General features: G+C 40.5%; 96 protein-coding genes, 2 tRNA genes and 1 pseudogene (1 of these 99 cut by a window edge). 33 read left to right on the forward strand and 66 right to left on the reverse strand.

The window, feature by feature from the left end; all coding sequences use genetic code 11:
* Both NY014_RS10905 and NY014_RS10910 read left to right on the forward strand, forming a co-directional pair.
* Positions 1–838: the 3' portion of an aminotransferase class I/II-fold pyridoxal phosphate-dependent enzyme gene (locus NY014_RS10905; protein ID WP_259414618.1), read on the forward strand. The gene continues 221 nt to the left of window position 1, outside the view; only the last 838 of its 1059 coding nucleotides appear in the window; its start codon lies off the left edge, out of view; the stop codon is at positions 836–838.
* 4 nt (positions 839–842) lie between these two features.
* A complete protein-coding gene (locus NY014_RS10910; RefSeq protein ID WP_259414619.1) occupies positions 843–2075 on the forward strand; it encodes a class A beta-lactamase-related serine hydrolase in 1233 nt (410 codons plus the stop codon).
* Positions 2076–2387: 312 nt separating this feature from the next.
* Here the strand turns inward: NY014_RS10910 and NY014_RS10915 are convergent, their stop codons facing one another.
* Positions 2388–3821: a DASH family cryptochrome gene (locus NY014_RS10915; protein ID WP_259414620.1), complete on the reverse strand. Its 1434-nt coding sequence runs from the start codon at positions 3819–3821 to the stop codon at positions 2388–2390.
* A gap of 98 nt (positions 3822–3919) precedes the next feature.
* Between NY014_RS10915 and NY014_RS10920 the strand changes: the two genes are divergently transcribed.
* Positions 3920–6328: an alpha-L-rhamnosidase-related protein gene (locus NY014_RS10920; protein ID WP_259414621.1), complete on the forward strand. Its 2409-nt coding sequence runs from the start codon at positions 3920–3922 to the stop codon at positions 6326–6328.
* 117 nt (positions 6329–6445) lie between these two features.
* Positions 6446–7441: a peroxiredoxin family protein gene (locus NY014_RS10925; RefSeq protein ID WP_259414622.1), complete on the forward strand. Its 996-nt coding sequence runs from the start codon at positions 6446–6448 to the stop codon at positions 7439–7441.
* Here NY014_RS10925 and NY014_RS10930 read toward each other — a convergent pair whose 3' ends face one another.
* The 5 genes from NY014_RS10930 to NY014_RS10950 all read right to left on the reverse strand — a co-directional run bounded on the left by NY014_RS10930 (position 7442) and on the right by NY014_RS10950 (position 11941).
* A complete protein-coding gene (locus tag NY014_RS10930; RefSeq protein ID WP_259414623.1) occupies positions 7442–9655 on the reverse strand; it encodes a DUF5916 domain-containing protein in 2214 nt (737 codons plus the stop codon).
* Positions 9656–9726: 71 nt separating this feature from the next.
* On the reverse strand, positions 9727–10161 hold the full coding sequence (locus tag NY014_RS10935) for a secondary thiamine-phosphate synthase enzyme YjbQ (RefSeq protein ID WP_259414624.1): 435 nt from the start codon (positions 10159–10161) through the stop codon (positions 9727–9729).
* Between the two features lie 53 nt (positions 10162–10214).
* Positions 10215–10658, reverse strand: a complete 444-nt coding sequence (locus tag NY014_RS10940) for a hypothetical protein (RefSeq protein ID WP_259414625.1) — start codon at positions 10656–10658, stop codon at positions 10215–10217.
* 59 nt (positions 10659–10717) lie between these two features.
* On the reverse strand, positions 10718–11560 hold the full coding sequence (locus tag NY014_RS10945; protein WP_259414626.1) for a fumarylacetoacetate hydrolase family protein: 843 nt from the start codon (positions 11558–11560) through the stop codon (positions 10718–10720).
* Positions 11561–11578: 18 nt separating this feature from the next.
* On the reverse strand, positions 11579–11941 hold the full coding sequence (locus NY014_RS10950; RefSeq protein WP_259414627.1) for a DUF1304 domain-containing protein: 363 nt from the start codon (positions 11939–11941) through the stop codon (positions 11579–11581).
* 101 nt (positions 11942–12042) lie between these two features.
* Here NY014_RS10950 and NY014_RS10955 point away from each other — a divergent pair, with 101 nt between their 5' ends.
* Positions 12043–13419, forward strand: a complete 1377-nt coding sequence (locus tag NY014_RS10955; RefSeq protein WP_259414628.1) for a methyltransferase RsmF C-terminal domain-like protein — start codon at positions 12043–12045, stop codon at positions 13417–13419.
* On the opposite strand, the gene NY014_RS10960 is transcribed toward NY014_RS10955, so the two are convergent.
* The 7 genes from NY014_RS10960 to dapF all read right to left on the reverse strand — a co-directional run bounded on the left by NY014_RS10960 (position 13420) and on the right by dapF (position 22835).
* Positions 13420–14070 (reverse strand): response regulator transcription factor, encoded by a 651-nt coding sequence (locus tag NY014_RS10960; RefSeq protein WP_259414629.1) that lies wholly within the window; start codon positions 14068–14070, stop codon positions 13420–13422. It lies immediately after the preceding gene.
* An 11-nt stretch (positions 14071–14081) separates the two neighbouring features.
* Positions 14082–15941, reverse strand: a complete 1860-nt coding sequence (locus tag NY014_RS10965; protein ID WP_259414630.1) for a tetratricopeptide repeat-containing sensor histidine kinase — start codon at positions 15939–15941, stop codon at positions 14082–14084.
* Positions 15942–16037: 96 nt separating this feature from the next.
* On the reverse strand, positions 16038–16811 hold the full coding sequence (locus NY014_RS10970) for a S1/P1 nuclease (RefSeq protein WP_259414631.1): 774 nt from the start codon (positions 16809–16811) through the stop codon (positions 16038–16040).
* Between the two features lie 59 nt (positions 16812–16870).
* The gene (locus tag NY014_RS10975) at positions 16871–18061 is read right to left on the reverse strand and encodes a M20 metallopeptidase family protein (RefSeq protein ID WP_259414632.1); all 1191 of its coding nucleotides are present in this window, start codon (positions 18059–18061) and stop codon (positions 16871–16873) included.
* Positions 18042–18581, reverse strand: coding sequence for a hypothetical protein (locus tag NY014_RS10980; protein ID WP_259414633.1), 540 nt, complete (start codon positions 18579–18581; stop codon positions 18042–18044). Before NY014_RS10980 ends, NY014_RS10975 begins: the two co-directional genes overlap by 20 nt.
* Positions 18582–18587: 6 nt before the next feature.
* Positions 18588–21965 (reverse strand): preprotein translocase subunit SecA, encoded by a 3378-nt coding sequence (gene secA / locus NY014_RS10985; protein ID WP_259414634.1) that lies wholly within the window; start codon positions 21963–21965, stop codon positions 18588–18590.
* A gap of 96 nt (positions 21966–22061) precedes the next feature.
* The gene (dapF, locus tag NY014_RS10990) at positions 22062–22835 is read right to left on the reverse strand and encodes a diaminopimelate epimerase (RefSeq protein ID WP_259414635.1); all 774 of its coding nucleotides are present in this window, start codon (positions 22833–22835) and stop codon (positions 22062–22064) included.
* Positions 22836–23011: 176 nt separating this feature from the next.
* Between dapF and NY014_RS10995 the strand changes: the two genes are divergently transcribed.
* A complete protein-coding gene (locus tag NY014_RS10995) occupies positions 23012–23770 on the forward strand; it encodes a superoxide dismutase (RefSeq protein WP_290427038.1) in 759 nt (252 codons plus the stop codon).
* 84 nt (positions 23771–23854) lie between these two features.
* Positions 23855–24322 (forward strand): nucleoside triphosphate pyrophosphohydrolase family protein, encoded by a 468-nt coding sequence (locus tag NY014_RS11000; RefSeq protein WP_259414636.1) that lies wholly within the window; start codon positions 23855–23857, stop codon positions 24320–24322.
* Between the two features lie 186 nt (positions 24323–24508).
* On the opposite strand, the gene NY014_RS16405 is transcribed toward NY014_RS11000, so the two are convergent.
* The 5 genes from NY014_RS16405 to mutS form a co-directional block, all read right to left on the reverse strand.
* Positions 24509–24733 carry a GIY-YIG nuclease family protein gene (locus NY014_RS16405; RefSeq protein WP_354003183.1) on the reverse strand — a complete coding sequence of 75 codons (225 nt, stop codon included), beginning with the start codon at positions 24731–24733 and terminating at the stop codon, positions 24509–24511.
* 42 nt (positions 24734–24775) lie between these two features.
* Positions 24776–24859, reverse strand: a tRNA-Leu gene (locus NY014_RS11005).
* Positions 24860–24926: 67 nt separating this feature from the next.
* Positions 24927–24999, reverse strand: a tRNA-Gly gene (locus NY014_RS11010).
* Positions 25000–25124: 125 nt separating this feature from the next.
* Positions 25125–25922: a LuxR C-terminal-related transcriptional regulator gene (locus NY014_RS11015; protein ID WP_259414637.1), complete on the reverse strand. Its 798-nt coding sequence runs from the start codon at positions 25920–25922 to the stop codon at positions 25125–25127.
* Between the two features lie 45 nt (positions 25923–25967).
* Positions 25968–28571: a DNA mismatch repair protein MutS gene (gene mutS, locus NY014_RS11020; protein ID WP_259414638.1), complete on the reverse strand. Its 2604-nt coding sequence runs from the start codon at positions 28569–28571 to the stop codon at positions 25968–25970.
* Between the two features lie 78 nt (positions 28572–28649).
* Between mutS and NY014_RS11025 the strand changes: the two genes are divergently transcribed.
* Positions 28650–29183 (forward strand): RNA methyltransferase, encoded by a 534-nt coding sequence (locus tag NY014_RS11025; protein WP_259414639.1) that lies wholly within the window; start codon positions 28650–28652, stop codon positions 29181–29183.
* Here NY014_RS11025 and NY014_RS11030 read toward each other — a convergent pair.
* The 7 genes from NY014_RS11030 to NY014_RS16410 all read right to left on the reverse strand — a co-directional run bounded on the left by NY014_RS11030 (position 29180) and on the right by NY014_RS16410 (position 33861).
* The gene (locus NY014_RS11030) at positions 29180–29485 is read right to left on the reverse strand and encodes a hypothetical protein (protein WP_259414640.1); all 306 of its coding nucleotides are present in this window, start codon (positions 29483–29485) and stop codon (positions 29180–29182) included. The genes NY014_RS11025 and NY014_RS11030 overlap by 4 nt on opposite strands.
* Positions 29486–29613: 128 nt before the next feature.
* Positions 29614–30063 (reverse strand): PaaI family thioesterase, encoded by a 450-nt coding sequence (locus tag NY014_RS11035; protein WP_259414641.1) that lies wholly within the window; start codon positions 30061–30063, stop codon positions 29614–29616.
* Between the two features lie 9 nt (positions 30064–30072).
* Complete coding sequence (locus NY014_RS11040; RefSeq protein ID WP_259414642.1) at positions 30073–30651, reverse strand: hypothetical protein; 579 nt, start codon at positions 30649–30651, stop codon at positions 30073–30075.
* A gap of 5 nt (positions 30652–30656) precedes the next feature.
* Positions 30657–32081, reverse strand: a complete 1425-nt coding sequence (locus NY014_RS11045; protein ID WP_259414643.1) for a pyridoxal phosphate-dependent decarboxylase family protein — start codon at positions 32079–32081, stop codon at positions 30657–30659.
* A gap of 8 nt (positions 32082–32089) precedes the next feature.
* A complete protein-coding gene (locus NY014_RS11050; protein ID WP_135072077.1) occupies positions 32090–32848 on the reverse strand; it encodes an SDR family NAD(P)-dependent oxidoreductase in 759 nt (252 codons plus the stop codon).
* Positions 32849–32862: 14 nt separating this feature from the next.
* Positions 32863–33387: a YfiT family bacillithiol transferase gene (locus tag NY014_RS11055; protein ID WP_259414644.1), complete on the reverse strand. Its 525-nt coding sequence runs from the start codon at positions 33385–33387 to the stop codon at positions 32863–32865.
* Between the two features lie 6 nt (positions 33388–33393).
* On the reverse strand, positions 33394–33861 hold the full coding sequence (locus tag NY014_RS16410; protein WP_354003178.1) for a ComF family protein: 468 nt from the start codon (positions 33859–33861) through the stop codon (positions 33394–33396).
* 311 nt (positions 33862–34172) lie between these two features.
* Here NY014_RS16410 and NY014_RS11065 point away from each other — a divergent pair, with 311 nt between their 5' ends.
* From NY014_RS11065 to NY014_RS11125, 13 genes are all read left to right on the forward strand, one after another.
* Entirely contained in the window at positions 34173–34514 is a 342-nt protein-coding gene (locus NY014_RS11065) for a carboxymuconolactone decarboxylase family protein (protein WP_259414646.1), read from the forward strand.
* Positions 34515–34519: 5 nt separating this feature from the next.
* The gene (locus NY014_RS11070) at positions 34520–34882 is read left to right on the forward strand and encodes a hypothetical protein (protein ID WP_259414647.1); all 363 of its coding nucleotides are present in this window, start codon (positions 34520–34522) and stop codon (positions 34880–34882) included.
* A gap of 4 nt (positions 34883–34886) precedes the next feature.
* Positions 34887–35654, forward strand: a complete 768-nt coding sequence (locus tag NY014_RS11075) for an exodeoxyribonuclease III (protein ID WP_259414648.1) — start codon at positions 34887–34889, stop codon at positions 35652–35654.
* A gap of 31 nt (positions 35655–35685) precedes the next feature.
* Positions 35686–36087 (forward strand): ATP-binding protein, encoded by a 402-nt coding sequence (locus NY014_RS11080; RefSeq protein ID WP_259414649.1) that lies wholly within the window; start codon positions 35686–35688, stop codon positions 36085–36087.
* A gap of 2 nt (positions 36088–36089) precedes the next feature.
* Positions 36090–36548, forward strand: a complete 459-nt coding sequence (gene ybeY / locus NY014_RS11085) for an rRNA maturation RNase YbeY (RefSeq protein WP_259414650.1) — start codon at positions 36090–36092, stop codon at positions 36546–36548.
* A gap of 33 nt (positions 36549–36581) precedes the next feature.
* Complete coding sequence (gene mnmG / locus NY014_RS11090) at positions 36582–38447, forward strand: tRNA uridine-5-carboxymethylaminomethyl(34) synthesis enzyme MnmG (RefSeq protein WP_259414651.1); 1866 nt, start codon at positions 36582–36584, stop codon at positions 38445–38447.
* Positions 38437–39342 (forward strand): class I SAM-dependent methyltransferase, encoded by a 906-nt coding sequence (locus tag NY014_RS11095; RefSeq protein WP_259414652.1) that lies wholly within the window; start codon positions 38437–38439, stop codon positions 39340–39342. The genes mnmG and NY014_RS11095 overlap by 11 nt, the downstream gene beginning before the upstream one ends.
* Entirely contained in the window at positions 39339–41003 is a 1665-nt protein-coding gene (locus NY014_RS11100) for an Ig-like domain-containing protein (protein WP_259414653.1), read from the forward strand. Before NY014_RS11095 ends, NY014_RS11100 begins: the two co-directional genes overlap by 4 nt.
* A gap of 472 nt (positions 41004–41475) precedes the next feature.
* A complete protein-coding gene (locus tag NY014_RS11105; protein ID WP_259414654.1) occupies positions 41476–43224 on the forward strand; it encodes an AMP-dependent synthetase/ligase in 1749 nt (582 codons plus the stop codon).
* A 259-nt stretch (positions 43225–43483) separates the two neighbouring features.
* On the forward strand, positions 43484–43945 hold the full coding sequence (locus tag NY014_RS11110) for a MarR family winged helix-turn-helix transcriptional regulator (protein ID WP_259414655.1): 462 nt from the start codon (positions 43484–43486) through the stop codon (positions 43943–43945).
* Between the two features lie 26 nt (positions 43946–43971).
* The gene (locus NY014_RS11115; protein WP_259414656.1) at positions 43972–46377 is read left to right on the forward strand and encodes a 3-hydroxyacyl-CoA dehydrogenase/enoyl-CoA hydratase family protein; all 2406 of its coding nucleotides are present in this window, start codon (positions 43972–43974) and stop codon (positions 46375–46377) included.
* A gap of 43 nt (positions 46378–46420) precedes the next feature.
* Positions 46421–47596 carry a thiolase family protein gene (locus NY014_RS11120; protein WP_259414657.1) on the forward strand — a complete coding sequence of 392 codons (1176 nt, stop codon included), beginning with the start codon at positions 46421–46423 and terminating at the stop codon, positions 47594–47596.
* Between the two features lie 101 nt (positions 47597–47697).
* The gene (locus tag NY014_RS11125) at positions 47698–49491 is read left to right on the forward strand and encodes an acyl-CoA dehydrogenase FadE (RefSeq protein WP_259414658.1); all 1794 of its coding nucleotides are present in this window, start codon (positions 47698–47700) and stop codon (positions 49489–49491) included.
* A gap of 71 nt (positions 49492–49562) precedes the next feature.
* Here the strand turns inward: NY014_RS11125 and NY014_RS11130 are convergent, their stop codons facing one another.
* Both NY014_RS11130 and NY014_RS11135 read right to left on the reverse strand, forming a co-directional pair.
* Positions 49563–51338, reverse strand: a complete 1776-nt coding sequence (locus NY014_RS11130; RefSeq protein WP_259414659.1) for a patatin-like phospholipase family protein — start codon at positions 51336–51338, stop codon at positions 49563–49565.
* A 153-nt stretch (positions 51339–51491) separates the two neighbouring features.
* Positions 51492–52616, reverse strand: a complete 1125-nt coding sequence (locus tag NY014_RS11135; protein WP_259414883.1) for a DmpA family aminopeptidase — start codon at positions 52614–52616, stop codon at positions 51492–51494.
* 98 nt (positions 52617–52714) lie between these two features.
* Here NY014_RS11135 and nth point away from each other — a divergent pair, with 98 nt between their 5' ends.
* Genes nth through NY014_RS11150 form a run of 3 tightly spaced genes read left to right on the forward strand, consistent with a single transcriptional unit; the run spans position 52715 to position 56381 of the window.
* Complete coding sequence (gene nth, locus NY014_RS11140) at positions 52715–53386, forward strand: endonuclease III (protein WP_259414660.1); 672 nt, start codon at positions 52715–52717, stop codon at positions 53384–53386.
* Entirely contained in the window at positions 53386–55161 is a 1776-nt protein-coding gene (gene asnB, locus NY014_RS11145; RefSeq protein ID WP_259414661.1) for an asparagine synthase (glutamine-hydrolyzing), read from the forward strand. The genes nth and asnB overlap by 1 nt, the downstream gene beginning before the upstream one ends.
* Positions 55158–56381: a glycosyltransferase family 4 protein gene (locus tag NY014_RS11150; RefSeq protein ID WP_259414662.1), complete on the forward strand. Its 1224-nt coding sequence runs from the start codon at positions 55158–55160 to the stop codon at positions 56379–56381. The genes asnB and NY014_RS11150 overlap by 4 nt, the downstream gene beginning before the upstream one ends.
* Here the strand turns inward: NY014_RS11150 and gldB are convergent.
* Positions 56344–57348 carry a gliding motility lipoprotein GldB gene (gldB, locus tag NY014_RS11155; protein WP_259414663.1) on the reverse strand — a complete coding sequence of 335 codons (1005 nt, stop codon included), beginning with the start codon at positions 57346–57348 and terminating at the stop codon, positions 56344–56346. The genes NY014_RS11150 and gldB overlap by 38 nt on opposite strands.
* A 112-nt stretch (positions 57349–57460) precedes the next feature.
* Here gldB and NY014_RS11160 point away from each other — a divergent pair, with 112 nt between their 5' ends.
* The 6 genes from NY014_RS11160 (at position 57461) to NY014_RS11185 (ending at position 65848) form a co-directional block, all read left to right on the forward strand.
* On the forward strand, positions 57461–58465 hold the full coding sequence (locus tag NY014_RS11160; protein WP_259414664.1) for a radical SAM/SPASM domain-containing protein: 1005 nt from the start codon (positions 57461–57463) through the stop codon (positions 58463–58465).
* A 114-nt stretch (positions 58466–58579) separates the two neighbouring features.
* The gene (locus NY014_RS11165) at positions 58580–61165 is read left to right on the forward strand and encodes an SLBB domain-containing protein (protein ID WP_259414665.1); all 2586 of its coding nucleotides are present in this window, start codon (positions 58580–58582) and stop codon (positions 61163–61165) included.
* Positions 61165–62232: a GumC domain-containing protein gene (locus tag NY014_RS11170; protein WP_259414666.1), complete on the forward strand. Its 1068-nt coding sequence runs from the start codon at positions 61165–61167 to the stop codon at positions 62230–62232. The genes NY014_RS11165 and NY014_RS11170 overlap by 1 nt, the downstream gene beginning before the upstream one ends.
* 13 nt (positions 62233–62245) lie before the next feature.
* On the forward strand, positions 62246–63535 hold the full coding sequence (locus NY014_RS11175; RefSeq protein ID WP_259414667.1) for an oligosaccharide flippase family protein: 1290 nt from the start codon (positions 62246–62248) through the stop codon (positions 63533–63535).
* The gene (locus NY014_RS11180; protein WP_259414668.1) at positions 63528–64451 is read left to right on the forward strand and encodes a glycosyltransferase family 2 protein; all 924 of its coding nucleotides are present in this window, start codon (positions 63528–63530) and stop codon (positions 64449–64451) included. Before NY014_RS11175 ends, NY014_RS11180 begins: the two co-directional genes overlap by 8 nt.
* Positions 64442–65848 (forward strand): O-antigen ligase family protein, encoded by a 1407-nt coding sequence (locus NY014_RS11185; RefSeq protein ID WP_259414669.1) that lies wholly within the window; start codon positions 64442–64444, stop codon positions 65846–65848. Before NY014_RS11180 ends, NY014_RS11185 begins: the two co-directional genes overlap by 10 nt.
* A 4-nt stretch (positions 65849–65852) precedes the next feature.
* On the opposite strand, the gene NY014_RS11190 is transcribed toward NY014_RS11185, so the two are convergent.
* The 7 genes from NY014_RS11190 to NY014_RS11220 form a co-directional block, all read right to left on the reverse strand.
* Positions 65853–67583, reverse strand: coding sequence for a glycoside hydrolase family 13 protein (locus NY014_RS11190; protein ID WP_259414670.1), 1731 nt, complete (start codon positions 67581–67583; stop codon positions 65853–65855).
* 80 nt (positions 67584–67663) lie between these two features.
* Positions 67664–67975 carry a hypothetical protein gene (locus tag NY014_RS11195; protein WP_259414671.1) on the reverse strand — a complete coding sequence of 104 codons (312 nt, stop codon included), beginning with the start codon at positions 67973–67975 and terminating at the stop codon, positions 67664–67666.
* A 215-nt stretch (positions 67976–68190) separates the two neighbouring features.
* Positions 68191–68451, reverse strand: a complete 261-nt coding sequence (locus tag NY014_RS11200; RefSeq protein WP_259414672.1) for a hypothetical protein — start codon at positions 68449–68451, stop codon at positions 68191–68193.
* A 159-nt stretch (positions 68452–68610) separates the two neighbouring features.
* A complete protein-coding gene (locus NY014_RS11205; protein ID WP_259414673.1) occupies positions 68611–69912 on the reverse strand; it encodes a serine hydrolase domain-containing protein in 1302 nt (433 codons plus the stop codon).
* Between the two features lie 77 nt (positions 69913–69989).
* On the reverse strand, positions 69990–70907 hold the full coding sequence (locus tag NY014_RS11210) for an alpha/beta hydrolase (protein WP_259414674.1): 918 nt from the start codon (positions 70905–70907) through the stop codon (positions 69990–69992).
* Between the two features lie 107 nt (positions 70908–71014).
* Positions 71015–71746 (reverse strand): hypothetical protein, encoded by a 732-nt coding sequence (locus tag NY014_RS11215; protein WP_259414675.1) that lies wholly within the window; start codon positions 71744–71746, stop codon positions 71015–71017.
* A gap of 87 nt (positions 71747–71833) precedes the next feature.
* Positions 71834–72652, reverse strand: a complete 819-nt coding sequence (locus NY014_RS11220) for a DUF6090 family protein (RefSeq protein ID WP_259414676.1) — start codon at positions 72650–72652, stop codon at positions 71834–71836.
* Positions 72653–72829: 177 nt separating this feature from the next.
* Between NY014_RS11220 and NY014_RS11225 the strand changes: the two genes are divergently transcribed.
* Positions 72830–74350, forward strand: coding sequence for a nucleoside hydrolase-like domain-containing protein (locus NY014_RS11225; RefSeq protein WP_259414677.1), 1521 nt, complete (start codon positions 72830–72832; stop codon positions 74348–74350).
* A gap of 101 nt (positions 74351–74451) precedes the next feature.
* On the opposite strand, the gene NY014_RS11230 is transcribed toward NY014_RS11225, so the two are convergent.
* The 6 genes from NY014_RS11230 to NY014_RS11255 form a co-directional block, all read right to left on the reverse strand.
* Positions 74452–75423 carry a hypothetical protein gene (locus NY014_RS11230; protein ID WP_259414678.1) on the reverse strand — a complete coding sequence of 324 codons (972 nt, stop codon included), beginning with the start codon at positions 75421–75423 and terminating at the stop codon, positions 74452–74454.
* A gap of 145 nt (positions 75424–75568) precedes the next feature.
* Positions 75569–75934 carry a DUF2200 domain-containing protein gene (locus NY014_RS11235; protein ID WP_135072002.1) on the reverse strand — a complete coding sequence of 122 codons (366 nt, stop codon included), beginning with the start codon at positions 75932–75934 and terminating at the stop codon, positions 75569–75571.
* Positions 75935–75983: 49 nt separating this feature from the next.
* Positions 75984–77024, reverse strand: coding sequence for an alpha/beta hydrolase (locus NY014_RS11240; RefSeq protein ID WP_259414679.1), 1041 nt, complete (start codon positions 77022–77024; stop codon positions 75984–75986).
* 121 nt (positions 77025–77145) lie between these two features.
* Positions 77146–77880, reverse strand: a complete 735-nt coding sequence (locus NY014_RS11245; RefSeq protein WP_259414680.1) for a hypothetical protein — start codon at positions 77878–77880, stop codon at positions 77146–77148.
* Between the two features lie 220 nt (positions 77881–78100).
* Entirely contained in the window at positions 78101–78373 is a 273-nt protein-coding gene (locus tag NY014_RS11250; protein ID WP_259414681.1) for a DUF4242 domain-containing protein, read from the reverse strand.
* 412 nt (positions 78374–78785) lie between these two features.
* Positions 78786–79220, reverse strand: coding sequence for a hypothetical protein (locus NY014_RS11255; RefSeq protein WP_259414682.1), 435 nt, complete (start codon positions 79218–79220; stop codon positions 78786–78788).
* Positions 79221–79524: 304 nt separating this feature from the next.
* On the opposite strand from NY014_RS11255, the gene NY014_RS11260 reads away from it, so the two are divergent.
* Entirely contained in the window at positions 79525–80244 is a 720-nt protein-coding gene (locus tag NY014_RS11260; protein WP_259414683.1) for a hypothetical protein, read from the forward strand.
* Here NY014_RS11260 and NY014_RS11265 read toward each other — a convergent pair.
* The 18 genes and pseudogenes from NY014_RS11265 to NY014_RS11350 all read right to left on the reverse strand — a co-directional run bounded on the left by NY014_RS11265 (position 80234) and on the right by NY014_RS11350 (position 106092).
* Positions 80234–80800, reverse strand: a complete 567-nt coding sequence (locus NY014_RS11265; protein ID WP_259414684.1) for a hypothetical protein — start codon at positions 80798–80800, stop codon at positions 80234–80236. The genes NY014_RS11260 and NY014_RS11265 overlap by 11 nt on opposite strands.
* 48 nt (positions 80801–80848) lie before the next feature.
* Positions 80849–82999, reverse strand: coding sequence for a ferredoxin (locus tag NY014_RS11270; RefSeq protein ID WP_259414685.1), 2151 nt, complete (start codon positions 82997–82999; stop codon positions 80849–80851).
* A 10-nt stretch (positions 83000–83009) separates the two neighbouring features.
* Positions 83010–83972 carry a thiamine pyrophosphate-dependent enzyme gene (locus NY014_RS11275; RefSeq protein WP_259414686.1) on the reverse strand — a complete coding sequence of 321 codons (963 nt, stop codon included), beginning with the start codon at positions 83970–83972 and terminating at the stop codon, positions 83010–83012.
* 3 nt (positions 83973–83975) lie between these two features.
* On the reverse strand, positions 83976–85868 hold the full coding sequence (locus NY014_RS11280) for a 2-oxoacid:acceptor oxidoreductase subunit alpha (protein ID WP_259414687.1): 1893 nt from the start codon (positions 85866–85868) through the stop codon (positions 83976–83978).
* A 159-nt stretch (positions 85869–86027) separates the two neighbouring features.
* Positions 86028–86894 carry an RnfABCDGE type electron transport complex subunit B gene (locus NY014_RS11285; RefSeq protein ID WP_259414688.1) on the reverse strand — a complete coding sequence of 289 codons (867 nt, stop codon included), beginning with the start codon at positions 86892–86894 and terminating at the stop codon, positions 86028–86030.
* 11 nt (positions 86895–86905) lie between these two features.
* Positions 86906–87763, reverse strand: coding sequence for a ferredoxin reductase domain-containing protein (locus NY014_RS11290; RefSeq protein ID WP_259414689.1), 858 nt, complete (start codon positions 87761–87763; stop codon positions 86906–86908).
* 205 nt (positions 87764–87968) lie between these two features.
* The gene (locus NY014_RS11295; protein WP_135071985.1) at positions 87969–88550 is read right to left on the reverse strand and encodes an electron transport complex protein RnfA; all 582 of its coding nucleotides are present in this window, start codon (positions 88548–88550) and stop codon (positions 87969–87971) included.
* The gene (rsxE, locus tag NY014_RS11300; RefSeq protein WP_259414690.1) at positions 88547–89176 is read right to left on the reverse strand and encodes an electron transport complex subunit RsxE; all 630 of its coding nucleotides are present in this window, start codon (positions 89174–89176) and stop codon (positions 88547–88549) included. The genes NY014_RS11295 and rsxE overlap by 4 nt, the downstream gene beginning before the upstream one ends.
* Positions 89166–89846 carry an RnfABCDGE type electron transport complex subunit G gene (locus NY014_RS11305; protein ID WP_259414691.1) on the reverse strand — a complete coding sequence of 227 codons (681 nt, stop codon included), beginning with the start codon at positions 89844–89846 and terminating at the stop codon, positions 89166–89168. The genes rsxE and NY014_RS11305 overlap by 11 nt, the downstream gene beginning before the upstream one ends.
* Positions 89843–90856 (reverse strand): RnfABCDGE type electron transport complex subunit D, encoded by a 1014-nt coding sequence (locus NY014_RS11310; RefSeq protein ID WP_259414692.1) that lies wholly within the window; start codon positions 90854–90856, stop codon positions 89843–89845. Before NY014_RS11310 ends, NY014_RS11305 begins: the two co-directional genes overlap by 4 nt.
* Positions 90849–92186, reverse strand: coding sequence for an electron transport complex subunit RsxC (rsxC, locus tag NY014_RS11315; RefSeq protein WP_259414693.1), 1338 nt, complete (start codon positions 92184–92186; stop codon positions 90849–90851). The genes NY014_RS11310 and rsxC overlap by 8 nt, the downstream gene beginning before the upstream one ends.
* A 5-nt stretch (positions 92187–92191) precedes the next feature.
* Positions 92192–97105 carry a 2-oxoacid:acceptor oxidoreductase family protein gene (locus tag NY014_RS11320; RefSeq protein WP_259414694.1) on the reverse strand — a complete coding sequence of 1638 codons (4914 nt, stop codon included), beginning with the start codon at positions 97103–97105 and terminating at the stop codon, positions 92192–92194.
* 21 nt (positions 97106–97126) lie between these two features.
* A complete protein-coding gene (locus NY014_RS11325; protein ID WP_259414695.1) occupies positions 97127–97486 on the reverse strand; it encodes a hypothetical protein in 360 nt (119 codons plus the stop codon).
* 458 nt (positions 97487–97944) lie between these two features.
* Complete coding sequence (locus tag NY014_RS11330) at positions 97945–99171, reverse strand: MFS transporter (protein WP_259414696.1); 1227 nt, start codon at positions 99169–99171, stop codon at positions 97945–97947.
* A gap of 248 nt (positions 99172–99419) precedes the next feature.
* Positions 99420–101423 (reverse strand): annotated as a pseudogene (locus NY014_RS11335) (heavy metal translocating P-type ATPase).
* Between the two features lie 327 nt (positions 101424–101750).
* On the reverse strand, positions 101751–101993 hold the full coding sequence (locus tag NY014_RS11340) for an FUSC family protein (protein WP_259414697.1): 243 nt from the start codon (positions 101991–101993) through the stop codon (positions 101751–101753).
* Between the two features lie 76 nt (positions 101994–102069).
* On the reverse strand, positions 102070–104514 hold the full coding sequence (locus NY014_RS11345; RefSeq protein WP_259414698.1) for a YbcC family protein: 2445 nt from the start codon (positions 104512–104514) through the stop codon (positions 102070–102072).
* A 12-nt stretch (positions 104515–104526) separates the two neighbouring features.
* Entirely contained in the window at positions 104527–106092 is a 1566-nt protein-coding gene (locus NY014_RS11350; protein ID WP_259414699.1) for a proton-conducting transporter transmembrane domain-containing protein, read from the reverse strand.
* An 81-nt stretch (positions 106093–106173) separates the two neighbouring features.
* Here NY014_RS11350 and NY014_RS11355 point away from each other — a divergent pair, with 81 nt between their 5' ends.
* Positions 106174–107067, forward strand: coding sequence for a LysR family transcriptional regulator (locus NY014_RS11355; protein ID WP_259414700.1), 894 nt, complete (start codon positions 106174–106176; stop codon positions 107065–107067).
* Between the two features lie 7 nt (positions 107068–107074).
* Here the strand turns inward: NY014_RS11355 and NY014_RS11360 are convergent, their stop codons facing one another.
* The 7 genes from NY014_RS11360 to NY014_RS11390 all read right to left on the reverse strand — a co-directional run bounded on the left by NY014_RS11360 (position 107075) and on the right by NY014_RS11390 (position 115245).
* Entirely contained in the window at positions 107075–108241 is a 1167-nt protein-coding gene (locus NY014_RS11360) for a hypothetical protein (RefSeq protein ID WP_259414701.1), read from the reverse strand.
* Between the two features lie 277 nt (positions 108242–108518).
* Positions 108519–110060, reverse strand: coding sequence for an amidohydrolase family protein (locus tag NY014_RS11365; RefSeq protein ID WP_259414702.1), 1542 nt, complete (start codon positions 110058–110060; stop codon positions 108519–108521).
* 40 nt (positions 110061–110100) lie between these two features.
* Positions 110101–110487 (reverse strand): hypothetical protein, encoded by a 387-nt coding sequence (locus NY014_RS11370; RefSeq protein ID WP_259414703.1) that lies wholly within the window; start codon positions 110485–110487, stop codon positions 110101–110103.
* Positions 110488–110492: 5 nt separating this feature from the next.
* Positions 110493–111872, reverse strand: a complete 1380-nt coding sequence (locus NY014_RS11375; protein ID WP_259414704.1) for a S41 family peptidase — start codon at positions 111870–111872, stop codon at positions 110493–110495.
* Between the two features lie 339 nt (positions 111873–112211).
* The gene (locus tag NY014_RS11380) at positions 112212–113144 is read right to left on the reverse strand and encodes an NAD(P)-dependent alcohol dehydrogenase (protein WP_259414705.1); all 933 of its coding nucleotides are present in this window, start codon (positions 113142–113144) and stop codon (positions 112212–112214) included.
* A gap of 171 nt (positions 113145–113315) precedes the next feature.
* Positions 113316–114338, reverse strand: a complete 1023-nt coding sequence (locus tag NY014_RS11385; protein ID WP_259414706.1) for a hypothetical protein — start codon at positions 114336–114338, stop codon at positions 113316–113318.
* Positions 114331–115245: an alpha/beta hydrolase family protein gene (locus NY014_RS11390; RefSeq protein WP_259414707.1), complete on the reverse strand. Its 915-nt coding sequence runs from the start codon at positions 115243–115245 to the stop codon at positions 114331–114333. Before NY014_RS11390 ends, NY014_RS11385 begins: the two co-directional genes overlap by 8 nt.
* Positions 115246–115343: the final 98 nt, after the last annotated feature.

Below are 115343 nucleotides of genomic sequence, written 5' to 3' on the forward strand. Positions count from 1 at the left end.
AAAGAAAGCTGGTGCTTCAAATGCCGCCCTTTTCAGTTCAGGTTATCTAGCAGGAATTGCAGCTTGGAAAAGCTTAACTGATTTGACTCAAGAAGTCTGGATAGCTCCGGATGCTCACCCGGCAATTATTCCTGACGGCTATAATCCTAGTAATCAATTAAATTTTAAACAATGGAAAAATCATTGTTTAGAGGATTCTGAAAGACTTTTGCCCCAAAAAATTCTGATAATTGGGAATGCGGTCAATGCTTTGCAAGTGGAAATTCACGATTATTCTTGGGTTGCTGAAATCGCAAAAAAACACGAAGTATACTTACTGATTGACGATTCACATGCCTTTGGAATAGTCGGTAATGGAATCTTCGGAACCTTTTCCAAATGGGCGGATGAATCCATTCATTTGCTTGTGTCCGGTTCTCTAGGAAAAGGGCTTGGCTTGCCTGCAGGAATTGTATTGAGTAATCGCCAACAGATAGAGAAAATAAAATCCACGCCGCTCTTTGCAGGAGCATCACCAGGTTCTCCTGCTCATCTCCAGACATTCTTGGAAATGCAACACGTGTATGAAGTCGCAAAAGAACAATTGAGCCAAAATACCCACTATTTTTATGAGCGGACAGCCTTTCTTTCTCAGATAACCGGATTTCCTGATTTTCCTATTTTTAGATATAGCGAGGATGGTTGGGTAGAAGAGTTTGAAAAATCAGGCATTATCACTTCTAGCTTCCCTTATCCACATTCAACTAGTCCAAAAGTAAACAGGATTGTTCTTTCGGCTTTTCACGAAAAAGAAGATATTGAATATCTAGCTGATATTTTAGAAAATCTAGTATCATAACATTATGCGACTTCCCATTCTGCTACTAGCCTTAGGCCTGCTTATTTTTTCTTGCGCTCCCAAGGAGCCCATCCCTTTTAAAGATGGACTAGATTCTTACCCCATTCTTAAGCGAGTTCTAGACAGTACTGACATCTATCAAGTGCAAATCCTATTCACTCGAATTGACAGGAATGAGCACATGAATCCGATGATGGAAACCTTTTCCTTCAATTTGGATGATGAACGTTATTTCTATCCAGCTTCTACGGTAAAATTGCCGGTAGCTATTCTTGCTTTGGAGTGGTTGGAAGAGCAAAATGTGGATAACTTAAACATGGATACTCCCATGTTAACTGATTCGGTAAGACCCTCTCAAAGGCCGGCCTATGTGGATAACTCCTCACAAGATTCTTTACCTAACATCGCCCATTACATAAAAAAGATTCTGTTGGTCTCAGATAATGACGCCTATAATCGTCTCTATGAATTGCTCGGTCAAGATTACATCAATCAAAAGTTGGCCGAAAAAGGACTTAAGCAAACTGTCATTAATCATAGGTTAAGCTATCCGGCTAATGAAATAGAAAACCGATTCTTCAATCCGATTCGATTTGTGGATAAGTCAGGAGAAACAATTCTTGAAATCCCTGAAAGAGAAACCAAAACCATCTATTCTAATTCCGAACGACCTATCATCGGCAAAGCTTATTATTCCGGAGATTCCTTAATCGAGAAAGGCATGGAGTTTACCTATAAAAACAAGTTTGCTTTGTCTGATTTACATGGGGTAATTCAACGAATCATTTTTCCACATTCCTTTTTAGAAAATGAACGATTTCAGTTGAATGAAGAACATCGAAACTTTATTCTTAAATACATGAGCATGCTCCCCGGCGAATCGAATTTTCCTAAATATGATGGCCCGGATTACTACGATAGCTATTCCAAGTTTTTCAAATTTGGAACCGATAAAAGTCCCATTCCCGACCGATTCCGCATTTTTAATAAAACAGGATGGGCTTATGGTCACTTGATTGATGGAAGCTATTTTGTGGATTATGAAAATGGAGTGGAGTTCTTTGTCTCTGCGATCATTTACACAAATAAGAACCAGACTCTAAATGATGATACCTATGAAACCGAAGAAATCGGCTTACCCTTTTTTGCTGAATTAGGTGATTATTTATATCAGATTGAATTGAAAAGGAAAAAAATGTTGAAACCTGATTGGGGAGAATTAAAATTAGATTATTAGTTTAGAAGACGAGTAAGCTAAAAATGAATAAAAACAGATTTCCTGATTTCACACTTTTCCTAAAAGTTTTTTGGCTTTGGACGGTCTTGGCTGCTCTGGTCAATTGGATTGTAACCTTAGGCAATTATAGATTGAAGATAGGCTTTGATTGGAGTTTTCTTCAAAAACCAGAATCCTATTTAATACTGTTATTCTATATCGGATTTTGGTTTGCCTTTGAGTACTTTCTCTTTTGGAAACCCAACCCAACATTTAGAGAAAAAATCAAACAAAAAAGAAGCAAGGCAAACTGATTTATCCACAATATAAAAATCAAAAGGCAGGCTGTAATTCTACTAATGGATGTGGATAAGTTCCTCCTATTCTGATCCCAGCTTTTTGCAATTCGCCTGTGGATAAGTCCCAAGGCTGATGAATATCAAAACCTTTTAAAGCTGCTAATTCAGGAATCCACAATCGGACATAATCGCCATTTCGGTCGTAATTTTTGGCCTGTCGCAGAATATTGAAATAGCGGTTTTCCCGAGGATCATTTCCTACACCACCTACATACATCCAATTTCCCCAATTAGAGCAAACATCATAATCTATTAATACGCTCTCGAAATAACTTGCTCCCCAAGTCCAATCAATTCCAAGATCGTTAACCAAAAAGCTCGCGACATTCTGACGGCCACGATTGGACATAAAGCCAGTGTTTTTAAGCTCCCGCATATTGGCATCAACAAAAGGAACTCCTGTCTGCCCCTCACACCAACGCTGAAAAACAGCATTATCCCTTCTCCAGGAGTCCTTTAGATTTTTGATGCCACCAATGTGGAAAACTTTGTTTCCGTGTTTTTTACTGATAAATCGGAAATAATCCCGCCAAACCAGTTCAAAAACCAACCAATAGGTACTTTGATTTTTCTTTCGCTCTCGCTCGTATCGTTTGACCTCTTCATAGATCGTTCGTGGTGAGATACAGCCTAAAGCCAACCAAGCGGAAAACTTTGAGCTATAATCACCTCCAATCAACCCATTCCGGGTCTCTTTGTAAACTTTCAATAGATCCTTTTCCCAGATATAGGAATGGATTCGCCTGAGTCCGGCACTCTCTCCACCTTCAAACGCCATCACCGCGCCTGGCTCAGACTCAGGCTCCTCCAATCCAAAAGTTTTTAAAGCAGGCATCACTCCTGCCTGTGGAATTATTTCTTTACCCGGGAAGGATATTTTCTCTACTTGTGGATAAGTCTCTCTAATTGAAGACAGCTTTTCTACAGATTTTCGAAATTGTGTAAACACCTCCGGAGTTTGATTGATCGGAAAAGGCAAATCATCTATATGATATAAGGTGGTTTGCCAAAAGCTTTCGGTAACAATCCCTTTAGCCCATGCAGCTTTTTCAAGCGACTTTTCCACATTTCGCTCTTCAGAAGTCACTTCCTGAGAAAAATAGATGGCATCAGCCTGAATCCGGTCAGCAAGAGTAACCAATTCCTCTTCTGGCTTTCCCCTCAAAATGACTAAATCCGCATTAAACTTTTGCAAATTCTTCCGAAGGTCAAGGACGGATTCTAAAAGAAATTTGGCTCGGTGCTTACCCGTCTTCTGAAACCCTAAATCCGTTTTTTCAAAATGACGAGGATCAAAGCAATACACAGGAACGATTTCTTCCCCTTTTTGAATCGCTTTGAATAAGGTCTCATTATCCCTTAATCTCAGGTCATTGCGAAACCAAACTATGATCCGTTTTTGCTTCATATCGGGTGAACAGACTGTCTAATTGAAGTGTTTTGAAAATTTTGAATTTTAAAAAGCGCTTATTTTTTAACTTTTGGAATCATTCAACTTTACTCTTAATGAAAAGATCCCTTTTAATCCCAATAGCCTTAGGGCTGATTTTTCAATCCTGCCAAAAAGAAAGTAACCCATACTCTTTTATGTATGAGGATATTCCATCTCTTGAAGGATTAAAAGGTTCTGCAAACTATTTGAATTCACCATTTACCGCCGCAGGAGATCGGCTTTATTTAATCGGAAACCAAAACGGAACATTTCCTGACTTAGGTTGGCACGTGGAAGGAGAAATGGGTGGTATTTGGTTGCATCCAATTAAATTGCTCGATGGATTTAATGCACAAATAAAACATGAGGAAAACTCAATTTGCTTATTAGAGGGCAACTCCTTTACAAATTATCCTTTTGCAAATGGGATTGAATATGGAAAAATCACGGAAGAGCTTTCTGTAGATCGATTGCATTTTGTTCCTGATGGAAAAGAGGGAATGGTTATGCTATATCGATTTCAAAACAGAGCAACGAGTCCAATAAATTTTGAATTTTCCTGGAATGCAAAAGTAGACTTAAGACCGGTCTGGCTCGGAGAACAAAGCGGAATGATCGATACAGCAGATCAAGTGAGCTTTAATGAATTAACCGGGACTTTCTTAGGAAAGGATTCTGGAAATGAATGGTATGTCGTATGGGGAAGTGAATCAGGAATTACGCTTTCTCCAACAAACATTTCCTGTCCTATAGAATCAAAAGGACAGGGCCTCAATTCTTCCTTTTCTACTCAAATTTCCCTACCTGCAGATTATGAATTTATATTCCCAATATTTATTGCAGGGTCTACTGAAAGCGAACTAAATGCATTGGAAAACTTTGCAGAAATACGGGAAAATCTTGAGAGTGATTGGAATGCAAAAAAAGCCCGCTATGAAGAGATTTATGAAAAATCCCAAATCCAAATTCCTGATCAAGAGCTTCAAAAAGCCTATGAGTGGGTTAAATACAACATCGATTGGCTAGTTAGAGATATCCCTGGGTTGGGGAGGGGATTTGGTGCCGGCTTGCAGGATTACCCATGGTTTTTTGGAGTAGATAGTGAATACACCATTCAGGGTTTACTCGCAACGGGAAGAAAAGAGTTGGTTTATAGTACCATTGAGCTTATCCACAATCTTTCAGAGAAGACAAATGGAAACGGCAGAATTATCCATGAAGCCTCGACCAATGGAGTGGTCTTCAACCCCGGAAATATCAACGAAACGCCACAGTGGGCTTCCACGATTTGGGAAGTGTATCGATGGACTGGGGATCGAGAGTTTTTAGAGAAATATTTCCCTTCTGTGGAAAAAGGTTTGAACTGGTTGCTAGAAGAAAATGATGCTGATGGGAATCTTTTAGCAGATGGATATGGAATGATGGAAATCCACGGCTTGGAATCTGAAATGATTGATGTTGCTTCATACAGCTATAAAGCCTTCAAGGATGCATCAAAAATGGCCGAAATCTTAGGGAAATCGGATCTTGCCGAAAGTTATCAACATACGGCCGATGCCTTGGCTGAAAAAATCAATAAGGAGTTCTGGGTACCGGAGTTCGGAAGTTATGCTGATTTTATTGGAACAGCTGAGGAAGCTTTACACCTGATTGATGGGGCCATAATCCGGGCCGATACACTAAATAAACCTTGGGCTGTAGAAGAGTTAAAAGCCACTAAAGAGAAGTTATCCACACTGCCAAAAGATCAAAAACAGGGATTTGTCATATACCACAATTGGGTGGTGAATACACCTATGGAAGTGGGAGTGGCAGATCCCGAAAAGGCAAAAATTGCATTAGAAACCGGAAGAAAGTACACCAATCCATTTGGAGTTTTTGTGACAGGAATTGATCGTGACGAAAGCGCGGAAAATGAGGATGGTTCTTTTTCAGGAAGTAAGGTTTTCTCTTACACCGGAGCTGTAATGACCTTGCCGACAGGAGTTTCTGCAATTGGCGAAAACAACTATGGAAATCCTGATGCAGCCCTAGACTATTTGAAACGAATGACCCGAAGTTTTGGATTTGCCCTGCCGGGGTCCATTTACGAGGTTTCTCCTGATTATGGGATGTTTACCCAAGCTTGGAACCTATATAGCTTTGCGGTTCCTATTGTCACTCAATTTTTTGGAATCACACCCGATGCAGGAAACAAAGTGATTTATATCCGTCCCCAGATGCCAAGTGCTTGGGAAAATGCCTCAATAGAAAAAGTACAGATTGGTGAAAATGAAATCTCACTTATTTATCAGAAATCAGGAGATGAATTGATCCTTGAAGTTGAGCAAAGTGAAAAGAAATGGGGATTATCCATTGAAATACCGGAAAACTATACTCAAGTGAAGGTGCTTGGAAAAGAAGTTAGCGCCGATACCCAAAACGGCTATCGCAGAATCCTGATGACGGGGGAAAGGGTAAGAATAGAGGCAAAGAAAAATTGAGATTCGAAACTCTTATAGAATTACAATTAGAAAATAAATACACTTTCTTCGGGAAGCTTTCAATCAAGTAATCAAACCTTAGTTTTCGAATTTCGTGTTAGAAGAAAACGCCTGATTATGAAAAGAATATCCCAATTCCTTATTCTTTATCTTTTTTTATCCTTTTCTCTTTTAGCCCAAACAAGCAAAGTCATCATTGAACTAGAGGGAAATCTTAGCGGAAAGGATTTTATTCAAACATCTTTTGCAAACAAAACCTATCAAAGCACAGAGGCTGTTTCAGGACAACTGGAAGCGGAACTTGAGCGACCGACAGAGATTTCATTTTATCATTTGAAAAACAATGGGAAAATTCTGAGTAGAAAGTCTTTTTGGATTGGTGAAGGAACCTATCAAATTCAAGGAAAAATAGATGACTTATCCACACTCAGAATAGAGCCTGAACATCCCTATACGACAATTTCTAACCAAATTTCCCAATCAGAAGGAGAGATACAAAAATCCCTAATCGTCGAAAACCTAGATAAAGAAGTGGGGTTGAATTGGTTGATTTCTCAAGCCAACTCCTTTACAAAGGAAGAGCTCCAAGAGACTATTCCTAAAATTTCTGATGAACTCAAGCAACTCAATTCCTATAAACGATTTATTGCTGATTTATCTTTAGATGAAGCGGATTTCGGCGCCAAAGAAGGTGAAATAAGTCAGAATTTTACGCTTGAAAGCAGAGCCGGAAATAAGTTTTCTCTAGATGATTTTAAGGGAAAATATCGGCTTTTAGAATTTTCATTTTCTGGCTGCAAACCTTGTTTAGAAGCACTTCCAGAAATAAGGGGAATCCATGAGGAATTCGGGGAAGAATTAGAAATAATCAGTATTTGGAATGACAAAAGAAAAGAAGTCTGGCTCAATTCTTCCAAAAAACACAAGGAGCAAATTACCTGGACTGACCTTTGGGATGAAACAGGATACGTGACCAAACTCTATCAAATTGAGATCTTTCCTACCTATATTCTTATCGACCCTTCCGGAAATATCGATCAAATTTGGAAAGGATACATAAAAGGCCGAATCCTACGAAAAATGGAAGGACTTTTTAGTAAGCCCATTCCCTAATTAAATATTCAACCAATAATTCAGCTTCAGCACCAACGAGCGTTGCTTCGGTAAGAAGGTTTCTGGGAAATAATTGTCAGTATAAACTAAGAAGAAATCCGAAACCGGAGCAAATCGCCACTGTACTCGGGTATTGATGTTGATATTTTCGATCTGATTATTGTACTGAATAAATGTAGTCCAGAATAGGGATTTGGTAAAGGTCAAATCAATCCGTGGTCCCACCAAGAGCAAATCGGCATCGTTTTGAGGTTCGGGAAGTCGGATTCGATTATAGCTGAAATTCATTCCAATATTAGCGATGTACCCAATTCGCCAAGCCACCTCACTTCGCAAAGAAGCAATATCGCCTGTGAAATATTCACCCGCTTCTCCTTCCAACCTTACATTAAACGACTTTCTAGGATTACTGCGAAATTCAAACCCAAATCGATCTGTGGTATAATCCGTGCCTGCCAAAAGCGGTTCGCCTCCAGTGCGTGTTGGATCAAAATCATCGAATAAGTAGATGTAGCTATTCTTATAGCCAACAGTTAATTGGGCAAGCGATTGAAATCGGACTTGATATTGAAAGCCTACATCACGGTCAGTCGTACCTAGAGTTTCATTCCATCGCAATTCATACTCTAAACGAGGGCCATGATTATTGATGAAATTGGATTTTGGAAAAAAGCTATAGCCCAAATCCGGATTGAATCGCTTGTAATCGACCCGTGGAACAAAGCCGACTTCAGGATTATATCCGGCACCAATATCCAGGTAACTGATACTCCATCTCCAATGCAAATCACTATACAGAAGGTAAGCATTAAGCGTACGTGGAGATTCTTTTTCCGTATTTTCAAAAGTTCGGTGATACAAGGCCTTGCCTGTCCATCGATTGTCTTCAGAAGCTAAATTGTATTCCACTCCCAGCATTCGGTTATATGCGGTTGGATCAAAAAGACTTTGAAATTCATCTACAGCCAAGGATTCTCGATCCACGAAAATCAAACCGACGTTAGAGCGGGAAAAGACTTTTTTCTGAACAGCCATCACGCTAAAGTTCTTTCCCACAATCCCTCGCTCTTCATCTGAAGCTGTCTGCATATTCATCAAGCCCACTCGCCAGTCATCGGTTACTTTTCCAGAAAGTCGAGCTCCATAAATGATTTTATTTTGGACATTTTGCCCAGTTGCTTCATCTCGATCAACCCCGATTCTTCTTGAAAAGAAAGGTCGGGCTAAGGGATGACCAAAGCTGGCAAAGAGATCTCCGTTTTCAAGGAAAAACTGTCTTCTTTCGGGAAAGAAAATCTCAAATCGATCCAAGTTAGTAACCTGCTGATCGACTTCCACTTGGGAAAAATCCGGATTGAAGGTCAAATCCAAATTCAAAGCTGGCCCGATTCCAACCTTTGCATCTCCACCAATGGCAGGAGTCAGGTTTTCGGATGTTCCTTCCAAAAAGTTCTTGGAAGTCCTTGCAGCGGTGTAGGGAATGATAGAAATATTGGCTGAATTTTTCTTCAGCGGTTCTTCGAAAATAAGTTTTCGGCTAAAAGCAGTAGAAATAATCGGGAAGTTTCGGGGAATTGGAGCCCAGGTACTACGCTCTCCCAAATGGCTATCTATTCGGTAAAAATTGACATTCCAGTTTTGTGCACCATCCTTGAAACGTAGGGTGGATAGTGGAATAATCGCCTCTATCTGCCAATGGTTTTCATGAATCGATGCTCTGGCAAACCATTTATTATCCCAAGCCAAATTGAGGTCTTCAGATCTTGAGCCCCCATTTGCCAAAAGCGCTTCACGCTGAACACCATATGGATTTATACCAAACTGAAAGGCGTTGGTTTTGTCATTAAACGTATCGAAAACAAAGCTTATCCCGTCATTTTGCTCTCCACGGTAATCGCGTCTCAGCGAGGTCGACACATATTCCCGAGGACCATTGTTTTCCATCACAGCAGCGAGGTAGAGGTTGTTCTCGTCGAATGCGATTTTGACCCGGCTTTGTGCTGCCGCAGCAGAGGTATCGTAAGGGAAATATTGGGTGAAATTAATGTTCCAACCTTCTTCTGAAGTCCAGATTTCCTCATCCAAGACTCCATCAAGGACAATGGGTTCCTTTACTTTAAAAGCAAAAGCATTGACTTGTTGAGAAAAGGCTTCCTGCTGGGAGGCAAACAGCAAGACATTTCCCAGGAATAATAGGCTTAATAGAAATCTCATAGGCTAGTTGACAGCACAAAAGTACACTTGTGCCTGCCAGTCGAGTTGACAATTTTATGAATGGTATTATTTCATTTATCAACAGTCCCAAAAGCGGTCAAAATCAGACTTCTAGGAGATGCATGACGCCGAAATTCACACAAGTAAATGCCTTGCCAAATCCCTAATGCAAGTTTTCCACCGGAAATGGGAATTTGAAGGCTAGAATCAAAAAAACTGGCTTTAATGTGCGCAGGCATATCATCCGGCCCTTCATACGTGTGGATAAAGCGTGGATAATTTTCCGGAATCAACTCATTTACAAAGGTTTGGAAGTCTTTTCTTACAGTTGGATCAGCATTTTCATTGATCGTCAGAGCTGCTGATGTATGTTGGATAAAAACCTGCAAAAAGCCAGTTTGAATTTCCCTGATATCAGGAATAGCTTCCTCCACCAACTCTGTGATCAAATGATAGCCATTTGAAAAAGCGGGTAAACGTAATTTTTTCTGGAAAAACTCAGTCATGCAGCAAATTAAAAAAGCTGCTTCATTCTAGGAAACAGCTTCTTAAGTCATGTTTATTTTCTGATGAAAAATAAAACCGGGCCATCGCAGGCGCTCCAAGAACCGATGAGTGTTTCAGGATCTTCGAAAAATAAAGTTTCTGAACCAGCCTCGCAGGAATGAATCAAACCAAAACCATCTGCATCCCGATGCAATTGATAGGATTGTTGATCATATTCCAAGGTCAAATACTCTCTTTGATTAACTTGATCTTCTATTATCTGAAAGCTGCCATTCAATTCATAGTTTCCAATAAACTTGGTAAAGTCTCCATTGGATTTGAATCGATAGGTGTATAGGGAATCCGAAATGGGATAAAAAGTTGGATTAGGAACCGAACTACTCTGATATCCGGAAAATATCCATTCCCGATCAAATATAGGATCAAGAGGATCGGTATCATCCTGACAGGAAAGCACAACCAAAAGAAAAAAAAGGGCGCCAAATAGTTTTTTCAATGTGAATTTTTGGTTTATGGACTATGAACGAAAAGCCAATCGCATTCGCTACTCAGACCTTAAATTTCTCCTACTGTATTCGACAAAGTTCCAATTCCTGCAATGCTAATCCTAATCTGATCTCCAGCTTTAAGAGTAAAATCATCCGGGACGATTCCAGTCCCTGTCATCAAAAAACAACCAGCTGGAAATGTGTTGGCTCGGAATAGCCAATCCGCCAATTCCTGTAGTTTGCGTTTTAATTGTGTCAAATCAGTTTTTCCTCCTGCTACAAACTTTCCCTCTCTTTCGATAGCAAGCTCAATGGTGGTGGAATCTTCCATTTTATCCTGAATTAAGATACAAGGCCCAATAGAAGCACAACCCTGATAAACCTTTGCCTGAGGTAAGTAGAGTGGGTTTTCCCCTTCTATGCTACGGCTACTCATATCATTTCCAACCGTAAATCCCTGAATTTTTCCAGAAGGAGAAATTAAAAGCGTCAATTCAGGTTCGGGAACATCCCAAGTAGAATCTTTACGGATATTTACAGTCCCTCCGGGATTAGAAACCCTAGAAGCAGTAGCCTTGAAGAAAAGTTCGGGGCGGTCCGCAGCATAAACTTTATCATAAAAATCAGCTCCACCAGCATCTTTGGATTCTTCCATTCGAGCAGTTCGGCTTCGATAATAGGTAACCCCTGCAGCCCAAATTTCTTGACTTCCCATCGGAGCCAACAAACCTGAATCCTGTATTTCCCGGGCTCGATCGGGAGAGATTTTTTCCCAGGATGAGATTTCAGATTTCAAATAATCCGCCAAATTCTCCCTCCCCAATAACTGATTCCAATCATATTCTGGCCCTAGGTAATTCTGGTCTGAATCGCACAATAGGGTTCCCTGAGTAATTTTATAAAGTTTCATAGATCGAATAGCTAGTTCTTAATACCTCAAATGAAGTAGAATTAAGACCAAAATAGCAGGAAAAGCTTGGACCCAAAAAATCTTTTTACTGACGGTAGCGGTACCAAAAACTCCTGCAATTGCTACGCAAGCGAGAAAAAAATGGGAAAGTGGACCTGAAAGATCAGGGTTTTTAGACCATAGTGACCAAATCAATCCCGCTGCCAAAAACCCATTATATAAACCCTGATTGGCTGCCAAAGATTTTGTCGTTTCAAAAAACTCTTTTTTACCGCCAAAGACTTTTCTCCCAAAAGTGGTCCAGGCAATGCTTTCCATCCAAAAAAAGAAAAGGTGGAGTAAGGCAATTCCACCAATCAGGATTTTCAAAATGATTTCCATAGCAAGATTTTGATTTGTAGGAAGTTAGGTATTTCTCGACAAGCAGTAACTATGCATTTCGAAAAAAAGCCTCAATTTTAAGCTCTCGAATCTTCAAAGCAATGAGCGAAGCAGGCATTCATCTGGAATTTCAAAAGCGAATGATCCATCAATTGGGAACGGTGGATTATGAAGATTTTGAGCTATCACTTCAAAAGGAGTCGCCGACCACGGTTCGCTTAAACCCTTTTAAAATCCAGAGTTGTCCTTTCGAAGGAAATCCTATTCCTTGGTCGGAGTTTGGGTTTTCTTTGGAAAAAAGGCCTGCATTTACTCTTGACCCCCTATTTCATGCCGGGGCATATTATGTCCAGGAAGCTTCCTCCATGTTCATTTCCGAGGTTCTTCGCCAACTTGAAATTCCTAAAGGTATATTCTTGGATTTAGCGGCAGCACCAGGGGGAAAATCCACGCTTCTTTCAACTTACCTTGCTCAGGAAGGGCTTTTGGTTGCCAATGAGGTCATCCAAAGCCGAAACCAGATTTTAAAAGAAAACCTGATCAAATGGGGTTTAGGAAACTCCATTGTCACGCAAAACGATCCTGCCCATTTTCAGGAATTGGAAGGATTTTTTGATTTGGTGTTGATCGATGCTCCTTGTTCGGGTGAGGGAATGTTTCGAAAGGACCCAGAAGCCAGAAAAGAATGGAGTCCAGACCATGTCAGACTTTGCGCGGGCAGACAGCAACGGATTTTGGATCAAGCGGGTGGTTTGGTCAAAGGGGGTGGCTATTTGATTTACAGCACCTGTACATTCAATGAACAGGAAAATGAAGAAATGATCCGCTTTTTGACTTCGGAGTTTGCCTATGAACCTGTTCGCATTAAGTTGAACCCTGAATGGCAAATAGAAGAATCAGAAGTCCAAACCGAAGAAGGGACGTTTTTTGGATACCGATTTTATCCACATCGGGTGGAAGGAGAGGGATTTTTTATTTCTGTATTGAAGCGGCCAAATGATGCCTACATTCTAGAACCTAGAAAGAAAAAAGACTTTAAGCATCAATTTTTAAAGCTAGTAGATGAAAAAACTTGTAAGGCTTTGGATGAGGAGTTGGGATTTGAAAACAGTCAATATTACTTATTGAACGACTCTTATTTCCGCTTTCCGGAAATGTGGAAAACTCATCTAGAGCAAGTTATCCACGGCTTAAATATCCGTTATTTGGGCACTGAGATAGGAAAAAAGCAAAAAAACGAGTGGATCCCCTCTCATGATTGGGCAGTCTCCATTTTACCGAAAAACGGGTTTTCCACAAAGGAAGTTTCCCTAGAGGAAGCTTTGGATTTTTTGAGGAAAAACGAACAGGAATTGATTTTAGAAGAAACAGGTTGGGTCTTGCTAACATATCAAAACCTACCAATCGGATGGGTAAAAAATTTGGGAAACCGGATTAATAATTATTACCCCAAGGAATGGAGGATCCGAAACCTTTAATCAACCTTCAATAATTCTATTTTTCACAGCCTTTTGTACAGCTTCCATTTTGTTATGCACCTGAAGCTTGCTGTAGATATTTTCGATATGCTTCCGAACAGTTTTGGGCGAAATGAATAGGTTTTCTCCAATTTGATTATAGCTCAGGCCTTTTGCTGTTTGCTCCAAAATTTCTATTTCCCTTTTGGTCAAAGCAATATCTTCTTTTGGCTCTTCAAACTGTGGTGGATTTCGCAACAGTTTGAGAGTCTTTAATGCAATACTCGGTGTCATCGCAGCGCCTCCATCCAAAGTGTCCAAAATTCCTTGGTACAATTCCGGTGGTGAAACTTCCTTGAGAAAATATCCACTGGCCCCAGCTTGGATGGCTTTGAAAATATGCTCATCGTTGTCAAAAACAGTAAGCATGATGGTTTTGATTTGTGGATAACGTTGGGTGACTTGAGAAACAGCCGCTATACCGTCCATTTTTGGCATTTCGATATCCATCAAAATGAGTTGGATATTAGAATCTTCCTCCAACATTTTCAGTAACTCCTCTCCATTGGAAGCGTGAAACTTTACCTCCAAATCAGGAAAGAAGGAAATTTTCTCCATTACCGCCCTTAATAAAAATGTGTTGTCTTCAGCGATTGCAAGTTTTATGGCCATAATGATAGAATTTAAAAAACGAGAACTTTTGTCCCTTTCCCAATTTCAGATTCAATTTGAATTTCTCTACCAATTCGTTCTGCACGAACTTTCATATTCCCTAAACCATTTCCGGTTTTTCTGCTAGAATTGATTCCTTTACCATTATCCTGGACAAGCAAAGACAGATGATTATTTACTGGAAGCAGGGAAACTTTTATCTCGCTCGCTTCCGCATGCTTAATAGCGTTTTGGATTGCCTCTTGGGCTATTCGATAGTGATTGATGCCTTCCAGGGAATTTAGCTGAAAATTTTCATCCAACTTTTCTCCAAGCTCTAAATTGAAATCAGTATTTGGACAGGAGGATTTGGCCTTTTCCAGCAAACCTGCCAACCTTCCCTGAAGGTCATCCAAGGTAATGCTATCTTTATTCATCGCCCAGATCGTGTCCCGAAGTTCATTGATAGTTTCTGTGGTAAACTCCGAAATCTGATCCAATTTTTTTCCTAAAACGTCTTTGGGTAAATCCAAAAACTTCAGATTATTCAAGCTTGAAATGATAAAGGTGAGCTGTGCGCCAATATTATCGTGAAGATCAGAAGAAATCCGCTGCCTTTGTTCCTGAAGGCGTTTTTGGGTCTGCTGCTCTGCAAAAATCTTTTGAAGCTTTGCCTCCTGCTCAAGATGCCAGTTTTTGTTTTTCTGTCTGTAATAAATGAAAAATCCAAGCCCTAAACTGATCAATAAAACAATCAAAAGAAGCAGTAATTGATTATTTCTGTTCTTTACTAGGAGCTCATTTTCGGCCAACTGGGCCCTGGACTCTGCAAGCTGCCGTTCCTTCTCAGACACTTCATATCGAGTCTCTAATTCCCCCATCATTTGAACTCGATCTTCCTTGAAAATCGTATCCTTCAAAGCTGCATATTGCTCTAGATAGTCGAGGGCTAAATTGAGGTCTCCTTTTTTCTTCTGAAATCGAAATTGATCATAAAGGTAATCCCGAAGCTTTTCCCTTGAATCACTGAGCTGCACATAATGATAGGCAGAATCCATCATTTGCTCAGCCTCATTGTATCTGTCTAAATTGTATGCAATTGTTGCAAGGTTAGTGAAGTTGGTAGCCAACTTGTAACTATCCATACTACGATAGTTGTATTTTAGCGAAATCTCCACCCATTGTTTAGCTTCAGCATACCGGCCTTGCTTGAGGAGTGTATTGCCAATATTGTTGAAGGTATTAGTAAATGCCGAACTATCTAATTCTGAAAGGAATTCTAGATTTTTATAGTGGTAAAAAAGAGCAGAATCGGGCTTATCCCAATCATCAAAGTTGATCGCAATCGCATTGATTGCAAAGACCTTAGTTCTAGTGTCTGGATTTGAACTTGCGGAAAGGATCTCATAGCCTTTCTTGGCATATTCCACTCCTTTTTCATATTGCTCCATGTCATGATATACTATCCCCAAATCCGCCAAGGAGTAACCCATCCGGCTTGAATCATTGACAGCCAAAGCTTTCTCGTAGGCTGTCTGCCCATAGAGCATTGACTTTTCCCAATTCCCCAAAATAGATTCTAAATAGGTTAGATTGTTGTATGCGGAAATCAGATAGTTTGAACTTTCTTTCGAAGAAAAATAAGGGAGACTTTTCAGAAGCGTCTCTACCGCTTGGCGGGGATTGTTTTCAATGTTTTGAAACCTTGCCAGGTAATAGAAGTACATCCCTGAATCAATCTTGGTTTCCAGTTTTGTTTCGAGTTCTTCAAAAAGGGTTGCGGTAGAATCGCTATTGTCTAATGCTGATAGAAAATGTTCTTCTAATCCCTGAGAAAGGGATTGAAAAACAACTAGGATAAAAAATGTGGTAATTAATAAGGGTTTGAGCATACCGAAATCAACGGCTAAAATTCAGAACTTTAAATATAAAAAAATGGCCTTGAGAGCAAAATCCCCAAGGCCATTTCTTTGGTTTTCAAGATCTTTCTACCCATAAATTTCTTCCAAAATCTGAGCTAATCGCACACTAGCTGCAATCATACGCTCTTCTGCAATTTTGAAATTATGATACATGTAAGCGTAGCTAATTCTACGGTTTTCAGGCAAATCATAAACTGCACCCCGAAGATCTACCGCTTCCTTCAACCAATCTTGCATGGTTGCAGACCGATATTTTTGCTGAAGCTCAGGAGTAATTCTTCGATACAGCTCATTCCCCATTTCAGAAAAGCTCATTCCTTGCCGGTCAATCATTCCACTATCCCAAAGGGCATGAAGGTTAGTTGGCTGACCAAATAATTCGATCTTCACATCATTCCCTCCACGATCTTCTCCTGTGCCCACATGCAAAGGCTGATGAATATCTTCTACCATATGAATAAGCATTTTCAGCTTTTCAGCTTCCTCTTCTGCTGATAAGCCGCCTGCTTTGAGTTCATTTTTCAAACGGATGATTGCTTCATAAGCATCTCCAGTCTTTTCCTGAATGTTAGGGTCGTATTCACCGTTTTTACTTGTCAGATAATGCCAAGTGGTCGCATAGTCATAAGCTCTATCAGACCGAATTTCATCCATCCATGTACCGCTTCTAGCCAAAGACATAGGATATAGTACTTTCTCCACTTTTTTCACGACCGAACTTTTCATCTGTCGCTCTGCCATATAGCCAATCAAATAATGCCCCAATTGACCCCATGCAAAGGCCTGAGATGTAAAAAGCATCAGAAAAAGGGCAAGCGTAAACTGTCTAAATACTTTCATAAATAAATTGTTGGAATACGAAAATAGGGGAGAAATACTATTGGAAAATTAATCGGACATTAAGCTTTTTGTAATTCTGAAACAGCCAACCAAGCCATCAATCCAGCACCGATTTCAAGTGCATCTTCTTCAATGTCAAAGGTTGGTGTGTGAACCCCGGAAACAATTCCTTTTGCTTCGTTTCGAGTTCCTAATCGGTAAAAACATCCACTGATTTCCTGTGAGTAGTAAGCAAAATCCTCTGCAGCCATCCAAATATCCAAGTCGATTACATTTTCTTCGCCCAGATATTCTTTCGCCGCGTCTGTTGCTCTAGCTGTCAATTCCGGATCATTTTGTAAGAATGGATATCCTTTTCGGATTTCGAAATCGAGTTTTCCTCCCATTCCTTCTACCAAGCCATGAGCTATTTGCTGCATTTTTTGATGGGCTGCGGCTCTCCAATCTTCATTGAGCGTACGGAAGGTTCCTTGAATTTTAACCTCATTTGGAATCACATTGGTAGCACCCAAAGCTTCTACCCGTCCAAAAGAAAGCACCGAAGGGATTTTTGGACTTGCCGCCCGGCTGACTACTTGCTGAAGAGCAACGATCAGATGCGAAGCAATCAAAACAGGATCGATTAGGGTTTCCGGCATAGCACCATGTCCGCCTTTTCCTTTGACCGTTAGGTATAATTCGTCAGCACTTGCCATGTAAATTCCCTGTCGGAATCCTACCTTACCAGCAGGGATATATGGCATCACATGTTGTCCAATAATTCCAGATGGTCTGGGGTTTTCCAAAGCTCCATCACGAATCATAAAGGAAGCACCGCCTGGAGCAACTTCCTCTCCGGGCTGAAATAAAAGCTTAATTGTTCCTTCGAATTGATCCCTTACCTCATGCAAAATCTTGGCGGCTCCCAATAAGGAGGCTGTATGGGCATCATGCCCACAAGCATGCATCACACCGGGGTTTTGAGATTTGTAGGGAACTTCGTTTGCCTCCACAATAGGAAGGGCGTCCATATCAGCTCGAAGAGCGATGATTTTTTTGGAAGGATTTCTCCCTTCAATCAATGCTGTCCAACCTGTATCTGCTTTGGATTCAAGATTTTGAATTCCTATTTGCTCCAGCTTTTCCTTGACGAATTTTGCTGTTTGAAACTCCTTGTAGGAAAGTTCAGGATTGGCATGAAGATGTCGCCGATTGGCAATAACCTCTTCTTTATATGCACTAGCGAGGGATTTAATTTTCTCCTTCAGCATTGTCTATTTGGCTTGGTAGGGTAAAATCTTTACGCTGAATTCGGTCTCTGATTATTCTTGCTGATGGAAAAACCGTTTTGATTTCATAGAGCACTTTCAATGCCTCCACTTTGTAACCGTATCTCCCCACTTTCAGCAAATAGCGAGGCTGCTCATATTGCATTTCAGCGCTAATTTCAGGAAAGGCCTCTACAAGTTCTTCTTGAGTTTTAAATGCTTCATCGCGATTGAGACCCGAATACACTAAAACCCTGAACCCATTAAAATAGGGCTCAGAAGTATTTTTTTCATACTGAACCCGAGCTAATGCCTCCAATTGTGTATCAATTGCCCTAGCAGATTCCTCCGGTTGGATGGTAGGAAGGCTCTCCAATTGCTGTTCATAATCTGGATAATTCGGTAGGCTAGCAGTCAAATCCTCCTGGTAACCGGCAAAGCTTTCAGGGCCACTGACAACACTCTGGCCTGTTTTGCAGGAGAAAAAAAGAATTACTATTCCGAAAATCCAGCTTTTCCGCATGGCTATTTATTCAATGATTACACACTTACCTTCTTGAATATCCTGCTCAACACTTTTGAATTTGACGTCCTTCTTGGTCGTCCCGTCATTGTACTGAACAGATATACGGTCATTTCTTCCGTAGGATTTTTCCGATTTCCGAGGAGCAACTACTTGTGGCGCAGGTCTTCCTGCAGAAGCAGCAGCGGCAGCAGCTCTATTAGCACCTGGGTTCAACGTGCTTCCTGCTTCCTCTTTCGATGCATGAACTTTTGGTTCGGGAGCTCGCTGAGTTTGGGCTTGCTGAACCTGGGCAGGATCTTGTTTTGGCAATTCCGCTCTTGTCAAGAAGGAAATCATATCCTCATTCAATTTACCGATGAAGCGTTTGAACATTTCAAAAGCCTCGAATTTGTAGATCAAAAGCGGATCTTTTTGCTCATAGACAGCATTCTGAACAGACTGTTTCAAATCGTCCATGTCCCGAAGATGCTCCTTCCAGTTTTGGTCGATAATTGCCAAAGTAACACTCTTCTCCAAAGATCGAATCAGCTCATGACCTTCAGAGGAAAGCATTTTCTCCAAATTAACAACAACGCCGATTTGTTTGATGCCATCAGAAATTGGTACCATAATATCCTTCACTGTAGCACCTCGCTCATCCTGTACTCGCTGAAGCACAGGCAAGGCTGTCTGAATGATTCGCTGATTTTTCTCCTGATAGTTTTTAAATGCTGCCTCGTACAACTCTTGGGTTAATCTAGCCGCATCTTTGGATTTCAAATCATTTTCTGAAATCTGATAATCCAAACCTAGAGAGGTGAAAATATTCATTCGAAGATTTTCTGCATCATCGGTGGACTTAGCCATATCAATGATACTTTCGGCCACATCATACATGATGTTCAGAATATCCAACTCCAATCGCTCACCTTTCAAGGCATTTCTTCGACGGCGATATACCACCTCCCGCTGGGAGTTCATGACATCATCGTATTCGAGAAGGCGCTTTCGGGTACCGAAGTTGTTTTCTTCTACTTTCTTCTGAGCACGTTCGATAGACTTTGTGATCATGCTGTGCTGAATCACTTCTCCTTCTTCCAAGCCCATTCGGTCCATCAATTTGGCAATGCGGTCCGAACCAAACAATCGCATCAAGGAATCTTCCAAAGAGACAAAGAATTGAGATGAACCCACATCTCCTTGACGACCGGAACGTCCACGAAGCTGACGGTCAACACGTCGTGATTCATGGCGCTCTGTACCAATAATTGCCAAACCACCGGCTGCTCTTGACTCTGGAGTCAACTTGATATCAGTTCCTCGACCCGCCATGTTGGTTGCAATCGTAACGGTACCAGGTTTTCCAGCCTCCGCGACAACTTCCGCTTCACGGGCATGTTGCTTAGCATTCAATACCTGATGAGGAATTTTCTTCAAGGTCAGCATTCGGCTCAATACCTCGGAGATTTCAACTGAAGTAGTACCCACCAAGACAGGTCTGCCTTGGGCTACCAATTCGTTGATTTCATCCACTACGGCATTAAACTTCTCGCGAACCGTTTTATAAACCTTATCTTCTTTATCCTGACGTTGGATTGGTCTGTTGGTAGGAATAACTACCACATCCAATTTGTAGATTTCCCAAAATTCTCCTGCTTCCGTTTCCGCTGTACCGGTCATACCGGCAAGCTTGTGATACATTCGGAAATAATTCTGAAGCGTGATGGTAGCATAAGTCTGTGTAGCGTCCTCGACTTTAACATTTTCCTTCGCTTCAATCGCTTGATGCAAGCCATCCGAATAACGACGGCCTTCCATGACACGACCTGTCTGTTCGTCCACGATCTTGACCTTCCCATCAACGATGATGTATTCGGTGTCTCGCTCAAACATACAGTAAGCCTTCAAAAGCTGATTAACTGTATGGATTCGCTGAGCTTTGACGCTGTAATCTTTGATGACTTCCTCTTTTCGGATCAGTTTTTCCTTATCCTCAATAGACTCATCCTTTTCCAATTCCGCGATTACCATCCCGATATCCGGAAGGATGAAGAAATTCGGATCTTCGTTTTTAGCAGTCAAGGTTTCAATACCTCGGTCGGTAAGATCCACCACATTACTCTTTTCATCAATGGTGAAAAGCAGTGGCTCATCTGCCTCTGGCATATTTCGCTTATTATCCTGCAGATAAAAATTCTCTGTTTTTTGCAAGATTACTCGAATACCTGGCTCGGAAAGGTATTTAATCAATGGCTTGTATTTGGGCATTCCCCGATAAGCTCGGAAAAGCGCCAAACCACCATCTTTTTCATTTCCCTCAGAAATTTGGCGCTTGGCGGTTGTCAAAAAGCCCTGAATTAATTTTCGCTGCTCATCTACAAGAGTAGCAACACGAGGTTTCATTTGGTCGAACTCATGAACATCTCCTCGAGGAACAGGACCGGAAATAATCAACGGTGTCCTAGCATCATCAATCAAAACGGAGTCAACCTCATCCACCATAGCAAAGTGATGCTTGCCCTGAACCAAGTCAGACGCATCTCTTGCCATATTATCTCGGAGATAATCGAAGCCAAATTCATTATTGGTACCATAAACAATGTCACACTGATAAGCCTTTTTCCTTCCTTGGGAATTAGGCTGGTACTTATCGATACAATCCACAGAAAGACCGTGGAATTCAAAAAGTGGTGCATTCCATTCGGAGTCACGCTTTGCCAAGTAATCATTGACCGTAACGATGTGAACACCCCGACCCGCTAATGCATTCAAATAGGCTGGAAGCGTGGAAACCAAGGTTTTACCTTCACCAGTAGCCATCTCGGCAATTTTACCCTGATGCAAAACCATACCACCGATCAACTGCACATCGTAGTGGACCATGTCCCAGATTACCTCTGTACCGGCAGCCTCCCATCGATTGTGCCAAATGGCCTGCTCCCCGTCGATTTCAACATTGGGCTTGACAGCAGCAAGTTCCCTATCACGCAAATTGGCATTCACCACCAATTTTCCGTTTTCTTTGAATCTTCGGGCAGTTTCTTTTACCACTGCAAAAGCCTGAGGCATTACTTGGTCAAGAATTTCTTCAAGCGCCTTATCCCGATTCTTTTCAATTTCCTCGATTTGGGAGAAAATTTGATCCTTTTGGTGAATCGCATCCGCAGGCAATGATTCTACCTCGGCACGAAGAGAATCAATTTTCGCATCGAATTCCTTTAGATATTCATTAACCTTGGATTTAATCTCCGAAGTCTGGGCCCGAAGTTCTTCATCACTCAGCTTGGCAAGACCGTCAAAAATCTGATTTATCTCCTTAACTCTCGGAAGTAATTCCTTTATATCTCGATCGGACTTAGTGCCGAAAACTTTTGCTATTCCTTTTGCAATAATATCTAACATCTCTCTTTTCTTATGCTAATTGCGGGCCTAAAATTAAGCCCTTTTTATTAGAATTGATAATCGTGTAAACTTACCTCGCAGGCAGTAATTCAAGCATTAAATTTTGATCTCTCCCTGAAAAACCTGTTCGGCAGGGCCAATCAACCAAATATTATCAAAGCCTCCTTTTGGGCTATTTTGAAACCGAACGGATAAGTTTCCGCCAAGGGTTTGGATTTTAACCTCTCCGGATTGCCTTTCCTGAGCAAATGCCAAAGCCGCTGCAGTTACACCTGTTCCACAGGAAAGCGTTTCATTTTCAACTCCCCGCTCGTAGGTACGGACGAATATTTCCTTGTCAGAAATCGCTTTTACAAAGTTTACATTGGTGCCTGAAGGAGCATAATCTGCGTCATATCGGACCTTTTCCCCTTCTTTAAAAACGGGATAATTTTCTATTTCGGATACAAATCGAATATGATGGGGAGAGCCCGTATTGACAAAACAATCTGTGCCTTTGGCTTCGATTCCATCTACATTTCCCATTTTTAACTCCACCACATCTTCCTTGAGAACTGCATCATGGGCACCGTCTATTGCAAAAAAATGTGTCTCATTTTTAACTATGCCGAGGAATCCCGCAAAAGCAACTGCACAACGGGCACCATTTCCACACATACTTTGGCTTCCGTCAGCATTGTAATAGACCATTTCAAAATCAAAATCGGGATGGTTTCTTATCACAATCAACCCATCCGAACCGATTCCGAATTTGCGGTCACAAAGCTGCTTGACCCAAGATATATCTTTCAAATCGAGTTTTTCTTCCCGATCATCAATCATGACAAAATCATTTCCTGTGCCCTGATATTTATAAAACTGAATTTTCATTCTTTTTTGATTCTTTTCCCTGTGGTTCAAAAACTTCTCCAAGAGAGTCTTGAGCTAATAAACTTTAACAACTTGTCACAGTTTCAGACTATATGTCCGATTCGGATTCTAATTTCGACAGATAATCCTTAATTTCAGCAACTCAATTGCATGATCAACCAAGAAATCTATTCCATATGGAAAATCTAAATTTCAACTTATCACGAAGAGCATTTTTGGCAAATAGCAGTAAAGCGGGTCTGGCTTTGAGTCTAGGCGGAACAGCCATTTTAAGTGCTTGCTCCGGTGAAGCAAAAGGAGATTCACAGGCCGTTTTGGCGACAAGTTTTACCCAAACTCCATTAAGTTTCGATTTTGCTGCATTGGAACCGCATATCGATGCTATGACGATGGAAATTCACTACACCAAACATGCTGCAGGCTATGCCAGAAACCTGGAAGCAGCAATTGGTGAGGAAAATGTAGATACGAATAAGCCTTTGGAGGATGTATTGGCTAATATCTCGAACTACTCCACCAAAATGCGAAACAATGGTGGCGGTCATTACAACCATGAATTATTTTGGCAAGTGATGACTCCGGATGCAGCTGAAAGACCTGAAGGTGCGCTAGCTGATGCCATCAATGATTCTTTTGGAAGTTTTGAAGCATTTGCCGAGCAATTTGAAACTGCAGCCAAAACCCGATTCGGTTCCGGCTGGGCCTGGTTAGTTGTTGGAGATGACAAAAAATTAGCGGTAGGCTCTACACCCAACCAAGATAATCCATTGATGGACATTTCCGATTTTAAAGGAACTCCGCTTTTGGGTCTTGATGTATGGGAGCACGCATACTACCTACATTATCAAAATCGTCGGGCAGACTATGTTTCTGCATTTTGGAATATTATCAACTGGAAAACTGTAGCTGAACGATTTGCTGCGGCCTCCAGGTAAACCAAAAGATATTTCGACTTAAAAAAGGCCGGATTTTCCGGTCTTTTTTGTTTAATTCGATTTTCGAAAAAGAACACTAATTCCATGCAAGATCCAAAATCCCTTACTTCTGTTGCTTTGTTTCATGAGACATTTAAACATCCTGTATTAAAGGAGCCAACCATTCCCTCCGATACACGGTGTAATCTTCGTGTTTCTCTTTTGGCAGAAGAACTGAGAGAATTGGAGGAAGCGATTGAGAATAAGGATTTGGTAGAAATCGCTGATGCACTTTGTGATTTGCAGTATGTCTTGTCCGGTGCGATTCTAGAATTTGGCTTAGGAGAAAAATTCAAAGCCCTTTTCGATGAGGTACAACGCTCTAATATGAGCAAAGCCTGCAAAACTGAAGAAGAAGCCAAAGCCACAGTAGCACATTACGAAGCCAAAGGCACTCCTTGTTTCTATGAAAAAGAAGGTGATTTGTACCTGGTCTTTCGGGAAGGTGATCACAAGACCTTAAAATCTGTCAACTATTCTCCGGCCGATCTGAAAGGAATTATTGAAAAATAAATTCTGAGAACCCAAAAATCTTTAGCTCCTTATCGGAGCTTTTTTTAATACAAAAAGCCCCTTGTTTCCACGAGGCTATTGGATTTATCTGCCATAGAATGGCAGGCCAGAGCGGGACTTGAACCTGTCTGACGCCAGGCAGGCCCGCACGTCCAAATGGACACAAGTTTCAAGTTATTAAGGACCTTAAAAAAACCTCTTTCCTGATGTTGTTTTTAAGCGCTTCTCCTCCTTTCTTGCCTCAATCCTTGTTGGTTTTTCAACTTTATAAATGAGCTCAAAAGGACGATAGGGTTTCGTCGTTTTTTCATATCCAGAGTTATGACGATATAGCCTTAACTCAAGATCCTGAGTTATTCCAACGTAAATGGAATTTCTGGATTTGCTCCTAATCGCATAAACAGTATACATACCTAAAAATGCAAAAAGCCCCGTGTTTCCACGAGGCTTCTGTACCAGGAGCGGGACTTGAACCCGCACGTCCAAATGGACACAAGATTTTAAGTCTTGCGTGTCTACCAATTCCACCATCCCGGCTTCACTAAGGAGACCTTAGCTACTTATGACTTAAAACAACAAAGCCCTTTTTCAAGGGCTTGATCAGAGCGAGAGACGAGATTCGAACTCGCGACCCCAACCTTGGCAAGGTTGTGCTCTACCAACTGAGCTACTCTCGCTTATTTCTAACCCGATTCGTCCAATCGAGCCGTTTGTGGATGCAAAGGTACGGCTACTTGGGATTTTTACAATATTTCAATCAGGAAATTTTTTTAAATTTTCTTTCTGATTGAAAATTAGAGGCCTAAAAATCGTAAGAGGCAACGATTTTCACCATCTCGCCCATATTTTTCGCACCCAATTTTCGGAGAATATTCTTTCGGTGTGTTGCCACGGTGTTGGCTGAAATATTCAATTCCTCTGCAATCATTTTAGAAGAATTCCCATCCAAAATCAATTGGATGATTTCTTTTTCCTTCTTTGTAAGTTTTACCGCTTTATTGTTTGGTGAGTCTTTCGTCACCAAAACCCGAGTACCATCATCCCGAATAAAGGAATAGGTCCAATCGTAACTTTTGACTTTTGGTGGGGTCTGCAATTCAAAAATAATGTGCAAGTCCATTGCAAAATTTCCGGCCTCATCTATAAAATAAGGGCGTACTTTTGCCACTACCCATTTCACCTCCTGGGTAGTACGATGAACCCACCGGGTAGTGTATGAAAACTCAAACGTGTGACGTTCGGATAGACTTAACTGGTGAAAGTGCTCAAAAACAATCTTTTGAAACTTAAACATCTCTTCCCGGTCTTCCGGATGAAGCATTGCAAAAGAAGCTTCCATCCCCTTTTTCCGGAAAATGGACTCTGGATAACCAGTAATTTTTTCTACTTCACCGGTAAAAAACGCCAAATTAAGGTTACGGTAATCAAAACATGCGATCACCAAGCCTTCTCGGATTCCAATACTTTGGCTGAGTGATTCTAAATTTTCAATTAATTGTTTTTCATTGGGATGAGCTTTGAACTCTTGCTCCGCCCACTCCTGAAAAAATTTAGTGTATTTATCCTGTTTTTTAAGGTCTTTCAGTAATACCTTATCCATATAATGCTCTGAGGGTTTAACGGACTAATATAATAATTAGCTTAATTAATCGAGTTTCTTTTTTACTTCATGAAGCTTCAAAAGTGCCTCAATTGGTGAAATGGTATTGATATCGATTTGATCAAGAAGCTCTTTGGCTTCCTTGAATTTTGGATCCATTTCGAAAAGACTGAGTTGGTAGTTATTCTTCGGAACTGACTTAAGTTGCTCTTTGCCTTGTTGCATAGCCTTGTCCTTTTCCAAATGGCTCATAATTTCGGATGCCCGTAAAACAATCGGGTTGGGCATTCCAGCCATTTGCGCCACGTGAATACCAAAACTATGTTCACTGCCTCCAGGTTTCAATTTGCGCATAAAAATCACCTTATTTCCTACCTCTTTGACTGAAACATTAAAGTTTTTAATCCTTGGAAAGTCCTCTGTGAGCTGGTTCAACTCATGATAATGGGTGGCGAATAAGGTCTTTGCTTTGAAACTTGGATGATTGTGTAGGTATTCTACAATAGACCAAGCAATGGAGATACCATCATAGGTTGATGTCCCTCTACCAATTTCATCCATAAGCACCAGGCTGCGATCTGAAAGATTATTCAAAATGCTGGCCGTTTCGGTCATTTCCACCATAAAAGTAGACTCTCCTTTAGACAAATTATCAGAGGCTCCTACTCGGGTAAAAACCTTATCAATTATTCCTATCCTTGCAAAAGATGCCGGCACGAAACTACCCATTTGAGCCATCAAAACAATCAAAGCTGTCTGTCGCAAAAGAGCAGATTTACCAGCCATATTTGGACCCGTAATGATCAAAATTTGTTGGCTATCATGGTCCAGGTAAATATCATTGGGAACATAATCTTCTCCTGGAGGCAACTGCTTTTCAATTACTGGATGTCGACCATCTTTAATCTCCAGGCTGTCTGTTTCGGCAATTTTCGGTTTGACATAGCGATTTGAAAGCGCTACTTGAGCAAATGACAATAACGCATCCAATGTGCCAATAACACGGGCATTTTGCTGAATTTGGGTTACATATTGAGCAGCTTCTTCAACCAAAGCCGCAAAGAACTTTTGTTCCAAGGCAATCATTCGCTCCTCAGCATTGAGAATCTTTTCTTCGTATTCTTTCAGTTCCGGAGTGATGTATCGCTCGGCATTTACCAATGTCTGCTTTCGGATCCATTCCTGCGGCACCTTGTCCTTATGGGCATGGGTAACCTCGAGATAATATCCGAAAACCTTGTTATATGCTATTTTGAGAGAAGTGATTCCCGTTTTCTGAACTTCGCGCTGCTGAATCTGAACAAGAAAATCCTTGCCTTTTGTTGCTAAGGATCGATACTCATCCAATTCCTGATCTACTCCTTCTTTGATTACTCCACCTTGGTGAACGAGCATCGGCGCATCTTCCTGCAGTTCTCGCTCAATTTTTTCAAGTAGAAACTCACAAGGATGGATCTGATCTGCCAATCGCTTCAGCGTAGGGTTGTTCTGTTTTTTCAATAAATCCTTGATCGGCAAAGTAGCTTTCAAAGCCCTTTTGATCTGATTCATTTCACGAGGATTGGCTCTTCCCACAACGACCTTAGAGATCAACCGCTCCAAATCTCCAATCAATCGTAAATGAGAAAGCATTTCATCGATCAACGAAGAGTTTTGGAAGAAAAAGTCAACGACATTTTGCCGCTCTTCGATAGGACCCTTTTCTTTCAAAGGAAGCACCATCCACTTTTTCATCATTCGAGACCCCATTGGGGTTACGGTTTGATCCAAAATTTGAATCAATGGAACGCCTCCTTCATGCTGCGGAAAAACCAATTCAAGATTTCGAATGGTGAATTTATCCAGCCACACATATTTCTCTTCTGCAATCCGAGAGATAGCGGAAATATGCTGTACTTCTTTATGCTCGGTTTCTTCCAAATAGTAGAGGATAGCTCCGGCTGCTATTGTACCCAATTCCAGATCCTCAACCCCAAAACCTTTTAGATTAGCCGTTCCGAAATGATTTTTCAGCTTTTCGTAGGCAAAGTCGTATTGAAACACCCAATCCTCACAATGAAAAGTAATAAAATCATTTTTGATGACTTCGGAAGCCTTTTGCTTGGCTGCTTTGGAATAAATGATTTCAGAAGGAGAAAAGCTTTGGAGGAGTTTTTCAATATAAGATGCACTTCCTTCAGCACACATAAATTCCCCTGTGGAAACATCCAAAAAGGCAATCCCATGACTTTCCTTTCCAAAATAAATAGAAGCTAAATAGTTGTTTTTGCGTGTATCGAGAACTTGGTCATTGTAAGAAAGTCCAGGAGTAACCAATTCTGTAACTCCACGCTTTACGATCCCTTTGACAGACTTTGGGTCTTCGAGCTGATCACAAATAGCTACTCGATTTCCAGCTCGAACCAATTTAGGCAGGTAATTATCCAAAGCATGATGAGGAAATCCAGCCAACTCCACATGAGAAGCGGCTCCATTGGCGCGCTTAGTCAATACGATATCCAGTACCTTGCTGGCAATCACCGCATCTTCGCCAAAGGTTTCATAAAAGTCTCCCACCCGAAAAAGCAATAAGGCACCAGGGTGTTTGGCTTTAATCGCGTTATACTGCTTCATTAAAGGTGTTTCCTTGCCATCTTTGGACTTACTCATGCCTTCTAGTGAATTCTGTTAATTTTGGGGATTGAATAAAAGCTGAAATTAATCCATAAGCAAGGTAGTTCAAAAAAGATGAAGAAATTAAGCATGGAAGAACTCGAGCGGCTTTCCGTGGAGGAGTTCAAAGAGACTGAAAAATCACCCGTTTGCCTGGTCTTGGATAATGTGAGGAGTCTGAATAATGTGGGTTCGGCTTTTCGAACCGGGGATGCTTTTCGAATTGAAAAAATCTACCTCTGCGGAATCACGGGAACACCACCACATCGCGATATCCAAAAAACCGCCTTGGGCGCTACAGAATCTGTGGAATGGGAATACGTCGAAAATACTGTTGACGCGATAGAAAAACTCAAGCAGGAAGGATATCAAATTTGCGGATTGGAGCAGGTGGACAAATCCATTTTCTTACACGAATTTCAGCCAGAAAAAATGGGTAAATATGCCCTGGTTTTTGGAAACGAGGTGTTTGGTGTAGAAGAACAGGTGTTGAAATCCTGTGACTATGTTTTAGAAATTCCCCAATTAGGAACCAAGCATTCCCTGAATATTGCTGTTTCGATGGGAATTACACTTTGGGATTTTATGGTGAAACTCGAGCAATTCTAATCGTTCAAAAACCGGTACCGAATACCAAAAGAACCACGAAGTAAATTCCAATCGCCAAATATGGGTGCTAGTTCCATATGAAAACCAAAATCCTTTTTGGAAAAGGGATAGATATTTATTCCTAGTGGAATTACTAATCCATCAATATCCCCTACATGTCCACCAAATCCTCCATAAAACTCGAAGCTTTCCTTTTTGGTGATTAGGACATTTGCCACTAGCTCTAAGTCCATGCTACTTAGAAAATAATCCGTACCGATTCGAAACTCTGGAATAAAGCGCTCCCCGAATTGCTTATTCACTCCAACAAAAGGGAGGTTGCTTTGATGGTAAGAAACAGTTACTTGTGATAGTGCTGGCAAAGAGAATAGCCCTAAAAGAACCAAAAACAGGTATTTTTTCGTTTTATAAAATTAAATGGCGAAAAATATTAAAACCCTAATTCCTTAAGTCTTTTGTGGGTTTTAATCATATTCGAACTGGCTTTTGCGACGATCTTACCAGATTCTTTTCGTATTACGGATTCCCAATGATTTAGGTTTGCTCCAGTCCGCACCAGTTTGGCAGTCACTTCTACTTTTTCTCCTAGACTAGCCGAGGACAAGAAGTCCACATTCAAATTGATACTTGTCATCAAAAATTCAGACTCCGTTATAAAATTAGCCATGCCTATCACATCATCCATCATCAAAGAGGCTACACCTCCATGAAGAATTTGGGCAGGGTTACACATATCGGGACGGATTTCGAAAGAGACTTTTGCATAACCAAACTCAACCTCGAGCAAAGTTCCTGCAAGCCAGTTTCCCGCTCCTGAAGGGCCATGATCAAGGGTTTTGCCGATTTGAGATTTAAAAAATTCCAACTGTGGGTTTGACATACTCGCTTTTTATTTATCCAGGATTCTAAAATAATCTTCAAATGTGGATTTAAGGGCTTCTTTTTCGGATTCAGATTCCCACAATGGAATTTTTTGATCTGAGACAATTAAGTAAAACTCCACCTCTTTCTGAATCAATTCATAAATCTCCTGAGCTTGTTTGAGTTGGTCATATTTGTTTCCATTTTCAAAATTCAACTCTTTTTCACCTTGGCCCGAAATTGCCAAAATTTTCAAAGGCCAATCTAGCTCATGAGGCTCCAAATAGAGATAACTTTCATCTTTGGGCGTATTAAGAATCAATACTAAAAACACTGTAGGCTCTTTCGAATCTAAATCAAACCCAGCATGCCGATACAGGGTCATCCCAGCATCTTTTCGCACTTCCCGTTGATAATCAACGGCTTTTAGATTTAGAAAAAACAGACGAGAGGAGGAAGTCATCCGAAAAGTCGTATCCTCACCGGAATTATTTGCCCGATAAGAATCGAAAAAAGAGAAGAAAACAACCAAAAGGACCGAGGCTGCACCAAAAATCTTAAGAATTTTGATCAGCTCAGGTGTCAATACCGGGTCTTTGGAAGGCATTTAGGTCAATGTTCTTGGAGTAGTTGTTTTCGAGTTTCCATCAGTAAAACCCAAGCAGCTTGGATATGTTTTTCTGCCACATCAGTCTGACCAATCACCCATCGAATGACATATTTCCCTTCCAACTTAGTATGGGTAAAAAACACTTTTCCAGTAACATTTACTGCATTTATCCATTTTTCATTGAATGCATTCTCCTCCTCCAAAGAAAGTTTAGAATCTTGGTGCCGGAAACAGATAGTGTTGAAAGGAACGGGAGCTAAAATTTCCAGTCTTTCTTCTGACTCTATCCAAGATTTGGCTTTTTGGGCCAATTGGATATGATTTTTAAGTTTTTGACGGATCCCATTCAAGCCATAGCTTCGGATAACAAACCACAATTTCAAAGCCCGAAATCTTCTACCCAATTGAATTCCCCAATCCCGGTAATTATTGACCTCCCGATCGAGTTGAGTTCTCAAATATTCAGGAGTCAGCGAAAATGTATTAATCAGGTCTTCAGGGTTTTTCAGGAATAAGACCGTACAATCAAAATTGGTAAACATCCACTTATGCGGATTGAATACATAAGAGTCTGCATCTTCATGACCATCAATCAAAGACTGAAATTCCGGAAGAAGCAAAGCAGTACCCGCATAAGCCGCGTCAATATGATGCCAAAGGCCATATTTTTTGGTGATTTTGCTAATCGCGCCGATAGGATCAATAGCTGTGCTTGAAGTAGTCCCCAAAGCAGAAACAACACAAAGCGGGGTAAATCCCCTTTCAAGATCTTTTTGGATAGCCTCTTCCAATAAGCTTGGAATCATCGCAAATTTTTCATCCACAGGAATTCGAACCAAGTTTTTTACTCCTATTCCGGCGATTCGAAGGGCCTTGTCAATAGAAGAATGAACGTGCTCCGAAGAATAAATTCGGAAATTTTCCTTCCCACCAAAGCCCTCTTCATTGATCAACCACGTAGATTTTCGCTCTCTTGCCGACAAAATTGCGCTCAAGGTAGCAGTACTTGCTGTATCATGAATGACCCCTTTCCAAGACGGATCTATTCCCTTAGCATCCCGAAGCCAATCGCAAACCCGTTCTTCGAGCTCGGTAGCTGCCGGAGAGGTTAACCATGACATACATTGTGCTCCAAGTGTAGACATGAGCATTTCTGCCAAAATAGAAGGCTCGGAATTGTTAGCAGGGAAATAGGCAAAAAAAGATGGATGCTGCCAATGAGTCATTCCCGGAAGAATAATTTCCTTAAAATCCTGAAAAATAGCTTCGAATGATTCTGAATCTTCGGGTGCCTCAGATGGCAACTGCTTAAATATTTCTCTCGGCTTTGTTGTAGGAGTTACCCGATAATTCTCCTTTTCCTCCAGATAATCTGCCATCCAATCCACCAATTGGTGGGCATATTTTCGAAATTCCTCCTTATCCATAGCAAATACTATCGAACGTATGAACCTGCATTGATATCTATGGATGTTCCTGTTGCATGGTCAGCAAGTCCGGAGCAAAGCAAGGTTACCATAGGAGCAATATCCTCAGGCTGAGTCAATTGATTCAAAGCAATATCATTCAAGGCAAACTCTTCTCCATATTCCGATAAAATTTGATTGGCCATATCGGTTCGCGTGAATCCGGGAGCTATCAAAAATGCTTTGATTCCTTGTTTTCCATAATGACGGGCAATGGAACGAGTCAAGCTTACCAAAGCCCCTTTAGAAGCGGCATAGGCCAAATAATCCGTGGTATCACCTCGAAAAGCCGCTCGGGAAGAAATAGTCACGATTCTTCCTTCTTGTTGCTTTTTAGCCTGATCAACAAATTCCTTACACAAAATCCCAACTGCAGTAGCATTAACTGCCATGGTTTTTTCCCAGATTTCAAGCCATTTTTTGGTTGAAAGATTATCTGGTGCCGAAGGGGAAATACCGGCATTATTTACCAATCCAGTTAAAGGACCATATTTTTTGACAATCTTAGGAATAAAACCAACTACCTGATCGGAATCTGCCAAATTGCAGGATTCCAAATGAGCTGGGTTTTTCAGTTGCTTTTGTAGGTTTTCGGCTTCTTTTTGGTTGGAATTGAAGTGAATGATGACTTCAGCTCCTGATTCGGAAAGTTGTCTGGCTATTGCTCTTCCAATTCCACGGGAAGCACCTGTAACCAATATCCGTTGACCTTTTAGGGAAATATTCATAGTTATTTAGGCTTTTACCAATTTTCTCGAAGTGCTAAGTGCTGAATATGAGCTAAATGGTGCTGACCATGCCAAGCATACATATGTGTGACTTCGAAAAGGCTTTGTTTCTGACCGTTTTCAGGGTGGAAATATGTCCTTGAGAAGTCCTCTTCACTCATATTCTTCAAAAGCACAGACCATTTGTAATGAACATTTGCTAGAATAGACAGAGAAGGGTCTATCTCCAACTCGCTATCAGGAAGCTTGGCCCAAGCAGCTTCATCATAAGGTTTGATGGTTGGGTTTTCCTCGGTCAGAGCCAATTTGAATCGGATGAAAGCATTCATATGGCTATCTGCCAAGTGATGAACAAGCTGTCTTACTGTCCATCCTCCTGGACGATAAGGTGTATCCAATTGTTTTTCAGAAAGATTTGAAACAGCAGATTGGATATATTCAGGAAGCTTTTTGATCTGAGCTATTGCTTCTAGAAGATTTGGGTTTTCCGGCATGGAAAATCTCCCAATCGGGTATTGTAGAAATTCGATATCAGTCATAAGATGTTAGACTCCTCCGCCAGCAGCGATTGTAGCCAAATCTACTGTTTTTGCACCATTCTTCCATAGAATATTGGCACAAGCGGAAAGTGTCGCTCCGGTAGTCATCACATCATCCACCAGAAGTATTCTCCTTTGGTAAATATTTGTATTAGACCGGATATTGAAAACACCCGATACATTTTCTATTCGCTCCATTCGGGATTTATTGGTTTGGGTTTCTGTCCATTTGGAACGAATCAAAAGATTCTCAACAGGAATTTGCAGTGCTTCACTCAGGCCTTTGGCAAATTCCTCAGTTTGATTATAGCCTCTTCGCCTACGTTTTTGATCATGAAGAGGAACAGGTACTATCATGTCCCATTCTTGATGATAAGGCTGCTTAAGCAACAATTTTCCAAAGGAAGAACCCAAAAAATGGCCAATTTGAGGCTTATTACGGTATTTCAATTGATGTAATAGACTTTGACTCATTCCCTTTCTGGAAAACTTCAAATAAGAAATGCATCTGGAAACTGGGAAAAGACCTTGTAACTTCTGAGTCAAATCATTGTCATCCGGTCTAAGATGGTAACTGGCGACAGGTAATTTATTTTTGCAAGGATTACAAAGACAAAATTCCCAATCAAAGAGGCTTCTACCACAATACAAACAGTTTTGAGGAAAAATCAGATCTAAAAAATCTTTGAAAAATAAGAAACGCTTTGCTTTAAAGCGCTGTTGTTCACGGGTCATACAGGAATGCTGTATATTTGCAGATTATTCAACACTAATACGTTAATTTAATGGGTTTATTGGAGGATTTCAACGATTACCGAGCCAAAATGAATGAGAAGATCTTGGCTGAGGATAATAAGGTGATCAAACGGTTCTTCAACTTGGATACCAACGCCTACAGTGAAGGTGCATTGGACGTCAAGAGCAAAGAAATGATCGGTTTGGCCTGTTCTATGGTTTTACGATGTGACGATTGTGTCAAATACCATTTAGAACAGTGCTACAAATCCGGAGTAAATCGAAAAGAAATATTTGAGGTGTTTTCCATCGCTACTTTGATAGGGGGATCGATTGTTATTCCACATCTAAGAAGGGCTGTAGAATTCTGGGAAGTACTTGAAAATCAATAAAATGTATGTTTAAAAGAGATCTTGATCTGGAGAAAAAGTGGGGTAAACTCTTGCTTGGACTAGAGGAAACCATTGGGAAAAAACCGAAAGATCTCAATGGGGTTTTGTTTCTCATTGGTGTGCAAGAACTCGGAATGGTAGCTAAGCATTTTTCCAAAGAAGAAAAACAGGATCTCATGCATATAGCCATCTGCAAAGTATTAAGCTATGCAGGGTATTATGAATTAGAGTATGTGGATCAGGATGGATGGCCACATTGGAAACTAATTCGGGAACTTCCGCATTTTGATTTATTGGAACAGGAAAAACTCTTGAAGATTCAGGTATTGGAATACTTCGAAAAAGAATATCAACTGGAAATCGATTAATTGAATGAAACTTATATCCTACAACGTCAATGGAATTCGGGCTGCAATGAACAAAGGTTTTGCAGAATGGCTCCATAATGAAAATCCAGAAATCATTGGTATTCAGGAACTTAAAGCTCATGAAAACCAAGTAGATACTGAAGTTTTCAAGGATATGGGTTATGAATTATATTGGTTTCCAGCAGAGAAAAAAGGTTATTCAGGCGTTGCTATTTTCAGCAAAATCAAGCCCAAAAATGTAACCTATGGAATGGGATTGGATAAATATGATAGCGAGGGAAGAATGATTCGAGCTGACTTTGAAGATTTCTCATTTATCTCAGCTTATTTCCCTTCCGGTACTACCGGAGATATCAGACAGGACTTTAAATATGAGTTTCTTGATGATATCTATGGCTACATGCAGGATTTGAGACAAGAGTTTCCGAGTTTGATTCTAAGCGGAGATTACAATATTTGTCATAAGCCTATTGACATACATAACCCTGTTTCCAATAAGAATTCGAGTGGATTTCTACCAGAAGAACGAGCTTGGATGGACAAATTCACCGAATCAGGTTTTATAGATACTTTCAGGCATTTTAATCCGGATCCTCATCAATATACTTGGTGGAGTTACAGGGCAAATGCCCGAAATAAAAACTTGGGCTGGCGAATTGATTACCATATGGCAACTCAACCTATGGAAGATCGTTTGAAAAGTGCAGGTATTTTACCTGATGTGGTACATTCTGATCACTGCCCAATTAAGTTAGAATTAACTGAAAAATGATACTAGTTGTTGCTAAAAGTCAAAATTCAAAATGAACTCAATAAAAATTTCTATCCCTTCTTTGATTGAAAACATAAAAATCATTGAAAGCTTTATTGATAATGCTCGAGATCGTTTTGAAATAAATGACGATATCTATGGCAACATCATGATTTCGGTGACAGAATGCATCAGCAATGCAATTATCCATGGGAATCAAGGGAACAAAGAGAAACTGGTTCATTTAGAACTATTAGCAGAAGAAGACAAACTTTCTTTTGTGATTGAAGATGAAGGGAAAGGATTTGAATATGAAAATTTGCCTGATCCTACTTCACCGGAAAATCTTGAAAAACCAGGTGGAAGAGGAATTTTTTTAATCAAGCACCTAAGCGATGAGCTTAAATTTGAGGATGGAGGAAAAAGAACAGTTCTTTCCTTTTATATGGACTAATCATGGCGATTCACTTCTTTACAGAGGACACAAAATTCAAACTTCCTCAAAAGCTAACTAGGAAACGCTGGTTAAAAGAAATTGCTCAAGGTGAAGGTTCTGAGATATTTGAATTGAATTATATCTTTTGTTCAGATGAATACCTCCATCAAATTAATGTCGATTATCTAAACCACGACACGCTTACAGACATAATCACCTTTGATAATTCAGACGAAGAAGGAATCATTGAAGGAGATGTTTTCATAAGCATTGATCGAGTATTTGAAAATGCAAAAACACATCAATGTTCAGATGAAGATGAACTCAGCCGGGTAATAAGCCATGGACTATATCATCTTCTAGGATATAAAGACAAGAAAAAAGATGAAGCAGCCTTGATGCGTAGCAAGGAAGCAATGGCAATAGAGTTGTTTCAAAAGATTAATGTTCCACGTGGAACAGGAAACGAAAAACAGTAATGTTTCACGTGGAACAGGTAAAAAAGAAAAACGATGTTTGATCAATACGATGTAATTGTTGTAGGAGCAGGACATGCTGGTTGTGAGGCTGCACATGCGGCAGCAAAGATGGGTTCTAAGGTACTTTTATGTACCATGAACATGAATACAATTGCTCAAATGTCCTGTAATCCGGCAATGGGAGGGGTTGCCAAAGGCCAAATTGTCCGGGAAATTGATGCTTTGGGAGGTATGTCAGGTATAATTTCTGACAAATCCATGATTCAATTTCGAATGCTAAATCGCTCCAAAGGGCCTGCTATGTGGTCTCCTAGAACCCAAAATGACCGAATGCGCTTTGCAGAGGAGTGGAGACTAGCATTAGAGCATAACCCAAATGTGGATTTTTGGCAAGAAATGGTTACCGGTGTTCTTGTCAAAGAAGGAAGAGCTGTAGGGGTTAGAACAGGAATGGGTATAGAAATCCCTGGAAAATCAGTGGTTTTAACGAATGGAACATTCCTCAATGGTATAATTCACATTGGTGAAAAGCAATTTGGTGGAGGAAGAACAGGAGAGTCAGCATCCAAAGGAATTACTGAACAATTGGTAGAATTGGGTTTTGAAGCGGGGAGGATGAAGACAGGCACACCACCAAGAGTAGACGGCAGAAGTTTGGATTACGATAAAATGGAGGTTCAATATGGTGATGAAAACCCTGAAAAATTCAGCTATTCAGATGAAACCAAACCTTTAACCGAACAGCGAACGTGCTGGATAACCTATACCAATAAAGAAGTACATGAAACTTTAGAGACTGGATTTGACCGCTCACCTATGTTTAATGGGCGAATTCAAGGCCTAGGGCCTCGTTACTGCCCATCCATAGAAGATAAGATCAATCGTTTTGCAGAAAGAGAGCGTCATCAAATATTTGTGGAGCCTGAAGGCTTGAATACAGTTGAAATTTATGTAAATGGCTTTTCTACATCTCTTCCAGAGGATGTACAGTACAAAGCATTAAGACAAATTCCAGGCTTTGAAAACGCTAAAATGTTCCGCCCAGGATATGCAATTGAGTATGATTTCTTTCCCCCAACGCAATTAAACCTCACTTTAGAGACCAAATTGGTAGAAAATCTCTATTTCGCTGGGCAAATCAACGGAACTACAGGGTATGAGGAAGCGGGCTCTCAAGGATTAATTGCAGGAATTAATGCAAGTCTGAAAGTGAAGGAAAAGGATCCATTTATCCTAAAAAGATCAGAAGCATACATTGGAGTATTAATAGACGACTTGATCAACAAAGGTACAGAGGAGCCTTATCGAATGTTTACTTCTAGAGCTGAGTTCAGATTATTGCTGCGTCAAGACAATGCAGACATCCGATTGACAGAAAAAGGATATCAAATCGGATTAGCTGAAGAAAGCAGATATCAAAAGGTGCTTCAAAAGAAAGAACAAACAGCTAGATTAATCAATGACTTAAAGCAGAAAAAGCTTGAACCGAATGAATCTAACGAGGCATTGGGAGCATTAGGAACAGCTCCAATTCGAGAGAAAATCTCAATTGAGAAAGTTCTCAAAAGACCCCAAATCGGAATAGAACAATTAAGGGAAATTAATACAGACCTTAAGAATTATCTAGATGGATATGATAAGGAAGTACTCGAACAAGCAGAAATTCAAATCAAATATGACAGCTATATAGAAAAGGAAAAGCAGATGGTTGAAAAACTAGCCAACATGGAAGATTTCAAAATCCCTGTTAAATTTGATTATCTGACTATTCCAGCGCTATCGGCTGAAGGAAAACAAAAATTAAACAAAATCAGACCACAGACACTTGGCCAAGCCTCGAGGATAAGCGGGGTTTCTCCAGCTGATTTGTCTGTGCTCACTGTTTATCTTGGGAGATAAAATGCACGAAAGATTGAATAAATGCCCGCTTTGTAAAAGTGGGCATTTTCTTAACTATTCAACGATCAAAGATTGGGCAGTTAGCAAGGAGGAATTCATATTGTGTGAATGCCAGGATTGCAAACTTATTTTTACCAATCCTAGACCAACAGAAGAGAAAATTGGATCATATTATGAATTTCCGGAGTACTATTCACACCAAGATGAATCAAAAGGTCTAATACAAGGAATTTATAATCAGATCCGAAAGATCAACATATCCAAAAAATATAATCTCATTTCAAGTTTAGGGACTGATAAAAGCATCCTAGATATTGGTTGCGGAACAGGGGAACTGCTCAAACATTTTCAAGAAAAGAGTTGGAATGTAACAGGGGTAGAACCTAATAAGAATGCGAGACAATTAGCGAAAAAAAAGCTAGAAAGCAAGGTATATAAGAGTCTGAAAAAGGTAGCAGAGGATCGGTCTTTTGATATCATCAGTCTTTTTCATGTTTTAGAGCACGTGCATGACTTAAGAAAAAGCCTTAAAAAGATATTAACTATCTTAAAATCAGATGGTTATATAATATTAGCTTTACCAAATCATCAATCCAAAGACGCAAAGAAATACAAGAACTATTGGGCTGGTTGGGATGTACCTAGACACTTGTATCACTTTGATCCTGAGAGCGTTAAGAACTTAGCTGAAAAGTATAACCTAGAAATTGTAGCGCAAAAACCCATGATATTTGACAGCTATTATGCTTCTTTACTTTCAGAAAAGTATCAGGCTCCAAATTCAGGAAATTTGACAAATTTGATGCGGTCCTTTTTCGAAGGAATGAAGTCAAATAAAGAAGCAAAAAAATCAGGTAATTACTCAAGCATTTTATACATTCTTTCAAAAAAGTGAAAAGCTTAAAATTGATATATGCTCTTATTGTGATTTTACTTTTTTCACAATGCGCCAAACAAAGTTCGCCTATGGGTGGACCAAGGGATGAAGATCCACCGGTACTTCTTGAGGCAAATCCTGTAGATCAAAGTTTGAATGTAAAGCCATCAGAAATAACCATCACATTTGATGAATATATCAAACTGGACAATCCCAATAAAAACATCATAATTACACCAAGACTGAATAAGGATGAAATCATTACAGCGGCGCTCAAAAACCAGGTAATTGTAGAACTAAATCAGGAATTGGAGGATAACACAACGTATGTTTTCAATTTCCAGAATTCAGTACAGGATCTCTCAGAAGGAAATCCAGCTGAAAACTTAAAGTTGGTATTTTCAACAGGTGATTTTATTGATAGTCTTCAGCTAAGGGGAAAAATCAATAATTATTGGCCGACTCAGCAGTATGATCCTCGAAATGTCATAATCGGACTATACTTAGAAAATGATACTACTGATTTATTTACTGCTGCACCTTACTACTTAACCAGAGCAGATAGCCTTGGAGAATTTCAAATTGAAAATATCAAAGAAGGAAATTATAAAGCTTATGCTTGGTTTGATGCAAATAATTCGACTAAAGCAGAGTTTAAAAGCGAGCCGTATGATTTTCTGCCAGAGGTAATAGAAATAAAAGAAAATCTAGAAGGAATACGATTTAACCTTTCACAAAGCGATTTAACAGAATTTCGTCTTACGCGATCAAGCTATACCAATGGTAGCTATGATTTTGTTTTAAACAAAAATCAGATCGAGGAAGAAATAAAGGTGGAAGGACTTGGGGAAAATATTTTTTATTCAACAGAGGACAAACGAATCCGCTTATTCTCAAACCAATCGATTTCAGATAGTTTGTTGGTCAATTTACAATTGATTGACTCTGTATATAATAAAATTGATACGGCTATTTGGGCAAAATTTCCAGATACTGAAAGAAGACCGGAGAAATTGACAATGAATGCCAATTCAGGAAAAAACTTCACTGATACACTTTTTGCAAGTATTAAATTCAACAAACCAGTTTTAACTATCCGTACAGATTCCCTCTATATCCCGGTCGATTCCACGACTAGAATTCAGATTAAAGAAGAGATGTTTTCTTTTCAAGATTCTATTAAGCGAACAGAATTACTTTTTAAAATTCCTATTTCAGATACATTGGGGATAGAAATTTTCACTTTCACTGCTTTAGATTCAACTTTCCAGGATATACAAGGCCAATACAATGAAGACGAAATCAGAGCTAATTACAGAAAGATTAAGAAAGAGACTTTAGCAGATTTACTTTCAGGAACGATTCAAGGCGCTGAACCTCCTTTTATTATTCAACTCATAGATTCCAAAAACGAGGTTTACAAAGAACAAAAGTTAACGAATTCCAATGATTTTGTTTTTAGAGGCATTGAAGCTGGAACGTACAAAATCCGAGTGATCGAAGATCAAAATGGAAATGGTCGTTGGGATCCGAGCAATTTTTATCAGGAAAGACTCGCAGAACGAGTATTCTATTTCCTAGATGACAAAGGAGCAATAGGTTCAATCATTTTGAAAAGTGGCTGGACCAATGAAGGTATCGTAATACAAGGCAACGAATCTACAGGAATATTGAAATAATTTTCATGTGGAAAATCCACCAAAACACTGTGGAAAATTGCATGATTAAACACCAATAAATCGGACTTATCCATATTCTTATACTCTAAAATTGATACGTATACTATTTCTATGGATAAGTCTGAATCTTTCCACCATCCAATCAAAAGAAATCAACATCCAAAATAACCACATCAAGTTGAAAATAGTATATCCACATAATCACACGTAATCAATTAAAAAACTATAAATCAATTAATTACATGTGGAAAAGATGAGGATAAAATGTAGATGATGAGAATAATAACCAACATAAATAGTGGAGAAAGTTGAAAAATGTGTTTTTCCACATTTCCACAGGCTTAATAACCACAATAGGATTTTTTAAATAAATATTGATTTACAATTAATAGAATAAAAAGGCTGTGGAAAACCATTTTCAAATCAATTCAATTTTTCCCTATATTGGTTTAAACATCAATTTTAGACCCAAATGAACCTACAACGATTATTTGATCTTATACCTTACCAAATTGCAACTTATGATAAAGAGGTTGCCTTATCCCGAAAAGTTGATGGAGAGTGGAAAACTTACTCATCCAGGGATGTAAAACAGATAATCGATAATTTAAGCCTTGGTTTTCTAGAAAAAGGAATTGGTCGTGATGATAAGGTTGCTATAATTTCAGAAAATCGTCCTGAATGGAATTTTATTGATTTAGCCTTACAGCAAATCGGAGCCATTTCGGTCCCAATGTATCCTACGATTTCTTCTGAAGATTACGCATACATTTTTGGGCATGCATCTGTTAAAATGATTTTTGTCGGAGATGCGACTATTTATGAAAAAGCAAATCATGCTGCCAAAGGACAAGAGATTTATAGCTTCGATCAGCTAGAGGGAGTTACCCATTGGGAGGCAATCATGGATTTTGGGGAAAATGGTGACTTGGCACAACTTGAAGCCGAAAAAGAAAAAGTAAAACCCGAAGATCTATTTACCATTATTTATACATCCGGAACAACAGGAAGACCAAAAGGAGTCATGTTGACTCACCACAATGTTCTTTCTAACCTCCTTTCGGTTTCCAATATCATGAGCCCGGAAAAGGGAAATGCTAAAGTTCTTAGTTTCCTTCCATTGTGTCATATTTTCGAAAGGACTGCATCCTTCTGTTTTATGTATATGGGTTTCTCCATTTATTATGCAGAGAATCTAGATAAGATTGGAGATAACTTAAAAGAAGTCCAGCCGCATTTATTTAATACTGTTCCCCGATTGCTGGAAAAAGTATATGATAAAATTGTGGCGAAAGGCTATGAGCTGACAGGGGTCAAGAAGCAGTTGTTTTTCTGGGCTTTGAATCTGGGCCTTAAGTACGATCCTGCCCAGGATATGGGTTCATGGTACAATTTCCAATTAAAACTTGCCAATAAGTTGATTTTCTCTAAATGGAGGGAAGCATTGGGCGGAAATATCATGCAAATCAATTCAGGAGCTTCGGCTTTGCAACCGCGATTAGCACGTGTCTTTTGGGCAGCTGGAATTCGCGTTTGTGAAGGTTATGGATTGACGGAAACTTCTCCTGTTGTAACTGCTACAATCAGTGAGCCTGAAAAAGTTAGAATCGGGTGGGTAGGAAATATTGTGCAGGATGTACAGGTAAAAATCGCTGAGGATGGAGAGATCTTGGTGAAAGGGCCAAACATTATGCAGGGTTATTATCGGGAGCCTGAGATGACTGCAGATGCTATCAAGGATGGTTGGTTTCATACCGGGGATATAGGCGAATTGGATGGAGACTACCTGCGGATTACGGACCGTAAGAAGGAAATGTTCAAAACCTCAGGAGGTAAATATATTGCTCCTCAGCCTATGGAAAATAAATTCAAAGAGTCTTCGCTTATCGAACAGCTTATTGTGGTGGGTGATGGCAAAAAATTTCCGGCTGCTTTGATTGTTCCTAGTTATGATGGACTTCGTGAATATTGCAAGCACAAGGATATTCCCTACACTACCGATCAGGAGATGATTACTAGATCAGATATTCTTGAAAAATATCAACGAGAGGTGGATTCCTACAATAAGTATTATGGTAAGTGGGAGCAAATCAAAAAGTTCAAACTCCTTCCCGAACCTTGGGGAATCGATACCGGTGAGCTAACTCCAACGATGAAGCTGAAGCGAAAAGTGATCCATCAGAAGTATCAAAAAGAGATAGAGGAAATATATCAAGTGTGAATCATTTGATTCAGATCAAAATCCTATTTCTTGATTTCAAGATTGATTCTCAAAATTTAATTCTGAAAAAGAAGTATTTTTTTCTATTTATTTGGAATAAGGTAAATTATTTAATTTATAATGTAATTAAATTTTAACTTTCGACTTTTTTTCCAATTAATATTTGTGATGCATGCATAACTTTTTTACTAAAATAGTATGCATGCATACAAAATTTCTCTAAATTAGGTACGCTTAAAATGACAGAAGTACCTATTACATGAAGCGTGAAGAAACGGTAGATTATCACATTAAGAGCGCTTGGCATGCGATTTCTAGAATGTACAACCAACGAGCTGCAGCTGAAGGATTCACTACAGCTATTGGTTTTGTATTGATTAATATCAATTCGAAGGAAGGAACGCCCGCAACCAAGATTGCTCCCATGATTGGATTGGAAACTCGGAGTTTGACGAGGATGCTCAAGACCATGGAAGAAAAGGGCTTGATCTATAAAAAGCAGGATCCATCAGATAAGCGTTCCGTACGCATTTTTTTAACTGAAGAAGGAAAGCGTAAAAAGGAAGCATCCGTTCAAACCATCAAAGAATTCAATGAGCAGGTACGAGAAGTCATTTCTGAAGAAGAATTGAAAAACTTCTTCCAAGTTTTTGAAAAGCTGCAATTGGTGATTGATCAATTCAGTGGAGCTACAGTGAATAAACCCATATTTGAATTATAAACCTCAGACTACCAAAACCCAAAAAAATGAACAAAACCATTCGAAAAGTAGCCATTTTAGGTTCAGGCGTGATGGGGTCCAGAATTGCCTGCCACTTCGCAAATATCGGAGTGGAAGTATTGTTACTGGATATTGTGCCATTTGAACTCACCGAGGATGAGCAGAAAAAGGGATTGACAAAAGAACACCCTGCTGTCAGAAATCGGATTGTTAACACAGCACTTCAAAACACCCTAAAAGCAAAGCCTTCTCCGATTTATGATAAGAGCTTTGCAAGTCGTATAACCACAGGAAATTTTGATGATGACCTACCTAAAATCAAGGATGTTGATTGGATTATGGAAGTGGTTGTGGAGCGTTTGGATATCAAACAGCAATTATTTGAAAAAGTAGAGAAATTTAGAAAGTCAGGTACGCTCATTACTTCAAACACTTCCGGGATTCCTATGCACATGATGTGTGAAGGAAGATCAGAGGATTTTCAGGTAAATTTTGCCGGAACACACTTTTTCAACCCGCCTCGATATTTGCGCTTATTGGAAATCATTCCAGGTCCAAAGACCAAGCCCGAAATCGTGGATTTCTTGATGGATTACGGAGATCGATTTTTGGGTAAAGAAACAGTCCTTTGTAAGGATACCCCTGCATTTATTGCAAATCGAATAGGCGTTTATGCGATCATTTCCGGAATGCATACTATTGAAAAAATGGGCCTTGGCGTTTCGGAAGTAGATAAACTTACGGGTCCAGTAATTGGTCGAGCAAAATCTGCAACTTTCCGAACCATGGATGTGGTAGGTCTAGATACCACCGTCAATGTGGCTAATAATCTTTACAAAGCTCTACCTCATGATGAGTCTAGAGACAAGTTCAAGCTTCCGAAAATTGTAGAAGTACTTTATGAAAACAAGTGGTTTGGAGACAAGACTGGACAGGGTTATTTCAAAATGATTCGCCATAAGGATGGCCGAAAAGAACTGAAAGAATTAGACTTCAACACATTTGAATATAAGGATGTAGAAAAGCCAAAATTCAAAGCCTTAGAAGCATCCAAGGAAATTGATGACCTCAAAAAAAGAATCAAATTCTTGGTCAATTTTGAGGATAAGGCTGGGGAGTTTTACCGAGCTTCATTCTATGATTTGTTCAAATACGTTTCACATCGAATTCCCGAAATTTCTGATGAGCTCTATCGAATAGACCAAGCTGTATCAGCCGGTTTTGGATGGGAATTGGGACCATTTGAGACATGGGATGTTCTGGGTGTAAAAGAGACCGTTGAGAAAATGGAAGCTGCTGGGGAAAAAGCCGCAGCTTGGGTTCATGAAATGTTAGATGCTGGAAATGAATCTTTTTATAAAGTAGAAGACGGTAAAAAGAAATACTACGATATCCCAACCAAATCTTATGTAGAAATCCCTGGAACAAGTGATTTCATCATTTTGGATACGCTCAAAGCAGCCGATAAAAAGATCTGGGGCAATGCTGGTGCTTCCATTTACGATATGGGAGATGATGTAATCGGTTTGGAATTCCACACCAAAATGAATTCCATGGGGGCAGAAGTGATCGAAGGGATTAATACTGCTATTTCCATGGCAGAGAAATCTTACAAAGGATTGGTAATTGGTAATGAAGGAGGAAACTTCTCTGCAGGAGCCAATCTAGCTATGCTTTTCATGTTTGCGGGAGATCAGGATTTTGATGAAATCAATCTGATGATAGCCCAATTCCAGAAGACCATGATGCGGGCTCGTTATTCTTCTGTACCAGTCGTTGTTGCTCCTCATAATATGGCACTGGGAGGTGGATGCGAACTTTCACTTCATGCAGATCATATTCAAGCTCATGCGGAATTGTACATGGGTTTGGTTGAAGTAGGTGTAGGTTTGATTCCGGCTGGTGGAGGTACAAAAGAAATGACTCGAAGATTTTCCAATCGAGTGATTCCTGGAGATGTGGAATTAAATCACTTGCAAGAGTATTTCATGAATATCGCCATGGCAAAGGTCTCTACCTCTGCTGAGGAAGCTCGAGCTTTAGGATACCTAAGACCTCAAGATGGAATAACCCTCAACCGCAAGCGACAACTAGCAGAAGCAAAGGCCAAAGTGATTGCCCTTTCAGATGCTGGATATACCCAACCTTTGGAACAAACCAATATCCGAGTACTTGGAAAAACTTCCTTGGCACTATTTGAGGCTGGAATTACGGGAATGATCTATGGTAATTATATCTCTGAGCATGATGCCAAAATTGCAAGAAAACTTGCTTGGGTTATGTCAGGCGGTGATTTGTCTGCTCCGACTGAAGTTTCAGAGCAGTACTTGCTCGATCTTGAGCGGGAAGCATTTTTGAGTTTGACAGGTGAAAAGAAAACGCTGGAACGAATTCATAGCATTCTTTTCAAAGGAAAACCACTTAGAAATTAAGAACTAAGTCACTCCAAAACCTTAAACAAAAAACGAATTAATAATGGACGCATATATAATTAACGGATATAGATCAGCTGTAGGTAAAGCCAAAAAAGGAGGGTTTCGATTTTATAGACCAGATGATTTGGCAGCCGATGTAATTAAATACTTGGTAGCAAATACTCCCGGCTTGGAAGCGAGTATGGTCGATGACCTGATTGTTGGAAATGCTATTCCCGAAGCAGAACAAGGAATGCAAATGGGAAGAATGATTTCCTTGCTTGCATTGGGTATTGATAATCCTGGTTTTGTGATGAACCGATACTGCGGTTCTGGTTTGGAAGCGGTTGCTCTTGCTGTCGGAAAAATAAAAGCGGGAATGGCTGATTGTATTATCGCTGGAGGTACAGAATCCATGTCGCTACTGCCGATGATGGGATATAAGACCGCACTCAACTGGAAGATTGCCTCTCAGACACCTAGCTATTATCTGAGCATGGGATTGACAGCCGAAGAATTGGCCAAAGATTATAATATCACTCGAGAAGAAGCAGATGCTTTTTCAGTAAGATCCCATGAACGTGCTTTGGCAGCCATTCAAGCCGGAAAATTCAAGGATGAGATCGTTCCAGTAGAAGTGGAGGAAACCTATCTGGATGAAAAAGGAAAACGGAAAACCCGAAAATTCGTGGTTGACACGGATGAAGGACCGCGTGCAGGAACAACCAAAGAAGTCTTGGCTAATTTAAAGCCAGCCTTCAAAATGGGTGGACAAGTGACCGCAGGTAATTCTTCTCAAACTTCCGATGGAGCAGCCTTTGTTGTCGTCATGTCTGAGCGCTTGATGAAATCATTGAATTTGGAACCGGTGGCTCGAATGATGTCCTACAGCGTGGCAGGTGTGGATCCTAGAATTATGGGAATTGGCCCGAAAGAAGCTGTTCCTAAGGCTCTGAAGCAAGCAGGCCTCTCTTTGAATGATATTGATCTCATTGAATTAAATGAAGCTTTTGCCGCACAGGCACTAGCTGTGATCAAAGCGTTGGATCTGAATGAAGACATTGTGAATGTGAACGGTGGTGCCGTGGCATTGGGTCACCCGCTAGGTTGTACAGGTGCCAAGCTTTCCGTTCAGCTTTTCAATGAATTAAGAAGAAGAAACAAAAAGTATGGAATGGTGACCGCTTGTGTAGGTGGTGGACAGGGTGTCGCCGGTATTTACGAGTTACTGAAGTGATTTACTTCGGTGTTTGTAATTCATCATTCGGTGTTCAGTATTAAATATCGAATGAAGGACATTAAATATCGAATAATGAAGAAATCTAAAAACAAGAAATAATGACCACAATTTCAAAATCAATCCAAGGAGGAGAGTTCCTCATTCGGGAGACAGACGCACAGGACGTTTTCATTCCGGAGCAGTTTACAGAAGAGCAAAAAATGATGGCTCAGGCCTGTCAAGACTTCATTGATACCGAGATTACCCCCAACATCGAGGAAATCGACAGCATGAAAAATCCGGATTTGGTTCCGTCCATTTTCAAGAAGGCTGGAGAACTGGGTCTTTTGGGTGTAGCCGTTCCTGAAGAATATGGAGGCTTGGGAATGAGCTTCAATACTTCCATGTTGATCGCTGATATTATTGGAGCAGCTGGATCTTTTTCGACTACTTATGGGGCACATACCGGAATAGGTACCTTGCCGATTTTGTATTACGGCACCGAAGAACAAAAGCAAAAATACCTTCCAAAACTAGCTACTGGTGAGTGGGCTGCTTGTTATTGCTTGACTGAGCCAGATGCAGGCTCTGATGCCAACAGTGGAAAAACTAAAGCAACCCTTTCTGCAGATGGAAAACATTACCTGATCAATGGCCAGAAAATGTGGATTTCCAATGCTGGATTTGCAGACCTATTCATTGTATTCGCCAAGATTGAGGATGACAAAAACCTGACAGCATTCATCGTCGAAAAGACCTTTGGTGGAATCACCATGAATGAGGAAGAGCGCAAAATGGGTATAAAAGGTTCTTCTACCCGTCAAGTATTCTTCAATGATTGCCCAGTTCCTGTGGAAAACATGCTTTCTGAAAGACAAAATGGGTTCAAGATTGCTGTGAATATCCTCAATATCGGACGGGTGAAGTTAGGTGCTGGTGTATTGGGAGGTGTTCGAACGGTAACTTCCCATGCCATCAAGTATTCTACTGAGCGAAAGCAATTTGGAACGAGCATCAATTCATTTGGTGCCGTAAAACGAATGCTTGCTGAAATGGCAATCCGATCTTACGTTTCAGAATCACTTTGCTATCGAGCAGGGCAAGATATAGAAGACCGTATGGATGCTTTGGCTGCTGAAGGAATGTCTGATGCAGATGCTAAATTGAAAGCATTGGAGCAGTTTGCAATTGAAGCAGCAATTGCAAAAGTTCACGGTTCCGAGGTTTTAGACTATGTGGTTGACCAGGGAGTTCAGGTTTATGGTGGAATGGGTTATTCCGCAGAAGCACCGATGGAGAGAGCTTATCGTGATGCTCGAATTGCCAGAATCTATGAAGGAACGAATGAAATCAACCGCATGCTGATGGTTGGTATGTTGCTGAAAAGAGCCATGAAAGGCGAAATCAATTTGTTTGAGCCGGCTATGGCAGTTGCCAATGAGTTGACAGCCGTTCCATCCTTTGACACTGTAGATACTTCTGAACTTTTTGCCGCTGAAAAAGAGGTCTTGAAAAAGTTGAAGAAGGTATTCTTGATGGTCGGGGGAAAAGCAGCGATGGCTCTCCAAGATCGAATTGAAGATGAGCAAGAAGTGATGATGAATTTGGCTGATGTGATGATTGAGATCTACGCAGCTGAGTCGGCTATTCTTCGAACAGAAAAGCTGGTAAGCATTAAAGGAGAAGAAGCATGTAAGCATCAGATTGCGATGTCTCAGGTTTATCTTTCCGAAGCAGTAGACAAAATCAATGCTGCCGCGAAGGAAGCCATTGCTTCTTTCACAAAAGGAGATGAGCAGAAAGTGATGCTGATGGGATTGAAGAGATTTACAAAAATGGATCTGATCAATACCAAAGAACTTCGAAGACAAATCGCAGATTTCATGATCGAGCAAGGAAAATATCCTTTTTAAATCCTGAAGTTTGAGAAAATAATAAAGGACTCCGATATCATTTGGAGTCCTTTTTTGATTTTAAGCCATCGTTATTTCTTTATCCAAAAGCGTTCGTCCTCAGGCAAAGAATCCAAATAATCCACCATTTGGTCGTAACCTTTCTTCAGGATTTGTTTCCACTTTTTATCATCCATAAAACCCACCCCTTTCAGATTCAATTCAAAATAATGAGATACCTTTTGTTTGGTAACCTCTTGCTTTTGAAGGCTATTAAGTGTTAATGAGTTTATAATCAGAGAACCTACAGAAGGGATTTTATAGCGTTTTTTCCTTAGGATTTTATCCCAAAGAAGACCCCATCCAGAGGGAGCTTCTTCATAGTTTACTTTTCGCTCAGGTAATCCAGATAGTGATACGGCAATGATTTTGGAGACTGGAAATCGATACATAGGTTCGATAGGTAAGTTATCCATTACGGCCCCATCCACATGGAGATATTGATCAATGACCACAGGAGGGAAAACACCAGGTATGGCCATACTTGCAGCTAATTGCTTCCAAAGGAGACCGTGATCATGGATTTTCATTGCTGCTTTGGAAAAATTGGTAGAAACACAATATGAATTCACCCAGATGTCATCCATATGACTGCTGCCATACAATTCTTTGATAAATCGAATGACTTTCTTTCCTGATAAAAAAGAAACCAAAGGAAGCGTGAGATCATTGGATGTCAATTGTGCTTTAACGGAGTCGGAAATGCTTTTTTCGATTTTTTTGAAATCAAAATCAAAGAAACTCATGGTTACACCATAAATAGCTCCGGCACTTGTTCCTCCCAAGAAATCAATTTCGATTCCCCGCTCTTGAATTGCCTTGACTACCCCAATATGCGCATAGCCCTTGGCACCGCCACCACCTAATACAAGCCCGATAGCTTGATTAGTAATTATTCGGCAAAATCTAGCAGTATCTTTTTCATGCCCTTTTCGAAGATGAATATGAAGCTGGATGGAGCGGTTTTTAAACCATTTCTCCGTTCCGGATGGCATGGGAGGATCTTCATCGTGAAGCAAAAGAAGGTAAATCTTCTTGTTCAAGATATTCCGTTCATAAAGCTTCAATTCTTTTTCAATCGGCCGAATTTTTTTGCTTGAATCAAAAGGGGTTGCCAAAATGACCAAATCCGCATAGACTAGGCATTGATGAGACCAATTTGGTTGCTCATCATCACAAACTAGAATATTTAAACCTTCGTGTTCTTCGAGGGAATCGAAAAACTCCTCATCGTGAAGTTCAGATTGAGATTCAAAATCATAAACGCGAACAGGAACTTTCATCTCATCAAAATAAGCCTGCATGCCATTTGTCCATGGACTGAGGTCCAAGTCGGATTGCAGGTTTATTAATGCGATATTTTTTGGAGGAGCAGTTTTATTCTGTTGAAAAGTATTCCGCCTTAATCGCTGAATGACAAAATTGGTCAAGGAGGTAGCTAAAGCGGGATTTTTAGAAACCAAAATTTGGTATTCCTCTTGTGTAAACTCTAAAACTGTGGATTTTCTGATGGCTAAGACTGAAGCCATTCGAGGTTCATTTGTAAAAAGAGCAAATTCTCCTACGGGCTCCCCTTGACCAATATCTCCCAAAATTCGGGTTTCATTAGGGTCTTCTTTTATAGCACGGAGTCTGCCGGACAGGACGATGTAAAGTACATTTTGGGCTTCTCCTTGATGAAAAAGATATTCACCAGTGTTTAATACTTTTTTAGTCCCTATTTCAAAAATCTGATCCAGCATGGAGTCATCCATTCCCCCGAAAAGCCGATGAAAAAGGTTATGATATTGGGCATTGAAATTTTGCATCCGTTGAATTTAGATTAGAAAAAGAAAGCAGGGTTTGTGGTTTACCTTTTTTCAATTTGAAATTCGTCGCGCTTATTAATGATCTGAAAAAAACTTCGTTTTTCAAAAAGAAAGTTAGGGATAGGTTTACAAAGTGGATTAATGATGGAAAAATTATTGCTTATTAATCCATTCCAACACCTGCTTTTTGGGTAAAGCTTCAACAGTTCGACCTTGTTTTCCTTCCATAGTTTCCGCTGCAAAAAGGGAATTGATTATCGCTTCTTCTGTTGCTTCTATGACAGCCATGAAAAGAGCACTCATGTCATCATTTCGTAGAATTTCAGCATGTTCCAATTCCCCGGACTTAGCTGAATAGGCTGAGCGAAGCGATTCGGCTGTCGAGAAAGAAATCACATAATCTCCCGAACCATTCGAAGCAATTCCCCCAGTCTTAGCCAATCCCATCATGGCTCTTTTGGCCATTCGCTCCAAATTTCTTGATAAAACAGGGGCATCGGTAGCTACCACAATCATGCAGCTTCCATCCGCTTTTTCGATTGCATTTCGGAAGGGATATTTCTCTAGGTTTTCACCTACTGGAACTCCGCCAATTTGAAGGTTTCCACCAAAATTGCTTTGTACCAAAACACCTACTGTGTAGCCTCCAAGTGATTCGGGTAGTTTTCTAGAAGCTGTTCCTATCCCTCCTTTCCAACCAAAACAAATAGTACCTGTTCCAGCTCCTACATTTCCTTCTTGGACAGGTCCATCTTGGGCAGCTTGAATGGTTGCAATGACATCTTCTGGAGAAATGTGCATTCCCCGAATATCATTTAGAAAGCCATCATTAGTTTCTCCCACTAAAGCATTCACGGATTGCACCGACTCATTTCCGGGTTGATTTAGTGTATAGCGTACGGCGCCTTCAATTCCCGCGGCAACAGATAAGGTATTGGTTAGAATTATTGGACTTTCCAGCAATCCCAATTCCTGTACTTGAGTGATGCCTGCGAGCTTTCCAAACCCATTTCCCACGTAGATTGCTGCAGGCACTTTTTCCTGAAAAATATTTCCTCCATGAGCTAAAATGGCCGTCACTCCCGTTCGGATGGAGTCTCCTTCGATCTTTGTGAAATGCCCTACTTTCACTCCAGCCACATCTGTGATGGCATTTAATTTTCCAGGGGCTAAAACGCCAAAAGGAACCCCCAGTTCTCTCGGTCTTTCTTGTCCTTTAACTGTTTGCAAAGAGACTAGAACTAGAAAAAGAAAGCAAAAGGATAAAAGATTTTTCATAGGGATAGAGAGCTTTTGATCAGAGGATTTTTCCATTTTTCGACGCTTGAATCCTTTAATATTAATTATCTTCATCTCCCAATCCAAGTTTAAAGTTCATGCTTAAAAAAGAGCGCTATCAAGCCTTTATCGATTACTTTTCCAAAAATATGCCGGTGGCAGAAACCGAGCTTGAGTATGAGAATCCTTTCCAATTACTCATAGCGGTAGTCCTTTCTGCACAATGCACCGATAAGCGGATCAACATGGTGACTCCTGCCTTGTTTCGGGACTTTCCTACCCCTGAACATTTGGCCGCATCAAATTTTGATGAGCTTTTTCCTTACATCAAATCCGTCTCTTATCCCAATAACAAAACCAAACATTTGCTCGGGTTGGGAAAGATGTTGGTGGAAGATTTCAATTCTGAAGTTCCTGATACGGTAACGGATTTAATCAAACTTCCGGGAGTAGGTCGAAAAACAGCCAACGTGATTACCTCCGTAGTTTGGCAGCAGCCGAATATGGCAGTGGATACCCATGTATTCCGTGTCTCTAAGCGCTTGGGTCTTGTTCCTATGTCAGCCAAAACGCCATTAGAAGTTGAGAAGCAATTGGTCAAGCATATTCCAAAAGAATATATTCATCAAGCTCATCATTGGTTGATTCTTCATGGACGCTATACTTGCTTAGCTCGAAAGCCAAAATGTGAAGAATGTAAGATTTCTTATTTCTGCCGATATTATGAAAAGCAGCACGGTCTGAAACCGGTTAAAAAATCCAAGAGCTAATGTGCGGAATCCACGTTGTTTGGGGAAAGGGAGCCAATGAAGAGGCTTTGAACGTCCTGATGGATAGTGCCAAGCACCGTGGCCCTGACCAAGAGGACAAATTAAGTCCTTGGCCCGGGATTTGGATTGGAGTAAATCGACTTAAAATCCTTCATCCTGGTCCCGAAGCGGATCAGCCATTTTGGTCTCCGGATGGGAATCACCTTCTAATCTGGAATGGGGAAATCTACAATTATCAAGATCTACGAAATCTCCTTCTAAAAATGGGAGTGGAATTTTTCACTCAATCCGACACGGAAGTACTCCTTCATTGGCTAAAGATTTTTGGGACTGCAGGTTTGGAGAAGCTTCAGGGAATGTTTGCTTTGGTTTTTGTGGATTTGCCTGCACAAAATATTCTGGTAGCTAGGGATAAAAACGGCGAAAAACCTCTCTATTATCACCAAACGCATGATTCACTTTTTATTTCTTCAGAGAGCAGAGGAATCGCCAAGTTGATAGGTTCTGCTGTGGATATGGTGCAGGTGGAATATTTTCATTACCTCCGTACCCCACAGCCTGGCAAAACTTTTTTCAAAGGAGTTAAAGAATGGAAACCAGCACGTTTTAGCCTCATTCGGGATCAATCTGCCTTTCGGTGGGATGATATTCCAAAGAAAAAAAAGTTAGAAAAAGAAAAAACCCAAAGCCGGTTTACCGAATTGCTAAAAGATGCGGTTTTGAAACAGTTTCATGCCGATGTCCCAATTGGAATGCTCCTAAGTGGAGGCTCGGATAGCACCTTGTTGTATGCTCTTTGGTATTATGAAACAGGAGTTCCTCTTCCTGCTTTTACTGCCCAATTTGAACCGGCAGTCCAAAAGAACTACGACGATTGTTTAGCTGTAAAAAGGCTTCACAAAAAGATTCCTTTTGATCAAGTTTCTGTGGATGTTAATCAATCAATTTTTCGTGACAACTGGGAAGATTATCTCCAAAACCTTGATTATCCTGTTGGGGATTCAGCGAGTTTCTTGGTTTGGTTGATCGGAAAAAAGGCCAAAGAATCTGTAAAAGTACTGATTTCCGGTGCTGGGGCTGATGAACTTTGGGGTGGGTATCAGCGGCACAAGGCGTTTCATACTTACTTGAATAATAAAGAGCTTTTGTTAAAGATTTCTCCCTTTGTGGGAAAATTACCTATTGGGAGAAATTGGAATAAGTTTTTCTCTGGAATCGATTCTGATCCAAGGAAGACTTTTTTGAATTTTTCAGCTTTGGAAACTCTTTCTTCAGATTTGTTTGAAGACTATGAAAGGGTTTTCCGGAAAAAACTTCCCCTCTACAAGCAGATGCTGGACTTTGATCGACAAATCTACTTGGTGCAGGATATTCTGAAAATTCAAGACAATGCATTGATGGCTCATGGAATTGAAGGTAGATCTCCTTATCTGGATCAGGAGATGATGAATTTTTGGGAGCAAATTGAAAATGAGGAGGACTTGATCGGGAAAAAGTGGATTCGTCAAAGTTTGCAGGATTTGGAATTGGGTTGGGTAGCCGATCGCAAAAAATTGGGATTTGGACTTCCGCTCTTGGAGTGGCTGAGCGAGAAAAATGAGTTTTCATCTTGGGTCTTTTCCATTGTTCAGGAATTTGGAATTACCTATCAAAAGGAGTTGCCAGAGGTGACGAAAACCATTTTGTCCAGACCTCAGGACTTTGTGAAAACGCACTTTTTGACCATCTATAATTTCTTTCTTTTGGCCGAATGGCTGAAATTGCAAAAGCCATGAGGATCTTTTATATCCACCAATATTTTCGCACCCCTGATGAAGGTGGGGCTGTACGCTCTTACCATCTGGCAAAAGGATTGGCAGAGGCAGGTATTCAGGTCGAAGTCATCAGTGGGAAGAATATTCGACATTACGATCAGCAATGGATCGATGGCTTTAAAGTCCATTATTTGCCCGTTCCTTATGATCAGCGTTTTGGTTTTTTTCGAAGGGTTTTGGCCTTCCTCGAGTTTGTCAGGAAATCCCGTCGATTATTGAAGAAACTTGGTCGAGCAGACCTTCTGTACGTGAGCTCGACTCCTTTGACTACTGGCTTGATTGGACTTTGGGCAAAGAAGCGATTGGCTACGCCCTATATTTTCGAGATTCGGGATATTTGGCCGGAAGCACCTATCCAAGTGGGTGCTATTAGAAACCCCCTTTTGATTCGAATGCTTCGCAAATTTGAAAAGAAGGTTTATGATCAGTCCCTATCTCTCGTGGCCCTTTCACCGGGAATTGCCAAACATGTCAGGCAGGTAAGTCCTCAAAAGAAGACGAGCATCATTCCCAATTTTTCAGATTTGGATCGATTCTTTCCCCAGGAAAAATCCAAAAATCTTCTTCAACAGTGGGGTTTAAAGGACCAATTAACGATTGCTTATGCGGGTGCATTAGGTCAGGTAAATGGAGTCGAGGAATTATTGGATTTGGCAGAGCTGGCAAAGGGAAAACAAAAAAACTGGCAATTCCTGATTATGGGAGAAGGAAGTCATCGGGAATTATTGATTCAGAATGCTGAGCAAAGGGGCTTGGATCAGGTCCGTTTTTTTCCTTTTGGGTCTAAAGAAAATGTAAATGAATTGCTTTCTTTGGCAGATTTCGCTTGGATTTCCTTTGCGCATTTGCCGGTTTTAAAAACGAATAGCCCAAACAAATTTTTTGATGCTTTGGCAGCTGGTAAGGCCATTTTGGTGAATCATAAGGGATGGGTTTTCCAATTGGTGAAGCAACATCAGCTTGGAATTAGTTGCCTTCCAGGAAAGATGGATCAGTGTTTTCAGGAATTGGAAAAACTGGAAGATGATAGGACTGCTATTCTCCAGATGCAAAAAAATGCCCGAAAATTGGCTGAGAACTATTTCCGAAAAGAATTGGCTGTCAAGCGGCTTTTATCAGTCATCCAACCTGAAAAGCATCCTCCTATGCAGGGGGACGAGGTCTATATCCTGACTGCCTGAAAATTTCCTCAGCATTACTATTTCGCATCAAGTCAGGCAATGGGACTTCTTGATTAAAAACATAATCATCTACGATATTCCAACCTAGCCAACGCCCCAATCGACCCGGCGCGGCAGTACTAATTGCATCTGTGAATGGTGCTTCACCCATGTATTTTCTTATCTCAAAGGGGTTGGTTTCATAGAGCAATTCATTTTCTACAAAATGAGCCCAAATGTATTCCTCGTTTGCAAATGACTCGGCAATCTGATCCGGAGTATAGCCAATTATAAACTGGTCTGAAGTGCAGGGAAGTATTGCTTTGGTGAAATGGTAGGATTTTCCATAGTAAATCATTTCTGCCAGCATGGAATTATCTCGTGGATCCGTCTGATTGTATCGAGAGGATATGGCCGTCACAATCATGGGAACTATGTAGGCCTTCTCATAGCGCTCTGCCATGTAGCGTGGCAATTCAGGTTGGAACGAATGACTAGCCGGCAAGAAATAGTCCAAACCGATGACAATTAATTCCTCTGTAACAAGCAGATCTGAATTGAAACCAGAGACGAAAGTATAGACTTTCGGTGCCTGAAAATCCGGGAAATAATGTCGGATGTACTTAAAGGCATTTTCCAACTCTTCTTCCACATCGGAGAAATCCTCAAAAACAACCTGAACAGAATCATTCAATACCTGCATCGCCGAATCTTGATGGATTTCCAGCAAATCCGAAGTCAAGGAATCCATGGAATTATACAGGTCAGCTTGAAGATAAATTTTGGTGAACTCAGGATACTTTTCCAGTAGATATTGAAAATCTTCTTTTGTATCAGCTCTAAAAAACTCCTGCTCTAAGCGAACTACCTCTACCTCTAAATCTTGAGAAAGAATGTCCGAATCCAGTTCGCAGGTTTCGTTTTTGCTTCCACATGAAAAGAGAAGCAGCAGCATGCATCCGATTCCAAGAAGTGATAGTTTGTTCATAATTGGAAAGTTTGATTCAAAAGTAAGGATTTCAGGCTTTTTCAAAGGAACGCGAGTACCTACTTTTAAGTATACCTTTGGCGCTTCGTTTTAGAATGATTTATTTTCTGTTGTGAAAAATCAGATCCTGACTGCTTTTGCCTTTTTTCGACTTCTCACCTGGACTAAGGTCTGGAATATTTTTCTTTTAGGCACTTCTTTTCAAATCAGTAGAATTCTTAAGAGGCCTATTGTATGGGGTAAACCAACTACCCTGAGTATAGAGCCCACGACGAGCTGTAATTTACGCTGTCCGGAATGTCCTTCAGGCTTACGGTCATTTACACGTCCAATAGGTATGCTTCAGACAGAGCTTTTCCAATCGGTTATTCATCAGGTAAAGGACCATCTAACTTGGCTGCATTTATACTTTCAGGGGGAGCCTTTTTTACATCCGCAATTTTTGGACTTGGTCTCTTTTGCTCATTCGCAAGGAATTTTCACCTCTACTTCTACCAATGCACATTACCTGGATGAAAAGCGAGTGGATAATCTTCTCAAAAGCGGGTTACGTCAGTTGATCGTTTCTATGGATGGAATTACTCAGGAAGTTTACGAGCAATATCGAGTTGGAGGAAAACTTGAAAAAGTAGAACAAGGCCTCCGACTTTTACTTCAAAAGCGAAAAGAATTCGGTCAAAAATTCCCGCGAGTAGTCCTTCAGTTTTTGGTGACAGGACAAAATGAGCATCAAATTCCTGCTTTGAAAAAATGGGTAAAAGAATTAGGCGTAGATGAATTGCAATTAAAAACCACCCAGATTTATGACTTTGAAAATGGATCTGAGTTGATTCCTTCGGAATTGGGCTATTCCCGATATGTACCGGATGGAAAGGGAAAATGGAAGCTGAAGAAAAAGATTAAAAATAAATGTTGGCGCATGTGGCAAGGAGCAGTGGTAACCTGGGATGGAAAAGTCGTACCCTGTTGCTTTGACAAGGATGCCCAGCATGTGATGGGAAACTTCAGTTCGGAGACTATGGATCAAATTTGGAAATCAGCTCCTTATCAAGCATTTCGAGGGCAATTGCTAAAGGATAGGACACAAATTGAAATTTGTAAAAACTGTACAGAGTAAGGTAAGAAGCCCTCAAATCACTAGCTTTTTGTAACTATTTTTGGTTTAAAGAGGAATTTCATGGATTTTTAAGTCGCATATTTGCTTGAAATTCACCCAGGTCTGCATTTTCACATGAGGATAACTTTACGCTTTTCTTATTTTTTCCTGCTTTTTGCCCTTTTGGTTTTTGGGACTGTTTCCACAACAACGGCGCAGGAGAACGTTGACATTCGCACCATTCAAGTGGATGAACTTTCGGATCAGCAGATTCAAGAGCTGATTCGCAGAGCAAATGAAGCAGGGCTTAGCACTTTGCAATTTCTTCAGATGGCAGAAATGCAGGGCATGCCATCCGCTCAAGTAGATAAGCTTCGGCGAAGATTGGAAGAACTGGATATGAGTAGCACAAGCGGCCGACAAAGTATTGCTTCGAAGAGAGCTCCAAGACAGCAAGTTGATTTCAATGAAATAACCCGAGGAATCTATGAGCCTCAGGAGTTGATCAAATCCGAAAATCCGGAATCCAATATTTTCGGAGCAGATCTTTTTTATCAAAAAAACCGAAGATTAAGCTTTGAGCCCAGTCTGAATCAGGCCACTCCAAAAAACTATGTTTTAGGGGCCGGGGATATGGTTTATGTGGATATCTATGGAGAATCCGAGCAATACTACGAAGCCACTGTTAACCCAGATGGATTTGTTCTGCTAGATAATATTGGTCCGGTTGCCGTTTCAGGTAAGACTATAGAGGAAGCGACCGCAATTATCAAAAATCGAGTAGGTCGCTATTATCCAAGCTTGGTGAGTTCCAATCCCACCACTTTTTTACAGGTGACCTTAGGTAATGTTCGAACTATCAAGGTGCATATTCTTGGGGAAGTTCGACTGCCAGGAACGTTTACCCTTAGTGCCTTTTCTACGGTATTCAATGCACTCTATGCTGCAGGGGGTCCAAATGATAATGGAACCATGCGTGGAATTAAGGTGGTGAGAAATAACCGTCAGATTTCCGAAGTCGATGTTTATGATTTATTGATTGATGGGACGGCAGGATTGAATCTTCAGCTTCAAGATCAGGACGTTATTTTGGTTACTCCCTACGTTTCAAGAGTTGAAATTTTCGGAGAGGTAAAGAGGCCATTGATTTTTGAGATGAAGGAAGGGGAAACTTTAGAAGAATTACTACGCTACGCAGGAGGATTTACAGATGAAGCTTTTCAAAACCGAGTAGCGATTTCCAGAATTACTGATAATCAGCGATCCGTATCAGATGTATACCAAAACCAATTCGGGATGTTCCTTCTTCAAGGAGGTGATCGAATTACCGTTGGAAGAGTTTTGGATCGATATAGCAACCGCGTTCAAATCAAAGGCGCTGTATACAGAGAAGGAATTTATGCACTAGCAGAGGGGTTGACACTTTCCCAATTGGTTAAGAATGCTGAGGGTTTACGAGGAGATGCTTATTTGGAGCAGGCAAGTATCCTGCGAACCAAAAATGACTTGAGTACCCAAATGATTCAGGTTAATCTGCGAGAAATTTTAAATGGAACGGCACCAGATATTGCATTGCAGCGGGAAGATGTGGTTCGAATTTCCAGCATATATGATATACAAACGGAGCAATATGTTCAGGTTTTGGGAGAAGTGATGAAACCTGGAGTTTATCCGTATTCTGAATCCATGACGGTCGAGGAGTTGCTTATTTTGGCAGGGGGACTCGAGGAATCTGCAAACCCCAATGACATTGAAATTGCAAGGAGACTGGAAGATTCAGACTTAGGAACGTTGTCTGATATTATTCCCGTGAAGGTAAATCCTGATTTATCTCCTTTAAGTACACCACAAACTTTACAGCCATTTGATCAGGTGATCGTGCGGAAGAAAGCTGCCTTTACCATGCAAAAGCTTGTCGCAGTCGAAGGACAGGTTTACTCTCCTGGAATATTTGCAATTCAAAGTGCTGGAGAGCGGATTTCAGATTTGGTGAAAAGAGCTGGAGGTCTCAATCAATTTGCCTATGCAAAAGGTGCTACTTTAATCCGTAGAACAGAATTTTTTAATACGGAATCCGAACAGATTCGAAGACGGAGAAATCTGGAATCTCTTCGTCTGCAATTATTAAAAGACCCGAACAACTCAGAGGCACAGGAAGAATTATTGCAGCGATTATTCTCGGATTTGTCCATGGATGAGAATCCTGTGGATACCCTAATTGCTCAGACCAAAAAGGAATCCTTGGATCAGATCGCTTCTGAAACGCCGGGATTCGCTGTGAAAATAAAGGAGACTGAAGCAGTAGCCATAGATTTGGAAACCATTTTAAAAAACCCGGGATCAGAAGATGATTTGATTTTGGAAGAAGGAGATATTTTATCGGTTCCAAAATTATTGCAAACTGTTCGGATGCGGGGAGATGTGGTATATCCGACCACCCTTCGATTCGAAAGAGGAAAAAACCTGAAGCACTACATCAATGGAGCCGGTGGATTTGAAAGACGGGCAAACAGGAAACAAACCTACGTGGTCTATGCCAATGGGGCTGTAAAACGAACCAAGGGATTTCTTGGTATTCGAAGCTTTCCATCAGTAGAGCCAGGAGCAGAAGTAATTGTTCCTACCAAAGGTCCTAAACCTCCTCTTCGCCTAGGTGATGTAGTTGGAATCACTACTGGATTAGCGACTTTGGTTTTGGTTGTTTCACAAATCAACTTGTGATGAATTCAAATAAGCATTTTTCGGATAATCAGTTTACCCTGAAGGAAGTCATTCAAAATCTTCGTGAGTGGCTGCTTTTTTTCATTTCCAAATGGAAAACCCTTGTTATAGCAGGCGTAATTGGGCTGGTTTTAGGTGCTTTGGTTTCCATTTTCAAGAAACCGGTATTTCATGCTGAGACTTCTTTTGTTTTGGAAGAAAGTGATGGAGCTAGCCTTAGCCAAATGTCTGGATTGGCTTCATTGGTAGGAGTTAATTTGGGTTCTTTGGGAAGTACGAGTGGATTGTTTCAAGGAGACAATATCATGGAGCTTTATCGCTCAGACCGGATGTTGGGTGAGACCCTTTTGAGTCCTTTTTCTCAGGATCAGCTGTTGATTGATCGCTATGTGGAGTTTGAAGAATTGGATAAGAAATGGGCTTCCAAAGTCGATATTCCTTCTATGGATTTTTCAATTCCTCGAGATCAATTTTCGGTTGCTCAGGATTCGGTGGTACAGCAGGTTTCCAAACGAATCAGGGAGAATCAGCTTTCTGTAGCTAAGCCGGATCGTAAGCTCAGTATCATTCAAGTAAGTATTTCTTCCAAAGACGAACTCTTTGCGAAGGTTTTCAATGAAACGTTGGTAGAAAAAGTCAATACATTCTATCTCGAAACCAAAACCAAGAAAACGGGCGAAAATCTGGAAATCCTTCAAACCCAAGCGGATTCGGTCCGGGCTATTTTGGATGAAAGTATCGCTGAATATGCCTCAGCCACAGATGCGGTTCCTAATGTAAACCCACTTCTAAATACCGCTCAGGTAGAAAGCCGCAAGCGACAAATCGATGTGCAGGCAACGGCTGCTGTATATCAGGAAATTGTCAAAAATCTGGAAATCGCCAAGGTCAATCACCGTAACAATTCACCTTTGATTCAGATTATTGATTCGCCACGTTTGCCATTGAAGCGAAGTGAAATTCGGCTAGTCAAGGGCATGGTTTTGGGAGCGATTATTTTGGGCTTGCTGACCTTATTTTATCTTTATTTCCGTCGCTTGTACCAAAAACATGTGCAGGAAAGCTAAAACCTAGGCTGCCATGTTTGAAAAACTAGCACTTCTTCCGCTTAGTAATTTTATCCGCAATAAGTCTATTCAGAACTTTTTGTTTTTGGCGGTGATTCAGTCTTCTAATGTGCTGATTTCGATTATTTCAATGCCTCTGCTGATACAGAGTATAGGTGTAGATCAATTTGGATTAGTAAACCTAGCGCTGTCTGTTATCATCCTGCTAAATATTCTGGTAGGCTTTGGATACAACCTCAGTGCTCCCCGGGAAGTTGCCGTCAACCAAAATGATAAAACGGCCTTATCTCATTTGGTCTCCAATGTTTTCTCTGCGAAATCAATTTTAGCAGCCATTGCTACGGTATTGATATTGGTTGGAGCTTTTGGGTTTAATTTATTTCAGGAGTATCGGATGATTCTGGGTTTTTCATCTCTTCTGCTCTTTTCTGAAGCCACCTTACCGCTTTGGTTTTTTCAGGGAATGGAAAAAATGAAGTTGGTTTCAATCGCCAATATTTTCTCCAAATTGCTCTTTTTGATGGGGATTGTCCTCTTTATCCATTCTCCTGAGCAAAGTAAATGGGTCAACTTCATGATGGGTTTTTTCGGGCTTTCGATCAATTTGCTCTTATTGATTTATATCCATTCCTTTTTGGGAATTCGTTTCTACAGACCGGAGTTTTCAGCTATTTGGAAAAGTTGGAAAGACAATTTGCTCCTTTTCTTTTCCAATCTGGCCAGTCATATTTCCATCAATGGAGGCTTGATTATTTTGAGTTTTTTCTCTGTTGCAGAAACCCTTGGAATGTACAGTTTGGCCGAGCGGGTAGTGATGGTTTTGCGTCTTTTCCCTGCCCTGATTATTCAGGCCATTTTTCCTAATGCTTCCAAACTTCACAAAGAGGATCCTCCTCGCTTTTTTAGCTTTTTGAAGAAAGTATATCTCAGAGTACTATTGGCGGGAGCAGTTATTGCCGCAGGGGCTCATTTTTCTGCTCCATGGATTATTCAAGTACTTTCAAAATCTAAGCTAGAGGAGTCAATTCTCTATCTAAAAATATTAGCGGCAGTTCCTTTTTTGGCCTGTCTGAATGTTGGAAACATCACCTTGCTTTTGGTTGCAGACCTAAAAGAGTTGCTTTTCAAGGCGAGTTGGATGATGTGTGTCTACATGCTGATTGTATCCACGCTACTTACCAGCATAATGGGAGGGATAGGCCTTTGTATCGGTATCATTTCGACTGAAGTGATCGTGTTTTTGATTTGCTTGGTGCTTTTATTCCGACATAAACGTGAATTAGTCCGGGGATTTTATGCCTAGTCCATCTGTTGCCATCATTTTAGTCAATTGGAACGGGATTTCTTTCACCCGAGCGTGTTTGCAGTCTTTGCAATCTTTGGATTATCCCAACCATGAAATTTTTGTGGTTGATAATGGTTCTGAAAACCCAGAAGGTGCTCAATTGAAAGAGGAGTTTCCACACATTCACCTTCTTGAAACTGGGAAAAATCTAGGTTTTTCTGGAGGGAATAATGTGGGAATTCGGAAAGGTCTAGAATTGGGGTTTAGCCATATTTTATTACTCAACAATGACACGGAGGTGGAGGCAGATTTCTTGGGAAAAATGATGCATCAGTTTTCTCAAAACCCCAAACTTGGAGTTCTTCAACCTCTAATTTGTTTTTTGCATGAGAAGCAAAAAATCTGGAGCGCAGGAGGTAAATGGCAAAAAACACTTGGAAGAGCTATCACCTTGGGAGATCGGCAAAACATCCAAGATTACTTGATAAAAACGGAGCAATTGGATTGGGCGACGGGTTGTTGTATGCTTGTCAAGCGAGAAGCGATTTTGGAAACGGGACTGCTAAATGAGCAGTATTTTGCCTATTTCGAAGATGTGGAATGGTCTTTACGGATTCGCGAAAAAGGATTTGAAATTGGCTTGGTTGCGGATGCTAAGATTTATCATGAAGCAGGTGCCAGTTCCAAGAAAAAGCATGAGGAGGGAGTGTTGAGTCCGCAGGTATTTTATTATCACGTTCGAAATCAGTTTTTCCTTCTTCGTTCTAATAATTCCCTCCAAACGCTTCTAGGGTTTATTTATCATTTTGGAAGATTTACGCTTTGGCTGATATATTTTTTGCTGAGAGGCAGGTTCAAAAAGCTGAAGGCTGTTGCAAAGGGAATACGAGATGGGTTGAATGTCAAACTTAAACCTGCACCCACATGGCCTTAATATTTTTCATAGTAATGGCCTTGGCTGTTGGGGCTGGGTTTCTTTGGGTTTTGCAGGAGATGCTTTTCAAAGGAAAGTGGAATTATTTCATCTATTTTCTAGCTGGATTTTTACCCTTTTATATCACCACGCTTAGTGTGGTCTATTTGGTTACCCGGTCCACAGAGGCGGTTGCAATATTTCAGGTTCTAAAAGAATTGGTGGTCATTATTGCGGTATTGGTTTTTGTGCTTTATCAACGAAAGCCAGCCCAATATCCTATTCGTTTACTTTCTACTGACTGCATGTTTTTGGGCTTCCTGGCTTTAGCCTTTCTGTATTTGTTTCTGCCTTTGGGAGAAGCATCATTTATGAATAAGCTACTGTATTTTAAGACTATGCTTATTCCAGGCCTGGTCTATTTTTTAGGGAGAAATACACGTTTTGATTGGGTAGAAATTCGCCGATTATTCCAGATAATTTTCATTGTGGCAATAGGAGCTTTTCTTGTAAACTTGGTTGAAAACTTTCTTTTAAACGCCCACTTGCAGCAGTTTACGGGCTATGCTCTGTATAATCAAGCAATCAATGATATTGACCCAACCGGTAATTTTGGATTGACATGGACTTTCGAAACTCAGGCAGTCACAAAGCGATTGGCTAGTTTTTTTTCGGACCCATTGGAAATGGCAAGTTCGGTTTTGATGGGTTTCGCAGCGGGATTAATCTGGTTTTTGACCAATAAAAAAGAAACCAACTGGCTCTATTTGTTGGTGATGGCTTGCTCCCTGGGAAGTTTGATTTTCTCTGCCTCGAGAGCTGCTTTTGGAGCCTTTTTCGTGATGATCTTTTTCATTGCTTTAGTCTTTCGATTATATAAACTCATCGGTTTAGGGTTTTTGAGTTTGGTAGGTTTTGGGATTTATGTGGTCTTTTTTGCATCTGAGGATTTTTACTATTTCGTAGTCGATACGCTAACTTTTGAAAATACATCCAGTATTGGTCACGTGGTGGAATGGCTCCTTGCCTTAGATTCTATGATCGCCAATCCATTCGGAATAGGTCTGGCAATGAGCGGAAATGTGGGTAGCGTGACTGATGATTTACGAGTAGGAGGCGAAAATCAATTTTTGATTTATGGGGTCCAATTGGGTTGGCTTGGGATGTTTTTATACCTACTTACATTGGCCACTGGTGTAGTTTTGAGTCTGCGGGTTTTCTATCAAACGGATGACACCATGACAGCCCGAATCGCATTTGTGGGTGCAGTAACTAAAGTAGGGTTACTACTTCCCCTTTTCACCGCAAATGCAGAAATGTACACTTATGTGGCTTGGTTGACTTGGTGGATGCTTGGTTACAGTGTTAGAGAATACAGTGCTATTTCTTCCAATAGCTTGAAACTGCAGGCTGAATAGGCGTTTATTTGATTTTCAAAATGACAGCCTGATAAGGCTTAAGATTAAACATGGATCCTTCCCGATCGAAAGTATCGTAATTGTCGATGACTGTGTCTACATCTCCAAATTCCGGAAGATCAATGGATGAGGTTTGATCTGAAAAATTCAGTAAGACAAGCATTTTTTCTTCACCCAAGGTTCTGGAATAAGCATAAATATTTGGATGTTCCTTTTGGATCAACTCATAATCACCATAGACCAAAACAGGGCTTTCTTTCCTCACTTTGGTCATTTTTCGGAAATGGTTCAAAATGCTGTTTGGGTCCGAATCTTGAGCGGCTACATTGATTTCTTTGTAGTTTTCATTCACCCTTTTCCAGGGAGTTCCGGTCGTAAACCCTGCATTCTCTGAATCATCCCACTGCATGGGTGTACGGCCATTTTCACGGGAACTGTAATTCAATACTTTCATGAATTCCGTTAAATCCTCCCCATTTGCCACAGCGGTTTTGTATTTGCCAATAGCCTCTACATCCACGTATTCTTCAATGTTTGGCATATCGATATTGGTCATCCCAATTTCATCCCCATAGTACGTGTAAGGTGTCCCACGCATACTCAATAGGAAGGTGTTTAACATTTGCGTGGAAGGAGTACGGAATTCAGGACTTGGGTTTCCAAAGCGATTGACCAACCGGGAATTGTCATGATTGGAAAGGAAAATGGCAATCCAGCCTTTTTCTGAAAAGGCACTATCCCATCGACTGAATACATCCTTAAACTGTGATAAGGTATAACCTTCAGGTGTTCGTGACATATCCACTGATTCAAAGTGATAAGCCATTTGTAACTCTTTCCGTTCAGCATCCACCAAATCATGGGCATCCTGGAAAGTACTTCCTGCTCCCTCTGCCACTGCAAATACATCGTATTTCTCAATTACCTCCTGATTCATTTCTTTCAGGTATTCATGTAATTGGGGACGCATTCCATACCATTTGATGAAATCTTTTTCATGTCCTTCGGGAAATTCCGGCCATGTCGTATCCTTACTGGCAAACTGAAAAGCATCCATCCGGAATCCATCGACCCCTTTTTCAGCCCAAAACTTCATGATATCATAGACTTCCTGGCGAACTTTGGGATTTTCCCAATTCAGGTCCGGTTGCTCCTCTGCAAAAGTGTGGAGGTAGTAGGCGTCAGTTAAAGAATCATATTCCCATGCTCCTTCGGGATCAAAAAGACTATGGCGATAAGGAGGCTCACCTTTTTCTGCTGGCCACCAATGGTAATAATCCCGATAAGGATTATCTCTGGAACTTCTTGATTGTAAAAACCACTCGTGTTGGTCGCTGCTGTGATTGACTACAACATCCAGGACAAATTTGATCCCGCGCTCATGCATTCCATCTAGCATTCGCTCAAAATCTTCCATTGTGCCATAGCGAGGAAGGATGCCTCGGTAATCACTCACATCGTAGCCATTATCTACTAGCGGAGAATCAAAAAAGGGATTCATCCAAACCATTGTTACACCGAGACTTTGGATGTAGTCCAGTTTTTCAATGACCCCATTTAAATCCCCAAACCCATCTCCATCCGTATCCTTGAAGCTTTGTGGATAGATTTGATAAAGAACTCCTTCCTTCCACCAGGAGGCTTCTTCTAAAGGGGCAGCTTCTTCTACTACAGGGGCGCTTGTGCAGCTAACTACCAAAAAGGCTATCAGGAGCTGCCAAAGAAATTTCTTCATATGGATTTCTCTTTATGGAGATTGTTGGTTGATTGAAAATATGGAAATCAGTAAACCGAATAATTTATTACTGGGATTCTTTATTTGGATTCCTTTTTAGAAATGATAAGATCGTAGATTTTCTTCAAGTTGTCTTTATTCCAAAAGCCTAATTCATATTGCTTAATAGATGATAAATTCGCCAAGACAGGCTCTTGATTTTTAAGTTTAAACTCTAGGGTGTGTTTAGGATATTTTTCCGCAAAGTTTCTATCAAAGTCAATATCAATGGAATCATAGGAGATTTTTATGGGAGGCAGTTCTTCATCAAATCTAACAATGGAGATAATCAGATGGTCTTCATTGAAACTTATGTTTTGGATATAAAGCTTTGCTTTTTTCAAGCAAATCATAAAAAATACAACAAGGCTTATAATCAGGACAAGTTGAAGAAGTATGAACAAATCGACGGAAAAATTTCGTTTGGTAAGAATGAGAATTTCTAAAATCAAGAAAAAAATTAGACCTAAATACAAACCAGATTGAATAAATAATCTTTGAGCAAATTTGGTCTTATAGGACTTGATTTCATCCATACGTTCATTTCAAAGTTAGATTAAACAGGAATTTAAAGGTCAATCACACCTTTTGGCAATGCATGAAAGCCTTCAGAAATTACGGCTTGTTCGATGTCTTTGATAGGAACCATCTGGGATGTCTGTACGGTAAACTCCTTAGGGAAAACCTCTTGATTTAGAGTGACTTTTTCTACTCCTTCCATTGCCAATAATCTATGGCGGATTTGCTCTAAATCTTTGGCTTCCTTCGCATTTGTTTCAAATACTTTTCCCTGTTTACCCGGAATTACTTTGTCTGATAAAATACTCATGATTTTGAAATTTTATATTCTATTTTTTCCTCTATTGAGAAAACAATTTTAGTCTTTTTTAAGTGCAGGATTTTTAAGAATTCATACCCTCAGGACCCTGCATTAACTTTACTTAAGTTAGCATTTTTAGTGGAATAATGCGAGGAATTTAGGTTTCCTTTATTGCCGTTTTCCCTTTACAGAAATTCCCTTCCAGCCCATCATTACATCATATGATCCTTCCTCATTTGGGATAAACTCAAAAGATTCTGGTTCCTTTGGGTTTTCAAAAAAGACGGTGGGAGATTCTGCCTTTAGGCTTCCGATTTTTTCATTGTCCTGAAAAACCGCTATTCCATTTTCTTCCACTTCTACCCGTAAAATCAATCCATCAAAATCAGCGAAGAAATAGGAGCCAGCATATTTCTCCAGAATATCTGGGGCCACATCTATAGCAATACGATTAAGTTCCTTTGGAATTTCTACTAATTCAGAATCAAGGATTTTACTGACATCTTCAATGGTTTTGAAAAAAGGCATATCATCAAAATTAGCCAAAAGGACAAAGCGGAAGCCTTTTTCTAAATCAGTATACACCTGAGCCCGGATACCTTTCGATCCACCATCTTTTGCAATGACACCTGCTTCATTTTTCATTGCTGAAGCATAAGGTTCTTTCTCTAGAGCTTTTTGGAATCTGTCCAAATCTGCAGCAGTCGAATAAAAACGAGCTGTTTTAAATTCATCCTCCAGAATATTCGGAACTTGAACAAGAGAAGTGTCTTGTAGTACATGATTTTTTGCTGGGTTTTCTAAGCGCTTGTTATTGGTATAAAAATGAGCCCCGCTGTGATCCATTTTTAAAGGGACAAAGATTTCATCCACAACACATTGAGAGAAAGGCTTGCCGTAAATCTGTGAAATGACTTCATAAAGTAATTCATAACCAACATTCGAATATTGGGCATCTTCGCCAGGATCAAAAAGTAAGGGTTGCTTTTTGGCAAGTGCTACAATTTCACTAGGCTCTAAATCAAACTCATTCCCTTCCAAATCTAGAAGTTCTCTAGGCAAGCCGGAGGAGTGGTCTAATAGCATTTTGACCGTGATCTGATCTCCTTTTGGAAAATCAGGAAAAAAGCGATTGATCGGATCCTCTTCTGATAGTCTGCCTTCTTCTTCCAGTTTGACAATAAGGTAGTGAGTCATCAGTTTGGCTACCGAATGAATATCAAATTGACTTTCAGTACTCACATAGGTACTGCTATTAGGATTTGGAAATAGGTTATAGGCCTTGTCTAAAATAAGGCTATCATTTTTGTAGGCTAGTATTACCCCATTGAACTCCTTGAGGTCGGTTAATGCCGTGAAATAGGCATCTAAATGTTGGGAAATTGGGTTTTCGGAGACTTCTATTTTTTCGGTTTCGCTAGTACAGGAAGCAATAGCCAAACCTAAAAACAGCAGAAAAATCTTTCTCATTGTTTACTTTCTTCTTTTTCCAAAAGTATAGGAAATTATCGAAAGGAAGCAAAACGAAGGTTTTCCTGTATTTGTCCCTATTCAGCAGTAAGAAATTTATTTACATCTAGCCAGTGGATAAAGGCATCAAACCAACGATTACTAGTCCGGTTAGGGTTTCCAAGGCCGAATCCATGACCGCCGTTTTGGTAGAGATGAAACTCAACAGGGATTCCTGCTTTATACCAAGAATCTATTATGCCGAACTGCCCCCTAAAGAGGAAGTCATCGGTAGCGATAACGTTGAACATGGGAGGGGCCTCTTTCGGAACTTCCACTGGTCCCATTCCTCCATAGATTGGACCAATAAAGGCTAAGTCCATGGTTTTGGAATGGAGAGTAGCATGCATGGTAAGGCCGGCTCCTGCTGAGAACCCGATCATTCCTATTCTTTTAGTGTCGACTCCCCATTCTTCGGCTCGTTCAAGAATAAGAGCAAAAGCAGCTTCGGCATCCTCTAGCTGGTTGGAAAGGTCCACTTGTAAAAGATTATTGCTGGAATTTCCTTGGGAGTTTTCTGAAGGGGCTGGTCGAGGGCGATTCATCCAAGCCGAGAAATCATCAAGGGATTCAGGTGTCGGGTGAAGGCGGTATTTTAGCACAAATGCGGCAATTCCCTGCTTTGCCAAAGCCTCCGCAACTTCCCATCCTTCATTTCCCATGGATAGCCATCGGAAACCTCCACCTGGTGCGACTATTACGGCGGCTCCATTTGCGGTACCTGGTTCAGGTAAAAATGGTGTCAAGGTAGCAGTTGAAATATTTCGTGCCATGGGATCTCCCCATTGGCGAAACCAAGTTTCAGGAGAAGGTTGATCTTCAACACCGCCGGTTCCAAGCAAAATGGCGTTTGGTTCAGCGGGAGCTTCGAGCGGATATATGGTTCCATCTTGAGCTTGTGCAAATGCTGCAAATGAAAGTAGGGCAGCTAAAATTGTTATTTTGGGTAAGTTCATAGGTGTGTGAGAGTAGTAAATAGCATCAATGATAGAAAGATAAAAATATTTTTTGGTGAGGAAAAAGCTGAAAACTTCTCGGCCTGAGTATGATTTTCAGTTATTGATTAACCCTTGATAAGAGTTTTCAATAAATGTTGTACCGTTTCTGATCTTCCAAGCGGTTCCAGAAAGCAAGTATAAATATTGATCCCCACTGCTAGAAAGGTTCCTGGATGTTTCAGCTTTTTAAATTTCCAAGCTGTCAGCAGTGTCAAGCCGATGATAATTGCTTGTGCGAAATAAACAGGCACCATGATATCAATAATGGGCCAATCATCTATGTTCATCCCAACATATACATTTTGAATTCCGCGTGCCAAGGCTGGCATCATGATTATAAATACCGTTGAAATCAACCACCAGGCATGGTCTTCCAGATTTTTTCTTTGGAGTATGCTTTTGATCACAGCGTATCCAAAAGCAATGATCATGGGAATTTCCACAGCAGCAACCCCGAAGAAAAACCAGGGCTCAAAAGGCCCAAACAGATCGGTCATTTCTGTAGCTCTTTGGGTAGTTGCGATATCCCTATACATCATGCTAAAAGCTGTGATGCAGACGCCTCCAGCTAAAAACATTCCGATGATACCATTTGTCCTATGCTTTTCTAATTGTCCATGGGTGGCATAATAGGGTTGAATGATCAAATAGAGATACCAAATCGTCCCGGTCCAGTAATGAACATGAACAGACCAGGCATTTTCCGAAAAATCTCCCCAATAGTCCAAAAAAATCCCAAACTGCATGAATACCATTGGGATAATCATCCATTTATGTAAGTCTTTATATTTCTCCATTTTCTTTTGGTTAAAGGTTAAAAGTGAGGTTATTAATACTAATCATAGGTACCCTACCATCAGGGTTATTTATTTTGGAGGAATTCGTTAATTCCTTAATAGATCTTGTTCTTCTTGAATAAGTTGGATTAACTCCAAGGCCATTTTTTTGGCGTTTTGGGTCCAGACGCAATGGTAATTCACCTCCAGGGCAAGATATCGTAAATGATGTTCTACGTCCTTTTTTCCTTTTATAATCCCCAAAGGATCCTCTAAATCAGAGACGTCAAGCGTAAAAATTCCATACTTGTCACGAAAAAAGCGCGTGGTTTCATTTGCCCATTCTTCATGCTCCTCGATAGCATACCCTTCCAGCCGTTGGGCTAAATAGCTGTAATAATTCCCAATTTTAGTTTTCAGGTTGGTGTTTTTGATATGAGAGAATGAGCCCGTGGAATAGAGTTCATTAATTACTGATTTGTTTAAAGAAACGCCACCAAATCCACGGCCCAGCAATTGGAAGGAGAGATTTGTAAAATCTCGATTTACAGTATCTGGGTAAGGATTTGGCCAAAGCCGGCTTGAAGGATCATTTTTGGATAAATCCACCCAATCAAGCTCTGTAAATCGCTTTGTATTTAATTCTGAGTGCTCTAATAAGTAAAAGATCCCTCTTAGCCTTGTTTTGTTAAAATTGGTGCTACCATCAAATGAGGCAATGTCATTATTCAAATCATCAATTAAGTTGCTTAAAAAATTCAGTGTTTCTTTTTGGGTGGTTCGATTTGTATTCCAGTTGTTTATGGAGAGAGCGATCAAAATTCCGATTACAACGAGTAATATTTCCCCAACAGCATATTTCAAGTACCTGCCGATTTTATTTTCGGAAATCAGATTCTGTCTAATTCTTCGGAGAAATTCAATCATAAAAAATGCTTGCCGGTTAGATGTAATTTAAAAAATTATTTGAAAATCAGTGACTTATATTCGGCTTTGATTTTCAAGATCCATGGCTTATTTATCGGAATGTCATTCAATAAGAAGATATTACAAAATGGGAGTTTCCTGTCATTTTACTATTTTGAAGGCTTTACAACCAAGCCTATGAAATATCTTCTCTTCCTTTTCGCTCTATCATTAGCTCTTTCTTGTCAACCCAAACCCGAAACAATTTCAGAACCTGTTTCTGAGCAAAAAACAAAACCCAGAACCATTGTCACGACAGATGGGGAGATTGATGATGTGGATTCATTTATCCGCATGCTTCTGTATGCTAATGAATTCAGAATTGAGGGCTTAATTTATTCCTCTTCTATGTGGCATTACAAAGGGGATGGAAAGGGGACCTTATTCACCTCTGAAATGGAAATGACCAAGCGCATTTATGGGGCAATTCCAGATTTGCGATGGCCGGGGACCGAATGGATGAATCCACTTTTGGATGCTTATGAGGAGGTATATCCCAAATTAAGTCAGCATGCGGAGGGCTTTCCAACTGCTGATCATTTGCGTAGCATGGTCCGGGTTGGGAATATTGATTTCGAAGGGGAAATGGAAAAGGATACTCCCGGTTCCGATTATATCAAAGAAAAGCTCTTAGATGATGATATGGAGCCTATTTACCTTCAGGTTTGGGGTGGTACGAATACTATCGCAAGAGCTCTTAAATCAATAGAAGATCAGTATAAGACAACCGCAGAATGGGAATCGATTTATCAAAAAATAGTGGACAAGGCTATCATTTATGCGATTTTAGATCAGGACGCTACCTACGGGAAATACATCGCACCCAATTGGCCTGACATTAAAATTTATTATAACTCCAGCCAGTTTTGGTGCTTTGCCTACCCTTGGAAACAGGCGGTGCCTGAGTTACAGCATTTCTTGTTTGAAGGAGATTTTATGGGAAATGAAATCATTAACAATCACGGTCCACTGCTTAAGCAATATTACAGTTATGGAGACGGGCAGAAGCAGGAAGGGGATGATGAACATATACATGGAGACCCAACTAAGTTAGAAAACGCTCAATGGGGGACTTTTGGAATATATGATTTTATCTCTGAAGGGGATTCGCCCGCTTATTTGCATCTCATAGATGTAGGTCTAGATAATCTCAATCATCCCGAATGGGGAGGTTGGGGAGGCCGATTGGTTCAATCAGTCGAACAACCGAATCGCTGGGAAGATGGAGCCGCTGTTTTAGATTATAATCCATTTACCGATACTCTTGATGCTACTTATCCTCAGATTCGTTGGATTCAGGCAATTCAGGAGGATTTTGCGGCGCGAGCAGATTGGTGCGTGATGGACTATGCTGAAGCCAATCATCCTCCAGTGGTTGTGGCCAAAGGATCCAATCGAATTCAAAGTCAGCCAGGTGATGAATTGACCATAGAGGTAGAAACTTCCGACCCGGATGGAGATAGCTTGGAAACCAAGTTTTGGATTTACAAAGAGGTAGGAACTTACACTGGAGATGCAAAACTTTCTCCCCAAGGAAATCAAGTTCAGATTCAGCTAGATGAAGAATCGAAAGGATTTTTACATGTGATTGCTGAGGTGAAGGATTCTGGTGTGCACCCTATGACTCGATATGCTCGATTTGTCATTGAGGTGAATTAATATTCTGGTAATAACTAAGCATGGGCTTCGACTTCGCTTAGCCTAACAAGACAATTGTTTTGAAACAGTCTTTTTTTTCTTTTCTAGAGCGAGGAAAATACCTATTGAGTTATCTCGAAAACTTTCAGGAGCTTTTTCCCGGAGGTATTCGGTACTTCGGAAATGAAAGCATATTGGCCTGGGACTAGTTGGGCTGAAAAATAACCAGTTTCACCTGCAGGCATATCGTTGACTCCGCCTAGGAAAATCACTCCTTCCGGGGCGGGTTCTATCAATCCTTTCGGATCTCTCCAGTCCATCCATGCCTCCAAATCTTGAAGGTTGGCGTCATCCTGCAGTCTCACCAGATTCAGGTCATGACTGACAAAGTTTTCATGAATCATTTGATCCGAAAAATGGACTCCAAAGGTATAATTTCCCGGAACAGAAGGAGGATCCACCGTAATTCCTGATTCGCCAGAAAGGTTAATAGTAATATCTGCTTTTGGCTCTGATAAAGATGAAACTTCTTCCGAAACCACCAATTTTTTAATCATTCCCATATTGGTATGGAACATTCCGGTATTCATTTTTACATAACATTCCACGAAGTAGGTCCCCGGATCCAATTTTAGAGTTGATTCTGTGGTTACTTCTGGAGAAACCAATCCTACTCCCCCTCGCCATACCACTTCTGAAAACCAAGAAGGGAGGTTAGCAAATTCGGCAAATCCCTCATCGGTGTTTCCTTCATTGAGTAGTGTCATCCCATTTCCAAAAACCGGCAGAACCCGTGCTTTGATAGAATCTAAGGTAATTCCATCCGGGTAGTCATCAATCAGGATGAAATGGGTTTGATTGGAGTTATTGTGATACCTCCAGGTATACCAACCCGAGGGAATGGTATCCGGCATTTGAAAATCCATGGTTTCTGTAACTATCTCCATGATTGGAGGAGCTGGAGCCTCTTCTTCAGAAGCTGTAGTCTCTGTTTGAGTGCTAGAACTGCAGGACTGGATTCCTAAAAAAGCGATGAATAGGGCTGGGTAAATGATGGCCTTCAATGAGCGGGACAGTGTTTGGGTGGATTTCATAATTGCATGGGTTAAGTTAAAAATCTAATTAGCCAAAGAATAAAACCGACGTTTAACTAATAGCAGCATTTAAGTGCTTAGAGATCAGTTCTTCTGAAAATACAAAAATCAATTAAAAAAGTCTAATTATAATCCTTTCAATATTTTACTCTGATCGTAAAATCTTTTCCATTTTCTTTCCCTTTGCTAACTCATCTACCAATTTGTCGAGGTATCTGACTTGTTTGGTCAGTGCATTGTCAATTTCTTCAATTCGATAGCCGCAAATTACTCCTGTAATCAGTTCAGCATTCGGGTTCAATTTTGCCTTTTGAAAAAATGTCTCAAAAGTTGCTTGCTCTTGAATAAGCTCATTCAATTTTCCCTCGTCAAATCCGGTAAGCCATTCTATCACCTTGAGAAGTTCTTCTTTTGTTCTTCCCTTCTTTTCCACTTTTGAGAGATAGTGGGGATAAACAGAACCGAATTTCATATTTGCGATTCGTTCATTGTGTTCTGGGGTAACCTTCATAAAAAGAGGTGTTTTGTCCTTTCAAATTGATTTTTTTATAGTGTTTTTATCAATCTTCCTCATCAAATTCCAGATAGAAATCAAAGAAGGGAAGCATTTGATTGGGGATGCGGCCGTCTTTGGTATATATGTTATTTACATGTGTTCCTATGTATTCTTCAGCAAAATGTTTGATACCAACATTTTCTAACCGTTGGCTGAACATTTCACATTGAATGGTAAAGCGATCTCCTGCATTTCTTCCCCAATCCATTTTTATAGCCTTAAGCTTTTGGAGGTTTTCCAGGTTTTCATCGATCATATGTAGGGGCATATTATCATACCATTTTTGTAATACATCTTGATGGACGATGAGTTTATCTCCTTGATATTCAAAAGGGAAATCGCAGAAAAATGGAGCTTTATCTGGATTAGGTGACCAAGCACGACCAAATGCAAGCATGACTTTTCCAAAATAGGTTTGGTTCAATTCTTCAATTGTGGAAGATGCGGACACTTCCCTAAAGGTGTCGCTATTTGGGCCATATTCTCTGACAATAGTCAATGCACCGGGGCTCAAAGCATAGACGGTACTAAAGATATCAGGATGATGCATAGCGATTTTTAGTGCACCATATCCTCCCATGCTATGCCCGGTTATTCCCCTACTTTCACTTTTTGGGATTGTTCGGAAATTGGAATCCACATATTCTACTAAATCAAAAGCAGTGAAGTCCTCCCAGTTACCAAATAGTTCACTATTGCTATAAAAGCTTCCTTCATAGGTGGTTTTTTGGTCAGGGACAACCAGTATAAACGGACGTATTTTGTTTGTTTCAATAGCAAAATCTAGGATTTCTGACATAAAACCCAGCATACGATTATCACCTGTAAATCCATGTAAAAAATAAATCACTGGGTAAGATTGATCACTTTCATGATAGCCCGGTGGAAGATATACAGAAACTGCCCGATTGGGATTTTCTCCATATTCATTTTCGAGGTTTTTGGAATAGATTGTATCTGTTACAACTTCTCCCTTTTTACTTTGAGAAAGAACAAAAGAGGTAAAGCTTAAAAATAGGAAAGTAAGGACTAGAAGTTTTTTCATGATCAAGGTTTATGGCTACTTGGTTATCAATAAAACAAAACAGGAATTTTATGGATGGGTATTTTGCTTAAGAGACCGTTAAAATTTAATTGGGTTTTTTAAATACTATAATTATTTCTTATCACCTTAATCCTAGAAACTCTATAATAGACCTGTCTAATTGATATTCTATCCCTAACGTTATAAGCGGAATGATAAAAATTAGTATTAGCAAAATGATTATTGAGATCAGATATAATCTCCTATACCTAATCAGGTCATAAATTATCAAGGAAATAGGAATCAGGAAAAGAAATATGATAAAGTTTAGAGCCGGATGGAATTCTTCAAGATTGAATGGACGCATGAAACGATCTAAAGCAGGGGCTAATAGGAAAACACAAGCACCAAATAATGCTCTCTTGTGAACATTGGGATTTTTTCGTTTGATATACCCAATGAGAATCAAAATGGCTGAGCTGAGGTTAAGGTACAAGTTTCCGAGAATCAATCGGCCCGTATTTTTAACTGTCCTAACAACTCCATAATATGATTCTTTTCCATCAATTACTTCCCCAGACATCCTAATCAGCACATTAAAATTTGCTAGTGCAACTAGGAAAGCCAGGATAAACCAGCCTATGCCATTCTTTTTATGGTTAATCAATTTCCCTTTTGCAATCAGAAAGTTTTGATGGAAAAAGCCTAAAAACCAGAGAAGCATTAGAGCCCCGTGTAGTATGAAATATGAAGGAATTCCAGTTTCTTTAAATAGAGGCCTAAGTAAGAAGCTGGGAATAAAACCGATAATTGTAATTAATAAGAAAAGTGAGCTCCAGATAAAAAAGAAATTAAATCTACTTTTTCGGAAGGTCATTTTATTTGAGGTTTGATATAAATTCAGCTAATCAATTCTTGAATGGGGTTAAATATCAAGGAAGGTTTACCTCCATATTGATCTTCATTTAAGAAAAAAGCTGATACCTGAGCTTTCGCAATAGCTTTGGATTGATACTATTATCCCCTCTCCCCTTTGCCTTTTAGGGGTATTCGGGTTCGGATTGAAGAATCAATTTATTTTAGCCTAAATATTTAAATTACTCGGCTGTTGTTGGGTCAATAATAGTGGAAACCCTACTGACTTTATTCGCGGGAAACCCTCCTTGTTTTGCATGCTCACGGACCATTTCTTCATTTGGAGCATTATAAATACAATAGATTTTATCATCAGCCACATAACTGTGAACCCATTGAATTTGAGGCCCCATTTGGTTTAAAACACCACAAGATGTTTGTGATATACCTTTTAATTGGTCAGGAGTCAATTTCCCTGCTCCCGGAACTTCTCTTTCGATTACATACTTTGGCATAATTGAAAATTTATTTGAAGCTTACTCTGTTCGGTTTTCAGCATCCCCGTTTACTTGTCTATGTAGGTCTATTACTTATATGTATGGTTAGCTTCATAACCCTCCATTTATTGGTTTGAAGGATTGAGTTCTCCTAGGGCATACATAAAGATTATATTACAGTTATTGCTACTCTGATAGCCAAGGAGTCCTAGTATTAAACTTAAAATCTTTCTCCCCTTTCAAATAAAAAGGAGTTTTCAGAGTGCACTTGGTAAATGCCAGGATTCTTGGGTTCTTTAAGATACTTCACAAAAAGTGACTGTTTATCAGAAAGTTAACCCTAATCAATTTAAAAAAAATATTGTAAAAACCTATTAATCGAATCCAAATCCCTTTAGGATGGCATCAAAAGACGCAGATACTCAACAATTCAAAACCTATGAAGAATCTTATTTGAAATAGCCTTCCTAATTAGCAGCAACAAGAGTAAAGAAATAAATCCTCCTATAAGTGTTCCATAAATATCCTTCCAATCAAAGACACCTCGAGGTAAATAGGGTTGGGCAATTTCATAGAGGATATAGCCAATCACAATGAACCAGATCACATGGAAAGCTTTCTTTCCGGGGGAGTTTAAAACCGCCAATGTGAAAAAAATCTGTACGATTACTCCACCGGAATTGCCAATACTGTCCGCAATTCCAAAATCATCAATTTGATTGGAGTAGATAAAGGGTCGGTAAATATTCCTTCCAATTTCGGTCAAAAAGAAGAAAAAGACTGCTATTCCGAAATAAATAACCCGAAACCGATCAATGGTTTTAATAGATTCTTTATCCGTAAATAGGTTCTTTTTCTCGGTCATTTTTTGTTTTTAAGCAAGTTGCCAAATAATTAGTAATTCAAACTTATTAGCCTGAAATTTTCTTTATGGCGGTATCTGTTAAGACTATGGAATCATTCTGAATAACAATTGAAGGGCTTTGGATATAGATATGGCAATATATACCAGTGATTTTTCAACCTTATCAATGGTAGAATATTCATACGAGAATACTTTTTTCACCAATTCTAAGACTTGGCTAAAAATTAACCTTAGCCTTCAAGGAGGTGATAGGTATAGAAGTGTCATATAAATGCCTTATCTTCTGTTCATTAAGATAAGTTCAATGACACTAGCAGACTTTAAAAACGCCCACAAATGGTTGATTATCCCCCTAATCATTGCCATAATTGGATTTTCAAGAGGTTATTTTCTCAGATTATCTGATGCCTCATGGCATCAACATATGCATGGCTTATCAGCAATCTTATGGTATATCATGGTAATTATTCAACCTTATTTTATTACTAGAGGAAAGGTTTATAAACATAAGTTATTTGGAACGTTTTCACTTTTCCTAGCTGGAGGAGTGACGTTTTCAGCCATTACGATAATTCCGCAGAATTTAAAAGGAATAGCAGATTTGGAACCTAATCCCATTGTTTCAGCAGACTTTTTTTATGGTGTTTCCTTTACTGACATTATAACGATTATCGGGTTTGCTTTTAGTGTTTTGATAGCCATATACAAGGTGAAAAATTTCGAAGATCATGCTATGTGGATGATAGCTACTGTCTTTTGGGCATTAATGCCGGCTTTGGGTCGATTTGCTTTGATACCAACCATTCTAATTTTTGGCTTTCCTCCTCCCTACGACTTTATTGATGTGCTTTTTTTCTCTACGCTTCTTTGCATTGTCCCCATCCTTATTATTTGTTGGAGGTTAAGAAGCTGGCATCCAGCTTTACTTATTGTTGCAGCAGCAAACCTTTTATACCTTTTTATAGGTCCTATTGGAAGAAGCGAGTATTGGCGATCTATTGCAAACGAATTGTTCAAATACTAGCAGTTGATTCACTAGTTAGCATACCCAATCCGTCTAAATAACCCATAACACTCATGAAAATAATCAACACAAACAAAATAATGGCTACTAGGTTGATTGCCCTTTTTTCGAATTTGTAGAATACCCACAGAATTCCAACAAATTGGGAGGCCCATAAAAATGCTTCCGGGTAGCCCATTACCTGTTCAGAAATGGGGACATTCGTGTAAATAAATCCGTCTATCGAACCCATTGCAGCTGCAAAAGTTGAAAATACAGAAAGGCCTAAAATCAAAAGCCATAACTTCAGAAAACCGCGCCTGCCTTCAATGATAACCTGATATATAGGCCATAGCACCAGGGCCATAATTATTCCTCGAAATAGTTGTAATGCGGGACCTAGAGCAACAATTGGGGTATCCGTTGGCAACATAAAAGTTGAAATTGCGCCTTCAGAAAACCAGGCCTTATAATCAACAACGAATAGCCCAAAGAGCCCTGCAAAAAAATAGGCAATCGTATGAGAAGCTGTAATTCTCCATATAAATCTGTAGAAACGGGTATTCTTACCTGTCATGGCTCATAGATAGGAAAAGCTGGACGAAATTATTTCGACCTTACTCTATTAATTGAATTTTTCAGCTCGTTTTATCAGCTTATCCAGATTGGGTTCTTTCGAGTTTAGAGGCGCTCCGGGATGAATACATCCTGCGGGGCATTTCTCCGCTGCTTTTACCAACTCTTCAAAGGTCCCCTTAGAAGGGTCATCGATGTAGGCTTGTTTGTCCTTATTGTACTTGAAAAGCTTGGGATACTTATCCACACACTCATTACAGGAGGTGCAATTTTCAGTTTCAACCCAAGGGCCACTGACTTGATTGAAGGTAGTTTCCTCTTTAGTCACAACTTCTTTTTGGATAGCAGGACTTTCCTCTTTCAAGGGCCGCTCTTCGGTTAAAGCCGCTTCGTTAAACTTGAATTCTTCATCATCCAACAAGACTGAAATCAAGCGTTGAGCCGCCACCGAAATGGCTTCTTCTTGAAGGCTTTTCAATAGTTCCTGTCGATCAGTTTCGGAGGAAACACCTGGTTCTGCCCCTATTTTAACTTGATCCATTGGAGTAGATTCTCCTCCTATTGCGACCTCAGGTATTCCGGCTAATTCTCTTAATTGATTCCAAAAATCCAAGCGCTCTTGGCAGGATACTACCCATACATTAGGCACTGCTGCACGCAACAAATGTCCAGTTTCGTCTTTTACCCAGATAAAAGGGATTTTGCCATAGAGCTTAGATTCTTCCAATTCTAAATATTCGCTAATTGACACCAAATGCTCAGTGTAATATCTGGAAGGAATAAACATCAACTCTTCAGCTTTTTCAGGGAAAATGGCTTTGTAGTCTGCATAGGTAAATGCGGCCTCAATTTTCGTTAAACCATCTGACCCTTTTGCAGATAGGCTAAAGGTAGGCCAGGCCTTTGATGCTTGGATGTTTTTAGAAAGTTGAAATCTTTTTCCAGAAACACTTCTCTGAGTAGGGTTATAGCTGATTTTTGGAAAATACCGACTGGCATTTTCGGCTTTCATAATTAAGCTCGGTGTATTTCCTTCTAACTCCTTTTCATCGGGAAGGGAAAGGTAGCAAATGCTTGGGGAGGTTGATTTTAAGCAATCGTGGATTCCTTCCAAGATTAATTCAGGTTCATCCATGCCACTTTGAAAAACAGACACATTTCGATGAGCAATCCCCAGAGTGGCGATTTCTTGTTTGTACTGCCGCGAAGCATCTTCCCAAGCTAAATCTTTGTCCGGTGTCGTGATCAGTTCTTGATTTAGGACGAGCACTTTGATAGGTCTATTGGAAGCTAGAAGCTTTGAAAAAGAAGTCAAATGATCAAATAAATAGCCCTTATCCACAATCAGAATGACTGGGTGAAATAAATTGAGTTCCTCCTGAGATAATCGATACCAGGTAAAGTGATCAAAATATTCCTCATGAATTTCTTCTTTGAATTCATCTTTGATCTCCAAAGAAGCAATTCGAAATGCCCTGATCAATTCAACAAATGATTTTACCTCTTTGCTGAATAGCTCGAGTGTTTCATTAAAAGCATCATTGTTGGTTTCGACTATTTGGGAGTTTTTAAATAACTTCTCTTTGGAGATAGCCTCTTTCCAGCTTTTTTCAAGTACAACCACACTCTCCTTTTCTTTGTAATGATTTAGGCCTTTTTGAAGAGTGGAAATTACTTCAGTAAGTCGTTGAAGGCGCTTTTCGGAAAGTTCGGCTTTCTGATTTTTTGGAAGTAGGTTAACCATTTTATCAAAAGCGATCAACTCATCCGCAAAATCAAAGGTGTTTTTCAGGGATTCCTGTTCTGCCTGACTGTCTTCAATCTGCAAAAGCTTATTTAAGCCCGTAATTAATTCAGACAATTGAGAAGTAAAGGACTTTCGGTTGCTTACATGGTGCTTGGAAACCAAGTAATCCAAAAATTGAAATGGGGTATTTGAATTTAGGTTTATGCTTCGACTCATGCCATTTTTTTCTGCAATAGTGAAGGGATAGGAAGAAGCCTCTCCTTCATCCAAATAATCTAAAAGAGCAGAAGTTACATGCATTCTTTTACCATCTTTTGGAAGAATGCATGTTCTATAAAAATGCCGTAATTTTTTCCAAAAGGCTTGCATTTCGGCTTCGGGAACCGGATCGCTTTTTTCCCAAATGAGGGGCTGATGATCCACCATTGTGTTATTTTTCAATTCTTCTTTCATAGCCTTGGAGTTAAATGGCGTATCGATCCATGAGCGTATTGATGGCTCCAATTCGTTCTTCTACTGAAATTCCCAAATTGTGGGCACCATATTCATCATATCGGACGGCGTTTTTATTTTGATAAAAGAGTCCAATAGGTGTGGTTTCTTTTACCAATTCGGCCATTTCTCGGGCTTTGAGAAGGTTGCTTGGATCGTGCTGTTCAATATGGCGGAAAGTGCTTTTAGCTTTTTCATCCAATACGATACCATCCTCATGATCCAACAAGGTTAGAGCATTTGGATCTTTGACAGTTGGCTCATAGGTGTCCCGCATCCAAATTGGGCAGCGTTGCACAATTCGTACAAAAGCCAATCCGGGATGATCAAAAGCCTTTTTCAGTGTAGCATTCAGATGCGCTGGTTTCCAATCAATGGTTTGGGCTACAAAAGAGACATTTGCAAAACCCAAGGTTGACTGAATAGGATTGATGGGTGGAATGACAGATCCTCTTGGGTGAGTATTGGAATGGGTACCTAAGGGACTGGTTGGAGAAGTTTGTTTTTTTGTCAATCCATAGATTGAATTATCAAAAAGCAAAACCACCATTTTCATATTGTAGCGAATGCCATGTACCCAATGACCGGCACCGATAGAGCAGCAGTCCCCATCCCCCGTGATTACAAATACGTTCAGATCGGGTCTTCGAAATTTCACCCCACTTGCTACAGGGAGAGCTCTACCGTGTAAGCCATGAAAACCATAGGTCTTCATATAGTGAGGAAAGCGGCTGCTACAGCCAATTCCCGACACAAATACGGTTTTTTCTGGAGGAAGCTGCTCATCCTCACAGAGCTTTTGTACCGAATGCAATATAGTATGAGCGCCGCAGCCAGAGCACCATCTTGCTTTACTGCTTCCATAATCCTCAATGCTGTAATGCCCTTCTTCCGGAAGTGCGATTTCACAAAAATCTGGTTGAAAAGAAATCATGGTCTAGTCGATTAAGGTTAAGTTGAGTTCTTTCTCGAGCCTTTGTAAAATCTGAATCGGGCTCATGGGTTGTCCGTAAACATTGCTTAAGCAATCAATGTCAGTAAGCGTCTGCGCTCTCAGGTACCAAGCCAATTGGGAATAGCGCCTGTTTTCTACTGTGATCAAAGGATTTCCAACGGTATCGCTGTAATTGATTTCTACCGTCATCACTTTTTTAAACTTGTCGAAGATGTTCTTCAGTCCAGGTTCCATAGGACTTAGAAAACGGAGGTGAATACTACTCACTTTTGCTCCTTTTTCTTTGGCTCTTTCTGCCGCTTCTTCTATAGCTCCCCGGGTTGATCCCCAACCTACCAATAATAGGTCGCCTTCCTCATCGCCATGGATAGTAGGTGGCTTCAGCGTTTCTCGCAGAGCAGCCAATTTGCGGCTTCTGCTTTCCACAGCCCGTTGGTTGATGGCAGGGTCGTATGCGACATGACTATCTTCATCATGTGCTAGTCCGGTTAAGGTATACATTCCGCCTTTCTGTCCCGGAATTGGTCTTTTGCTAATTCCTGTGTGTTTGTCCCAATCATAGACTTTGACCCCTTCTTTCCAAGGGCTTTGGTCCAAAGGTTCAGGAAACCATTCGGCTTTGATTTTTGGACGAGGGAAGGGCTGTACGCCTGTGGCTAAATTGGCATCTGTCAGCACAAAAACTGGAGTTCTAAATGATTCTGCCAGCTTCCTGGCCAAAATGACAAAATGGAAGCACTCCTCTATGGTAGATGGGGCAAGTACTACCTTCGGTGCATCACCGGGGGCACCATACAGTACAGCCAATAAGTCTCCCTGCTCCACCTTGGTTGGTAAGCCAGTAGATGGTCCTCCCCGTTGCACATCGATGATGACTAAAGGGATTTCCGCCATAATGGCTAAACCAATAAATTCTGTTTTAAGCGCGATGCCTGGCCCTGAAGTAATGGTAACGGCCGTTTTCCCGGCATAGGAGGCACCTACCGCAAAACCAATTGCAGCAATTTCATCTTCAGCTTGGTGGATAATTCCCCCTGCCGATTCGATGGTTTCTGCCATCGCATGGGTAGCAGATGTGGCTGGAGTGATGGGATACATGGAACATACTTCAATTCCTGCCGCCATGACCCCAAGGCTTATCGCCTCATTCCCGTTCATTACCACATAGTCTTCCTCACTCAGTTTGCTTGGAATGGTGAAATGCATGGGGAAGTTATCATTGGCATACTCATACCCGGCATAGAGTAATTCGAGGTTGCTTTGAATAATCTTCTCATCCTTTTTTCGGAAGATATACTTGACTTGATTTGCTGCGATTTCCAGATCTCGATCATAGAGGTTGCAAAGCAGGCCGAGCACCCACATATTTTTGCCTTTTTTGGCATCACTTACATGCTTCAGGCATTCCTTTTCCATAGGAATTTCAAAGATGTTGTATCCCAATTCTTTGAAGTGCTCTATGGATTCTTTGTAGGCGATCGCTGTTTCCTCCGTATGCGTAGCCCATTTATTTTCGATGAGAAGGTAAGTTCCCGGCTTATAAGCATTTTGGTCTATGCGTCCATAAAGGACTTGCTCATTGAGAGCAACCACCAAATCGGCATGGTCACCCATGTTGGTGATTTTGTTACTGCCCATCCTTACCCTGATTCCAGATGCACCTGCTTTGGATCGGGCTGGAGGTTGGATTTCTGCCGGAATAATTTCAACTGTCCATACACCATTTCCCATTTTTGCGGAAATGGCTCCCAAGCTTTGTCCACATTTTTGTGCGCCTTCGCCTGAGTCACTGACAATCTCAATTACGGCTTCTTTGATTTTGGTCCTTTCAAATCGATTCGTTTCGGAAGGTTGACTGGCTGGATTACTGATCATGGCCTAGAGTTTTATGCATAGTAAGTACCAAAAAATTATCCTAGATTTTATTGACCGAAATCAGCTAATGGCTAGATAAAAGTCAGGTTTCAAGAATGCAGTCCTGACAACTAAGCGCTTGAAAATCAAGAATTGAAAGCGAAAAATTTGTAGGATTATTTAGGAAAAACCAGGCTCTCTATCACCTTTACGGATGATTTTCGCACTTTCTTTTCCTTTTACTATTCCCAATTTTGGATCAAGCCAAACGATTGCTCCGGTCGGGCATCGCTGAATTGGGTCTTGGGTTTGGTGGGCCAGTGAATAGTTGATAACTGGCAGGTTATTTTCAATCACAATAAGGTCTCCCGGCGCATCCATAGCACATCGACCGCAAGCGGTACAGGCTACTTGGCAGTCTTCCAGAATCTCATCTCCTTTTTCCAGATTTTTGCAGTTTACCCAAAGTTGGTGGCTGATAGGTTGAAGAGAAAACAAGTCCTTTGGACACACTTCTACACAATCTCCGCAAGCGGTACATTTATCAAGATCTACGACTGGCAAGGAATGCTCATTCATATGAATGGCGTCGAAATCACATACTTTTTGACAGTCTCCCAGACCCAGGCAACCCCAAAAACACCCTTTTCCCCCGCCACTCACCAAAGCGGCTGCTTGACAACTCTCAAGCCCCTCATATTTGGCTTTATTTCGAGCCACATTCGTACCGCCTCCACAAGCTAATCGGGCCACTTTCTTTTCTTCATCCCCTACGGAAATACCAAGGAACTCTCCGATAGCCTCCCTGCCTTCAGGTGAACTGACTGTACAATTGCTGGGTAGGACTTTTCCAGAAACCAAGGCTTCCGCAAAGGGTCTACAACCCGGAAAACCACAGGCACCGCAATTCGCATGTGGCAGCATATCTTCCACCACATTGATACGCTCATCCTCATAGACATAAAGTTTCTTATTAGCCACTACTAATAAGATGGCCAGGGCTAGGGTGAGTCCACCAAGTGCTAAAACTGCGATGACTATTGACATTTCCTTTTTCGCTAGTAGATGATTTCAGCCCATTTTTTACCTGCGATAAGTTCCGCTTTTCTGGTTTCCCATTTTTCCTCAGAACCCATCAATTTGCTAAATACCTCATCCAACCCTTCCTTCACTTTTTCATGTCCGGCTACATAGATGTAGGTGTTAAGACTGGAAAGCATTTCTATTATTTCTTCTGATCGGTCTTCAATGGATTGATTTAAGGTCATGACATCGTTCCACAAAGGTCTTGGGCTCAAAGCATGAATGGCTTGAAAAGTCTTTTGATCGTAATAACTGGTCAGGTCATTATCCAACTCATTTTGGTATAGCAATTCGAGCCCTGTCTTGGCTCCGTAGAAAAGCCGTATTCTTCCTCTCCAATCGCTGATGTGGGTGTAAATGTGCTTGATAAATGCTCTAAAAGGAGCGATACCTGTACCCATTCCGATCAAAATTAAATTGGCTTCATGGTCTTCAGGGACTTTAAAGGGAAGGCCAAACGGACCGGTGATGGTAATTTCATCTCCTACTTTTCGATCACAGAGGTAATTGGAAGCAATCCCATATTCGAGTTCTCCGCTGAATGGATCCACATAATTACAGCGCTTCACCAAAAGCGTGACTCTTGTTTTGCCTTTTACTTTTTCGGGCAAATCAGCCACACTGTACAAGCGATGGTGCATGGTGTTTCCGAAATCATCCTTTGTTTGGATCAAAACCCCAAAACTTTGATCAACTTCACAATGAAATGAAGGATCTTTCACTTCCAAAATCAATTCCCGGACTTCTTCCGTGTCTTCAGGAGTTAACCTTCGTGTCTTTTTAACAGTGGCAGCATATTGCCTTCGGGTGTCAAAATCTGATAAATGTGCCATTTTCTTATTCTTTAGTAGTTTTTCTTTGACATACCGTGCCACAACCGCAATTGCCACAATCCCCTCTTCCGGCAAGCACGTCTTCTGATGAGTGTTTATCCATAAAAGCCAATCGCCATAGGTATTGAACAATAACCCAGGCCAGCATTAAGCCCGTTATTCCAAGTATTCCGATTAGGTATTTGACCATCATTGTAATTGCTCTTTAACTTCCCAATCCTGAAAATCCCATAAATGCGAGGGATAAAATCCCTGCTGCTACCAAGGTCAAGACGGTACCTCTGATGACTTTGGGTACTTCCGCAAAATCAAGTTGCTCACGTAACCCGGCCATCAACAGGAGGGCTAGTGTAAATCCTGTTCCGGCACCGAATGCATAGGTGACGCTTTGGAAGAAATCGTATCCCTTATTGGTTTGAAATAAGGCCAAGCCCAAGATGGCACAGTTAGTCGTGATCAAGGGAAGGAAGATTCCCAAGGCTTGGAATAGTGCAGGACTCATTTTCTTCACGAACATTTCCACCAATTGTACTGTGGAGGCGATGACCACGATATAGCTGATCAATTGGAGGAACGGCGCGTCAATTGCCTCCAAAAAGGCATGAATTCCATAGGCACACATGGAGCTAATGAGCATCACAAAGGTTACGGCTCCTCCCATTTTTCCAGCGGTATTAATTTTCCCCGAAACTCCCAAAAAGGGACATATTCCAAGAAAATAGGCCAACACAAAGTTGTTTACCAAGGCGGCATTGATGAATATTTGGCTGAATGATTCCTGATTCATAATGCGTTGCGTTTTTGTTTATACAAGTTGAAAACCAATAACCAGGCTGCCAATGTGAAGAAGCCTCCGGCAGGAAGAATCATAATAACCCATTCCTGAAAGGTATCAGGAAGAATAGCGATTCCGAATATTGATCCACTTCCCAAAATCTCTCTCACCATACCAAGACTAACCAAACCGAGGGTGAAGCCTAAGCCCATGCCCAAGGCATCCATTATAGATTTTGTTAAGGTATTTTTTGATGCAAAAGCCTCGGCGCGGCTGAGGATAAGACAGTTCACTACTATAAGAGAGATGAATGCGCCAAGATTCTTGTGAAGGTCTACACTAATGGCTTGGATTGCATAGTCAATCATGGTCACGAAAGTGGCGATGATGAGAATGTAGGATGCGATGCGCACCTCTTTTGGGATAAAATTGCGCAGCATTGAAACTAAACTATTGGACATTATCAGTACAAAAGCGGTTGCTAATCCCATAGCAAGCGCATTGACTGCCGTATTCGAAACTGCCAATACCGGACACATCCCCAAGACTTGGACAAAAACCGGGTTCTCTTTCCACAAGCCTTTGATAAACTCATCGGTCGTGTTAGGTGCCGTCGCTTTAGTTATCTCATTGTTCATTTTCGAGGGAATTAAAAGCTGTCTTGTTTTTGTAAATAAGCGGTGCCCACTCTGAAGCACTTGCGTTAATTATTTCTCCAATAGCACGAGAGGAAATGGTTGCGCCACTGATACCGTCTACTTCCCAAGCATTGGTTTTTGTACCTTTTTTGACAGTGACAACCCGGTTCTGTAAAGTCGATTGGTCATCGTTAAGATCTACATCCAAGGCTGTGAAATTTTCAAGGAAGGTGGGATCTTTCTCAATTTTATCTCCTAATCCCGGAGTTTCTTTGCTTTCCAAGACGTAGAATCCAACCACTGTCTGATTTTCCGGGTCATATCCATAAATGATCTTGATTTGATCAGCATAGCCTTGCCCACTTGCTACAATAGCAATCCCCTTGAAATTTCCTTCGCTGTCATACCCGGCATAGACTACGTCTGTATCCGTTTCTTCTGCAGGAACAAAAGCATTGTTTTTATATGCATAGGGCTGCATTTCGGTGATTCCAGGAAGTACCTTAAAGATCGCCTCTTTGAGGGCTTCTGCTCTCAGAAATTCAATTCGTGGCAAGGTTCCTTCATAGGTGAATACGATCAGTATCCCACAAATAATACCGATGCCAGCCATGGCACGCAGCATTTTAAAGCTATTGGAAGGAGGTGCTATGGTCTTTGAATCTGTCATGATGATTTTAATGAAGTTCCATAAACCCGATAGCGAATCAATCGATCGATATGAGGTGAAATAGCATTCCCTAACAAGATGGCATACATAACTCCTTCAGGAAGTCCACCCCAAATCCGTATTACCACGATTAGTGTTCCGATAATGGCTCCGTAAAGGATGACTCCCCATTTGGTGATGGGTGAAGCCACCATGTCGGTTGCCATAAAGACTGCACCGAGCATCAGTCCTCCTGAAAAGAGCATAAATAAAGGAGAGGGATACTTGGAAGGATCTATCCAATAGAATATGCCGCTCAAAATAAAGACTGTCGCAAGGATGGAGACTGGAATTCTCCAATTCATAAAGTTTCTCAAGGCCAGATAAACTCCTCCCAAAAGAATCAAAATGGCACTTGTTTCTCCAGCAGACCCGCTTACAAAACCAAAAGCCAAATCTGCTGTGTCGGTGACAACCCCGTCAAACTTAAAAGCTGAAAGAGGTGTGGCACCCGATACTCCGTCAACCATCGGTTTCATAAATGGGGCTGCAAACAGCGAACTGTTGATAGTAGTAAATCGATCTGCCGCAAATCCGTCATACCAAGTGGTAATGGCAACAGGGAATGCTCCCTGAAGTACAGCTCTTCCAACTAAGGCTGGGTTAAAAACATTATAGCCCAAGCCTCCAAAAAGGAATTTACCAACGCTTATGGCGATAACACCGCCTAAGAAGGTCATCCAAAGTGGAAAAGTGGGAGGTAAGGTTAGACCTAATAGTAATCCTGTGATGATTGCCGACCAATCGGAGACAGTACTTCTTTTCTTTGATAATCGGCAAAGCACATGTTCGGTTAATACACAGGATAAAGTGGACGTAATCAATACCAAGGCAGCATTCCAGCCGAAGACATATACTGAAAATGCGGCCGCAGGTAACATAGCCCAAACCACATTGCGCATAATGATCTCCACACTAGTTCCTTTGACCAAATGTGGTGAGGTGCTGATATGTAATGTTTGCTTAAACATTCTTTGATTTTCTTTTGCGGACAATGGATTTGGAAAGTCTGAAGTACTGAACCAATGGAATATGAGATGGGCAGACGAAAGAGCAGGAGCCACATTCAAAGCAGTCCATCAGATTATATTCTTCAGCCATTTTATCATAGCTTTCAAATTTGGCTAGGATGCCCAATTTGGAAGGGTTGAGTGAAAGTGGACAGGCATCTACACAAGCGCCGCATTTGATACATGGGTACACTTGTGCGGAGCGATGCACTTGCTTTTGGTTGAAAACCACAATTCCTGAGGTGCCTTTGACAATGGAAATGTCCAAATTTCCTACAGCCACTCCCATCATGGGTCCTCCCATGTACACCTCGCTAATGCTTTCATCTACTCCCACTTGTTCCAATACATATCGGAGCGGAGTACCAATAGGAATGAGATAATTTCCCTTCTTCTTGACTCCAGGACCAGTGATAGTAATCACTCGCTCTTGAATACCTCGACCATGGGGTAACAGACGCCCGATTTCTGCTGTTGTTGCTACATTGACCACAACGGCATGCACATCGATTGGCAAGCCTCCAGACGGAACTTCCTTGCCCATTAGTGCGGTAATCAGCATTTTCTCGGCACCTTGAGGATATTTTACAGGAACAACCTGAACAGAGATGGGCTCTTTTCCGGTAAGTTTGCTCGCTAGGAATTCGGCAGCATCTTGCTTATTTGCCTCTATTCCAATGATCGTCTGTTTCGCACCCGTCGCTTTCATCAGGTATCTAATCCCCATGAAAATATCATCCGGTTGCTCTAGCATCACCCGATGGTCAGTCGTCAGGTAAGGTTCGCATTCAATTCCATTGATGATGAGGGTTTCGCAGTGCTTTCCTTCTGGAATTTTCAATTTGGCATGAGTAGGAAATGCTGCTCCTCCCAATCCAACAATCCCTGCTTCCTGAATTCCCAAGAGAATTTCTTCAGGTGTGGCAGTTTCCAAATCTATCGGATCGCCTTCCAGTATTTCCTGAGTGGAGGAAGGAAAAGGTTCCAGGTAGATTCCGGTTGTCATTTTTCCCGAAAGGGTGGGAACATTGGCAATTTTGCGAATGATTCCACTGGCGGGAGAATGAAGAGGCACAGACAAAAACCCGTCAGATTCTGCTAATTTTTGTCCCCTAACTACTTCCTGTCCCTCCCGAATGATGATTTTGGAAGGCTTTCCTATGTGCTGGGCAACAGGAAGTATAATTAGCGGGGCAAAGGAAAACTGCCGAATGGGTAGGCCATTGGTTTCATCTTTATTTTCAGGCGGATGAATACCATGCTTAAAGGTATGTCTGTTGATGGTTAGCATATCCTTTAATTGTATTTCTCGGCCCTTTTAATCCATTTTTCAATGTCCTTTCCTGTCTTGTCAGCTGGCAATCCTGGATGGATTACTTGGGCTGTACATTTTTCGGCAGCTAGAACGAGGTCCTGATAGGGTCCTGCCTGTGCGTCTTTGATATAGGCTTTTTTATCTTGATTGTATGCAAATATTTTAGGATTCAGATTGATGCACTCATTACAGGAGGTGCATTCATCTGTCTCGATCCAAGCTGAAGATTCAGTTTGGGTAGTAGGGGCTTGCTCCTGAGTAGTTGCAGGCTGCTCGGCAGGGCTTGCCTGCATCATGGAGGAAGATAGATCGATTCCATTTCCACCGGCAAGTTGTGCGAGTTTTCTGGCAATCTTCCCGACAATCTCCGCTCTGATTTTGCTTTCTAGATCCTCTTCAGCAGCGGCCTCAGTTTTCGTGCCCGCCAAATCCCGTAGCAAAATCCAGAAGTCTCTTCGTTCCTCGCAAGACTCGACAATGGTTTTCGCTACGATTACCCGAGTCAATTGATTTTTTCTGTCTACTGCCCAGATGAATGGGAATTTACCTTCCCGATCCTCCTCGCTCATTTCCAAGAATTCAGTAAGCAGGATCATATTTTCATTCCAGGTATTTCGAGGAGCATTTCGGAAATGCTTTCTAAATCGGCCTTCAGTCAAGGCGAAGTCCGCAAAGGTCATTGGAACCTCCATGGATTTTTCAACCCCATTTTCAACATATTTTAATTGATATGTAGGCCAATCCTGATCGATAGCAGGGTTTCCTGATATATCCAAAGCTTCCTGGATTTTTACACTCAAATCAGGATTGTATCGGAATATTGGATAAGCTCTGGACTCTACAGCCAATTTTGCCTGATGAGATCCTAAATCATCGGCTACTCCATGCTCAGGTTGACATGTCGTATACAGGTTGAATAAGGCAGGTCGCTTGGTCATCAAACCATCGATAAAGCCTTCTATCATGTGGCTGGTGTTTGCCAACGTTCCTTGCATCACATAGGTGTTGCGGTGTGCCATGGCAATCAAGCCAATTTCCTTTCGAGGTTCTGGTTTACCTTTCCACACCTTGCCGTATTGCGCCATGTCAGATACCTGACCGATGAAGCCTGAGGTACATGCCTGTCCACCAGTGTTGGAGTACACTTGAGTGTCCACGACAATTACTTTGATTGGTTTTCCGGAAGCCATCATTCTGGAGAGGTTTTGGAAGCCGATGTCATACATGGCACCATCACCACCCAAGGCTACGACAGGAGGACAAAGCAACCATTCTTCATCTGTGAATTGCTTCCAATTGAAGTAGGTAAAGAAATCTTTGTGTTCTTCTGCTTTGTACTTGCCTTCGAGAATCAAATTTGCTTTTCGAATAGCCTTGAATCCATCTGCCATCTTAGACATGTGACCCTCAAAGATCCCCATCGCCATGGATGGTGAATCCTGGAAGAGATGGTTTGCCCAAGGGAATGGGTATGGATTGTAAGGGTAAGTACTACCCCAAACAGAGGTACATCCTGTGGCATTGGTCATACCCATAGCAGATCGACCTCGGCCCGTTGTTCCTTCTGTGTATTTCCATTTCAGTTTTCTGAGTTCTGAAATCAGATGGCTAGTTTCTTTTAGCCATTCCTGGTCAATCGGTTTGGTTCCGCTTACTGCTTCCAATTTGCTGGCAATGCCAGACATGGTTAGATCAGTGTTTCGAGACTCGTTGAGAATCCTTTCTATCGCATCTGTATCCTTGATATTGATGGATTCCAGAAGTCGGGATTGAATGTGTTGCTCTAGTTTTTGGATAAGTTCATCCAACTGATCGATATGCTTCTTAATGCGGGGTTGCATCAAGGATTCTACCGTCGCAATGAATAAATGCACCACTGATTTTTCGGAGCAGCCAAGACAGGCACCATCCCCACTCACAAAGTGCTGGTAAGCATCCTTATTTAATAAGATGGTTTCCAGCGGTCCAATTTTTTCCTCTAAACTGTCAATTCGATTGAATATTTCAGGAGTGGTAGGAAGGTCTGACCACAAATCCCAGTCTTTTCTCAATCGGGCAATCGAACCTTCTGTCTGAATCACGGATACTAAGGCATCATCTTCGCAGACCTTGATACATTCATTACAGCCTTTACAGGTATTTGGATTGACAGTGATGCTGAACAAGCCCCCGCTGTTCGGGGATTTTTTTTCATGCAAATCGTAGTAAGGACGGGTCAAAGCAAATTTGAAGTCTCCCAGTTCTTCTTTGAACCAGCCGAGCTCATTCACCATATCTGCATTGTCCTTGTTTTCCTCAGTCAATTGGTCGATTCCAATGTGGATCAATTGATTTACAGTTTGGTCTTCCGCTGCGTCCTTAAACAATGCTCTAACCTTACTTTCCAGTGTACGGACTGCTTTGGTCAAATGCGTGACGTTATCATGATTCTTTTTGACCCGCTTTACGACTGTTTCAAGTACATCTTTCAAATCACTCACCAAGCCTGGAATTGCTGTGTCAGGACAGACTGTGTAGCATTTGCCGCAGGCGGTACAATTATTCGGAATCCATTCAGGGTGCTCAAAGCGGATGCCTGACATATCACGGAAAACCGCCGTAGTGGCAGGCATCAAACTCAAACCGATAAATGGATCGGTGAGGTTGTCATTTCCCATTCCTTGCGCATAGAAATTACCTGTTTGCTCCCAGAATCGGTGGATATCACTCAATTTGGATTGGCTCTGAGGTAATTCCTTCAGCATTTTTGGCAGCGGAATACCTACACTTTGGGCTGCTTGTCCGTTGGTGCCGGTTTGAATCTCTTTAGTTAGAATTTCATGCACCTCAGTAAATCCGCGCTTCACCACCCGCATGTTATCATCTACCACTCGCTGACCTTTGGCACCAAACTTATGCTGTAGCTGGTCTTCGATGGCTTTGAGTAATTCTTTTTCATTTAATCCTGCACTTTCCATCAAAGGAGAGGCCGCAAAGAATGCCCCTTGGAAGGCGATCCCTTGCATACGCAATTGCAACTCAGGATCTGTGGCCTCTTCACGGGCGATTTTAAATCCATCGATATAGAATACCCGTATCTTGTTGTCGATGATGATTTTTTGGTATCGCTTTGGAATGTCAGCCCAAACTTCATCAGGAGAGGTTTTCTCGCTTTGAATGATAAAGCATCCGCCTTCCTTCAAGCCTGCCAATGCATTCGTGTGCTTAAAGACATTCGGGTCTGGAGAAAGCACTACGTCCACAAAATAAAACTCACAGTTCATCCGAATAGGCTCGGGTGCAGCTGCTAGGTAGTAGGTGGTAGGCTGACCTTTCTTTTCAGATCCATACTTGGGATTTGCTTTGATATCAAAACCCAAAAGATCATAAAGCGTCATCGCTAAGTTTTTCCCGGTCGTAATTGCTCCCCATCCCCCAATGGAGTGAAAGCGAACCGTCGTCGCCCCTTTAGGCATGAGGTTTGGATTTTCCGATCCACGGATTCCTAAATCCTTGATATTGGGATAGGCCTCGAGGATAGTTTCCTGATAGGCCCGTTGTTTAGGGGTAAAGGCATTCTCCCGGATAAAGTCGATGGAAAGGTAGAAGTGCTTTTTATGTTTTCCTTCGGGCAACATGTTTTCCACAGCCCCGATAATTCCTTCAGCTTGTAAGTCACGGCTACCCATTCCAAATGAACCAGAGTAAAGCCTAGGTACGTCCTTGGCCTGATGATAAGATTCTATATCTGGATAGGGCTTTTGTCCGTCTGATAATCCGTTTTCCAAACATTTGGAAATCACAGCTCGCAACTCTCTCGCGATGGGAAGATCTTCTGCCAACGGCTGGTCAAGTCGTTCTAGAACGACAACTCCTTTTTTGCCTTTGATGACTTTAGAAAGAAGATCAGAAGGGAAAGGTCGGAACATGACCAGATTGACTACCCCAACTTTTATTTTTCGGGTGGCTCTTAGGTAATCAGCTACTGCTTCAGCACTTGGAATCAAGCTTCCCTGACCTAAAATCAAATAATCGGCATCTTCTGCCTTGTAAGTCATGACCCGTTGATATTGTCTTCCGGTTAGTTCGGCATATTCATCAAATGCCTTGTCAGCGATGGCTTTAATATGATCAAAAAAGAAAGGGCGCTGGGCTGCCACACTTTGCATGTAGGAATCCTGATTTTGCACGATACCCGCCATTAGAGGATTATCCACATCCCAGAGTTCTGGAATTCTTCTTCGCTTTTCTCCATAAATAATCCGCTGGGCTGGAGTAGGAGTATCAATGATATCGTCCGGTCTGCCGAGAAATTCCTTGATCAGTTCCCTCTCAGGTACATACAAACTTTCAATTAGGTGAGTGGTCAAGAAACCATCCTGAGCAATAATCCCCGGTGTAAGTGCGAGCTCAGCAATATGGTGTGCCAGCACGTTTAAATCTGCCACATGTTGGGCATTTTTGGCAAACATCTGGAAAAAGCCCGTGTCATCCACTGCATGATAATCATCATGTCCTGCGTGCACATTCAAGGTGGATTTTGTCATGGCTCTCGCACCTATGTTCAATACATAAGTAAGGCGTTTACCTACGGCTGCATACAAGGATTCGTGCATGTAAGCTATACCTTGCCCGGATGAAAAATTAGCGGCTCGCTGACCCGTCATGGAAAGGCCAGCGGTCACCGCTGCTGCTGCATGTTCCCCTTCAGGCTCAATAAAGATGAGCGGCTTGTCGGAAATATTAAGGTGTCCTTTAGCAGCTTCTTCAGCCCAATATTCACCCATTTGGGTGGAGGGGGTGATAGGATAAGCTCCTGCTGCATCTGAGGATTCTCTTTCGCACATAATGGCGGCTGTATTTCCGTCAAGGGCTGCCCGAATCCCAGGGTATTTGGGGTTAGTTTTATTGCTCATAAGAAGGAGGATTGCTAGTGATTAATTACCCGATACTACTTTGCGGGTATTTTCAGCCATGATGATAAAATCATTCGCCATGTCAATATTCATCCAAGGATCCTCAGTATCAGCTCTGCGATACATGGGGGAAATATGTAAGCTGTTGAACTTGTCATCAATGGCTCTGCACTGTTTCAAGAGATCGTCAACTTGATCTTTTTCCTGGAACTCAACACCATGCTCATCTAGGAAGCTACCGAGGTAATTTACGACGGCATAATAGGCGTTTCGGCACACGCTGTAGGCTACTACGTCCTCTTCGGGTCTGCATAATTCATCTTTCGCAGCATAAAAAAAGTTGTCTGCCTTGTCCAGGATTGGGTTTTTTAGATTTTCCATGACAGTAGAGTTAGGTTAGTGAGATCAAGTTATCTCCTGCATGGATATGAAAACATGATAATTGTCAGCCACTTACCTGATAAAAATAAAGGGGGTCGGGAGGGGGCTTGCTTGGGGTATTAAATGAGAAGTAAAAAATGGACGGTTTAAAAATGATTAATAATATAAAGAAGAAGAAATCATTTCTTTCCTTTAAATCATTTTAGGTCCACACCAAAGCCAATTAGAGATAAGATCAAATTTTTTTAAAAGTCTTGCTCCGTCTGACTACCTTCCTCCACCTTGGCTACAAACTGTTACAAATGGAAAAGCTCTTGTCAAGTTTTAAAATACTTTCTTTCAGGTCTTGAAGAGAAATGTTCAGTGCAGGCGGAATTTGTCCTCGCTAATACTCCTCTTTATTTTTTAAATCAATGATTTGAATTTTTTGTCATTATAAATGACCTCTTTCACTTCTTCTACTTCAATACATTGTTCCTTATTTGTTCTGGCATCCGGAATTTAATTATTAGTGAGGAGGTTAATGTGAGTCCTCCTATTAAAAATATTGCGTAATCAATTCCGAATAGGTCTGCAGTAATTCCTGAAATTAACGCTCCAAACGCGTATCCTAAATCTCGCCATAGCCTAAAAGAACCAATACTTTCAGCTCGTTGCTTGGGACTTGTAGCTTCAGCAATGGTGGAAAGGAATGTTGGGTAGACCAATGCTGTCCCTAAACCTAAAATTGCTGAAATAGAAACCAATACATAAAATTCACTACTAAAAGGAATCAGTAAAATAGCTAAGCCCTGTAAAAACATACCCCAAAAAAGCATGGCCTTTTTGGAGTAATTATCTGACATTTTTCCTGTAAATAATTGACCTATTCCCCAAACTGTTGGGTAAATAGCCGTTATTATTCCGATATTTTCATTATTGTAGTTGAGAGATAAAAGTACGATTGGAAGTAAACCCCAAATCATACCGTCATTAAGGTTATTTACAAGCCCAGCTTGGGTAACGGAACTCAAAGTCTTATTCTTAAAAGTTGTTTCTAAAAACACATTATCAAGCTCTGTAGTATTGTCTATCTTGCTTTCTTTGTGTACGAATATTCTGGTGTCTTTAACCCAAAAGGCAGTCACAAGGAACCCAACAATCGAAATAAAAACTCCAATATAAAAAGGACAGGGTGTGATGCCGTAGGTTTCGGCAATAAATCCGGTCAAAAATGCGACTATTCCAACTGCAAAATATCCAGCAAATTCATTTAAGCCCATAGCAAAACCACGGTTTTTTTCGCCAACAAGGTCAATTTTCATAACAACGGTGCTACTCCAAGTTAGCCCTTGGCTAACTCCTAAAAGCACATTAGCAAAAATTACCCAATTCCAATTGGGAGCATAAATGAGTATAAAGGGAATAGGAATAGCAATTAGCCATCCAAACAGGAGCAAAGTTTTCCGACCGAACTTATTGGCAAGTCTGCCTGTGAAGTAATTAGCTATGGCTTTTGTAATACCAAAAGCTGTGATGAAAGAAAGTATGGCGGTTTTAGAAGATATGCCAAATCCCGATTCGGCAAACTGAGGAAAGATAGATCGTTCCATTCCAATCATTCCTCCCACCAAAGCATTTACGGTTACCAAAATAGTAAACTGTTTCCAGTTTTCTCTTAATCCAAGTTTCAGATTTCCTGCCATGTAGATTTTCGCAAATTTCTATCTTATGGAGTTCCTAGTTTGTTACAAGGGTCACTTTGTTTTGTAATATTTTTACAAACTCCAAACTTGGATTTAATGGACATATTTGGTACATCTCATTTTGAGATAGTCTGGACATATAGGTGGATCTTTGGCTTAGTGTAGTATTTAAACTTTTACCAGTTGAAAATTTTTTCCCACTACTCTTTGATCTAAAATGCTGAAGTAAAGCTCGATTTGCCTTAGGATTAATTCATGGATTTTTTGAGTAGTTGCGCATTGACAGCAACAATTACAGTACTAAGACTCATTAAAACCGCTCCTATTGCAGGGCTAAGGATAAATCCAGTGCTGGCTAATACTCCAGCTGCTAGGGGGATTGCAATAATATTATATCCTGCTGCCCACCAAAGATTTTGCATCATTTTTTTATAGGTCGCAGCTCCGAATAGAATCAAATTAGCAATGTCCTTGGGGCTACTATTGACCAATACAATGTCAGCAGTTTCCGCGGCAACATCGGTTCCTGATCCCACAGCTATTCCTACATCTGCCTGGGCGAGGGCTGGAGCATCATTTACACCATCTCCTGTCATAGCCACAAACTCCCCTTTTCCTTGAAGCTCTTTGATAATTTTCTGTTAATCTTCCGGCAGAACTTCTGCATAATAATCGTTTAGGGAAAGATAATCACTAACTGCTTTTGCCACTCGCTGATTGTCGCCTGTTGCCATTAGTATTTTAATCCCCCTTTTTTTCAGTGTTCTGATTGCCTCTTTTGATTCTGGCCTTATTTCATCGGCAAGTGCTATATAACCCACTAATCTTTTATTCAATAAAACAAACACTACAGTTTCATCTTCTGATTTAAATGCATTTGAAGGAGGTGTTATTTCCAGTTCTTCCAACATTCCCGGACTTACAATTTTGACTTCCTCTCCATTCAAATTTGCCTTAATTCCCTTTCCAGTAATGTTTTGGAATTTCTTTGCTTGGTCCAATTCCAAATCTTCGCTTTTTGCTTTACGAACAATACCGGCAGCAATTGGATGTTCGGAACTATTTTCAATGGATGCTGCTATTCGAAGTAGGTCAGAATCTGACACTTCATCATAAGTGCTCTTATATCGTGTAACCCCAAATTCACCCTTAGTCAAGGTGCCTGTTTTGTCAAAGATTATAGCCGATATTTTTCTTGAATTTTCAAAGGCGGTTCTGTTTCTAATGAGCAAGCCGTTTTTGGCTGAAACAGCAGTGGAAATTGCAACGACTAGTGGAATTGCCAAGCCTAATGCATGAGGACAGGATATAATCATCACAGTAACCATCCGCTCCAATGCATATTCAAAGTCCTTTCCAAGGCTTAGCCACACAGCTAATGTCAAAATTCCCGCCCCTAATGCAATGTAAAAAAGCCAGGCAGCCGCTTTGTCAGCTAGGTTTTGAGTTTTGGACTTGCTTTGCTGAGCTTCCCTAACCATCCCAATAACTTTTGACAAATAAGAGTCTTCACCCGTATGCTTTACTTTTATTTTAAGGGTACCATTGTCGTTTACTGAGCCACCAATTACCAGATCGTCCTGTTTTTTTGAAATAGGTTTTGACTCCCCCGTTAGCATGGATTCATTAACGTGGCTTTCTCCTTCTACAATTACTCCATCAGCAGGCACTTTTTCTCCTGGCCTTACTAAAATGATGTCATTGCTTTTCAAATCTGAAATAGGGATATCTTCATCTTTTCCACCTTCTTTAACTCTACGAGCTGTTGAAGGCATCATTTTAGCCAATTCTTCAAGGGCATTTGAGGCACCCATCACTGATTTCATTTCAATCCAATGGCCCAATAACATGATGACAATTAGGCTTGCCAACTCCCAAAAGAAGATTTTTCCTTCAACTCCAAAAACCACTGCTGAGCTATAGATATATGCCACTGAAATTGCTAATGCGATCAGAGTCATCATTCCTGGAGCCTTCTTTTTGATTTCATCCCAAAGTCCATTTAAAAATGGCCATCCACCATAAAAGAAGATGATAGATGAAAGTGCAAATTGGAAATAACGATCACCTTTGAATCGCAATTCGAAACCAATTAATTCCTGAATCATTGGGGCGAGCACGATAATAGGTATGGTGATGAAAAGTGAAACCCAAAACCGCTTTCTAAAATCTTCAATCATATGGGCATGATGGTCGCTATGCGAGCCATGCTTATGAGCAGAGTGTTTATGTTCCTTTTTGTGGTTTTTCATAGTGTTTTATTCTATTTTGAATAAACACCAGCAAGTCAAAGGTTACTTAAAACAGGATTTAATATTGCTGTTCAATTTCCATTTTCAATGACCATTTTTACGGTCTACATTGAGGACTTAAGGAATTGTTAGGGCTTAGGTAAATATGGATAAGGTATCTGAGAATTTGCTGGTGTATTGCCCCAAAATTCTCATAAACAGTAATTTAAAAATTCTTGGCTCGAAATGCGAATTTCCGTCATCAAAAATGGCTAATTGTGATTTTGAAGATGGCTTTAAAGAAAGTCCTATTTGTGCTTATTCTTAATCTAAAAAAACTATCCTATTCTAATTCCGCTTTTTCAGCTCTTGCTTTAGAGCCTCATATTTCTTCGGTTTCTTCAGAAATATATAAATCAGAAATAAAGGAATAATAGTGACAAGACCCCATGTATTGGAGACCACACTGAAAATTATTATCCCGATTAGAAAACCAATAAAAAATGCATCGATAATAGGTGATGGCTTGTTGTTTTTTGCAACTTCAAGCAGCTCCTCATCGCTTAATTGAGATAGTTCACTTTGGTTCATGTTGTCAGGTTATAGATTTCAACTAAAGCAATTTAAAAATTTCTTATCAAACCTGTCTATACATCCAAAACCCTGATTATAAAACAGATTCCACTACCTGAGCAGCAACTTTTTCTTCAACTTTCCACTGCAAGTTTTTGTGATAGGTATGACTTATTTTTCCCTGCTCATTCATGCAGTGAAGATAGATCCATTCATTATCGAATAGTTGTTTGAGATGATCGTGCTTTTCTAAAACACAGTTGATGGCCTCAATTGGAGCTTCTACTACGACATTGAGTCGGATAGGCATGTGTTCGAATTTTTCACCATTATGCACTGACTGTAGTGGAAGTCCAATGCGCAAATCCCCACTTGATCCTTCCAAGACGCCTAAGCCTGAAGTGATATTATGTAGGGTTTTGTTTCCAGCACCCAATCGTTGATTGTCAGTAGTGCTAGCATAATACTGAAGGTTGATCCAGCTCGTTACGACCATGGGAGCAGTCATGATGGTTTCCAAAACCTTAAATTCAGAATCCTCTTTCCAATTGTAATTGTGGAGGAATGACTTTCCATCCAGCTTTAATCCTTTGGATCGATCCCGTGGAGCCACAATAAAGGAGTTGCACCCTGCTAAGCCCCACTCAGGTCTAATCTGTGCCCAGTCTTCGGCCCGAGCTTTTATTTGCTTCTCGATTTGACTGTCTGATTTTCCTTCGACATTCAAGCGAATGGTGCGCTCCAATCGTGTATGTTTGCTCGTAAGCTGAAGGGATTGCTTAAGTTCTTCCAAGTCTTGTCGACGGGATTCCGGAATAATGCTGTCATTCACAAAACTTATTTCATCCGTGGTAGTGTCGTGAAGACAGGCCAAGAAGATGGTTTCTTTTGGAATGGTGATGCCTTGTTCTTTGAGTTTATTTCGAACCTCCGGATTATTAAATACATACTGAGCAGTCAAGGCATTGACTTCCCCGGAATGTCCACCACAAGCTCCACAATCCAATCCCGAAGCATGTGGATTGTTGACTGAAGAAGAGCCGTGCCCAGTTATCAAAACAAAAGGTGCCAAATTATCCTTGATACCCATTCCAGTCAAAGATGATGCTGCCATTGCCACTTTATCGGCCAGACTGATAGCAGACAAATCAAGCATCTTTCCCTGCTTTTGCCATTTTCCGATTCCATCCTGTTTCGGGTCTTTATTGGGCCGTGTGATGTGAAAAGAGTTGAGCAAAATTTTCGGTAAAAAGGATAAGCCGATCGGGCTTACAAAACCAAAGGAAGTGATGGCTCCGGATTTGAATTTTTTCCAGGTTTTGCCAATCTGATGATCTGAAATCCTTTTTTTAGCCGCATGCTTTTGATCCGTGCAGGCTTCTTTAACCAAAGCAGAAGATGGAATTAGAACTGGACATTGGTTTTTGCCATCCTCATGTCCCAAAGGCACATAGTTGACAGGAAATCCAAAAAATCCGGCAAAGCCCACCGTCTCAATTTGCGGATTTACCAGTTCTAAATTTCGACGGTAAACTTCCGAACGTACATCTATGCAAAATACCATTTGAGCTTTTGCTTCAGCCTTTGAGTCCAAAGGCTTTTGCTTTTGGAATACCGATTTCAATTCTCTTTGAGAGGCAAAATCAAGTGCATCCTGAAAAATAAGCGCAAGTTTGAGTGATTCGTTTTGGGAAGAAAGAGGTTCTCCCGTATTCCATTTTTGATACCAAATAGCTTTTATTTCCTGTTTTTGCGGGGAATGGTTGAGGAAGTAATTTTCCCAAGTCAACAAGACTGCGAGGAATTCTGTAAGGTTCGATTTATTTCCGTCATACAGGCTATTGTGAAAATCGAGTCCCGAGATATATGAAGACCAACCCAGCACTTTTAATAGCAATGCATGTAAATAAGCCTTCGTTTCCTCTTCATCTAATCCAAGTTGAGAAAGGAAGGCATCTATAAATTCCAGAGGATTGTTCGGGAGTTGCTTGATGGCGGAGCGAAATCCCGGTAATCCCATGATTTCAGTAGTTCGATCGATTTGTGCCTCTAGTTTCCAGGCTTGATAGAGATTTTTCCCGGAGCTTTTGGTTTTCCATACGCTTACATCTTGGTCAAAATGTGCTGCTGCCCAAAAAGAAACTCGGTCTATCAAAAGCTCATTCCAGTCCTTCAGTTCTATCCTTGAAGCCACATCCAGGAGATTGTAATCTGAACCACTTTGCGGGTTTCCTTTTTGTATTTTTTGTGCTTTTCCGAGAATGGCATCTACCGAAGTATTCCCCATTCCAGCTTTTTCCAAAGCTTTTTGAATGTCCTGTCTTTGAATAGTCCCATCCTTCACCTGTCCTAAGTAAAACGCTAGGGGCATGGTCATGCTAATTCCTGCTCTGGAACCTAGTATTCTGGCAGTATCTGCGTAGGGGGTGTCTGTGAAACCTGCGTAGGGATTTACCGCCACGAAGTTTTTGAGAGGCCAGGAAGGAGCAATTCGCTTGCTTACTTTTTCCAGAACTTTTTGGTTGACCGAGGTATGCATGGGGTTCGAGTTTTACTTGATAGGTTTAAGGGTCAAAGAATTCATGAAGCGATTCAGGATGTGATTGAGATACAATCCATTTCTGAAATGAATTTCCATCCGCCGGAAGAAGAGGGAATTTGCAAACTGCGAGAACATGGACTGGCTTAATACGGTCAGGGTGAATAGGATCATTAATCCTAGGACGATCCCTTGATCAGTTTCGCTGAGCGTTCGGATACTTGGTATTTGATTCTTAAGCAAAAAGGCAAATGCATGCTCAAATAGGTAGAAGCAGTTGACTACGAGCAATGAACCAACAATTAGATAAATTATGGAGCGGCCTCCGTTGGTAGAGTCTAAGGTATTTATGTGGAGGGATAGGATGCCCAGGAAAATAATTCCAGAGATAACCGAAAGTTGAAACTCCATCTCCATGCTGTTTTGCCAGAATGAAGTAATTCCCAAATAGAGCACAACTGAAGTGATCACGGCTAAGATTATTCTTCCTATCCGATATGATCGCTTGTAATGGTCCGCTCCGCTAGTTTGCACTTTTTCGATCAGGCTTCCTGAAGAAAGGAAAGAATGGGCCTTGTAAAAGGAATGAGCTACCAAGTGTAAAAGTGAGGCAGCGTATACTCCCAGACCGCAAACCAGCAAGGTGAATCCCATGTGGCCAATACTTGAATAGGCTAGGGAAGTTTTTATCGATGGCTGTGTAATTGCGATGATTGCACCGAACAGGGCACTTAGCCCTCCGATAATGATCAAAACAATGGTAGCCGTAGAAGTCAGGTCAATCAGATAAGCGAACCTCAAGATCAAAAAAGGACCTGCATTAAGTAATCCTGCGTGTAGTAAGGCTGAAACTGGTGTGGGCGTTTCCATCACATCCAAAAGCCAGCCATGGAAAGGGATTTGAACTGATTTGAGACAAGCACTTGCCACCAGAAGTATACCGGCCAATTCCAATTGGAATGGCAAGGTTTCTCGGGAAAGATTTTGAACCTGTTCGAAAATCTGTGACAAATCAGCCGTTCCCAATTGCAGGTAGATAAGGATAAAAGATGATAAAAGAGTCAAATCTCCCATTCGGGCAATTATGAACTTTTTGTGTGCTGCCAAGCGTGCTTTTTTCCGCTCTGGATAGAAAAGTAAAAGTTGATGTAGGCCCATGCTAGTGCCAACCCAGGAAATGAAGAAAATGGCAAGGTTTCCAGAAATCACCAATAGCTGTACAAAGGCGATGGTAGTAGCAAGTCGTGCGATAAATTGCTTGTGGCGTTTTTCACCATCCAGGTAATTCCTGCTGTAGCGGACCACCACCAATCCGATGATGCCGATCATGGTGTACATCAGGGAACTGAGCGCATCCAAGCGAATCGTCAACCCGAAGTCTGCGTATTGGATCAGGCTCGCATGGATAGGTTCGTTGAAATGGGTCCAGACCATAGCTCCTAGACCGAGAATTATTGCCGTATACAAACCGAATTGTACAAGGTCGTAACTCTTGCGAAGGGAAAGGAATCGGAAATTGGAAAGGGAAAATAAAAGGGCGGGGAAGATAAAGAGACTACTCAAGATCAATGAATTCATACTGAGAGTTTTGTGCAAATTTATCGGGCTGGGGTCATATATTTTTATTTATATTTATAATGTAAAGCATAAACAAAATATATGAATTACACGATCAACCAATTGCGGGTATTCTTGAAAGTCATTGAAACAGAGAGTATTACCAAGGCTTCTGAGGAACTCTTTATGACCCAACCTGCCGTGTCTATTCAGCTAAAAAACTTTCAAAGTCAGTTCAAATTTCCCCTTACCGAGGTGGTAGGTCGCCAACTTTATGTGACGGAATTTGGCTATGAGGTGGCTGAAATTGCCCGTCGCATCTTTGATGAATTGGAAGCTTTGAAATACAAGACCAAGGAGTACGAGGGTATTTATACTGGTCGGCTTCGTATATCAGTTGCTTCCACAGGAAAGTATGTGATTCCTTTTTTCCTAACCGATTTTTTGAATACACATACAGGTATAGACTTGGTTTTGGATGTGACGAATAAATCCAAAGTGGTAGAAAGTCTAAAAAACAATGAAATTGATTTTGCGGTCGTATCGGTTCTTCCGGAAGAAGTGGAGGTGGAAGAGGTTTTGTTGATAGAAAACAAATTGTACTTGGTAGGAAACACGGACAATTACTCCAAGAATAAGACCTTGATTTATCGTGAGGAAGGATCTGCTACCCGTCAGGTGATGGAGCAGTATTTTGATAAGAAGGGAAGCAAACGGAAGCAGATCGAATTGACCTCCAATGAAGCTGTCAAACAAGCTGTGCTGGCTGGAATTGGCCACTCCATTTTGCCGCTGATTGGGATAAAAAGTGAATTGATTGAAGGTTCCTTGAAGATTATCCGCAAGCGTGGGCTTCCTTTGAAAACAGATTGGCGATTGATCTGGCTAAAAGACAAAAAATTATCTCCAGTAGCCAATGCCTACCTCGAGCATGTCCGCAAGGAGAAAGCAAAAATTCAGAAAAAGTATTTTAAGTGGTATTTAGATTTTGAGTGATAACCCTTTAGATTTTTTTGTAAACAATCATTCCGAGGAATATCAACACGACCAAAACTGCAAGCAAGGTCACGGTTCGCCAATATAGTTTATCTACGATTTCCTCCATACGGACGAACGTCATTTCAATACTTTGATTGGTCAATGCAGTTAAATCTTGAATTGTTGCTTCCCTCTGAATAGTGAGCTGTTCGAATAGTTCAGCTAAAATTATTTCTCTTTCATTTTTGATCTCAGCCAGGATAATTTCCCGTTCTCGGCGAAGGGCTTGTATGACCGCTATTCGCTCTCCCCGGATATCTTCAAATGCTGCTTCGCGTTGATTATCGATCAGTTCATTACTTGATTCGATTACCAAAACTGTCCTTTCCAATAAGTCGGCAAGCGAATCCAGTCGGCTGCTTAGTTCAGGGCTTTTTAATGCTTGATTGATTAAATATTCGGATTCCCAGCGCACCTGTTTTGGCAAGACCTCCATATACGAACTGATTTGGGAGCGCAAATCATCAATGCTTTGCGCCATGTCTACGGCTAGTGCTTTGAAAGTTACTTTTTCGACATTTTGGATTTTTGTCATCAAAGGGATGGTAGATTGCCGGACAAAATAGGAGCTCCTGAGAGGATTTTGCTTGGCAAAATCAATTACAAGCTGCGTTCCTTCGGATATATCATTATCGGGCACCAGATTCCGACCTATATCCAGCAAGTCTTCCCAAAGCGAATCAACAGCATTGATGGCAATATTTTGATGGTCTCCAAATAATTCCTTTCCTGCACCATTTTCAAAATACTGTTTCATCTGATAGGTAAAAACAGCTAAATCTATGTATCCGAGGAAGGGATCTCTACTGTATATCGCCTCGTTAGCAATAGGAATGGCATTTATTTTCCAAATTAAGGCTTCTTGATCAATACCGGGATTCGAGGAAAGTCTAATGATATTGTCTGCCGATTCTGTGATGGTCCGAGAGAACTTGTAAAAGAAGTCATTCATTGTTTCTCTCAACTCAAGAGGAGAGAGTTCAATAGTTCCACCAGCCGGACCTACAGAAGCTTTTTTCTTTTTCTGAGCTAGGGAAACATGGCTGGCAAAAAATAGGATAAACAATAAGAAGAAGACAAGACCCCTATTTTTGAACAATCTATAGCTGCTTTTTGTAATTCGATTTTCCATGGCACTGTCTTTAATAATTTTACCCTCACTGTTTAATGCTTCATCTATTCAAGTTAATTCTTTTTTCGCGGTAAATTTTTCAGTGTAGAGCATTAGCCCAAATGCGACATCAGGAATGGATTGGCTGGAAGACTTTTTAGCCCTTCAATTCGAAATATGGGTTGTAAATCAGCCTATTACATTCACAAAAGGGTCCTTTAGAGTAGTTGTCATCAATTCTCCTCCTGCTCATTGAATATTTATTAAAAACAATGCTATATCCAGTTTTTTGAATTCTTTATCTTGATAAATATTCCTCTATACCAATTTTTCTGCTTTGGTTATTGGCCTCAGATACAGATTTTAAAATTTCATCTAATTGGTTTTTGTCTAAATACTTACCTCTAATCATTACACCGAAAATATTCCGAGTATTGCTGATATTTTCCAACGGATTCGCATTTAATATCACAAGGTTCGCAGCCCTTTCTTTTTGAATTATTCCAGTATTGCTTCCCATCCAATCTGCAGAGTTCTTCGTAGCTGCATCTAGTATATATTTTGGATTAATTCCTATATCAGCTAGGTGCTCCAATTCATCATGAAGTGAAAATCCCGGGACGATACCTGGGTTTCCTGCATCAGTCCCGACGGAAAGAGTTACTCCATTTCGAGCAAATGAAAGGGTCATAATATTTACAGCTTCTATATAGGTGTTCCAGTAAATCTCAGCTTTTTTAATGCCTTCTGGATCGGTATTTTGTGTATCCTCATACCTATTGCTTCCAGGTAGCCAGCCTGGATTGAATATGGAGCCCTCCAAAATACCAGGATTTACATATTCAAGTTGTATGGATTTAAGATAGCTTGGTAAATCCAAGTCCTGTTGCTTGGCCCTTGGATAAACATTCACGGTGGTGGAAATAGTAATATTTTTATCCTTTATTCTTTTAGCAAGGCTATCAGCATGTTGCTTCAAAAAGGAAATGTAGTCTTCCGTATTATTGTAATAGATTTTTGATCGACCCCCAAATTCACGTTCCATAGCTTTGGTAATTTCCTCCACATGTGCAACTTGAGATTGATTGGAGTTGAATAAGTCTTCAAGTGTTACGGCAGGTGTCAGGTGACCAACCATTGGAATATTGTACTTTTTAGAGGCTTGAGAAACTGCGAAATAGTTGTCTCTATCCAAACTATAGGCTTTTAGAGCATCATAACCTGATTTCTTAAATTCAGCAATGGTTTTCTTCGTTATTACGGTATCATTGAAAATGGGGATAGGTCCGAGTAACCCATACACTTTACTTCTAAAATCGCTTGCACTATTCATTGGCCCAGCAGCAACAAAAATCTGGGGCATCAGGGCACCCTTTTTTGCTTCATCTCGCCACTCTAAGTAAAGCCCTCTCCAGGAACTCATGGTTGCGACTTGAGTTACACCATTAGCGAGAAAAAGCAAAAGGTCATTTTTACTTCTGTATGGATGGATATGTGTGTCAATTAAACCCGGAATCAAATACTTTCCTTGACCATCAATTATGTTGTAGCTATTTGGAATGCTTTTGCTTTCTCCTACATATTCGATTAGTTCATTGTTTATAAGGACGGTACGATTTGGAAGTATAGAATCTTGGTCAGCCGAAAGGACACCAATATTTGTTATAGCTATTTTGCCGAATTGAGTAGTAAACTGGGATGTATCAACAAGGGCAGTATTTTCACCTGATAGCTGTTTTTCTTCGGATTTAATATACCACCATGCTAATCCTGCTAGGAGAATAATTAAGACAAAGGCTATACCCAAAAACCATTTAAAAAAGGATAATACTTTCTTCATGTTTAAATTCTAAAAATGAAATTTTAATTAAACATAAAATTCAACTAATGGCAACAATCAAGCTTGCAATTAGCTGAATAAAAGCCACGGGTGCCCAAATACGCTCTATCTTACTAGGAGTAATGGTATTCATGATTGTTCCGAGAATAAAAAATACCACAATCACCCATATTCCGATATGGGAAATTGAGTTTAGCCCGGGAAAAAGCACCTTGGCTTCGGATAAAACCACTGTTGCCATAAAGCCTAATATCACCATATTCAAGACCGCAACAAGCCTCATTCTTGGGGGATATTTCCCGGGATATTTTCCTCCCATAGATGCCGCTCCCCAAGGAGCTCCCGCAGCCAAACATCCCTGAAAAATGATGACTATTCCAGTGAATGCCGTGAAGATGATTGCTGCTATGGTTTCAATATTTTCCAAGCTATTTACTGCTTTTGCTCAATATGCTTAATTAAGCCATCCAAAATTTCGTCCTCCTCATCCAAAAGATGATCTTTGATATAGATGTCGGGAATTACTCCTTCCGCTTTTTTGCTTCCATTTACCCGTACAATGTATCCTTTGGAAATTTTCACCTCAATCCCCGTATTAGGCAATGCATAGCTGTATTGACTGGCATATAGACTTGGGAAGTCTCCAGTCTCTTCTCCTACAATAGTGGCAAAGCCGTAATCCTGAATTTGTGCTGCTGTTACCGCTGATTGGGAATGGGATTGCCTGTTCACCAAGACATATACTTCACCGGAATATCTTTTTTCGGCGGTTTGGGGATCTTTTTCGGGAAACTCATAGGGATAAATGCTACCATCCTCATGCGTTAGTACATTTTGCCAATAAACATCCGTAGTGTCATAATTCTGTCGGACATGGGCTTTCAAAATTGCACTTGTTTTGAGGGTAAATTCTGAGTTCCATCGAAATGGTTTGTCGGCGATGTAAGAAACCAGGTAGTCGCTGAAAGAGTCATCTCCACCAAGGTTATTGCGAAGATCTATGATAAGATTTGGGACATTCTTCCTTTTGATTTCTACAAATGAGGAGTCGATAAAGCTCCTGTACTCTTGTTCGTCACCACCAAAATTTCCAGGTTTCAAATAGGCTGATTGATGGAGAAATTGCAATTCTCGTTCACCGGAGAATATTTCATTTCTATTCATTTCATAGTCCTCTATGACACGAATTGAAGGGATTTGATATGTCTCTAGGTTCCCATCTTTCTTGATTTCGATCTCGAAGGTTTTCTGCTCACCAAAGGCCTGCCAGTAAAGCCTTGGAAAAGAAAAGAGCTCCAGTTTCGCAAGCTTAAAATATCTCCGCTCAGCCGATAGTAAGGGATATATTTTTTGAAGTAGCTCATGGAAAGGTTGATTATTTATGCTTGTGATTTCGGCCCCTATTTCCAATTCAGGATTTTCGGACCAATTTTTTCGAATGAATGCCTTCCCATTTTCAAATGCCAGTTCTAAAGGAAAAACCGTACCGCCTGAATAAGCATAATCTATGTAAGCTGAACCCGGGAAAGGGATCTCTGTATGGCCATTATTAGCCGTTGAAATAATAGCTTGAAACAAAGAAGTGACTTCAAGAGTCGAGAGGCTATCCTGAGTGATGGAAGATTTTACAGCTTCAAAGTTTCGGTTGAATGCTTCTTCTGTTATGTAGGCATATAAATTATAGTGGGCATTTTCCAATGATTCGCGCAAATACTGTAAGTCTTCCAACACCTCTTGTTGCGCAAACTTTTTTTGTCCAAATGAAGCAAGCGTGAATAAGAATGAAAAAATGATCAAAATTGTAGTTTTCATATGTATGGGTGATTTTCCTAAGGCTTTTTGTAAAGTTTTAGGTTGGTAAACTTAGGACTTTCAATATGATTATCAGTCCCCTACCAAGAATGTTTACTTAAAGGGACGTAAATTCTGTATGTCTTACCTCTCAAATTTTTATTGCAAATACAAATCCACCCTTTCTAGGGTGATAACATTCATTAATATCCCAGGCAAGCTTTTGCGGTCTCTAAAGTCGAATTTCTTTGTAAGGCTAATATTTTAAAGACTTCCACCAGCTATTCTTTAGAAAAAGACTACCCGTTGAATTGATGCTCAGATTTTTAGGCCTTCAAACTTGAGCCTCTTCTTTTAGGATTAAAGATGATTTTCTTTCGAAACGACTAAAATAACATTTCCCTTCTTTCTTCCTGAATCCACATAATGGTGAGCTTCCACTACTTCTTCCATGGTGAATGTTTTATCAATGACAGCTTTCAAATTACCTTTTTCATACAATTCTTTAAGGGATACCAATTGCTCCAGTGATTCTGCTGCATATTCGAAACCACCGACTGTTTTATAAGTTCCTCCCTTTTTCAAAAGTGGCTTGCATTGCTTCTTGGTGGTTTTGCCTATGGCATCAAAAATGAAATCATACTGAAAATTCTGTTTTGTAAAATCCTCTTGATCGTATAGAATGTAACTGGAAACGCCTAAACTCTCTACTAACTCTTTTCCTTTCGAACTACAAACTGCCGTCACATCGGCTCCATAATATTGAGCGATTTGTATGGCAGATGAACCCACTGATCCCGTTCCACCAATGATCAAAACAGAAGGGTTTTTCTTTTCAGGGATTTTAGCTTTTTCCAAAAAATAAAGTGCGGTTTGTCCCCCAAAAATGATGGAAACAGCCTGCTCGAAATTTGCATTTTCAGGCATCAATGAGATGTTATCCTTCTCTTTGATTGAGATATACTCGGCATAGGTACCAAAATTAAATCCCGTCATCCCAAAGACCTTGTCTCCAACCTTAAACCTTGAAACGTCCTTTCCTACGGTTTCTATTATGCCAGAATAAACAGTGCCCAAGATTGGTTTTCGAGGCTTCGAAAACCCTAAAGCAAATCGCATAAAAAGTTTCATAAGTCCTTCCATCGCAAGCCCTCTAACCCGGACATCGCCTGAATTTACTGCCGTTGCCATGATTCTGACTAAGACTTCATCGTCTTTGGGAACGGGTTTGGGGACCTCTTGGATTTTCAAAACCTCAGGGGGACCATATTTTGTACAGATTACTGCTTTCATAAGTTGCTAGTTTAAATAAAATCGAATACGAAAGAATCCCTGTCAATAGCTACACTTAAGGCTAGGGTTTTTATTAATTCAAGGTTGAAAAAAAGAGTAGGGTTCTTTAACAGATAGATCTTCTGATAAAAAAATAAAAGCGATTCAAGCATAAACTCGAACCGCTATTTCCTAGACAACTTGTTGCATAGCCTCATTTATCTTATCTCCAAACCTCACTTTATCATCCACATGCAAAGCCAAATTTTTATAGGTACGCTTAAAGCCATATAGCCCTGTCATTGTATTCTCCTCTTTTAATTGGATAATCACATTATGACTATCAAGGTCTCCTAATATGGAAAGCCTTCTGGTTTCTTTATTGAACTCCAAATCTCTAGAAGAAATCTCCAAATTTTTGATTTTAGATAATTCTATAGTCGTCTCACTCATAATCCCAAAACGTAGGTACAACTTTTCATCCTGGATTAAAATCGGCCTTTTAAACATAGATTTCATAAATCCAAAAAGTTGGAAGCCTGAGTAAACACTCAGAAAGGTCAAAATGCTTGCCGCTATTGTGCTCCATTGGGATAGAAGTAAGTGAAAAACAAAGGTTTCTATTACTACCAAAAATAGGATTGTGATCAGAATGCTTACCGTTGCACTCTCTCTGTGATAGGAAAATTCATTCTCATTCAATTTTCTTTTTTTCCAATCAATAAACCCGTAGTAAAAAACCGCAACTTCTGTTACAACTGGAATAACTGTAGCTTTTGGGAGTATTTCAAAACAGGTATTCTTCAGTGTTGTAAAAAAATCTACAAATGAACTTTGATTCGATTTATAGCGCTTTACAGCTTGTCTTACTTTGTAAATCACAAAGGATAAGACGAAAAGCTCCACCAAAGGAAATACCCAGGTCTTAAAAAGCTCAAGATAATATTGATTTTGAGGAGGCAGTATGACTGAACCAACCACCATTCCTAAAACCAGAAAAAAAATAATTGTGGTCTTGGGAATCGCTGTTTTTCTAATCAATAGAAAATAAACGAGTGGGACGATAATTAATAAGTCAAAGGTAATTCCAATCGAAAGGCTATCTGGATTTAAGGGGAAAAAGGATGACTTCGCTATAAGGGCAAGAATTGCGATTATCAATACTGGAATGCCGAAGATTGTCAGGCTTTTTGGGAGGTTTAATGTGCTATTCATTTTGGAGGTTTGCTTCTCTTTTTACCCATTGAATGGCAATATCAACAGGTTCATTTGATTCTGAAAATGCAGTATTATGGCCTAAGGTCGGAAATAAGCAGTAATCGAATGGTTTTCCTTCTGCTTTCAATGCATTCAAATGTTCGATGGCCATTTTTACAGGGATTTGAATGTCTTTTTCTCCAAAGATCCACAATCCGGGAATTGAAAGTTTATTCAGAAAAACCTTTGGGTCTGTATCGGTAAATTCATATCGGTCGGGGTCATTTTTTATATGTTCACGAGCTTCAGCTTCGGTATGATTTTCCCAAAAATCCGTATTTCCATCTGTGTAAAACTGGAATCGGAGCTGCTCTTTAGTCGTAATAGTAGGCCCGCTAAATATGACCATGTATTCAATTAAAGGGTTTTGGTTTGCAGCGATAGGAATGATCCATCCAGCTTGACTAAAGCCAATAAGACCTATGGGGATATCTTTAATGTGCTTTTGTAAAGTATTCACGGCGGCACTCGCATCTTTCGCCAGTAGATTTAGATTTTCTGGACTGATGTTGTTTGTCCCAACTTCTGGACCCGCATAAATACCTTCGGATTCCCCAACTCCTCGCTTATCGTAGGTTAGGACAGAAATACCATTTTTGGCTAAGAGTTTTGCGAATTCAGTCATTCGTGGAACTTGGTCTGATCCATGAACGATCACTAATGCTGCGTATGAGTTTTGGGGTTCATAGATCGTTCCTGCCAGACTTACACCCTCACTTTCAAATCTTATCTCTTGTGTCTTAATCGAGTCTATGGATTGCGCTTCCACTTTAGCTGATTGAGGATCTCTTTTTTCGCCTGATTGATTGCAAGCAAGTAGGATGATAAATACTGATAATACGATCAGACGGCCTGATTTTTCCAATGGCTGAGGTTTTATTGAATTGTTTTGTGGCTCTTGGGAGTATTTACGTAAGCAAATTGAATTTGACCAAAATTTCCTTATTCAATAAGTTAAATATT

Origin of the sequence: Algoriphagus limi, assembly GCF_024919275.1 — a bacterium.
In the GTDB taxonomy this organism is placed as follows: Bacteria; Bacteroidota; Bacteroidia; order Cytophagales; family Cyclobacteriaceae; genus Algoriphagus; species Algoriphagus limi.

What these genes read in the sequence shown, in the direction of transcription:
- NY014_RS10910 (WP_259414619.1), top strand. Translation starts at nt 843, where the DNA reads ATGCGACTTCCCATTCTGCTACTAGCCTTAGGCCTGCTTATTTTTTCT.
- NY014_RS10915 (WP_259414620.1), bottom strand. Translation starts at nt 3,821, where the DNA reads ATGAAGCAAAAACGGATCATAGTTTGGTTTCGCAATGACCTGAGATTA.
- NY014_RS10920 (WP_259414621.1), top strand. Translation starts at nt 3,920, where the DNA reads ATGAAAAGATCCCTTTTAATCCCAATAGCCTTAGGGCTGATTTTTCAA.
- NY014_RS10925 (WP_259414622.1), top strand. Translation starts at nt 6,446, where the DNA reads ATGAAAAGAATATCCCAATTCCTTATTCTTTATCTTTTTTTATCCTTT.
- NY014_RS10930 (WP_259414623.1), bottom strand. Translation starts at nt 9,655, where the DNA reads ATGAGATTTCTATTAAGCCTATTATTCCTGGGAAATGTCTTGCTGTTT.
- NY014_RS10935 (WP_259414624.1), bottom strand. Translation starts at nt 10,161, where the DNA reads ATGACTGAGTTTTTCCAGAAAAAATTACGTTTACCCGCTTTTTCAAAT.
- NY014_RS10945 (WP_259414626.1), bottom strand. Translation starts at nt 11,560, where the DNA reads ATGAAACTTTATAAAATTACTCAGGGAACCCTATTGTGCGATTCAGAC.
- NY014_RS10950 (WP_259414627.1), bottom strand. Translation starts at nt 11,941, where the DNA reads ATGGAAATCATTTTGAAAATCCTGATTGGTGGAATTGCCTTACTCCAC.
- NY014_RS10955 (WP_259414628.1), top strand. Translation starts at nt 12,043, where the DNA reads ATGAGCGAAGCAGGCATTCATCTGGAATTTCAAAAGCGAATGATCCAT.
- NY014_RS10960 (WP_259414629.1), bottom strand. Translation starts at nt 14,070, where the DNA reads ATGGCCATAAAACTTGCAATCGCTGAAGACAACACATTTTTATTAAGG.
- NY014_RS10965 (WP_259414630.1), bottom strand. Translation starts at nt 15,941, where the DNA reads ATGCTCAAACCCTTATTAATTACCACATTTTTTATCCTAGTTGTTTTT.
- NY014_RS10970 (WP_259414631.1), bottom strand. Translation starts at nt 16,811, where the DNA reads ATGAAAGTATTTAGACAGTTTACGCTTGCCCTTTTTCTGATGCTTTTT.
- NY014_RS10975 (WP_259414632.1), bottom strand. Translation starts at nt 18,061, where the DNA reads ATGCTGAAGGAGAAAATTAAATCCCTCGCTAGTGCATATAAAGAAGAG.
- NY014_RS10980 (WP_259414633.1), bottom strand. Translation starts at nt 18,581, where the DNA reads ATGCGGAAAAGCTGGATTTTCGGAATAGTAATTCTTTTTTTCTCCTGC.
- secA (WP_259414634.1), bottom strand. Translation starts at nt 21,965, where the DNA reads ATGTTAGATATTATTGCAAAAGGAATAGCAAAAGTTTTCGGCACTAAG.
- dapF (WP_259414635.1), bottom strand. Translation starts at nt 22,835, where the DNA reads ATGAAAATTCAGTTTTATAAATATCAGGGCACAGGAAATGATTTTGTC.
- NY014_RS10995 (WP_290427038.1), top strand. Translation starts at nt 23,012, where the DNA reads ATGGAAAATCTAAATTTCAACTTATCACGAAGAGCATTTTTGGCAAAT.
- NY014_RS11000 (WP_259414636.1), top strand. Translation starts at nt 23,855, where the DNA reads ATGCAAGATCCAAAATCCCTTACTTCTGTTGCTTTGTTTCATGAGACA.
- NY014_RS16405 (WP_354003183.1), bottom strand. Translation starts at nt 24,733, where the DNA reads ATGTATACTGTTTATGCGATTAGGAGCAAATCCAGAAATTCCATTTAC.
- NY014_RS11015 (WP_259414637.1), bottom strand. Translation starts at nt 25,922, where the DNA reads ATGGATAAGGTATTACTGAAAGACCTTAAAAAACAGGATAAATACACT.
- mutS (WP_259414638.1), bottom strand. Translation starts at nt 28,571, where the DNA reads ATGAGTAAGTCCAAAGATGGCAAGGAAACACCTTTAATGAAGCAGTAT.
- NY014_RS11025 (WP_259414639.1), top strand. Translation starts at nt 28,650, where the DNA reads ATGAAGAAATTAAGCATGGAAGAACTCGAGCGGCTTTCCGTGGAGGAG.
- NY014_RS11035 (WP_259414641.1), bottom strand. Translation starts at nt 30,063, where the DNA reads ATGTCAAACCCACAGTTGGAATTTTTTAAATCTCAAATCGGCAAAACC.
- NY014_RS11040 (WP_259414642.1), bottom strand. Translation starts at nt 30,651, where the DNA reads ATGCCTTCCAAAGACCCGGTATTGACACCTGAGCTGATCAAAATTCTT.
- NY014_RS11045 (WP_259414643.1), bottom strand. Translation starts at nt 32,081, where the DNA reads ATGGATAAGGAGGAATTTCGAAAATATGCCCACCAATTGGTGGATTGG.
- NY014_RS11050 (WP_135072077.1), bottom strand. Translation starts at nt 32,848, where the DNA reads ATGAATATTTCCCTAAAAGGTCAACGGATATTGGTTACAGGTGCTTCC.
- NY014_RS11055 (WP_259414644.1), bottom strand. Translation starts at nt 33,387, where the DNA reads ATGACTGATATCGAATTTCTACAATACCCGATTGGGAGATTTTCCATG.
- NY014_RS16410 (WP_354003178.1), bottom strand. Translation starts at nt 33,861, where the DNA reads ATGAGTCAAAGTCTATTACATCAATTGAAATACCGTAATAAGCCTCAA.
- NY014_RS11065 (WP_259414646.1), top strand. Translation starts at nt 34,173, where the DNA reads ATGGGTTTATTGGAGGATTTCAACGATTACCGAGCCAAAATGAATGAG.
- NY014_RS11070 (WP_259414647.1), top strand. Translation starts at nt 34,520, where the DNA reads ATGTTTAAAAGAGATCTTGATCTGGAGAAAAAGTGGGGTAAACTCTTG.
- NY014_RS11075 (WP_259414648.1), top strand. Translation starts at nt 34,887, where the DNA reads ATGAAACTTATATCCTACAACGTCAATGGAATTCGGGCTGCAATGAAC.
- NY014_RS11080 (WP_259414649.1), top strand. Translation starts at nt 35,686, where the DNA reads ATGAACTCAATAAAAATTTCTATCCCTTCTTTGATTGAAAACATAAAA.
- ybeY (WP_259414650.1), top strand. Translation starts at nt 36,090, where the DNA reads ATGGCGATTCACTTCTTTACAGAGGACACAAAATTCAAACTTCCTCAA.
- mnmG (WP_259414651.1), top strand. Translation starts at nt 36,582, where the DNA reads ATGTTTGATCAATACGATGTAATTGTTGTAGGAGCAGGACATGCTGGT.
- NY014_RS11105 (WP_259414654.1), top strand. Translation starts at nt 41,476, where the DNA reads ATGAACCTACAACGATTATTTGATCTTATACCTTACCAAATTGCAACT.
- NY014_RS11110 (WP_259414655.1), top strand. Translation starts at nt 43,484, where the DNA reads ATGAAGCGTGAAGAAACGGTAGATTATCACATTAAGAGCGCTTGGCAT.
- NY014_RS11115 (WP_259414656.1), top strand. Translation starts at nt 43,972, where the DNA reads ATGAACAAAACCATTCGAAAAGTAGCCATTTTAGGTTCAGGCGTGATG.
- NY014_RS11120 (WP_259414657.1), top strand. Translation starts at nt 46,421, where the DNA reads ATGGACGCATATATAATTAACGGATATAGATCAGCTGTAGGTAAAGCC.
- NY014_RS11125 (WP_259414658.1), top strand. Translation starts at nt 47,698, where the DNA reads ATGACCACAATTTCAAAATCAATCCAAGGAGGAGAGTTCCTCATTCGG.
- NY014_RS11130 (WP_259414659.1), bottom strand. Translation starts at nt 51,338, where the DNA reads ATGCAAAATTTCAATGCCCAATATCATAACCTTTTTCATCGGCTTTTC.
- NY014_RS11135 (WP_259414883.1), bottom strand. Translation starts at nt 52,616, where the DNA reads ATGAAAAATCTTTTATCCTTTTGCTTTCTTTTTCTAGTTCTAGTCTCT.
- nth (WP_259414660.1), top strand. Translation starts at nt 52,715, where the DNA reads ATGCTTAAAAAAGAGCGCTATCAAGCCTTTATCGATTACTTTTCCAAA.
- asnB (WP_259414661.1), top strand. Translation starts at nt 53,386, where the DNA reads ATGTGCGGAATCCACGTTGTTTGGGGAAAGGGAGCCAATGAAGAGGCT.
- NY014_RS11150 (WP_259414662.1), top strand. Translation starts at nt 55,158, where the DNA reads ATGAGGATCTTTTATATCCACCAATATTTTCGCACCCCTGATGAAGGT.
- gldB (WP_259414663.1), bottom strand. Translation starts at nt 57,348, where the DNA reads ATGAACAAACTATCACTTCTTGGAATCGGATGCATGCTGCTGCTTCTC.
- NY014_RS11165 (WP_259414665.1), top strand. Translation starts at nt 58,580, where the DNA reads ATGAGGATAACTTTACGCTTTTCTTATTTTTTCCTGCTTTTTGCCCTT.
- NY014_RS11170 (WP_259414666.1), top strand. Translation starts at nt 61,165, where the DNA reads ATGAATTCAAATAAGCATTTTTCGGATAATCAGTTTACCCTGAAGGAA.
- NY014_RS11175 (WP_259414667.1), top strand. Translation starts at nt 62,246, where the DNA reads ATGTTTGAAAAACTAGCACTTCTTCCGCTTAGTAATTTTATCCGCAAT.
- NY014_RS11180 (WP_259414668.1), top strand. Translation starts at nt 63,528, where the DNA reads ATGCCTAGTCCATCTGTTGCCATCATTTTAGTCAATTGGAACGGGATT.
- NY014_RS11185 (WP_259414669.1), top strand. Translation starts at nt 64,442, where the DNA reads ATGGCCTTAATATTTTTCATAGTAATGGCCTTGGCTGTTGGGGCTGGG.
- NY014_RS11190 (WP_259414670.1), bottom strand. Translation starts at nt 67,583, where the DNA reads ATGAAGAAATTTCTTTGGCAGCTCCTGATAGCCTTTTTGGTAGTTAGC.
- NY014_RS11195 (WP_259414671.1), bottom strand. Translation starts at nt 67,975, where the DNA reads ATGATTTGCTTGAAAAAAGCAAAGCTTTATATCCAAAACATAAGTTTC.
- NY014_RS11200 (WP_259414672.1), bottom strand. Translation starts at nt 68,451, where the DNA reads ATGAGTATTTTATCAGACAAAGTAATTCCGGGTAAACAGGGAAAAGTA.
- NY014_RS11205 (WP_259414673.1), bottom strand. Translation starts at nt 69,912, where the DNA reads ATGAGAAAGATTTTTCTGCTGTTTTTAGGTTTGGCTATTGCTTCCTGT.
- NY014_RS11210 (WP_259414674.1), bottom strand. Translation starts at nt 70,907, where the DNA reads ATGAACTTACCCAAAATAACAATTTTAGCTGCCCTACTTTCATTTGCA.
- NY014_RS11215 (WP_259414675.1), bottom strand. Translation starts at nt 71,746, where the DNA reads ATGGAGAAATATAAAGACTTACATAAATGGATGATTATCCCAATGGTA.
- NY014_RS11220 (WP_259414676.1), bottom strand. Translation starts at nt 72,652, where the DNA reads ATGATTGAATTTCTCCGAAGAATTAGACAGAATCTGATTTCCGAAAAT.
- NY014_RS11225 (WP_259414677.1), top strand. Translation starts at nt 72,830, where the DNA reads ATGAAATATCTTCTCTTCCTTTTCGCTCTATCATTAGCTCTTTCTTGT.
- NY014_RS11230 (WP_259414678.1), bottom strand. Translation starts at nt 75,423, where the DNA reads ATGAAATCCACCCAAACACTGTCCCGCTCATTGAAGGCCATCATTTAC.
- NY014_RS11235 (WP_135072002.1), bottom strand. Translation starts at nt 75,934, where the DNA reads ATGAAGGTTACCCCAGAACACAATGAACGAATCGCAAATATGAAATTC.
- NY014_RS11240 (WP_259414679.1), bottom strand. Translation starts at nt 77,024, where the DNA reads ATGAAAAAACTTCTAGTCCTTACTTTCCTATTTTTAAGCTTTACCTCT.
- NY014_RS11245 (WP_259414680.1), bottom strand. Translation starts at nt 77,880, where the DNA reads ATGACCTTCCGAAAAAGTAGATTTAATTTCTTTTTTATCTGGAGCTCA.
- NY014_RS11250 (WP_259414681.1), bottom strand. Translation starts at nt 78,373, where the DNA reads ATGCCAAAGTATGTAATCGAAAGAGAAGTTCCGGGAGCAGGGAAATTG.
- NY014_RS11255 (WP_259414682.1), bottom strand. Translation starts at nt 79,220, where the DNA reads ATGACCGAGAAAAAGAACCTATTTACGGATAAAGAATCTATTAAAACC.
- NY014_RS11260 (WP_259414683.1), top strand. Translation starts at nt 79,525, where the DNA reads ATGACACTAGCAGACTTTAAAAACGCCCACAAATGGTTGATTATCCCC.
- NY014_RS11265 (WP_259414684.1), bottom strand. Translation starts at nt 80,800, where the DNA reads ATGACAGGTAAGAATACCCGTTTCTACAGATTTATATGGAGAATTACA.
- NY014_RS11270 (WP_259414685.1), bottom strand. Translation starts at nt 82,999, where the DNA reads ATGAAAGAAGAATTGAAAAATAACACAATGGTGGATCATCAGCCCCTC.
- NY014_RS11275 (WP_259414686.1), bottom strand. Translation starts at nt 83,972, where the DNA reads ATGATTTCTTTTCAACCAGATTTTTGTGAAATCGCACTTCCGGAAGAA.
- NY014_RS11280 (WP_259414687.1), bottom strand. Translation starts at nt 85,868, where the DNA reads ATGATCAGTAATCCAGCCAGTCAACCTTCCGAAACGAATCGATTTGAA.
- NY014_RS11285 (WP_259414688.1), bottom strand. Translation starts at nt 86,894, where the DNA reads ATGTCAATAGTCATCGCAGTTTTAGCACTTGGTGGACTCACCCTAGCC.
- NY014_RS11290 (WP_259414689.1), bottom strand. Translation starts at nt 87,763, where the DNA reads ATGGCACATTTATCAGATTTTGACACCCGAAGGCAATATGCTGCCACT.
- NY014_RS11295 (WP_135071985.1), bottom strand. Translation starts at nt 88,550, where the DNA reads ATGAATCAGGAATCATTCAGCCAAATATTCATCAATGCCGCCTTGGTA.
- rsxE (WP_259414690.1), bottom strand. Translation starts at nt 89,176, where the DNA reads ATGAACAATGAGATAACTAAAGCGACGGCACCTAACACGACCGATGAG.
- NY014_RS11305 (WP_259414691.1), bottom strand. Translation starts at nt 89,846, where the DNA reads ATGACAGATTCAAAGACCATAGCACCTCCTTCCAATAGCTTTAAAATG.
- NY014_RS11310 (WP_259414692.1), bottom strand. Translation starts at nt 90,856, where the DNA reads ATGTTTAAGCAAACATTACATATCAGCACCTCACCACATTTGGTCAAA.
- rsxC (WP_259414693.1), bottom strand. Translation starts at nt 92,186, where the DNA reads ATGCTAACCATCAACAGACATACCTTTAAGCATGGTATTCATCCGCCT.
- NY014_RS11320 (WP_259414694.1), bottom strand. Translation starts at nt 97,105, where the DNA reads ATGAGCAATAAAACTAACCCCAAATACCCTGGGATTCGGGCAGCCCTT.
- NY014_RS11325 (WP_259414695.1), bottom strand. Translation starts at nt 97,486, where the DNA reads ATGGAAAATCTAAAAAACCCAATCCTGGACAAGGCAGACAACTTTTTT.
- NY014_RS11330 (WP_259414696.1), bottom strand. Translation starts at nt 99,171, where the DNA reads ATGGCAGGAAATCTGAAACTTGGATTAAGAGAAAACTGGAAACAGTTT.
- NY014_RS11340 (WP_259414697.1), bottom strand. Translation starts at nt 101,993, where the DNA reads ATGAACCAAAGTGAACTATCTCAATTAAGCGATGAGGAGCTGCTTGAA.
- NY014_RS11345 (WP_259414698.1), bottom strand. Translation starts at nt 104,514, where the DNA reads ATGCATACCTCGGTCAACCAAAAAGTTCTGGAAAAAGTAAGCAAGCGA.
- NY014_RS11350 (WP_259414699.1), bottom strand. Translation starts at nt 106,092, where the DNA reads ATGAATTCATTGATCTTGAGTAGTCTCTTTATCTTCCCCGCCCTTTTA.
- NY014_RS11355 (WP_259414700.1), top strand. Translation starts at nt 106,174, where the DNA reads ATGAATTACACGATCAACCAATTGCGGGTATTCTTGAAAGTCATTGAA.
- NY014_RS11360 (WP_259414701.1), bottom strand. Translation starts at nt 108,241, where the DNA reads ATGGAAAATCGAATTACAAAAAGCAGCTATAGATTGTTCAAAAATAGG.
- NY014_RS11365 (WP_259414702.1), bottom strand. Translation starts at nt 110,060, where the DNA reads ATGAAGAAAGTATTATCCTTTTTTAAATGGTTTTTGGGTATAGCCTTT.
- NY014_RS11375 (WP_259414704.1), bottom strand. Translation starts at nt 111,872, where the DNA reads ATGAAAACTACAATTTTGATCATTTTTTCATTCTTATTCACGCTTGCT.
- NY014_RS11380 (WP_259414705.1), bottom strand. Translation starts at nt 113,144, where the DNA reads ATGAAAGCAGTAATCTGTACAAAATATGGTCCCCCTGAGGTTTTGAAA.
- NY014_RS11385 (WP_259414706.1), bottom strand. Translation starts at nt 114,338, where the DNA reads ATGAATAGCACATTAAACCTCCCAAAAAGCCTGACAATCTTCGGCATT.